General features: G+C 60.0%; 82 protein-coding genes and 1 tRNA gene. 45 read left to right on the top strand and 38 right to left on the bottom strand.

Features of this window, described 5'->3' with window-relative positions; genetic code table 11:
• On the top strand, window positions 1-835 hold an 835-nt coding region (gene aspS / locus WKI89_RS04650; RefSeq protein ID WP_337868052.1), incomplete at its 5' end, for an aspartate--tRNA(Asn) ligase.
• 2 nt (window positions 836-837) lie between these two features.
• On the opposite strand, the gene WKI89_RS04645 is transcribed toward aspS, so the two are convergent.
• The gene (locus WKI89_RS04645; protein WP_297558111.1) at window positions 838-1,095 is read right to left on the bottom strand and encodes a hypothetical protein; all 258 of its coding nucleotides are present in this window, start codon (window positions 1,093-1,095) and stop codon (window positions 838-840) included.
• A gap of 120 nt (window positions 1,096-1,215) precedes the next feature.
• Here WKI89_RS04645 and polA point away from each other — a divergent pair, with 120 nt between their 5' ends.
• The 3 genes from polA (at window position 1,216) to WKI89_RS04630 (ending at window position 4,461) form a co-directional block, all read left to right on the top strand.
• Window positions 1,216-3,744, top strand: a complete 2,529-nt coding sequence (polA, locus tag WKI89_RS04640) for a DNA polymerase I (protein WP_337868051.1) — start codon at window positions 1,216-1,218, stop codon at window positions 3,742-3,744.
• Window positions 3,745-3,792: 48 nt separating this feature from the next.
• Complete coding sequence (locus WKI89_RS04635) at window positions 3,793-4,083, top strand: hypothetical protein (RefSeq protein ID WP_337868050.1); 291 nt, start codon at window positions 3,793-3,795, stop codon at window positions 4,081-4,083.
• Window positions 4,084-4,278: 195 nt separating this feature from the next.
• Window positions 4,279-4,461, top strand: a complete 183-nt coding sequence (locus WKI89_RS04630; RefSeq protein ID WP_337868049.1) for a hypothetical protein — start codon at window positions 4,279-4,281, stop codon at window positions 4,459-4,461.
• An 86-nt stretch (window positions 4,462-4,547) separates the two neighbouring features.
• Here WKI89_RS04630 and WKI89_RS04625 read toward each other — a convergent pair whose 3' ends face one another.
• The 4 genes from WKI89_RS04625 to WKI89_RS04610 form a co-directional block, all read right to left on the bottom strand.
• Window positions 4,548-5,717, bottom strand: coding sequence for an LCP family protein (locus tag WKI89_RS04625; RefSeq protein WP_337868048.1), 1,170 nt, complete (start codon window positions 5,715-5,717; stop codon window positions 4,548-4,550).
• A gap of 58 nt (window positions 5,718-5,775) precedes the next feature.
• Window positions 5,776-6,666, bottom strand: coding sequence for a phosphohydrolase (locus tag WKI89_RS04620; RefSeq protein WP_337868047.1), 891 nt, complete (start codon window positions 6,664-6,666; stop codon window positions 5,776-5,778).
• A 122-nt stretch (window positions 6,667-6,788) separates the two neighbouring features.
• A complete protein-coding gene (locus WKI89_RS04615; RefSeq protein ID WP_337868046.1) occupies window positions 6,789-7,592 on the bottom strand; it encodes an enoyl-CoA hydratase-related protein in 804 nt (267 codons plus the stop codon).
• A gap of 211 nt (window positions 7,593-7,803) precedes the next feature.
• Window positions 7,804-8,097, bottom strand: a complete 294-nt coding sequence (locus WKI89_RS04610; protein ID WP_337868045.1) for a hypothetical protein — start codon at window positions 8,095-8,097, stop codon at window positions 7,804-7,806.
• Window positions 8,098-8,364: 267 nt separating this feature from the next.
• Here WKI89_RS04610 and WKI89_RS04605 point away from each other — a divergent pair, with 267 nt between their 5' ends.
• Window positions 8,365-8,805: a Fur family transcriptional regulator gene (locus WKI89_RS04605; RefSeq protein ID WP_337868044.1), complete on the top strand. Its 441-nt coding sequence runs from the start codon at window positions 8,365-8,367 to the stop codon at window positions 8,803-8,805.
• Between the two features lie 384 nt (window positions 8,806-9,189).
• Here the strand turns inward: WKI89_RS04605 and WKI89_RS04600 are convergent, their stop codons facing one another.
• Both WKI89_RS04600 and WKI89_RS04595 read right to left on the bottom strand, forming a co-directional pair.
• Window positions 9,190-10,101: an ABC transporter permease gene (locus WKI89_RS04600; RefSeq protein WP_337868043.1), complete on the bottom strand. Its 912-nt coding sequence runs from the start codon at window positions 10,099-10,101 to the stop codon at window positions 9,190-9,192.
• Window positions 10,102-10,104: 3 nt separating this feature from the next.
• On the bottom strand, window positions 10,105-11,979 hold the full coding sequence (locus WKI89_RS04595; protein WP_337868042.1) for an ABC transporter permease: 1,875 nt from the start codon (window positions 11,977-11,979) through the stop codon (window positions 10,105-10,107).
• Between the two features lie 374 nt (window positions 11,980-12,353).
• Between WKI89_RS04595 and ubiE the strand changes: the two genes are divergently transcribed.
• On the top strand, window positions 12,354-13,112 hold the full coding sequence (ubiE, locus tag WKI89_RS04590; protein ID WP_337868041.1) for a bifunctional demethylmenaquinone methyltransferase/2-methoxy-6-polyprenyl-1,4-benzoquinol methylase UbiE: 759 nt from the start codon (window positions 12,354-12,356) through the stop codon (window positions 13,110-13,112).
• Window positions 13,105-13,650, top strand: coding sequence for a hypothetical protein (locus tag WKI89_RS04585; RefSeq protein ID WP_337868040.1), 546 nt, complete (start codon window positions 13,105-13,107; stop codon window positions 13,648-13,650). Before ubiE ends, WKI89_RS04585 begins: the two co-directional genes overlap by 8 nt.
• 200 nt (window positions 13,651-13,850) lie before the next feature.
• Here WKI89_RS04585 and WKI89_RS04580 read toward each other — a convergent pair whose 3' ends face one another.
• Entirely contained in the window at window positions 13,851-14,690 is an 840-nt protein-coding gene (locus WKI89_RS04580; protein WP_337868039.1) for a R2-like ligand-binding oxidase, read from the bottom strand.
• A 60-nt stretch (window positions 14,691-14,750) separates the two neighbouring features.
• Window positions 14,751-15,221, bottom strand: a complete 471-nt coding sequence (locus WKI89_RS04575; RefSeq protein WP_337868038.1) for a peptidylprolyl isomerase — start codon at window positions 15,219-15,221, stop codon at window positions 14,751-14,753.
• A 126-nt stretch (window positions 15,222-15,347) separates the two neighbouring features.
• On the opposite strand from WKI89_RS04575, the gene cysK reads away from it, so the two are divergent.
• Complete coding sequence (gene cysK, locus WKI89_RS04570; protein WP_337868037.1) at window positions 15,348-16,259, top strand: cysteine synthase A; 912 nt, start codon at window positions 15,348-15,350, stop codon at window positions 16,257-16,259.
• A gap of 18 nt (window positions 16,260-16,277) precedes the next feature.
• On the opposite strand, the gene WKI89_RS04565 is transcribed toward cysK, so the two are convergent.
• From WKI89_RS04565 to WKI89_RS04535, 7 genes are all read right to left on the bottom strand, one after another.
• Window positions 16,278-17,036, bottom strand: a complete 759-nt coding sequence (locus WKI89_RS04565; RefSeq protein WP_337868036.1) for a methyltransferase domain-containing protein — start codon at window positions 17,034-17,036, stop codon at window positions 16,278-16,280.
• Window positions 17,037-17,045: 9 nt separating this feature from the next.
• A complete protein-coding gene (locus WKI89_RS04560) occupies window positions 17,046-17,285 on the bottom strand; it encodes a glutaredoxin family protein (RefSeq protein ID WP_337868035.1) in 240 nt (79 codons plus the stop codon).
• Complete coding sequence (locus WKI89_RS04555; RefSeq protein WP_337868034.1) at window positions 17,276-18,442, bottom strand: SIS domain-containing protein; 1,167 nt, start codon at window positions 18,440-18,442, stop codon at window positions 17,276-17,278. The genes WKI89_RS04560 and WKI89_RS04555 overlap by 10 nt, the downstream gene beginning before the upstream one ends.
• Window positions 18,443-18,509: 67 nt before the next feature.
• The gene (gene hypE / locus WKI89_RS04550) at window positions 18,510-19,538 is read right to left on the bottom strand and encodes a hydrogenase expression/formation protein HypE (protein ID WP_337868033.1); all 1,029 of its coding nucleotides are present in this window, start codon (window positions 19,536-19,538) and stop codon (window positions 18,510-18,512) included.
• 154 nt (window positions 19,539-19,692) lie between these two features.
• Window positions 19,693-20,808, bottom strand: coding sequence for a hydrogenase formation protein HypD (gene hypD / locus WKI89_RS04545; RefSeq protein WP_337868032.1), 1,116 nt, complete (start codon window positions 20,806-20,808; stop codon window positions 19,693-19,695).
• Window positions 20,805-21,047 (bottom strand): HypC/HybG/HupF family hydrogenase formation chaperone, encoded by a 243-nt coding sequence (locus WKI89_RS04540; RefSeq protein ID WP_337868031.1) that lies wholly within the window; start codon window positions 21,045-21,047, stop codon window positions 20,805-20,807. The genes hypD and WKI89_RS04540 overlap by 4 nt, the downstream gene beginning before the upstream one ends.
• Window positions 21,034-21,348 carry a HypC/HybG/HupF family hydrogenase formation chaperone gene (locus WKI89_RS04535; protein WP_337868030.1) on the bottom strand — a complete coding sequence of 105 codons (315 nt, stop codon included), beginning with the start codon at window positions 21,346-21,348 and terminating at the stop codon, window positions 21,034-21,036. Before WKI89_RS04535 ends, WKI89_RS04540 begins: the two co-directional genes overlap by 14 nt.
• A 905-nt stretch (window positions 21,349-22,253) precedes the next feature.
• On the opposite strand from WKI89_RS04535, the gene WKI89_RS04530 reads away from it, so the two are divergent.
• Together WKI89_RS04530 and WKI89_RS04525 are read left to right on the top strand one after the other, a co-directional pair.
• Window positions 22,254-22,913 (top strand): tetratricopeptide repeat protein, encoded by a 660-nt coding sequence (locus WKI89_RS04530; RefSeq protein ID WP_337868029.1) that lies wholly within the window; start codon window positions 22,254-22,256, stop codon window positions 22,911-22,913.
• 758 nt (window positions 22,914-23,671) lie between these two features.
• Window positions 23,672-24,007, top strand: a complete 336-nt coding sequence (locus WKI89_RS04525; protein WP_337868028.1) for a hypothetical protein — start codon at window positions 23,672-23,674, stop codon at window positions 24,005-24,007.
• Between the two features lie 57 nt (window positions 24,008-24,064).
• On the opposite strand, the gene WKI89_RS04520 is transcribed toward WKI89_RS04525, so the two are convergent.
• The 3 genes from WKI89_RS04520 to ispF form a co-directional block, all read right to left on the bottom strand.
• The gene (locus WKI89_RS04520; RefSeq protein WP_337868027.1) at window positions 24,065-26,389 is read right to left on the bottom strand and encodes a right-handed parallel beta-helix repeat-containing protein; all 2,325 of its coding nucleotides are present in this window, start codon (window positions 26,387-26,389) and stop codon (window positions 24,065-24,067) included.
• 94 nt (window positions 26,390-26,483) lie between these two features.
• Complete coding sequence (locus tag WKI89_RS04515) at window positions 26,484-27,107, bottom strand: TRIC cation channel family protein (RefSeq protein WP_337868026.1); 624 nt, start codon at window positions 27,105-27,107, stop codon at window positions 26,484-26,486.
• A 125-nt stretch (window positions 27,108-27,232) separates the two neighbouring features.
• Complete coding sequence (ispF, locus tag WKI89_RS04510) at window positions 27,233-27,721, bottom strand: 2-C-methyl-D-erythritol 2,4-cyclodiphosphate synthase (protein WP_337868057.1); 489 nt, start codon at window positions 27,719-27,721, stop codon at window positions 27,233-27,235.
• A gap of 277 nt (window positions 27,722-27,998) precedes the next feature.
• Between ispF and WKI89_RS04505 the strand changes: the two genes are divergently transcribed.
• Entirely contained in the window at window positions 27,999-28,559 is a 561-nt protein-coding gene (locus tag WKI89_RS04505) for an HD domain-containing protein (protein ID WP_337868025.1), read from the top strand.
• Between the two features lie 131 nt (window positions 28,560-28,690).
• On the opposite strand, the gene WKI89_RS04500 is transcribed toward WKI89_RS04505, so the two are convergent.
• Window positions 28,691-29,818 (bottom strand): tRNA pseudouridine(13) synthase TruD, encoded by a 1,128-nt coding sequence (locus tag WKI89_RS04500; protein WP_337868024.1) that lies wholly within the window; start codon window positions 29,816-29,818, stop codon window positions 28,691-28,693.
• Window positions 29,819-29,893: 75 nt separating this feature from the next.
• On the opposite strand from WKI89_RS04500, the gene tilS reads away from it, so the two are divergent.
• From tilS to WKI89_RS04485, 3 genes are all read left to right on the top strand, one after another.
• Window positions 29,894-31,402: a tRNA lysidine(34) synthetase TilS gene (gene tilS, locus WKI89_RS04495; protein ID WP_337868056.1), complete on the top strand. Its 1,509-nt coding sequence runs from the start codon at window positions 29,894-29,896 to the stop codon at window positions 31,400-31,402.
• Window positions 31,403-31,649: 247 nt separating this feature from the next.
• Window positions 31,650-31,741 (top strand) — tRNA-Ser (locus tag WKI89_RS04490).
• Between the two features lie 304 nt (window positions 31,742-32,045).
• Entirely contained in the window at window positions 32,046-32,453 is a 408-nt protein-coding gene (locus WKI89_RS04485) for a YbjN domain-containing protein (RefSeq protein WP_337868023.1), read from the top strand.
• Window positions 32,454-32,604: 151 nt separating this feature from the next.
• Here the strand turns inward: WKI89_RS04485 and WKI89_RS04480 are convergent, their stop codons facing one another.
• Window positions 32,605-33,309, bottom strand: a complete 705-nt coding sequence (locus WKI89_RS04480) for a YkgJ family cysteine cluster protein (protein ID WP_337868022.1) — start codon at window positions 33,307-33,309, stop codon at window positions 32,605-32,607.
• A 117-nt stretch (window positions 33,310-33,426) separates the two neighbouring features.
• Between WKI89_RS04480 and glgP the strand changes: the two genes are divergently transcribed.
• From glgP to WKI89_RS04450, 6 genes are all read left to right on the top strand, one after another.
• A complete protein-coding gene (gene glgP / locus WKI89_RS04475; protein WP_337868021.1) occupies window positions 33,427-35,946 on the top strand; it encodes an alpha-glucan family phosphorylase in 2,520 nt (839 codons plus the stop codon).
• Between the two features lie 80 nt (window positions 35,947-36,026).
• Complete coding sequence (locus tag WKI89_RS04470; protein ID WP_337868020.1) at window positions 36,027-36,548, top strand: hypothetical protein; 522 nt, start codon at window positions 36,027-36,029, stop codon at window positions 36,546-36,548.
• Between the two features lie 10 nt (window positions 36,549-36,558).
• Window positions 36,559-37,725 (top strand): serine hydrolase, encoded by a 1,167-nt coding sequence (locus WKI89_RS04465; protein ID WP_337868019.1) that lies wholly within the window; start codon window positions 36,559-36,561, stop codon window positions 37,723-37,725.
• Window positions 37,726-37,734: 9 nt separating this feature from the next.
• A complete protein-coding gene (gene mtnA, locus WKI89_RS04460; RefSeq protein WP_337868018.1) occupies window positions 37,735-38,718 on the top strand; it encodes an S-methyl-5-thioribose-1-phosphate isomerase in 984 nt (327 codons plus the stop codon).
• 135 nt (window positions 38,719-38,853) lie between these two features.
• Window positions 38,854-39,348 (top strand): phosphoribosyltransferase family protein, encoded by a 495-nt coding sequence (locus tag WKI89_RS04455; protein WP_337868017.1) that lies wholly within the window; start codon window positions 38,854-38,856, stop codon window positions 39,346-39,348.
• 101 nt (window positions 39,349-39,449) lie between these two features.
• A complete protein-coding gene (locus WKI89_RS04450) occupies window positions 39,450-39,863 on the top strand; it encodes a DUF4258 domain-containing protein (RefSeq protein WP_337868016.1) in 414 nt (137 codons plus the stop codon).
• Here WKI89_RS04450 and ribF read toward each other — a convergent pair.
• Both ribF and WKI89_RS04440 read right to left on the bottom strand, forming a co-directional pair.
• Window positions 39,860-40,747 carry a riboflavin biosynthesis protein RibF gene (gene ribF, locus WKI89_RS04445; RefSeq protein ID WP_337868015.1) on the bottom strand — a complete coding sequence of 296 codons (888 nt, stop codon included), beginning with the start codon at window positions 40,745-40,747 and terminating at the stop codon, window positions 39,860-39,862. The two genes, WKI89_RS04450 and ribF, sit on opposite strands and share 4 nt — an antisense overlap.
• Window positions 40,748-40,823: 76 nt before the next feature.
• Window positions 40,824-41,333, bottom strand: coding sequence for an NUDIX hydrolase (locus tag WKI89_RS04440; protein ID WP_337868014.1), 510 nt, complete (start codon window positions 41,331-41,333; stop codon window positions 40,824-40,826).
• Window positions 41,334-41,429: 96 nt separating this feature from the next.
• On the opposite strand from WKI89_RS04440, the gene WKI89_RS04435 reads away from it, so the two are divergent.
• The 5 genes from WKI89_RS04435 to WKI89_RS04415 all read left to right on the top strand — a co-directional run bounded on the left by WKI89_RS04435 (window position 41,430) and on the right by WKI89_RS04415 (window position 48,055).
• Window positions 41,430-41,858 carry an NUDIX domain-containing protein gene (locus WKI89_RS04435; RefSeq protein WP_337868013.1) on the top strand — a complete coding sequence of 143 codons (429 nt, stop codon included), beginning with the start codon at window positions 41,430-41,432 and terminating at the stop codon, window positions 41,856-41,858.
• 83 nt (window positions 41,859-41,941) lie between these two features.
• Complete coding sequence (locus WKI89_RS04430; protein ID WP_337868012.1) at window positions 41,942-44,593, top strand: phosphoenolpyruvate carboxylase; 2,652 nt, start codon at window positions 41,942-41,944, stop codon at window positions 44,591-44,593.
• 78 nt (window positions 44,594-44,671) lie between these two features.
• Window positions 44,672-46,198 carry an ABC transporter substrate-binding protein gene (locus WKI89_RS04425; protein WP_337868011.1) on the top strand — a complete coding sequence of 509 codons (1,527 nt, stop codon included), beginning with the start codon at window positions 44,672-44,674 and terminating at the stop codon, window positions 46,196-46,198.
• A 98-nt stretch (window positions 46,199-46,296) separates the two neighbouring features.
• Window positions 46,297-47,238 (top strand): ABC transporter permease, encoded by a 942-nt coding sequence (locus tag WKI89_RS04420; RefSeq protein ID WP_337868010.1) that lies wholly within the window; start codon window positions 46,297-46,299, stop codon window positions 47,236-47,238.
• Complete coding sequence (locus tag WKI89_RS04415) at window positions 47,231-48,055, top strand: ABC transporter permease (protein WP_337868009.1); 825 nt, start codon at window positions 47,231-47,233, stop codon at window positions 48,053-48,055. The genes WKI89_RS04420 and WKI89_RS04415 overlap by 8 nt, the downstream gene beginning before the upstream one ends.
• Window positions 48,056-48,062: 7 nt before the next feature.
• Here the strand turns inward: WKI89_RS04415 and WKI89_RS04410 are convergent, their stop codons facing one another.
• Window positions 48,063-49,229: an amidase family protein gene (locus tag WKI89_RS04410; protein ID WP_337868008.1), complete on the bottom strand. Its 1,167-nt coding sequence runs from the start codon at window positions 49,227-49,229 to the stop codon at window positions 48,063-48,065.
• A gap of 148 nt (window positions 49,230-49,377) precedes the next feature.
• On the opposite strand from WKI89_RS04410, the gene WKI89_RS04405 reads away from it, so the two are divergent.
• The 5 genes from WKI89_RS04405 (at window position 49,378) to WKI89_RS04385 (ending at window position 54,279) form a co-directional block, all read left to right on the top strand.
• Window positions 49,378-50,337 (top strand): alpha/beta hydrolase-fold protein, encoded by a 960-nt coding sequence (locus WKI89_RS04405; RefSeq protein WP_337868007.1) that lies wholly within the window; start codon window positions 49,378-49,380, stop codon window positions 50,335-50,337.
• 23 nt (window positions 50,338-50,360) lie between these two features.
• On the top strand, window positions 50,361-51,062 hold the full coding sequence (locus WKI89_RS04400) for a hypothetical protein (RefSeq protein ID WP_337868006.1): 702 nt from the start codon (window positions 50,361-50,363) through the stop codon (window positions 51,060-51,062).
• Window positions 51,063-51,064: 2 nt separating this feature from the next.
• Window positions 51,065-51,613, top strand: a complete 549-nt coding sequence (locus WKI89_RS04395; RefSeq protein ID WP_337868005.1) for an SAM-dependent methyltransferase — start codon at window positions 51,065-51,067, stop codon at window positions 51,611-51,613.
• A 208-nt stretch (window positions 51,614-51,821) separates the two neighbouring features.
• On the top strand, window positions 51,822-52,565 hold the full coding sequence (locus WKI89_RS04390; protein WP_337868004.1) for a TerC family protein: 744 nt from the start codon (window positions 51,822-51,824) through the stop codon (window positions 52,563-52,565).
• 43 nt (window positions 52,566-52,608) lie between these two features.
• Window positions 52,609-54,279 carry a glycerol-3-phosphate acyltransferase gene (locus tag WKI89_RS04385; RefSeq protein WP_337868055.1) on the top strand — a complete coding sequence of 557 codons (1,671 nt, stop codon included), beginning with the start codon at window positions 52,609-52,611 and terminating at the stop codon, window positions 54,277-54,279.
• A 140-nt stretch (window positions 54,280-54,419) separates the two neighbouring features.
• On the opposite strand, the gene WKI89_RS04380 is transcribed toward WKI89_RS04385, so the two are convergent.
• Window positions 54,420-56,153 carry an NAD-dependent malic enzyme gene (locus tag WKI89_RS04380; protein ID WP_337868003.1) on the bottom strand — a complete coding sequence of 578 codons (1,734 nt, stop codon included), beginning with the start codon at window positions 56,151-56,153 and terminating at the stop codon, window positions 54,420-54,422.
• 260 nt (window positions 56,154-56,413) lie between these two features.
• On the opposite strand from WKI89_RS04380, the gene WKI89_RS04375 reads away from it, so the two are divergent.
• A complete protein-coding gene (locus WKI89_RS04375; protein WP_337868002.1) occupies window positions 56,414-57,403 on the top strand; it encodes a malate dehydrogenase in 990 nt (329 codons plus the stop codon).
• Window positions 57,404-57,511: 108 nt separating this feature from the next.
• Here WKI89_RS04375 and WKI89_RS04370 read toward each other — a convergent pair whose 3' ends face one another.
• Window positions 57,512-58,027 carry a phosphoribosyltransferase family protein gene (locus WKI89_RS04370; RefSeq protein ID WP_337868001.1) on the bottom strand — a complete coding sequence of 172 codons (516 nt, stop codon included), beginning with the start codon at window positions 58,025-58,027 and terminating at the stop codon, window positions 57,512-57,514.
• A gap of 101 nt (window positions 58,028-58,128) precedes the next feature.
• Window positions 58,129-59,355, bottom strand: coding sequence for an aspartate kinase (locus WKI89_RS04365; RefSeq protein ID WP_337868000.1), 1,227 nt, complete (start codon window positions 59,353-59,355; stop codon window positions 58,129-58,131).
• Between the two features lie 105 nt (window positions 59,356-59,460).
• Here WKI89_RS04365 and WKI89_RS04360 point away from each other — a divergent pair, with 105 nt between their 5' ends.
• The 5 genes from WKI89_RS04360 (at window position 59,461) to ruvA (ending at window position 62,516) form a co-directional block, all read left to right on the top strand.
• Entirely contained in the window at window positions 59,461-59,793 is a 333-nt protein-coding gene (locus WKI89_RS04360; protein ID WP_337867999.1) for a cupin domain-containing protein, read from the top strand.
• Between the two features lie 14 nt (window positions 59,794-59,807).
• The gene (locus WKI89_RS04355) at window positions 59,808-60,578 is read left to right on the top strand and encodes an enoyl-CoA hydratase-related protein (protein ID WP_337867998.1); all 771 of its coding nucleotides are present in this window, start codon (window positions 59,808-59,810) and stop codon (window positions 60,576-60,578) included.
• An 85-nt stretch (window positions 60,579-60,663) separates the two neighbouring features.
• Window positions 60,664-61,158, top strand: a complete 495-nt coding sequence (locus WKI89_RS04350) for a DinB family protein (RefSeq protein WP_337867997.1) — start codon at window positions 60,664-60,666, stop codon at window positions 61,156-61,158.
• On the top strand, window positions 61,155-61,925 hold the full coding sequence (locus WKI89_RS04345; protein WP_337867996.1) for an enoyl-CoA hydratase-related protein: 771 nt from the start codon (window positions 61,155-61,157) through the stop codon (window positions 61,923-61,925). Before WKI89_RS04350 ends, WKI89_RS04345 begins: the two co-directional genes overlap by 4 nt.
• Window positions 61,926-61,934: 9 nt before the next feature.
• Window positions 61,935-62,516 carry a Holliday junction branch migration protein RuvA gene (gene ruvA, locus WKI89_RS04340; protein ID WP_337867995.1) on the top strand — a complete coding sequence of 194 codons (582 nt, stop codon included), beginning with the start codon at window positions 61,935-61,937 and terminating at the stop codon, window positions 62,514-62,516.
• On the opposite strand, the gene WKI89_RS04335 is transcribed toward ruvA, so the two are convergent.
• The 5 genes from WKI89_RS04335 to WKI89_RS04315 all read right to left on the bottom strand — a co-directional run bounded on the left by WKI89_RS04335 (window position 62,513) and on the right by WKI89_RS04315 (window position 70,095).
• Complete coding sequence (locus WKI89_RS04335; RefSeq protein WP_337867994.1) at window positions 62,513-62,752, bottom strand: cytoplasmic protein; 240 nt, start codon at window positions 62,750-62,752, stop codon at window positions 62,513-62,515. The genes ruvA and WKI89_RS04335 overlap by 4 nt on opposite strands.
• Window positions 62,749-63,528, bottom strand: a complete 780-nt coding sequence (locus tag WKI89_RS04330; RefSeq protein WP_337867993.1) for an HAD family hydrolase — start codon at window positions 63,526-63,528, stop codon at window positions 62,749-62,751. The genes WKI89_RS04335 and WKI89_RS04330 overlap by 4 nt, the downstream gene beginning before the upstream one ends.
• An 88-nt stretch (window positions 63,529-63,616) precedes the next feature.
• Window positions 63,617-64,168, bottom strand: a complete 552-nt coding sequence (locus WKI89_RS04325; protein ID WP_337867992.1) for a protoglobin domain-containing protein — start codon at window positions 64,166-64,168, stop codon at window positions 63,617-63,619.
• A gap of 203 nt (window positions 64,169-64,371) precedes the next feature.
• Window positions 64,372-64,929 (bottom strand): protoglobin domain-containing protein, encoded by a 558-nt coding sequence (locus WKI89_RS04320; RefSeq protein WP_337867991.1) that lies wholly within the window; start codon window positions 64,927-64,929, stop codon window positions 64,372-64,374.
• Between the two features lie 669 nt (window positions 64,930-65,598).
• The gene (locus tag WKI89_RS04315) at window positions 65,599-70,095 is read right to left on the bottom strand and encodes a glutamate synthase-related protein (protein ID WP_337867990.1); all 4,497 of its coding nucleotides are present in this window, start codon (window positions 70,093-70,095) and stop codon (window positions 65,599-65,601) included.
• A gap of 289 nt (window positions 70,096-70,384) precedes the next feature.
• Between WKI89_RS04315 and WKI89_RS04310 the strand changes: the two genes are divergently transcribed.
• A complete protein-coding gene (locus tag WKI89_RS04310; RefSeq protein WP_013014065.1) occupies window positions 70,385-70,657 on the top strand; it encodes a stage V sporulation protein S in 273 nt (90 codons plus the stop codon).
• A 278-nt stretch (window positions 70,658-70,935) separates the two neighbouring features.
• Window positions 70,936-71,610: a zinc metallopeptidase gene (locus WKI89_RS04305; protein ID WP_337867989.1), complete on the top strand. Its 675-nt coding sequence runs from the start codon at window positions 70,936-70,938 to the stop codon at window positions 71,608-71,610.
• A gap of 16 nt (window positions 71,611-71,626) precedes the next feature.
• Here the strand turns inward: WKI89_RS04305 and WKI89_RS04300 are convergent, their stop codons facing one another.
• The 3 genes from WKI89_RS04300 to WKI89_RS04290 form a co-directional block, all read right to left on the bottom strand.
• Window positions 71,627-72,193: a GNAT family protein gene (locus WKI89_RS04300; RefSeq protein WP_337867988.1), complete on the bottom strand. Its 567-nt coding sequence runs from the start codon at window positions 72,191-72,193 to the stop codon at window positions 71,627-71,629.
• On the bottom strand, window positions 72,194-73,639 hold the full coding sequence (gene cysS, locus WKI89_RS04295) for a cysteine--tRNA ligase (protein ID WP_337867987.1): 1,446 nt from the start codon (window positions 73,637-73,639) through the stop codon (window positions 72,194-72,196).
• Window positions 73,640-73,831: 192 nt separating this feature from the next.
• Window positions 73,832-74,269, bottom strand: a complete 438-nt coding sequence (locus tag WKI89_RS04290; protein WP_337867986.1) for an SRPBCC family protein — start codon at window positions 74,267-74,269, stop codon at window positions 73,832-73,834.
• An 86-nt stretch (window positions 74,270-74,355) separates the two neighbouring features.
• Between WKI89_RS04290 and WKI89_RS04285 the strand changes: the two genes are divergently transcribed.
• Together WKI89_RS04285 and WKI89_RS04280 are read left to right on the top strand one after the other, a co-directional pair.
• Entirely contained in the window at window positions 74,356-75,591 is a 1,236-nt protein-coding gene (locus WKI89_RS04285; RefSeq protein ID WP_337867985.1) for an aminopeptidase, read from the top strand.
• Between the two features lie 92 nt (window positions 75,592-75,683).
• Entirely contained in the window at window positions 75,684-79,670 is a 3,987-nt protein-coding gene (locus tag WKI89_RS04280) for an alpha-amylase family glycosyl hydrolase (RefSeq protein WP_337867984.1), read from the top strand.
• Window positions 79,671-79,811: 141 nt separating this feature from the next.
• Here WKI89_RS04280 and WKI89_RS04275 read toward each other — a convergent pair whose 3' ends face one another.
• The 3 genes from WKI89_RS04275 to tkt are packed head-to-tail and all read right to left on the bottom strand — an operon-like array spanning window position 79,812 to window position 82,909.
• The gene (locus WKI89_RS04275; RefSeq protein WP_337867983.1) at window positions 79,812-80,711 is read right to left on the bottom strand and encodes a quinate 5-dehydrogenase; all 900 of its coding nucleotides are present in this window, start codon (window positions 80,709-80,711) and stop codon (window positions 79,812-79,814) included.
• 44 nt (window positions 80,712-80,755) lie between these two features.
• Complete coding sequence (locus tag WKI89_RS04270; protein WP_337867982.1) at window positions 80,756-80,947, bottom strand: hypothetical protein; 192 nt, start codon at window positions 80,945-80,947, stop codon at window positions 80,756-80,758.
• The gene (gene tkt / locus WKI89_RS04265; protein WP_337867981.1) at window positions 80,948-82,909 is read right to left on the bottom strand and encodes a transketolase; all 1,962 of its coding nucleotides are present in this window, start codon (window positions 82,907-82,909) and stop codon (window positions 80,948-80,950) included. It lies immediately after the preceding gene.
• Window positions 82,910-83,136: 227 nt separating this feature from the next.
• On the opposite strand from tkt, the gene WKI89_RS04260 reads away from it, so the two are divergent.
• From WKI89_RS04260 to rpsO, 5 genes are all read left to right on the top strand, one after another.
• Window positions 83,137-83,250, top strand: coding sequence for a cytochrome c oxidase subunit 2A (locus WKI89_RS04260; RefSeq protein WP_013014084.1), 114 nt, complete (start codon window positions 83,137-83,139; stop codon window positions 83,248-83,250).
• A gap of 3 nt (window positions 83,251-83,253) precedes the next feature.
• A complete protein-coding gene (locus tag WKI89_RS04255) occupies window positions 83,254-83,736 on the top strand; it encodes a cytochrome C oxidase subunit II (RefSeq protein ID WP_337867980.1) in 483 nt (160 codons plus the stop codon).
• Window positions 83,737-83,749: 13 nt separating this feature from the next.
• Complete coding sequence (locus tag WKI89_RS04250) at window positions 83,750-85,432, top strand: cbb3-type cytochrome c oxidase subunit I (protein ID WP_337867979.1); 1,683 nt, start codon at window positions 83,750-83,752, stop codon at window positions 85,430-85,432.
• A gap of 189 nt (window positions 85,433-85,621) precedes the next feature.
• Window positions 85,622-86,779: an MFS transporter gene (locus WKI89_RS04245; protein ID WP_337867978.1), complete on the top strand. Its 1,158-nt coding sequence runs from the start codon at window positions 85,622-85,624 to the stop codon at window positions 86,777-86,779.
• A 68-nt stretch (window positions 86,780-86,847) separates the two neighbouring features.
• Window positions 86,848-87,117, top strand: a complete 270-nt coding sequence (gene rpsO / locus WKI89_RS04240; protein WP_337867977.1) for a 30S ribosomal protein S15 — start codon at window positions 86,848-86,850, stop codon at window positions 87,115-87,117.
• The last annotated feature ends 4 nt before the right edge of the window (window positions 87,118-87,121 follow it).

Here is an 87,121-nt window from a genome sequence, read left to right as displayed (position 1 = left end):
CACCGAGATCTTCACACCCAAGATTGTCTCGGCAGGGGCCGAGGGGGGCAGCAACCTGTTTGGCATTGATTATTTTGAACACCGGGCTTACCTGGCCCAGTCGCCCCAGCTTTACAAGCAGATTATGGTGGGGATTTTCGAGCGGGTCTACGAGGTTGCGCCAGTGTTTCGGGCTGAGCAGCACGCCACCAGCCGCCACCTCAACGAGTATTTGTCGCTGGATGTGGAGATGGGGTTCATCGAGTCGGAGCAGGATGTGATGGATCTCGAGGAGGAGCTCATCCGGGCCATGCTGGACGAGGCCCGCCACACCGCTGCACCCGAGTGTGAGCTGCTGGGGGTGGAGTGGCCCAACCTATCCGAGATGCCCCGCCTCGAGCACCCCGAGGCCCGCCGCATCCTGCGTGAAGAGCTGGGCATGCCGGTGGGGGCCGACTTCAACGAGGAAGCCGAGCGGGCCCTGGGGGCCTGGGCTAAGGAGAAGTGGGGCGTGGACTTCCTGTTTATCTCCAACTACCCCGAAGCCGCCCGGCCCTTTTACGCCTACCCCGAGGGCGATGGCGCTACGCGGGGTTTCGACCTCTTGTTCAGGGGCCTCGAGATTACCTCGGGCGGCCAGCGTATCCACCAGTACGAGGTGTTGGTGGAGCAGCTCAAGAAAAAGGGGAACGACCCCGCCCACTTTGCGGGCTACCTCGAGGTCTTCAAGTACGGGATGCCCCCCCACGGCGGCTTTGCCATCGGGGCCGAGCGCCTCACCCAGAAGCTGGTGGGTCTGCCGAACGTGCGCTATGCCCGGGCCTTCCCGCGCGACCGCCACCGCCTGACGCCGTAGCTCTACTTTTTTAGCTTGAGCACGCCTTTGGTGATCTCCTGCTCGATGCCGAGCTCGAGGCGCATTTTCTCCAGGCGTTCCAGGAGGCCCTCGGGGGAAACCCCCAGGCGCTTAGCCATAGCAACAATCTTCTGTTCGTCGTACAGGGTGCCGAGCGTAACGGCCATGGCCTCGCGGTATTTGGGGCCCAGCATCACCTCGATGGTCTTGATGCGGAGCTGGATTTCGAACCACTCGAGCTTCTCAACTTCGTTCTGCATAGCTTTCCTTTCTTCTGCTGACCCGGAGGCCAGAACGAACCCCATCATCCTATCAGCCCCCTGGCCCTGGTGCGCCTGGCGTGCTTTCTGTTAGTAACCGAATGAGGGTAGAATGTTCGGGTGGACCAACCCAGTCTATTTAGCAGCGAAAGCCCGTCCGTCGAGCTGCCCAGGCCCGATCGCATCTGGCTGGTGGATGGGCATCACCTGGCTTACCGCAGTTACTTTGCCTTTGAAAAGCTGGCGACCTCGAGGGGCGAGCCCACCCAGGCCATTTTTGGCTTTCTGCGCACCTTGCTCAAACTCCTCAAAGAAGACGGCGACTGCGTGATTGTGGTCTTCGACCCCCCGACCAAAACCTTCCGGCACGACGCCTTCGAGGAGTACAAAGCCGGACGGGCCCCCACCCCCGATGACTTCCACCCACAGTTGGAAAAAATCAAGGAGCTTGTTGATCTGATGGGGCTTCGGCGGCTCGAGGTGCCGGGCTACGAGGCCGACGATGTGATCGGTACATTGGCTAAAAAGGGAGAGCGCGAGGGCTATCCGGTGCGCATTCTGACCGGCGACCGCGACAGCTTCCAGTTGCTCTCCGAAGCCGTGCAGGTGATGCTGCCGGACGGGCGGCTAATGCACCCCCAGGCGGTACAGGAGAAGTATGGCGTCTCGGTAGCGCAGTGGGTGGATTATCGCTCGCTGGTGGGCGATTCTTCCGACAACCTGCCGGGGGCCAAGGGCATTGGCGAGAAAACCGCTGCCAAGCTCTTGCAGGAGTGGGGCTCGCTGGAAGGTCTGTATGCGAACTTAGAAGCCCTGTCCCCCAAAATTCGCGCCAGCCTCGAGGAGAGCCGGGACAACATCCAACTCTCCCACGCGCTCTCGCAGATCCACACCGACCTTCCCCTCGAGCTCGACTTCCGCGACTGCCACCGCCGCGAACCCGACCGCATGGCCCTGCGCGAAGCCCTGGAAAGGCTCGAGTTCGGCTCCATTCTGCGCGAGCTAAACCTGCTGGCTGCCCCTCCCGTGGCCGAAGAAACCCCCTGGCCGCCGCCGCCCGATGCCTTTCTGGGCTACACCCTCGACCGCGCCCAGCCCATGTGGGCCCACTGGGTGGGCCTGGCCGCCTTTGCCGAGGGCAAGGTGTACCGGGGCCAGCCCAGCCTGCGGGAGCTCAAAAAGTTCCCCGAGATTCGCAGCATGGTGGCCAAAGACCTCTCGGTGCTGGCGCTCAAGGAAGGCATCTGGGTGCCCCCCGGCGACGACCCCATGCTGCTGGCTTACCTCTACGACCCCTCCAACTCCGACCCTGCCAGCACCGTGCGGCGCTACGGGGCGGGGGACTGGAGCCCCGACCCTGCCGAACGTGCCCAGGCGGCCCATACCCTATGGCAGACCCTGCAAGGCCGAATCGGCGAGAACCCCCGGATTGACTGGCTTTACCACCAGATCGAAAAACCCCTTTCGGCGGTTTTAGCCCGGATGGAGGCCCGGGGCATCTCCCTCGATACGGAGTATCTGTTGCAGCTTTCGGAAGAACTCGCCAAGGAAATTTCCTACCTCGAGGCCGAGATTCACCGGCTGGCCGGGCGTCCTTTTAATGTGAACTCGAGGGATCAGCTCGAGGTCGTGCTCTACGACGAACTCAAACTGAGCGCCTCGGGTCGCAAGACCCAGACCGGCAAACGCTCCACCGCCGCCAGCGCGCTCGAGGAGCTTTCAGGCCAGCACCCCATCATTGACCGTATCCTGACCTACCGCGAGCTGACCAAGCTCAAAAGCACCTACCTCGACCCGCTCCCCAAGCTAATTCACCCCAAAACCGGCCGCCTGCACACCCGCTTCAATCAGACCGGCACCGCCACCGGACGGCTTTCCTCGGTGGACCCCAACCTGCAAAACATCCCCGTTCGCACCGAGATTGGCCGCCGCATCCGCAAGGCCTTCCGGGCCGCACCGGGCATGAGACTGATTGCCGCCGACTACTCGCAGATCGAGCTGCGGGTGCTGGCCCACATGTCCGGCGACGAAAACCTAATCCAGGTCTTCCGCGAAGGCCGGGACATCCACACCCAGACCGCCGCCTGGATGTTCGGGTTGGAGCCGGACAAAGTGGGGGCCGAACAGCGCCGGGCTGCGAAAACCATTAATTTTGGTGTGCTCTACGGCATGTCGGCCCACCGCCTATCGAATGAGCTAACCATCCCCTATGCCGAGGCCGAGAACTTCATCGAGCGCTACTTCGCCTCCTACCCCAAGGTGCGGGCCTGGATTGAGCGGGTGCTGGCCGATGCCCGGCAGACCGGCTACGTAGAAACCATGTTTGGCCGCCGCCGCTTCGTGGCCGACCTGGACTCGCGCATCCGCAGCGTGCGCGAAGCCGCCGAGCGCATGGCCTTCAATATGCCGGTGCAGGGCACCGCCGCCGACCTGATCAAGCTGGCCATGGTCAAGCTCCAGCCCGAGCTCGAGCCCCTGGAAGCCCACCTGGTGCTGCAAGTACACGATGAGCTTCTGGTCGAGGCCCCTGCCGATAGAGCCGAGGCGGTGGCCGGGGTGGTGCGTGAGGTGATGCAGCAGGCCTGGGCTCTGGAGGTGCCCCTCGAGGTCGGCACCGGCATCGGCGAGAACTGGCTCGAGGCCAAGTAGAGGTGCTGCGGCAAGGTTTCTTTATCTGCGATAGTATGAATGCCGGCTATGGTCGAACGGCTAACCGAACAGTTCCTCGAGGATGAGGCCCTCACCGACGGGCTCTCCGATGAAGACGCCAGCGAGCTCGTGGGCTGGCTCGTTGGCATCGTGGAGGACCTCGAGGCCGAGTCCAACGGGATGCCCGAGCGGTATGTGAGCCAGCTCAAGCGGCTTGGGCATGAGCTGGCCCGCATTGCCCGCCAGTACGCCGTTCCCATCGAAGAATTGATTGATTTAATCGAAACCGCCTGGGAAGAACCCGGCGAAGGGCAGTCTCCCAAACCCATGCAGGCCTGATTTGGGCAGCCCGCGTAGCGGCGGGCAATACCGCCCCTTGAAAGCCAGACGCTTGCTTCGGCAAGCTCGGCAACCGTCCTTCGACTGGCTTGGCAACCACGGGTACAAACCACGGCGGCCAAACATTAAGATTCCTTAATGTTTGTTGGTGCAAATGTAACGCGCCTGTAACGGTGCAGGGTTTACTCTACAGGCATGAGCAGAGAACTTGTATTGGCAACTGAATTCGGCCACACCCGGCCTTTCCGGGTTCGGCCCCACCCCATGAGCAGCGTGCGCACCTCGCTGAGGAACTGGCTACTGCCCGCGCCCAGCGAGTTTAGCGGCCAGGTCGCCTCGCGCACCCAGGCCCGCCTGCGCTCGAGGCATCTCGCATAGCAGCTTTACCCCCCTGGCAACTGCCCCGTGCCTCCCGGTGGCAGTTGATTTTTTTGCTTCCTGTGGCAGAGCCCACCCTGTGCTCTTCACTGCTGCTGGCCGTTGGAGCCAGTAAAGTCGGCACCAATGCGCACGGTCAGATCGGCATACAAGACCGATTCGCCCGAGACCCTCGAGGACAGCCCAATGGCCTCTCCCAACACCTGCGCCAGCTCCCCTGCCCCGTTGGAAATGACCTCACTGCGCGGGGGGGCACTCTCCACCTCACGCAGCAATACCCGCAAGCCCAGTTCTCGTAGCTTGCGGCGCATCTCAATGGCCGCGGCCTCTTGGGGGGCGGCATACAGCACCACGGCCTGCTGCCCTCTTAAGTCCTCGAGGGTGGCCTGCGCAACCGTGGGGGCGTCACTAAAGTAGCGCTGCACCAGTTTGTTTAGCTCAGCCCGGTTCACCTCCCAACCCTGACCAAACTGACCGGGCATCAGCAGCGAGACCAGTTGGGGCTGCTGGGCCGCGAACCCCATCAGGCTGGCAAGCTGCTCGCGGGTCAGGTCGGTGCGGATGTTCTGCTCCACACTGGCGATGGCCTGGGGTATCCGCAGCAGACCTGCGGGCGTGAGAATTTGCTGCTTAAGGGCATTGAAGAAGGTCTGCTGCCGCTGAATCCGGCCAATGTCCCCCAGGGCATCGTGGCGGAAACGTAGATACCCTTCGGCCTGCGTACCGTTGAGGTGTTGGCAGCCGGCCTCGAGGTTGATCTCCAGTTTGGCGGCGGTGTCCTTGTATTGCATGGGTTTTTCCACGCATACCGTGATACCACCCAGGGCATCCACCCCGTTCCGGATGGCCTCTACACTGACCGCCACATAACCATCTATCCCGACCCCCGTCAAATCGCGCACCACCTGCTTGGCCAGCTCGGGGCCGCCAAACTTGTTGGCGTGGTTGATGATGTACCAGCCATAGCCGGGAATCCGTACGTAGACGTCCCTTGGTATTGAAAGGACATTGACCTGCTTGGTCACAGGATCGAACCGAACCAGCAAATTCACATCCGAGAGACCCCGAAAGTCCTCCGGGGCGCGCTGGTGGTAGTACTTGTACTCGGGCGCCACCCCAAGCACCAAAACGGTCAGAGGCTTTTCCAGATTGCGTGGCAGCGAGCCATAGCGCAGCAGGGGTTGGAGCAACGGATAGGCCCACCAGGCCGCTCCTATTAGTAAAGCCAGGATCAACAGGGGAACGACACGCCGCATACCCTGCTAGTCTAGCCTACCAATGGTGAGAAAAGCGGGTTCGAACCGGGCCCCGCCTTCAATCCAGGGTGAAGCGCGGTTCAGACTCGTGAAGGCGCACCCGGCGGATAATGCGCTGGTCGTGCTCGCCATCGTGGGTGCTGGCAATTACTGTCACGTAGTCGCGGATGGGGCTGCGCAGCACCTTTTTGGTCAGCACCTCTTCTACCTGGAAAATCCCCGCGGAGTTGTTCATAATCACCCGAATCTCCACCGGGACTTGTTCCCCCTTGAGAATCTGTACCTCGTCCACGGCCAGCGCACTGATGGAGTGGATATCCACCGAGCCCAGGGCAAAGGCCTTGCGCCCCCGGCCTTTGGTGATGTCGGTTCCGTCGGCCACCGCGGTGATGCCCGCCTCGATGGTCAGGGGCTCGGGCTCGAGGTCGTGGCCGTTGATGGAATGCAGCATGAAAGCCCGTAACTCGATGCGCTGTTCGGGGTCGCGGTAGAGCTTCTCGAGAATTCGATCCAGGATGGGAATGGCCAGTACAACGCTAAAAGATTCGTGGCGCACGCGGTGTACCTGGTTGCCGATGTCGTGGAGCATGGTCGAGAGCAGCACGACCAGGAAGGTGTCGTCCAGGTCGCCCACCCCGCTTTCCATCACATCGGGCTTGACGCCGTGGTCGGTAAGGAGTTGGAGGATGGCCACACTGGCCGCACCGGTCAGCAGCGCGTGTACGCGCCCGTGGTCGTTGTAGCCCAGTTTGCGCACGGTGATGTAGTTGGCCATGTCCCAGTGGCCCCTGGCCTCCGAATCGGAGGTGAGCATCTCGTAGGCGGCCAGCGCCCTGGGATAGCGTTGCAAACCCTCCCGTATCGCCAGGTCGGCCTCGACATACAGCTTGGCTTTGGGCTGGGTGACCTGAACGGTGCGCTCGTTCATGACGGTACTGCCATCGCTCATACCCTGATGGTAGGGCCAAGGGGTTTATGGGGCCGTGATAAAAGACACATGGCGGCGTTTCGTGGTTGGGGTTGGGTACTCGAGGCCAACTGGGAACAACTCAAATCATAATATGACCCAGCTTACTCGCCCTTGAACTGCGCGGGACGCTTTTCCAGGAAAGCTCTGGTGCCCTCGCGCATATCTTGGGTAGCACAGGCCAGGCCAAACAAGTCGGCCTCGATCTCCAGGGCCTCCTGTAAGTCCAGGTTCTCGCCCCTTCCGACGGCTTCTTTGGCCAGCGCGAGGGCCACCGGGCCATTTTTCAGGATGGCGGCTGCCAGTTCCTTGGCGGTCTGTAAGGCATCCTCGCCTATCCGGTTGACCAGGCCCAGGCTCAGGGCTTCTTCGGCAGGGACATGGCGCCCGGTAAAAATCAGATCCAGCGCCCTTCCCCGGCCAATCAGGCGGGGCAAGCGCTGGGTTCCACCAAAACCGGGAATAATGCCCAGGCCCACCTCGGGAAGCCCCAGTTTGGCTTTGTGGCTGGCTACGCGCAGGTCGCAGGCCAGGGCCAGCTCGAGGCCACCCCCCAGGGCAAACCCGTTGATGGCGGCAATGCTGGGAACCGGCAGGGCCGCAATCTCGTTGAAGACCGACTGGCCCACAATGGCGAACTCCCGCGCGGCGAACACGTCCTGAAGGTCGGCAATTTGCGAGATGTCGGCCCCGGCAACAAAGGCCTTGCCCTCCCCGGTGAAAATCGCCACCTTGACCTCGGGGTCCTGGGTGATGACCTCGGTCACTGCTGCCAGCTCTATGAGCAAATCCTGGTTCAGGGCGTTGAGGGCCTGGGGCCGGCGGATGGTAACGATGCCCAGGTTTTCCTCAACCCGGTAGGTCAACAACTCAAATTCGGGCACCTCGAGTTCAAATGTTTCTGCCACGGCAAACCTCCCGCTGGGCTCCTGGATATGCGTAGATCAGTGCCCAGCCTTCGCTATGGGCAAAGCATAGCAGAGATAACCGAAGGTAAGCACCTCCATAGCATCTGAGTCGCTCCATGCAGCAGGGCACACACCCGGTTGCTGCGTCTTTCGACCGGGCTTAGCAAATAGGTCTCAGGGTTTTGCTATAAGCTGTATTGAAAGGTACTCGTCAGGGATTGGGAGGAGCGGCAGTTGGAGGGGTGCGCAAGAAGAGCAGTTCATCCTTGTGCACATAGCCCATCTGGCGAACCAAGCCTTCACGGTAATGGGGATCGGCAGCCACTTGAAGTGCATCACTTAGTTTTTGGTTGCGTTGCTCGAGCTGCTCTAGGCGAACCTGCGCAACGGCGGCATTATGGCGAATTTGAAAGTAACGCTGTGCCTCGAGGGTTAGCAAAACCAGCAGATGCAGCGTTCCAAGCGCAAAAATCAAATGTAAAAAGCGATGAATTGGCCTCTCCACAACATAATCATTATATCACCACACACCGTTGCGTGCTGGTGTTATTTGTCACGCAACGCCGATATGAATTTCAAATACCCGACTCATAATTTTCTTCATTCAACTTAGGTGGAGGTTCTACATCAAGCTGTAGACTTTTGCTGCTGGCCCATTTTGGACCTGTTGGCGAAACAGCCTCCAGACTCTGAATTACAGCATAGCTATCGCAATAGTGATTTTTTTCTGAAAATGTTTTATAGTAGTGAAAGTTGTACAAGGGGGTTTAAGATGGCAAAGACCAAGGAGCGAGAAAGCTATAGGTCGCGGTTAAAAGCAGTGGGTTTGCGCCACACCTTGCCCAGAGAAAGGATACTGGCCCACCTCGACCGCAAGAGCACCCACCCTACTCCAGAAGAGTTGTATCATGGCTTAAAGAAGAAAGGCTACAATATTGGCCTCTCGACAGTATATTTGAACCTTCAAGTGCTGCGCGATTCGGGTCTTTTGTGGGAGTTCAAAGACCAGAAAGGCAACACCCGCTACGATGGCTTCAACGAACGGCACCACCATCTTTTCTGCCTGCAATGCGGCAACATAGAGGATGTGCTGTTCAAAGATTTGTCAGAGTTCGATCCCGAGCCGATTAAGAAGGCGGTGGAAGCCAAAAATGGCTGGTTTGTGGAAGAAGCCCGCCTAGAGCTGCGCGGTGTCTGCCCAGAGTGCCAGTAATGTGTAGTGCAAAACGGACGCCGTTATAACTTTTGAAGCATCCTTTCTTATCAAGCAGCGCCGGTTTTAGTGGGGCAACCTGGGGTGGCTAACGCCACCCCAAGCCATTTGGTTAACTCGTACCCTAACGTCAGTTCGAAGTTATGCAACAAGCTGAAAAAGCTGAGCCGAAGGTTGAAAACCCGTCAATCAGCCGGACAGCATCGTAAAGTCCACCCCTACTGGGAAGGGCGGGGTTTGTTCCGCACCAGTCCATGCAATCACAGATTGCATGAACGACCTCGGAACCCACCCCTCCTAGCTGGCCGAAGGACAGCCAGTACCTCCCCTACCGCGTAGGGGAGGCTTTAGCATGAGTCTGCCGTGCCGGTAGCTACCTGTGGCCTACTTGTCATACGGCTTGCCAACCGCCGCAGGCGGACGGCTGCGTCCAATGAAGCCGGCCAGTACCAGCATGGTCAGGATAAAGGGCAGGGCTTGCACGATGGTCGCTGGCAAAATATCCCCGCCCTGAAGCTGGATGGCCAAGGCCTGGGCAAACCCAAACAACAAGGTGGCCCCCAAAACCCCAAACGGATGCCACTTGCCGAAGATGAGCGCAGCCAGGGCAATAAAGCCGGCTCCGGCACTCATGGCCCGGATGAACTGGTTCAGGAAGCCAATCGAGAGGTACGCGCCGGCAATCCCTGCCAGCACCCCAGACAGAATGACCGCCGTGTAGCGCATACGGATTACGTTGACGCCCATGGTCTCGGCTGCTTCGGGGTGCTCGCCCACCGCCCGCAGGCGCAGGCCCCAGGGGGTTTTGAACAGCACCCACCAGACCACGGGAACTAGCAAAAAGGCGAAGATGACCAGGATGGAAACACTGCCGGCCCCCAGATCTACGTTTGGCAGGCGGTTTTGAACCTCCTGTGAGGTGGAAGTATTGTTGTATAGCACCTGAAGCACAATGGAGGGGGCACCCAGTGCAGCAATATTGATGGCCGTACCCGAGACAATCTGGTCGGCCCGGTACTTGATGGAGGTGATAGCGTGGATCAAGCCTATCAGGCCACCCACCAAGGCCCCGGCCAGCAAACCCACCCAGGGAATCCAGAAGGCCTCGAGGCCCCCGGTGGCCACCTCGATGCGGTTAACCGTAATCGCGGCAGCTGCCGCTCCAAACAGAATCATGCCCTCGAGGGCGATATTAACCACCCCGCTCCGTTCCGAGAATAAACCGCCCAACGAGGTTAGCAACAATGTGGCGGCCTGCCGGAGGGTCGAAAAGAACAAGGCGATGACAATTTCCATAGATCAATCTCCCCCCGCTGCCACGGACTTGGCCTGCCGGGCCTCCTGCTCGGCCTTGGCCTCGGTTTCGACCTGGGCCGCACGAAGCGGATCGGTAAAGTAGCGGGGCAGCAAGCCCCCCACCGCGATAAAGAGGATGATTAGGGCCTGCAACACCTGGATGATCTGGTTGGAAATGCCCAGTTGGGCGTTCAGCGAGACCCCCCCCGCCAGCAACACCCCAAACAGGGTGGCCGAAAGAAAGATACCCAGGGGCATGTTTTGCCCCATCAAGGCGACCGCAATCCCATCAAAGCCCACGCTGGCCGGGATGGCCGTCTTGAGCCGGTAGGTGCCATCCATGCCCGCCCCCAACACATAATGCGTAGCGGCCAGTCCCGCCAGAGCCCCGGCAATCACCATAGCCAAAATCATCTTTCGTCTGAGGTTGACCCCGGCATACTCGGCAGCCTTGGGTGCTAGGCCCGTGGCCCGAAGCTCGTAACCGGCAGAAGTACGGAAGAGATAGAAGTTGTAGAACAGCAGGGCGAGTATTGCGATTAGAAATGAACCATTGAGCAACTGAGAAGCCAGCGCCGAACTGATAGTGACCGGGAAACCCGGCAAGAACCCCCCCACCACGAACCCCAGCACCATCGCACCCAGCGAAAACAACAGGCGTCTCCCTAAATCCAAGCGCCGCAGGCCGTAGTAAACCCCCAAACCTGCCACCACCGCCAGCGGCAGGGCCCAGGAAAACGTGCTATCGGGCGCAATGATGTTGATCATCAGGGGAATCCGAGCCCCCGGCTGCATCTCTTCGCTACGGCCCTCGAAACCTTCTGCCTTGAAAGGCAATCGCACGGTCTGACCAAAAAAGCGGTACTCGTTGGCGGCAATCATGAACAGCAGCACCGAGGCCGCGATGTAGTTCATCATGATGGTGTTGATAACCTCGTTGGCCCCAAAACGGGCCTTGAGCCAGCCCACAATTCCCCCCCACAAGGCTCCACCCAGGGCAGCCGCTGCAATTGCAACTGGCAACAGCAACCAGCCGGGCAGCGGTAGGTACACGCCAGCCAGCATGGCGAACAGCGCGCCCATGGTGAGTTGTCCGGGGGCGCCGATATTAAACATCCCAGCGCGGAATCCAAAGGCCACGGCAAGGCCGGTAAAAATGAGCGGCGTGGCAAAACCCAGGCTGGTGAAGAGGCCGGTCAAACTGAGGATGGGGCTAAAAAGAATTTGGAAAGTATAGGTCACCAGGTCGAGTTTTCCCGCAATTAGCTCACGAAGTCCCAGCCCTTCCACTTCTTGAGTACCGAGGCCAGGCCGCAAGATGGCCACCACCACAGCGCCCACCACCACAGCCAACAACAGCGAGACGATGGGCACCACCACACCCCGAAAGCGCACCAGGAAGGCCAGGCCAGCGGGCAGTTGCATCCGGGCTAACAACAAGAGCCCCAGGGAGTAGAAAAAGCCGGCATATAAACCCAGCGAGAGCGCAAATCGGCGCAGGGGCGGGCGACGTGCCCCCGCAGCCACGGCCGCGTCATTCGCGGCACCGACGGCCTGGTAAAAAAGCAGAGCTTCAATGGCAAAGATGGCAATGCCCACCCCCCCCAGGATGTACAGCAGCCGGGCTCGAGTTTCGGCATTGGGTAAGAACAAGGCGACGCTGGCTGCTAGCAGCAGCAGTATCCAAAGGCCAAAAGCAGCCCCCAGCCAGTTGAATGTCAAGCCTTCTGGCAGCTTGAGTCCTTGTGGATTGATGACTCCTATGGGATTGAGCAGGTAGCCGGTGCCATCGAACTCCCGCATCGGAACAGCCCAAGGTGCTAGAGTCATGATCAACAAGACCAGCACGCTGACGATCAGAAAAAAATACCGGCTCATAGATTCCTCAGAGCGGATTCTACAACGCAAGCTGGAATTGAATAGCATTTCACAGGGAAGCAATGGTCATTTCTGTTTGAAATAATTCCGCCAGGGCACACCCAGCGGATGGCTGCCTTACTGCGGTTTACAGCGACAATCCATGAAAAGTAACCTAACAGCGCTTGCCTGTTTAGTAAGCGCGTCGGCTAAGCCTGTCGAAGCCGACCTTGACCGGTGTGCAGGTTATTTTCAGAAACGTCCCTGGGCGAATCGGCGAGGTGGGTAGACACCTTCGGTCTGTTGCGGTCACCTTCGGCTTTGAGGCGTGGGGAATGGCCAGACACTGCATTGTGCCCTAACCTCCCAACCCTCTAGAGTGCTAAACTCTGCGGGTGCAAGACACTACAGAGGCCAAAGCCCAGGCCATTCAAAAAATGTTCTCCGAGATCGCCCCGCGCTACGACTTGCTCAACCGGGTGCTTTCGGCAGGTGTGGACCGGAGTTGGCGTGTGGCGGCTGTAAAGGCCGCACTGGAAAACAACCCAGGGCGCATCCTCGACCTGGCAACTGGCACCGGCGATATTGCCCTGTTGCTTAAGAAAGTTGCCCCCCAGGCCGAGGTGATTGGTGGTGACTTTGCCCCCCCCATGCTCGAGCTGGCCCGTCAAAAAGCCCAAAAAGCGGGGCTGAACATTCCCTTTATCGAGGCCGACGCCCTCAGGCTGCCCTTCCCCGACAACCACTTCGATGCCGTGACCATTGCTTTTGGATTCCGCAACTTCGCCGACTACACCAAAGCCCTGGCCGAGCTGCACCGGGTGATTGCACCCGGCGGCAGACTGTGCATTTTGGAGTTTCCGCCTCCCCCCAAAAGTGGCCTGGGCGTGCTGTACCGTTTCTACTTCACCCGTATCCTACCTCTGATCGGGGGGCTGGTCTCGGGCAGTGCCTCGGCCTATCGCTATCTGCCAGAATCGGTGGAGCGCTTTCCAGACCCTCCCACCCTTGCTTCCATGATGGGTCTGGCCGGTTTTGACACCCGCTACCAACTTTTTACCGGAGGCATTACTGCGCTACACATCGGGGACAAGCCGGAAAAAAATAGCCCGGCTTTAGGCCTCCGCACCGGGGAGTATGACCTCCATGAGTAGCAAGCATCTTTCTATTGAAATAGACCCCCAACGGCTCCTCCTCGAGGGCATGGAATCAGGCGAGTTTCCGGATCTCGAGGCCCTTGCGCTGGCCCGTGAATACGCGCTCGAGCGCGCCCAGGGAAGCCCTGGCGAAAACGAAATTGTTCGCTGGTGGCACGGCCCAGGTGGCTTTTACTACGAGTTCAAGGAGTTTCCCGCTGCCTTTTACGGGCGCCTGGGCTTGGTACAGGGAGAGTACCTGACCACAGGCCAAGCCCGGGAACTGGTCTGGGAGGCTTTGACACGAGCCGATAAAGACCAGGCCGATCTGACACTTTTCTACAGCGCCAACCTGATGCAAAGCGACCAGGACTTCTTCATGGCCTACACACTGGGCAATTCCCGCATTGAACGGGGCGAGGCCCGCTATGCCCTGCCTTTGTTTATGCGCTTTAGGGCTTCCGAATATCTGCTGGTTTTGTTTCGCGTGCAAGACGAATACCTGGCCTTCAAGGTTCCCAAGGGCCAGCCCGTTCTGGGGGGGCTTTCCGCCTGAGGCCACCCCTCTTATACGCACCTGTGCGTGATGGCCGTTACTGGGTTACGAGGGGCATGGTTTGTGCCCGGCCAATGACTCGTACCCGATCCCCAGAGCTCGAGGTTCACTATGCCTGGTAACCATCTTGATTTTGGCGTAGCGTATGGAAAAAGCCAAAGGCTTATCTGTGGAAAATCAGCACCAGGGTCTTGTTCCGCTCATTCACTTGAGAACGGCCGCTGCAAAACCTCGGTGCGGTGTTGTATCTGTCGTAGGGCATAATCCACAAAATTCTCTTCGGTAATGTCAAAGGGCATAGGGTGGTGGGCCGCGAAAACCTCCTGCACAACGCCCACCGCCGCCGGAATCAGCTCGGCCAACACATCTTCCAGCACCTCTTGGGTTTGCGGGTAATGGTGCAAAAGTTTACTCAAGCTATGCAGGCCAAAGGCAATATGACGACCCTCATCGGCCTGCACATAGCCCAGTCCCCTGCGCAAACCTGGCATCAAGTTCTCTTTTTCCAGCACCTCCTTGTAAGCCCGATACCCTGTTTCGGCCAGTACCCCTTCCACAATGAGGTTGTAGGTGCCCAGCGCCCGGACTTCCGAGGCCGGCGAGGGGTCGGTCTGGAGCGCACCCATGGCCTGGGGCAGCGCCTGGTAGAAAATTTGCTGCCAGGACTCCACATGCAGCAACGCCAGCTCCGGGCTTCCGCCCACCACCTCGCGGTGAAAGCGGTCGAAGAACTCGGCGTGCTTGGCCTCTTCGAACGTCCAGGTCGCTACGTAAAGCGCGTCTTCATAGCGACCTTGCTGGCTCACGTGGAGTAGATAGGGGGCCAGATCCAGCGTGACCGCCTCCTCTCCACCGACAAACAGTGCGGAAAGGTGCAGCAGCACCTTCTGCTGGGCCTGGCTCAATGCGGCCCAGTCGTGCTTGTCGTGGGTAAAGTCGAGGTCCTGGGGATTCCAGAAGTTACGCTTAGATTTGTGGTACAGACCGACCACAAAGCTATCTTCACCGCGGTTGGGCTGGCTGGTCGCAAATTGCCGCATTGGAAAATTGTAGCAGAGGGCCAGGCCGACCCCCCTGCCCCTTACCTTGCTCGCTTTGAACTAATGGTGATGCCCATGTGCGCTGTGGGCGTGGCCGTGCTCGAGCTCCTCCGGAGTCGCAGGCCGGATGGCGGTTAGGGTGACGTCGAAATTCAGGGTCTCGCCTGCCAGGGCATGGTTGAAGTCAATGGTCACATCTTTGCCATCTACATTCAAAACTGTGAAGGGCATGGGGTTGCCTTGGGGATCTTCCGCATAGAACATTGCTCCTTCGGCCAGCTCGGCATCCGCCGGGAAAGCATCCCGCTCAACGACTTGCACGCCTTCAGGATCGTAGAGGCCATAACCTTTTTCGGGAGACACCGAAACCATCACCCGTTCACCGGCAGCTTTGCCTTCCAGCGCTTCTTCAAGCCCCATCACAATATTGCGATGCCCGTGCAGATAATCCAATTCACCCTGGTCAATTAGCTCATCTTCGACGTGCAACGTATAACGTATGGTCACAACGTGGCCTTTGCTTGCGGTCATAGAGACTACCTCCATTCACAGAAACCATACCGCATTTCCGCGAGACAATTGAGTATAAAACATCCAGATGAAACAATCGTAAACCGATGCCGTAACCAGCCAGCACAATGTCATATGCTTATAAGCATGTTTATCGAGCAGGTTATTGGAAAAACCCCGGTCGTTCAACTCAAGCGCTTAGTAGAGCCCGGCATGGCCGAGGTCTGGGTAAAGCTCGAGGGCGACAACCCCGGTGGCTCCATCAAAGACCGCACCGCCTGGTATCTGATCAAGGATGCTGAAGAACGCGGCCTCCTGAAGCCGGGTTCTGGGCAGGTGATTGTAGAGCCCACCAGCGGCAACACCGGCATCGGTTTGGCCATGGTAGCGGCCAGCCGTGGTTACAAGCTGATTCTGACCATGCCCGCCCAGATGTCGGAAGAACGCAAGCGAATCCTGCGGGCGTATGGAGCCGAACTGATACTAACCGACCCCAGCCGGCGCATGCTGGCCGCCATTGAGGAGGCCAACCGCATCGTGGCCGAGACGGGGGCCTTCTTGCCCAACCAGTTCGACAACGCCGCCAATCCCAGGGCGCATTACGAAACCACCGGCCCCGAGATTTTCGAGCAGATGGAGGGCCGGATAGACGCCTTTGTCTACGGTTCGGGCACGGGCGGGACGATTATGGGCGTGGGGAAGTACCTGCGTGAACGCCTGCCCAGGGTGCAAATCATCGCCTGCGAGCCCCGCCGCAGCAACGTACTATCGGGCGGTCAGATGGGCTCGCACCAGTTCCAGGGGATGGGGCCGGGGTTCATTCCGCCCAACCTGGACGTGAAGATGCTGGACAGGGTAATTCAGGTTTTGGAGGAAGATGCCTTCCCGCTCGCCAAACCGCTGGCCCGCGAGGAAGGGCTTTTCGTGGGGATGAGTGCCTGCGGCATGATCTGGGCTGCCCTTCAAGTGGCCCGCGAGCTTGGACCCGGCAAGCGGGTGGTGACGATTGCCTGCGACTCTGGGATGAAATACCTCTCGACCCCCCTGTTTGCCGATTGAGTAGGGGTGGCGGTAGGGTCACGGCCTGGTGGCGGCAAAAAGAATCCGCTTAAAACCATAGAAAACCGGTTTTTGAGGCAATTGCCTGCTCAACTGCTGTGTGTACAGGCTCAAGAACTGCGACCCATATTCTGCCGGCAATCGCTCGAGATAGGGCACCAGCAGGGTTCCCTTGACCCACTCGACAATGGAACTTGCATCCTCCAGAACGTGCGGGTAAACCTTCATCAGCGCCGTGATCTGAACTGCGCCAAGGTCGTAGAGCATCTCCGCGTAGTCTTCGACAGGAAGCACCGGAGGCTTCCGCCCGCCTTCGGGGAAGAAGGCACGGAAGGGCTCGCCCTCGGCCAGTTCTCGAGCCAGCAGGTGCGAGGGGTGATCGTGGTTGGCAGGCATCTGCACTACCAGTTGCCCGCCGGGGTTGAGGTGATTCCAGAACGCAGGAATCCGGGTTTCGTGGTGGTCCAGCCATTGCAACGCGGCGTTGGAGAAAATCAAGTCCCACTGGCCCTGCAATTCTTCTATCTGGCCCTGCTCGAAGCGCAAGCCTGGTCGGACAAAGGCGACCGATTTGGACAGCATCTCCCTCGAGCGATCCAACCCCAACACGTCGGAGCCGGGCAGTTGGTCGGCCAGTTGCCGGGTCAGCTCCCCGGTTCCACAGCCCAAATCCACCACCTTCAGTTCAGGGCGTACGTCCACCAGGGCCAGTAGATCGAAAAAAGGGGCCGCACGCTCGGCCCGAAACTTGTTGTACTGGTCGGGGTTCCAGGGCACTACTGCATTTTACGGCTGCCCGTGCCCTATCACGCAACCTCTTCCCTGCCAGCCAATTTGCCTCACCTGACCATCCTCAGCCAGCACCGGCACGGTTCGCCCGCCGTTGGTAAGGCACAGCATCCGCTCCAGGGCTTTGGCATCGGTCTCCACGTCGTACTCGACAAATTCTATCCCGCGCCACTCCAAATCCTCCCGCAGTTCGGCGGTGAAGGGGCAGTTCTTGCTCCCGAAGAGTTCTAGCGCCATACCTTCCCCAACAGCTCCCGGATGATGTGATAGGCCGAGGCCTGCACCTCCTGGATACGCGGGATATGATCGGAAGGTACCACGATGGCAACATCGGCGAGGTTACGGCGCACCACTTCTCCCCCATCGTAGCCCAGCAACGCGATGGTGAGCATTCCTCGCTTGCGGGCCTCTTGCAAAGCCATGACGATGTTTTTGGAGCCTCCGCTGGTCGAGAAGGCCAAGGCAGTATCTTCCGGACGGGCTTGGGCAATCAACTGGCGCGAGAAAACAACTTCGGTGCCAACGTCATTGGCAATAGCAGAGATATTAGCGGGTTCGAGCGCCAACGAAAAGGAAGGAACCGGCTTCCAGCCCAGCGGCGGTTCCACACAGTCGAGCGCCAGGTCGTTGGCATCGGTAGCCGAGCCACCGTTGCCAAATAAGATGAGCTTTCCGCCTTGGTTCAGGCGCTCGGCGATGCTGTAGACGGCTCGAGCAAATGCCTCGCTCTGCTCGAGCAGGGCCAGCCGCAGCTTCGCGTCTTCCTCGACCTTTGTCCGGATCGAGTCTGCAACCTCGGCGATCACAGTTTTGGTATCCTGCTTTGCTCCACTCAAAAACGGATACAAGAACGCCGACTCGCCAAGCTGATAGCTGCCTTTGCGGTGTTCGAAAAACACGTGCAAGGTTTCCCAAAGAACGTGGTAGAGAATCTCGATCATTTCTTGGTGGATAAAGGGATGGCTCGAGGGCACCTCGACCGCATAGTCGCCCTCCGTCCCGGTGAGGGCCAGGGTAAACGCACCTCTGGCTCGAGCCGCCCTCAACGCCGCCGAGACCGCCGCATCTCCCCCGGGCGCCGCGAAGCCCATCACCATGTCCTCGGGCCTTAGCAAGGCCTCGAGCCAACTCTCAAACGCCATCGAGAGGTCGAGGGCAGGTAGGGCCTGCTTGCCCACAATTACCGGATGCACAAATTCTACCGAGACGTGCTGTGCGTCGGTCGCATAGGGCCCCCGCCCAAAGGCCAACAGCCGTCCCCCGGCCACAAACCGCTCCGCCATCTGGCGGCAGACTTCAGCCAGACGGCTGGCTTCTTGCTCGAAAAAAGACCTGGCTGTAGCATTTCGCTCGAGCAAAGCCGCCTCAATTGTTTGGGAGAGGGAAACGGTCATACCAATGGCAACCAGGAAGGGGGTTTCTCCTGCTCTTCTACCCGTACGCTGCCGACCAAACTCCCCCTCAGCAAATCCTCGGCAGCGGGTCTCCTACCAGCATATCCACGATGCGGCTCGAGCCATAGCCGGTCTGGCTGTAGACCACCCCGGCTGGGCTTTCCACCACTTCCCCCACCCACCTGGCTTCAGCGCCCCCAGGTACTGCCCGCACCGCCTCCAGCGCAGTCTCGGCGTACTCGGGCGCAACGATGGCAATGAATTGACCTTCGTTGGCGATGTGCAGCGGGTCGAGACCCAGAATCTCGCAGGCTCCGCGCACTTCGTCGCGGATGGGAATCTGATCCTCGTAAAGCCGGGTGGCCAGTCTGGTCTCCCTGGCCAGCTCGTTCAGTGCGGTGGCCACACCGCCCCGGGTGGGGTCGCGCATCCAGCGCAGGCCGGGGGCGGCCACCCCAATCAAAGCCTCTACCAGTGGCCAGACCGAGCGGGTGTCGGACTCGAGACTGGCCTCGAGGTCGAGCTCTCCCCTGGCCAACAGAATGGTGACGCCGTGATCGCCGATGGGCCCCGAGAGCAGCACCAAATCCCCCGGTCGCACCGACGAGGCCGCGAGGTTCACCCGCGAATCCACCAAGCCGATCCCGCTGGTACTGATATAAAGCCCATCGGCCTTGCCATGCTCCACCACCTTGGTGTCGCCACCTACCACCTGCACACCCGCCGCCTGGGCGGCTCGCTGGATGGCCTCGAGTTCTTCCTGCAATACCTGAGCCGGGAGGCCGGCCTCCAGAATCAGGGTTGAAAGAAGCGCTACCGGCCTCGCCCCCGAGACCGCTAGATCGTTGACGGTGCCGTTGACCGCCAGTTCTCCGATGGAGCCCCCCGGAAAACGCAACGGCTTGACCACGAAGCTATCGGCGGTAAAGGCCAGCGCCAGGCCGCCTAGGCCGAGCAGGGCCGCATCGTCTAGGCGGGGGTTGCCCAGGATGGGTGCAATCAGCCCCTCCACCAGACGGCGGCTGGCCTTGCCGCCCGCACCGTGTGCAAGTTCGATCTGGGTATCCTTGAAGCGGATAATAGGTGGTTCGGTCATAGGGTCTTCTCTTTCCCTTGAAGGCGCAGCCCGCTGTGGGAGGCCGGGCTAGGATGCCGTACCAGACAAAACCGGCTGGCGGCTGAAGAACCGTACCCCTTCCCAAGCCTAACCCGCCGAGGGGGAAGGTGGCCAATACACGGTTGAATCATTCTCAGTCCCCCGGTACCAACTCGGCGCGGTGGACGTAGTTGTAGTAAGCAGCGCAGGCCCCTTCCGAAGAAACCATCAAAGCACCCACCGGCCGTTCGGGGGTGCATTCCTTGCCGAAAAGCTTGCACTGCTGTGGCTTGAGGACCCCCTTCAGCACCTCACCACACTGGGCCGCTTTGGGGTCGGTGACCCGCACCCCTTCAACCGCAAAGCGGGCCTCGGCGTCCCAGGGGGCATACTCCGGGCGCAGTTTGAGCGCCGACTGCGAGATGAAGCCCAGCCCGCGCCACTCGAAGTAGGGGCGCAACTCGAAAACCTGGGCCATGGCCCCCAGGGCAGCGCGGTTGCCCTCCCAGGGCACCACCCGCTCGTACTGGTTCTCCACCTGAGCCCGGCCTTCGTTCATCTGGCGGAGCAACATCACCATGCTTTGGAGCAGGTCGAGCGGCTCAAAGCCCGAGGTGACCACCGGCTTACCGTACTCCTTAGCCACGAACTCGTAGGGCCGGCAACCAATCACGGTAGAAACGTGCCCAGGGCCGATAAAACCATCCAGCCGCATATCTGGCGAGTCCAGAATGGCCCGCATAGCCGGAACGATGGTAACGTGGTTGCAGAACACGGTGAAGTTCTCGATCCCCAGCTTTTTCGCCCGCATCAGCGTAAGGGCCGTGGAAGGTGCAGTGGTTTCGAAGCCAATGGCAAAAAACACCACCTGACGTCCGGGGTTCTTTTCCGCCAGCTTGAGGGCATCCAGGGGCGAGTAGACCATGCGGATGTCCGCACCTTTGGCCTTTATCTCCAGGGGTGTTCCCATGCGGCCCGGTACCCGCATCATGTCCCCGAAGGCAGTAAGGATCACGTTCGGGTCTTGGGCCAGTTGGAGGCCATCATCAACCCGGCCCATCGGCAGTACGCAGACCGGGCAGCCGGGGCCGTGGATGAGTTCGATGTTCTCCGGCAGCAAGTCCTGCAAGCCAAAGCGGTAGATGGAGTGGGTATGACCCCCACAGACCTCCATGATGCGGTACTGGCGGCTGGGGTTGGCCAACCGCCTGATTTCCTCGGCGGCCCGCTCGATTAGCTTGGGGTCGCGGAACTCATCCACATACTTCATGTCGGCTCCTCCAGGCGCGAGATGGCAACGCCCATGTGAACCAGGAGCGCGTCCCCTGCTTTTGCTTCGGGGAAAAGGTCAATGGCCACTGTGGCTCGCTGACCCACCCGGTCTTCCACCAGCGCCTCGCTGCCGATAAGCTCGACGATCCGCACCGGCACCGCCACATCGCCACAGGTGGTGCAGCCGTCTTGGTCCAGGGTGCAGCTACCGTAATGCGACAGGTCAGTTTTCGGCATGAGCACTTCGCTCCTGGGGTCCGGGGGTTTCGTCGGCAAACTGGTAGCCTTCCAGCTCCTCGAGGGCAGCCTCGGCTTCACCCAACATGGTCATGAATTTGAGTTGATCCTGGGCCTCCTGCTCGCTAATCTTGCTCATGGCAAAACCCACGTGAATGAGCACCCAGTCGCCGGGCTTCAGGGGCTCCTCGGACAGCAGATCCATGTTGACCTGGCGGCGCACCCCCGAGACCTCGACCGTGGCGAAGTGGCGGAACTCATCTTGAAACTGGACGATCTTACCGGGAATGGCAAGACACACGGCAGCAGCCTCCTTAGAATTATGCTAATCCTAACATATACATGTTCAGGCCAGAGCCTGGCATTCGGAGTCTGTAGTGACAACGGGGCATAAGTCCTTTCGCCTATGCTACCTGCAGTTGGACATCTGACCTTGGCTTGATCACTAACAGGACTGCTATACGTTGTTAGTGGTCTGGTAAGTTAAGTATTGCTACGCAGTGAAGTTCCCAAAATGAAGCGCTCAAAGCAACTCCGAGATAGTAAGGGGCCAAATCCATCCCAGAAATTAAGTTACCGGAGCATTAGGAGGTTTTCTGATGAAGTTCTGGTGGTTATGGAGCTGTGCCACACTTGGCATCTTTTTAGTCGCTCTTGCTCATACCGGTAAAAAGCCTCTCATACGCATTTCGGTAGTATCGTTTACTTCGGCAAGCCTAAACGATACTACCGAATGCTTTTCTACTCCCTTCGGTCGGCTTGAATCCTTCACCTCTGACTGCGGCGGGCGGTGAAGGATTCAAGCGGAAACGGTATCAGCAGATTTAGCTATGGTTTCTTGCACCCATTGGGGGGCGTTGCACCTAGGCGGCATCGGAATGGGTCTATGGGTGCCTGGTTTTCACGTTTGCCGGCCTTGCGGGGACTCCATTTACTGCGACTTACAGGAGCCATCATTACCCACTCATACTCTGGTAACCTAAAGCCCTTGGGATTTAACCCCCTAGGATCTGGGCATTGCGTTTTTGGGGTGATGCCGAAATGCCTTGCGAAAAACCACCCCAGATGAGCATGGTCAAACCAATACCGACCCCTTCGTGTGGCCCGCATCGTTAACTGGCGTAGTCTGCCCGGCGTTTAGAAATCACCGGAATTCCCATCAGACCTTGCTAAGGTAGGGATGGGGAGAGGATTTAACTGGCAATCATGACCCAACTGGATGCTGCCACCGGAATTGAGCGTGCGCTTCAACACATTTCCAACGGAGAGCCTTTACTGGCTTTGCGGGTACTGGATCGGGTTTCCTGGATTGATCTGGGCTGGCCGGACTACTGGCGGGTTCGGGCCGAGGCTTTCTTACTGCTGGGTGACCATAAACAGGCTGCCAGCAGTGCCAAAGAAGGTCTGGTCGAAGACCCTGATAATCAACCCTTGCTCTTGTTGCACATCAAAGCACTGGTGGAATTGGGCGAACTGGATAAAGCCCAGTATGCCCTCATGCATGCCATACGGCTGGCCCCACACAACCTCGAGCTGCAAAGTCTGGCCGACGCCCTCGAGCTATGGCTCGATCGACGGCCCGAAGAACCCCCAACCGCCCGGCCAAGGCCTGTTCAAACCATCCCCGACCTACCCCCCCAGGCCCGTGACGACTGGAAAACCGCCAAGGACTGGCGTTCGGGCAAGCCCCTGTTTAACGAAGCCGATGCCAGTGCCATCAAGCGGGCCTTCAAAGCCAAGAACCCCACCCTACCCGGAGAACCCAAAAAGCCACACCGCGATTTTTCCTTCCTGCTGCCGATTGGGTTTTTACTCCTGGGAATGGGCTTTATTGGCTTCTGGTTGTGGTCGTATGTAGGCAAATAGGCGAAAACCGCAATGGACACGAGCGGGAAGTTGTTCGCAAGTGTCCGGTATGATACCGGATTCAAAAAGATAGTCATCAAACAAAACACTTCAACAGGCCGTCTTTTCGAATCCTTTGGTTGCTGAGCGTTCGACCGAGCTCACGCCGAAGTCTTGCCGAAGCAGAACACATCCCTCGCGCTGCTCGGTGAAGCAAGCGTCGCCCTTCCAAGGGGCAGTACTGCCCTCCGCTACGCGGATAACTTCCAAGGGGCGGTATCGCCCTCCGCTACGCGGATAACTTCGGTCGGTTTCTTCATCACCCTTCGGTGACGAAACAGCCGAATCTGCTATGAAAGGGGAGCTCGAGGCTTTCAATAGCACTGAAAACCAAATACCTTCTGTGAAGCTCCGCGTTTGTTGCGGAAATTTTACGCTTTCGAGGTAAGCTCATCGCGGTGGTTTTGATGTTCTTGGCAGCATGAAAGGCAAAAATATGATTCAATCCTCTGACTCAGTGACGGAGGTTGCCCCCTTCAAGCTTCGGGTACTCGGGGTGTGTGGCCTTTGGTCAGGCGGGTTGCTGCTGCGACTGGGCACACGCAAGGCCCTGGCGGTGCTTGCCTATCTTGCACTACAACCCTCCGGGGCCACCCGCAGCGAACTTTGCGCGGTGTTGTGGCCGGACAGCGACGAGACCCAAACCCGCCGCAGCCTGCGGGTCGAGATGACCCGCATCTACGCGCTTCTGGGCGGGGAAGTTGTGCTGAGCGAGGGGGATGCTGCTGGCGCTGGACAACTTCGAGCACCTGTTGGAAGCCGCCCCGGTGGTGGCCCGACTGCTCGAGGCCGCACCCGAGTTGTGTATCTTGGTTACCAGCCGTTCCACGCTGCGGCTGCGAGGGGAGCAGGAGGTCGTGCTGGTTGGGCTGGCACTGCCCCCCTCGGCGACAGCGCGGGAGGCACTCGAGCAGGTTCCCTCTGTGGAACTGTTTATTCGCACCGCTCAAGCAGTACGTCCGGGCCTCGAGCGAACCCCCGACAACCTGCGGGCCATCGGGGAAATTTGCTCGAGGCTCGATGGCCTGGTTGAAGCAGGAGCGGGGCTTTGGTGAGGCAGCCCAGTTTGGATAGCTCTGCTCAAGTGTCTCTATAGCGAGCGATTGGTATTTTCACGGGTCTCGTTGCACCTCGGCAGCATTACCCGAGAGGGTGTTTTGCCCCACCTCAACCTGGGCAAAACGGGCAATGCGTACCGCAGCACCTTTGTTGGCGGTGATCTGGTTGCCTTCGAGTCGAACCTTGGCCTTATCCTGCACCTCGAGGCCATGCAAGCCGTTCTCAGCCAGGGTATTGCTCAGCACCACCGCCTCGCTTAGGCTGCGCACCACAACGCCGCACAAAAGGTTGCGCAGGACTTGATTGGCCTCGAGCAAGGGCGTAGCCCGGTGATCCACCAGAATGCCGTGGGTCTGGTTGGCCTCGAGGGTATTGGCCCTGGCCGTACCCGACGACTGCTCCAGATAGGCCAGGCCGGCCATGCCACTGCCCTGCACGGTGTTGTTCTCCAGCACCGGTTTGCTCCGTCCGGCGAGAACGATTCCGTAGATGCCGCTCTGCTCGATGGTATTACCGTTGGCGCTTCCGGCAGCCTCTTCGCTATAGAAGAGGCCATACTCGGGTTGATCGGAAAGGCGGTTATTGCTGAGCACGGGTTGCGCCGATTGGCCCAGCACAATACCGGAGGGTGAATTTCGCTCCAGCAGATTCTGGCGGGCCTCGCCAGCCGAACGCTCCAGGTAGACCAGGCCACCCCGCCCATTCTCCCGCACGGTATTGCCTTCGATGAGCAGGTTGCTCTCCCCCAGCAGCAGCATGCCCTGGAGGCTCTGACCTTCTACGGTGTTACCGGTCAGGGTTCCGCTGGTTCGGTTGCGAAAAACCAAACCTGCCCCCCGGTTTCCCCGAATCTGGTTATTGTAGAGGTGCACTTTAGCCTGCCCCAATGCCAGCAGTGCCCCTTCGGCGCTGGCCTCCAGGACACTGTTGCTCATTTCCAGTTCAGCCTGCCCCGAGAGCAGCAAGCCCGCGCCCTGGTTTTCTCGGAGGGCCAGATTTTCAGCCGTGAGCTGGGCGTTTTCGTCAACTTCTAGGCCATGGCTCCTGTTGGCCCGCAGGGTGACCTCCCGGAGGATTCCTTGGCTTTGTCCGTACAGTGAAAGCCCCGCGCTTTCATTGGTTTCGATGAAGACCCGCTCGAGCACAAGCCGAGCTTCCCCAGCAGCCTCGATGCCGCGCAACTGGTTCTGGCTGATCTGCCCACCCCGTATGGTTAGCCGACCACTACCGGAGACGAAAATACCCACGCCCAGCCCGGCCTCCTGGCGGCTGGTGCGTCCCCCGCGCACGGCCACATTGGAAAGCTCGAGCTCCCCGCGCCGCACCTGCACCACATCCGAGGCCGCCTGCCCACGGTATACGATGGAAAGGTTTTGTACGCTCAACTTACCCCGCCCCGCGTAGCGCAGCACGAACCCACCTGCAGAGGAAACCAGGCGGGTTTGCTCGCGCCCCTGCCCCACCAGCGTGACGCTGTTCGCTACTTCCAGGCCCCTGGGCAGGGCATACTCTCCCGCCGCCAGGGTAATGGTGCTGCCCTCGGGTGCCCGGGCCAGGATAGAGGTCAGGTCGGCTCCCGGCTTGGGGTTGGGGGTGAAGGGCTGGCCTAGAAACTGCGAGGTTCCCCGGCGGTTGCCCGAAAAAGTGTTGTTACGCAGGGTGGGGTTGGCGGTGGATTCGACATAGAGGCCCCAGAGCCGGTTGAGCCGAAGGGTGTTGCCTTCAATCAAAGGCCTGGCCTGCCCCGAGACATAAATGCCGTGGGCGTTGTTGGCCTCGATGGTATTGCCCCGTGCCTCGCCCCTGGCCTCGTCGTAGAAGGCCACCCCGGCATCGCGGTTGCCCCGAACCAGGTTGCCTTGTAGCAAAACCTGGGCTTCCTCGCTCACGTCCACGCCGTGCAGTTCGTTGCCCAAAAACTCATTGCTGCGCAGAATGGCCCTCGAGCTACCCCGTATCCAAATGCCATCGCCCCCCTGGCCCGATTCCAGGTCGAGCCGACCCCCCTGGAAGCGGCATTTCTCGAACACGGCCTCGCCACCGCCCACCACCACCACATTGGCGATGCGTGAACCCAGGTGCTCGAAGCTGATGCCAGTTGCGCTAAAGCGGCCCCGCACGTTGATGGAAAGCACAAAATCGGCAGCGTCGGAGCGAATGCGGGTTTTGTCCCGACCCTCACCTTGCAAGGTGAGGGGCTTGCCAATCTCCAAGCCCCTCGACAAACGGTACTCCCCAGCCTCGAGCCGCAACACCGACCCCGCCGGAGCTTCGGCCACCGCTTTGGCCAGGTCGGAACCTTTGGGTACGGCAACGGGGTTGCCCTGACCCCAGGCCAGCGGAATCAACCACAAGGCAAAACTCAATAGTCCACGCACCTGCCCAATCTATCACTCCAGGCAATTCAGCCCTGAAGGCCCAAGGCCAATTTCAGCCAGAGGCCCCTGGTTCAGCGCAAACTCCAACCGTTTTTCAATCTCCAGGCGTGGGGAGCCGCAAGCCCAACCAGCGGCTCGAGAGCCGCAGTCCTATCGTCACCAGCGCCCCCAGCACAATGGCCAGGGCGGAATAGGCAGGGATAAAGGTGTAGATCAGAAAAACCACCGCGGCCCCTGCGGTCGCGGCCGAGGCGTAGAGGTCGCGGTTGCGGTAGAAGATTCCTGGAATCTCGCCTGCCAGCACGTCGCGAAGCACGCCCCCACCCACCCCCGAGACCGTGCCCACAAACACACAGCCCCAGAACCCCAGCCCAAAGGCCAGGGCCCGCTCGGCGCCCAGGGCCGCAAAGAGGCCCAGCCCCAGGGTGTCGAAATAGTAAATGGGGCGCTCGAGCCTTCCCATCCGGCTATAAAACCGCCACACCCCCAGGGCAATCAGAAAAACCACCCATAGGATGGCCTCGTTGCGCAGCGATTGCGGCGGTAGGGTGCCCACCAGCACATCCCGAATGGCCCCGCCGCCAATAGCGGTCACACCGGTCAACACGATGATGCCCACCAGGTCGAAGCGTTTTTGCACCGCCACCAGCGCACCCGAGGCGCCAAAGGCCAGGATGCCAGCCCAGGACAGGAGGTCGAGGAATTGCCAGTGCTGCATATAACTCCGGATCCGAATGCTTCCCTTACGCACAAAAATGATACTTGGGCCTAGGAAGGGCCAGGGCGTTTTGGCTTAAAGCCTAAAAACAAGGGCGGGTCAGAAGGCTGTTTTTGGGTTCCACTCTAAGGCGTTCGTTGGGGAGCTGGTTCTGGAAGGGGCTCGAGGTAGACCATGGCCCGGCACTGCGCATGGTCGGGGGCCAGACCCTCGGAGGTCTTGAAGGTGAGGCCCACCCGCTTTTCCGGCAGTCCGGTCAGGAGGGCCAGGTTTTGCTGGATGAGCGTGCGGTAGGGGCCCAGCTTGGGCCTATCCAGCATCACCACCACCGAAACCTGCCCCAGGCGGTAGCCGTTGTCGCGTACTTTTTGCAGCACCACTTCGAGAATCACCCGGCTCTCGAGGCCCCGCCACTTGGGGTCATGGTCGGGAAAAAAACTGCCGATATCCCCCAGCGCAAAAGCCGATAGCAAAGCATCGGATAGGGCGTGTAAAATAACATCTCCATCCGAATGGGCGATGGCCCCGCGCTCGCTCTCGATTCGAACCCCGCCCAGCCAAAGTTCACGTCCCTCGCCCAGGCGGTGCGAATCCTCGCCGTAGCCAATTAGCAACTGAGACAAAGGATTGGTAATTCTCTCTGCCACGCCCTTATCCTATCCTGCCTTGTGCAGGTATGGGCTACGAGGCCCATAGCGGTCAAAGCGCACAAACCTTTGCGGTACGAGGCGGCTCCCACATTTAGTCCCCATTCGGTGCCGGCGTCAGCGAGGCCTGTCGAAGTCTGCCCTCTTTGGGGTCCGGTTATTTTGGGCAAGGGACATTCTACCCTCACCTTGACTGGCAAACCTGCCCTTGACCCTGTGGCCGAACACTTTGAGAATGAGGCATATGGCAATCTACATGGTTTATGAAGACGCATTGGCCCTGATGAAGCGCTGGACCCCCTCGGAAAGCCTGCAAAAACATATGCTCGCCGTCGAAACCGCCATGCGGGCCTATGCCCGGAAATATGGCGAACCAGAGGAAAAGTGGGCCATTACCGCAATCCTGCACGATTTCGACTACGAGAAATTACCCGAAACCCACCCGTACAAGGGTGTGGAGATGTTGCGCGAGATGGGGTATCCGGAGGATGTGCTCGAGGCCATTCTCGGCCACGCCGACGTACCCGAGCACCCCCGTAACACCCTGATGGCCAAAGTGCTGTTCGCAGTGGACGAGCTGGTGGGGCTGATTACGGCAGCCGTCTACGTCCGGCCCGACAAGAGCATCCAGAGCTTGGAACTCGACAGCCTGAAAAAGAAGTTCAAGGACAAGGCTTTCGCCGCGCGGGTAGACCGCGAAGGCATTTCGCGCGGTGCCCAGGAACTCGGCGTAGACCTCGACGAGCACATGGCTTTTGTGCTCGAGGCCATGAAAGCCGATGCCAAGCGGCTTGGGCTGGGGTAATCCTCGTCCGATTGGATTTCGCTCTCTGATACCGTTTCCGCTTGAATCCTTCACCGTAGGACGCAGTCAGAGGTGAAGGATTCAAGCCGACCCTCTCAGGGTACAGGCAATTTTCCCGAGCGGCCCTCGCGTCAGTCCTCCAGTTCTTCCGCCTCGCTTTCGAGTTCGCCTTCTTCGGGGTTTCTCTTCATCACCTCGCGCAACACCGCAGTAGCGTAGGCCCCCTTGGGCAGAAAAAAGCTCACCCAGAGCCCTTCCGCGGTTTCTTCCACGCTCCATTCGGTAAGGGGAAAGCGGATCAGGCGGCGATCCCCTCGGCGCAAGGCAAAGTGGCTGCGCTCGAGCTCGTATTTCTGCAGTACCTGGTCTTCCAGGGCGCGGGCCGGCCCCTGGGCCTCGCGGTATTTTTTGCCGTAGAGGGGCCCAGTTGCGCTGATTTGAAAGCGCAGGGCTCGAGGGTTCTCGGCCTTGGCGTCCTGCACGACGAACTCTCCCCCCGTGTCGTGTTTTTTGGCCACATCCCCTTCAATCACCTGCCCAAAGAGTCCCATCTGCAAGCGCAGGGCCAGCCAGTCGTTGAAGAGCAGGCTTTGCAGGCTCGAGACCAGAAATTTCTTCAGCCAGGAAGGCGTATGCACCTTACCCTTCTTGACCAGCTCATAGCCCTTGAGCGGGTTTAATCCTCCGATACCAAAGCGCTGGGGGCCGTAGTAGTTGGGCACCCCCTGACGCTCGAGCGCACGCAGAATAGCCTCGACCCGCTGCAGCGATGGATCAATATCCGTCCCATCTCCCCTACTCACCAGCTCCCCAGAGCGCTCCTGGATGGGACGAATCAGGATGCGAAAGCGGTTGCCCCTTAGGTGACCTACCCGCAGTTTGTGAGGATGCAAAGCACGTTCCAGCACCCGAACCCCTTCCAGTTCGGCCAGGGTTTCCAGCCTTCCTTCGTGGCGCGCCGGAATGCTGAACCATTGCTGCGTTCGGGCATGTTTGTCCTTGAGTCCCGCTACCCCGATATGGGCCTCGTTAATATGCAGTCGGTCTCGTAAAAACTCGAACACGGCGCGGGTGGTCAGACCCTCTTTTTCGATCCGTACGAACAGGTGTTCCCCCTGGCCTGTGGGGCTATAGGCCGGCACCTCGAAGACCTGAAAATCCGCTGGCCGATGCCGAATGGTTCCGTCCAGCCCCGGCAGGTGCGGCGTGAGGTAAGGATAGGCATTAAAATCAAAACGAACATTGGGATTTGGGGACATACCCTATAGCATATAGGGGTGGATTCAGTAGATTCTGGCCAACTAGAAGCCCAGTTCGCCAACCATCTGACCCGCATGGTTCCCGAGGGCAGCCTGGTAGCGGCGGTCTCGGGCGGTGGTGACTCGGTTGCATTGCTGCTGTTGCTCACTTCCACCCCTCGCAAGGTGGTGGTGGCCCATCTCGACCATTCCTTGCGTTCCGATTCGGCCGGCGACGCCCAATGGGTCAAGGCACTGGCCGAACGCCTGGGATATCCCTACGAGTCGGAAAAACTGGATGTGGCCCAGATTGCAGGTGAACGCGGGGAGAATCTGGAAGCCACCGCCCGCGATTTACGCTATGGCTTTCTGGCTAAGGTTGCCAAGAAACACCGAGCCCAGGCCATCCTAACCGCCCACACTGAGGATGACCAGGCCGAAACGGTGTTGCTACAACTGTTGCAAGGCACCGGGCGGGGCCTTGGGATGCGACCCAAACGTGGCAAGGTGGTACGTCCGCTCTTGGAGGTAAGCCGCAGCACATTACGAACCTACTTACGCAGCAAAAACCAAGGCTGGCTCGAGGACGTCTCCAACGCCGATACCTCGCTGGATCGGAACTTTCTACGTCACGAAATTTTCCCCCGGCTCAAAGCGCGTTTTCCCCAGACCCAGACCGCCCTTGCCCGCTTCGCCGCCATCTCCCAGCTCGACGACGAAGCCCTCGACCCCCTGGCCGAACAACTGCTGTTGCGCGATGGTCGCTGGCCTTGCCCGGCTTACAGGATCGCACCGCTGGTACAGGCCCCAGCTGGATTGCGTCGCCGGGCCTTGCGGCAGATGCTCGAGCAGATCAAGCTGCGGCCCGAAGCAAGCTGGATTACCCAGCTCGAGCGGGCCTTACAAGGAGAAGCCTTCACCCTCCCCGAAGGCTGGCAGGTGCGCCGCCGCGACGGCGCCCTATTTCTGATTCCCCCAGTAGTGGATGCCTTTCCACCCTGGCGGGGCTCGAGGCTTCCCCAGCCAGGCGACCAGATTGACCTGCCCGATGGCCGGGTCCGGCTGGTGGATTTCTTTACCGAACATAGTGTCCCCACCGAACTCAAACAGGTCTGGCCGGTGCGGGCTGTTGGCGATAGCGTACAAGAAGTCTGGAACCTTTGGCCTGAATCAGAAGACCTCGAGCACATGCGTACCGCCCTCGAGCAAGCCCGGCTGGCCTTGCAAAACGGCGAAGTGCCCATCGGAGCGGTGGTGGTCTGGGACGGCGAGGAACTGGCCGTTGCCCACAACCAGGTCGAACAAAGCCGCGATGCCACCGCTCACGCCGAGTTGATCGCGCTGCAAAAGGCGCTGCTCAAGCAGCAAGCCAAGGTGTTGCCCGGAGCCACCGTCTACATCACCTTGGAGCCCTGTGCGATGTGCTTTGGAGCGCTGATGGAAGCCCAGGTTCGACGGGTGATCTATGCGGTAGAAAACCTCAAGGCCGGGGCGGTCACGGTGCATCGCCTTAAGCCCCCCTTCGAGTGGGAAGGCGGCTGGCTCGAGCGCGAATCGGCCAAGCTGCTGCGGGACTTCTTCGCCCAGAAACGTTCGGCATCCTAGAGTGGTTCCTACGAATACTCAGTAGAGCAAAAACCGCTGTACCAGGTAAATCACTCCGCGCCGTGTGCGGAGTGATTGTGGAAACACGATGAGAGGAAAAATCACCGTGCAGGATTCCCCTGTTAAGCTTGGTCGAGCGTAGCCATATCAGCCGAAGGCTGCACCATCTACCCGTGACTTTGCGGCCAAGTTGTGCTAGAGTCTCTATTCGGCTCGGCTGATTGCAGTCAGCCACAACAAAGTGAGTGGAGGGGTGCCGGAGTGGTTGAACGGGCCGGTCTCGAAAACCGGTATAGGGGGTTCCCCCTATCGAGGGTTCGAATCCCTCCCCCTCCGCCAAATAGCCTGATACGCATTTCGGTAGTATCGTTCACTTCGGCAAGCCTAAACGATACTACCGAAATGCTTTTCTACTCCCTTCGGTCGGCTTGAATCCTTCACCTCTGACTGCGGCGGGCGGTGAAGGATTCAAGCGGAAACGGTATGAATGGCTAAAGGCTTTAGGCATCGAAACAGTTTCTGAACCAACAATGGTGTTTCACCGCTCACTGCCCAGAAACGTAAGGGGTGGTACACCTTTGCCGACGTCCTTCTGTTTAGCCTTCACTGCCAAAAAAAAGTTTTGGGTTTAACCTAAAGAGCAATGGATACCATTCTGCGTGAAGTCACCACCGAAGAAGTGCGAATTTTGCTCGAGCAACTCGGTGCCAATGCCGAACAGGTCAAGGAAGATCTGTTCAACCTGGAGTTTCCCAGCGGCCTACGGGGCCATCTCATCACCTATGGCGAACCGCACGTGAGCAGCCTGCAACTGCGGGCTGGGTTCTCGGGTTTCGACCGGGTGGAACCCCGCCACCTCCTCAACTGGAACCGCCGCTACCGTTTCTCCAAGTCTTATCTCGATGCCGACAACGACCCGGTCATTGAAAGCGACCTGCGCCTGGAGGGGGTCACGCCCGAGGCGATTCACGCCTTTATACGCGATTTTGGCGATCAGGTTACGCTTTTTTTCTCCTACATGCGCATGATTGATGCCAGCCTGGTAGAGTAGATTTGATACGCATTCCGGCAGTATCGTTCACTTTTGAAAGTCTAAACGATACTGCCGAAATGCTTTTCTACTCCCTTCGGTCGGCTTGAATCCTTCACCTTTAACTGCGCATGGCGGTGAAGGATTCAAGCGGAAACGGTATGAACAGGCCCTAACCCACCCAAAAACCATATTCACCCCCCAGCAGCCGGCGCTTTTCCAAGGCCTGCCGAGCGTCTTCTACACCCCCCCGCAAGGCCTCCTGGAAGTCCCGCTGTCCCAGGAGATAAATCATGCTCGCCAGCTCTCCAATCACCGTAAAACCGCGCACTTGCCGTTCGGTGGCCCATAGCTGCTGGGCGGTGCGCTCGGAAAGCTGCCAGGGCACGCGAAGATAGTGCTCGGGGCCATGCCAGGGTTTGAGCTGGGCCTGGTACTGGGTTCGCTCTGGGCCCTGTAGTTTGGGAACCATGCCGGGGGCGCAGTAGGTAGCCGCCAAATTGGTCAGCACCCCCCGGCAGGCCAGGGGCCGGTGGAGGTGCACCGAGCAGGCTCCATCCAACGTGAGCAAGGGGCAGCGGTTCGCCTCCAAAAAATACACGGTGGGAAAGTCGGGCCGGTGTTTTTCCCGCCCGATGCGCTTCAGCCTTTGTTGGCCCTCGGCCTCGGCACGGGCCAACACCTCGGGTTGATGGACCTCGAGCTGTTCGCGCAGGTATTCGGCCTCCGCCAAACCCACCATTACCCAGGCCAGGCAACAAGAGAAACACCCCCTACAGCAGCTCACCTCGAGGTGCCGCTGCGTCAGGTAGTTTTCGGTGCGAGCTTCCAGACCGAGGTGCGCTCGAGCCACCACTTGTCGCAAGGTCGGATCCATCGCTCTTATCATACTGGTACGAGTCACCTCCCACACACCAGAAAAAGCCGTAGGAGACTTGATTGTTCGATTCTTGATGGTTCACAAAGTCACAAATGGTACAATCTTTGCTTGGTTATGAATGTCATTGGACGTATCACCGCCATGCCCACCCTGCCCGAGCCCCTGAGGGGCCTGCGCGAGGTGGCCTACAACCTCTGGTGGAGTTGGAATCCCGAGGCTCAGCACCTCTTCGAACAAATCAATCCTTCGCAGTGGAAGCGCTTCCGGTCTAACCCCGTGCGGGCCTTGCTAGAAGCCGATCCTACGCGTTTGATGGTCCTGGCCGAAAATGCAGGCTATGTGGGTGCGGTGGAAGCTACCGTGGCCAACTTCCGTCACTACCTGCAAACCCGCCCCAAGAAAACCCCGCGCATTGCCTACTTCTCGATGGAGTACGGCTTCCACGAGTCGCTGCCGATCTACTCCGGCGGGTTGGGTATCTTGGCCGGCGATCACATTAAGTCGGCTTCCGATCTGGGGCTAAGCCTTACCGGGATCGGAATGTTCTATCACGAAGGCTATTTCCGCCAGCAACTCACCCCCGAGGGCCAGCAGCGCGAGGTCTACGAAGATTTGTTGGCCGAAGAGTTGCCCCTGGCCACGGTCACCCATAAGGACGGCAAACCCCTCAAGGTAGGCGTGGAGTTTCCCGGACGCACCGTATATGTAATGGCCTATAAGGCCGAGGTGGGGGCGATTCCGGTCTACCTGATGAGCACCAACCTGCCCGAAAACCGGCCAGAAGACCGCGCCCTCACCGCTAGGCTCTATGCTCCTGGGCAGGAAATCCGCATCGAGCAGGAGCTGATTCTGGGGGTCGGGGGGGTGCGGTTGGTGCGGGCCTTGGGCTTAGAACCCGAAGTCTGGCACATGAACGAGGGCCACGCGGCCTTCTTAGGTCTGGAACGCATGCGCGAGATGGTTGCGGCAGGGAGTTCCTTCAGCGAGGCCCTGGAAGCTACCTCGGCAGGGGCTCTCTTTACTACCCATACCCCCGTACCCGCCGGCCACGACAGCTTTCCGCTGGATCTGGTCGAACGTTACCTGGACGGCTGGTGGAACAAACTAGGTATTAGTAAAGAAGATTTTATCGCCCTGGGCCGTGAGGAAAAGAGCTATGGCTCGGTTTTCAGCATGTCCAACCTGGCCCTCCACACCTCCCGCGCCGCCGGGGGGGTCTCGGCCCTGCACGGCGAGGTCTCGCGTGAGATGTTCAAGGAGCGCTGGAAGGGTTTTGAGGCGGAGGAAGTGCCCATCGGGCACATCACCAACGGCGTCCATACCTTCACCTTCCTGCACCCCGAGATGCACAGTCTCTACGAACGTACTTTCCCCAAAACCTGGGCTGAGCAACTGCATGACCAGAGCCAGTGGGCCGTTGACAAGCTGGAGGAGGACGAACTCTGGCACATCCGCAACAAGCTGCGTACCAAGCTGGTGGAGGAAGTGCGGGTGCGGTTGTTTGAACAGCGCCGACGCAACGGCGACCTTCCGGCCAGCCTGCGGGCGGCCGAAAAAGTGCTCGACCCCAGCGTGCTGACCATCGGCTTTGCCCGCCGCTTTGCTACCTACAAGCGGGCTATTCTAATGTTCACCGACCCCGAGCGGCTGGTCTCCATTTTGAATGGCCCCCTGCCGGTGCAGTTTGTGTTTGCCGGTAAAGCCCACCCCAAGGACGAGCCCGGCAAGGAGTTCATCAAAAAGCTGGCCGAACGCATCAAGACACTGGGCCTCGAGGACAAGATGATTCTGCTCGAGAACTACGATATGAGCCTGGCCCGCAGCCTGGTGCAGGGGGTAGATGTCTGGCTCAACACCCCCCGCCGTCCTATGGAAGCCTCAGGCACCTCGGGCATGAAAGCAGCGCTCAACGGAGCCTTGAATTTCTCCATTCTGGACGGCTGGTGGGCCGAGGCTTTCAACACCACCAACGGCTGGGCCATTGGCGACGAGCGCACCTACGCCACCGAGGAGGCCCAGGACCACGCCGACGCCCAGAGCTTCTACGACACCCTGCAATACGAGATCATCCCGCTGTTCTACGCCAGGGGCGCGGTGGGCACCCCCAGCGGCTGGCTGGCCATGGTGCGCGACAGCATCCGCACCTGCGGCCCCGCTTATTCGGCCCAGCGCATGGTGGACGATTACCACCGAAAGTTCTATACTCCGCTGGCCCAGCGGTCGGCTCACCTGATGGAGAAAAACGCCGCCGCCCTGAAAGAAGTGGCCCGCTGGAAGACGCAAGTACAAGGTGCCTGGAACAATGTGAAAGTCTGGGTGGAGGCCCCCCATGCCGCCGCCAACCAGCCCTTGCAGTTGCGGGCATTTGTGCAGGCCTATGGCATCCCCACCGAGACCCTGCGGGTCGAACTGGTGGTGCGGCGCAGCAGCGGTGACTTGGAGGTGGTGTTGCTCAAGGCCGCCGGGCAGGAGCGGGAAGCCCTGCTCTACACCGGCACCTACCTCCCCGCCCGCCCAGGCAGCTATGAATACGGCGTGCGGGTGGTGGCCGCCCACCCCGAACTCTCGAGCCCCCGCGAGGTTGCTTTCGTAAAGTGGGCTGGAACGGTGGTGGAAGAGCCGGTGAAGGTGTAGCTCCTGCCAGCAAACACTCTGTTTTACCGCATACTTCTGTTTCTCATATTTATTACGCAATACCGTAATAACGTATTCGTGTGGATATAGAGACCCGCCTTAATCTACTCGAGGCCCGAATTGCTGCCTTGGAGCAAGCCTCGAGTGTACCGTCGAAGCCGCCAGAAGGCCTCTTTTGGGCGCTGGACTATCTGCGCCAGGCCGCTAAACCCGGCGGTGAGGTAGTGTTCGCCGGTCAAGCCGATTTGGCCTCAGGCACCTGGGGTTGGCAGTGGGGATTGCCGGTAGGCCCTCTACTGAAAACCCCTTGGTCGGAGGTAGCCCAAAGCCTCGCGGCCTTGGCACATCCTTTGCGACTAGAAATTCTCCGCGCCGTGCTAAATGGCAAGAGCAGCTCTCAAGACCTACAGCACCTTGCGGACATCGGCACTACCGGTCAGCTATACCACCACCTCAAAGAGCTGCAAAGCGCAGGCTGGCTAAAAGTGGGCAAGCGAGGCTCTTACACGGTACCGTCAGAGCAAATCATCCCCGTGTTGGTGATACTAAGCGCCGCTGGGGGCGAGGCTCTTGCAGCTCAGATAGAGCAAACAGAACAGTAAGGAGGTAGGGATGAAACTCTGGATAACTGTAGGAACTTTGTTGCTCGGGCTGGCTTTAGCCCAGGTCAGCCTTACCCCCAAGGCGGCCCTCGAGCGTCTCTTTACCGAGCGCCCGGCCAGGGCCGAGTGGTTTGCCCCGGCCTTCTTGCAGCAGGTGCCGCTGGCCCAGGTGGAGGCCATTCTCCAACAATTACTGGGGAGTCTGGGGCGCTACGAGGGCGTGGAGCCGGACGGCCCCAACTTCCGGGTGAACTTCGAGCGCGGCCTGGTGCCCGCGCAGATCTCGCTGGACAGCGAGGGGCGCATCCAGGGGCTGTTCTTCCGCCCGCCCCAGCCCAAGGCGGCCCTGACCCCCGAGCAGCTCCTGGCCGAGTACCGCAAGCTACCGGGGCAGGTCAGCGTGCTGGTGCTGGAAGGCCCCCAGGAGCGCCTCGGCCTGAACGCCGACCGCGCGCTGGCGGTGGGCTCGAGCTTCAAACTGGCTGTGCTGGAAGCCCTGCGCCAGCAGATCGAGGCCGGACAGCGCCGCTGGAGCGATACCGTGCCGCTGCGCCCGGAGTGGAAAAGCCTGCCCAGCGGCACCCTGCAAAACCTGCCCGACGGAACCCCCCTGAGCCTCGAGCAGTACGCCACCCAGATGATCTCCATCTCCGACAACACCGCCACCGACGCGCTAATAAGCATTGTCGGGCGGGCCGAGGTGGAAAAGCTCTCCCCCCGCAACCAGCCCTTCCTCACCACCCGCGAAGCCTTCGTGCTCAAGAACCCGCAAAACCGCGAGTGGCTCGAGCGCTACCGCTCCAACCCCTCCGAGCGGGCCGCCCTGCTCCCCCAACTGGCCCGCCTGCCCCTGCCCGACGTGAGCGTGTTTGCCGGGGGGCCGGTGGCGCTGGACGTGGAGTGGTTTTTCAGCACCCGCGAGCTTTGCGCGCTGATGGGCCGGGTACAGGCCCTGCCCCTGATGTCGCTCAACCCCGGCCTGGCCAACCCCGCCGACTGGCAGCGCGTGGCCTACAAAGGGGGCTCCGAGCCGGGCGTCCTGAACCTGACCACCTGGCTCACCGCCAAGGATGGCAAGCAGTACTGCGTCTCGGCCACCTGGAACAACCCCCAGGCCCGGCTGGACGAGAACCAGTTCTTCTTGCTCTATACCAGCCTGCTAAACAGCTTGAAGTAGACTGACCCCATGCGCGCAGTGCCCTTTCGCTTCGAGAACAACACCTTCTGGCTCTTGGATCAGCGTAAGCTGCCCTTCGAGGAGGTCTGGGTGCCCTGCCAAACCGCCCGGGAGATCGCCGCTGGCATCCGCGAGATGGTGGTGCGCGGAGCCCCCGCCATCGGGGTGACCGCGGCCTACGGCATGGTGCTGGCCCACCTATCGGGCGAAGACCTGGCCGAGGCCGACGCCCTGCTGCGCCAGAGCCGCCCCACCGCGGTCAACCTGTTTTACGCCCTGGATCGCATGAAACCACACTGGGGCAGCCTCGAGGCCTCGCTCAGGGAAGCCCAGGCCATCTGGGACGAAGTCCAGGAGACCGAGCGGGCGATTAGCCAGCACGGGGCCAGGGTGCTGAAAGGCCAGGTGCTCACCCACTGCAACACCGGCCCGCTGGCCACCGGGGGCTACGGCACCGCCCTGGGGGCCATCATCGAGGCGTACCGGCAGGGCCGGGTCACCCACGTCTGGGTAGACGAGACCCGCCCCTACCTGCAAGGAGCCCGCCTCACCGCCTACGAGCTGCAAAAAGCCGGGGTGCCCGCCACCCTCATCACAGATAACATGGCCGCCTACCTGATGGGCCAAGGCCAGGTGGACGCGGTTATCCTGGGCACCGACCGCATGGCCCTTAACGGCGACTTTGCCAACAAAATCGGCACCTATGGCCTGGCCATTCTAGCCCAGTACCACGGCATTCCGTTCTATCCGGCCCTGCCGCTCTCCTCGGTAGACCCCCGGCTGGAAAACGGCAATAGTATCCCCATCGAACAGCGTTCATCGCAGGAAGTAACGGTGATTCGGGGCCAGCCCATCGCACCCGAGGGGTTTCCGGCAGCCCACCCCGGCTTCGACGTAACCCCCCATCACCTGATTACCGGCATTGTGACAGAGAGGGGCGTACTCTACCCCCCTTTCGAGGAGTCGCTCCGGGAAGTGCTGCAGATTGGGTGAGCAATGGCCGCGATGATGGGCTGGTGGGAACAACTGACGGGTGCGACCTGCCCGGGTTGTGGCAAGCCACTGCAAGAGCCAACCATATGTACCGAATGTCGGAGTGCACTGGTTCCAAGGCACGTACCGGGATTTGTGTATCTGGGCAGCTACCAGCGCTTCGGCAATCTTTCACGTGCCCTCAAATACCACGGTCGGCGCAACCTAGCCGTATTGCTAGGCCAGAGGATGGCCCTCGGGGTGCGACAGGCTGAATGGGGACTGGATGGCGTAACTGCCGTACCCACCCTGCTGCAGCGCAAGATCGCACGGGGGTACAACCAGGCCGAACTACTGGCCCAAGCAGCAGCTAAGGAGCTGCGCATCCCTTATAAAAGCGTGCTCTCGCGCACAGCGGTGGACAAATCGCAAACCGAGAAAACCCTGCTCCGGCGTTTGCAACTCTCCGAGGCCACCTTTCAGCCCGCCAGCCGGGTGAAAGGAATCTGGCTGCTGGTGGACGATGTGGTAACCACTGGAACGACCTTCGAGCGCGCACGCAAAGCCCTGCTCGAGGCCGGCGCAGCCCGGGTCTACGGTGCGGCAATTGCGGTCAAGAGCCCACATGAATTATCCAGATATTCCCTATAATCGAAATTATAGAACTCCAACGACGCACCGGGGTTCTTAGAGGCACCACACCCAACCCTACCTCTGCCAGAGCGTGGGGTTGATTGACAAAGGGGGGATGGATGCTCAGACGACCACGCATTCGCAGGCTCGAAGAACTCCTCCCCTACATCCGCGAAGGCCGCTACCGCATTGGCCCCCATGTGGCTAAGCACATGCTGCAAGAGGGCTTTATTGAACATGATGTTTTGCAGGCGGTGGAGTGGGGCCGCGAGATGGCTGTCTACCCCGAGGACCAGCGCATGCTGGTGCTGGGCTACATGGTCTTCCCACCACAGCTCAAGCTTCCGCTGCATGTGGTGTTGGAATACCGTGAACAGCGCTGGGTGGATATCGTCACCGCCTTCATCCCCAAAAAGCCACACCAGGTCTACTCGAGGGCCCGAATCGCTGCCATCCTGCGCTACGACGGTACCTTCGAAGAGGTGCGCTGGGTACGGCCCCGCTTCATGACCGCCGAGGACATCCCCCGCTAGATGCCCAGCACCCGGCGGGCGGTCTCGGCGTCTTGGGCGAGCTGGGCTTTTAGAGCTTCCAGGCTTTCAAACTTCATCTCGCCGCGCAGCTTGGTGAGGAATTCCACGCTGAGTTCCTGGCCGTACAAATCGCCGACAAAACCAAAAAGGTGTACCTCGAAGCGCAGGGTATGACCCGAGACGGTTGGGCGATAGCCGACATTGGCCATGCCGCCGAACTTGCCCTGTGGGGTCTGCACCCGCACAGCAAACACCCCCATTGGCAAAATTTTGAGGTGGGCCACCTCAATATTGGCGGTAGGGAAACCCAACTGCCGCCCCAGTTGGTCACCCTCACGCACAATGCCCTTGGCCGTATAGGCTCTTCCTAAGAGCAGCTTGACCTCGTCAACCTCCCCTACACGCAGCAGGTCGCGGATGCGGCTGGACTTGACCGGCCCCCCGCCCAGCTCGAGTAAGGGCAGAATCTGGGTAGGCGCCACGGCATTCAAATCCTCTAGACCCCCGGCCCGCCCCTGCCCAAAGCGGAAATCGGCCCCCACATAAATGCGCTGGGCCTCCAGGGTACGCAGGTCGCCCAGGAAATCGTCCTTGCTGCGCCTAGAGAAAGCCTCGGTAAAGGGCACAATCAGGGCAATCTCGACCCCCAGGCCCCTCAGGAGCTCGAGCTTCTCCGACAGATCGGTCAGGAAGCCCTCCCCTTTCATGAACACCTTGCTGGGGGGGTCGAAGGTGTAGACCAGCAAGGGAATATGCAGACGATTGGCCGCCTGCTGGGCCTGGTGAATTAGGTGCTGGTGCCCGAGGTGCAGGCCATCGAAGCTGCCAATCGCCACCACCTTGGGGCCAGCCGGTGCGTCGGAGGGGTCGTTGATGAGCAGCATGGCGGTTATAGCCTAGCGCACAGGGTATCGGCAACAGAAGCTACGGTACACGAGCAAAGCACACTACTGGCCAGCGCTATTCGTAACCCGTGTCGTCCTCGAGCGCCTTCTCGCTCAGGTAGAAGAGAATCCCCGCCAGGGCCGAGGCGGATATCTGAACCCTGCCGTCACGGGCATCCCGCAAAACCTGGCGCGGGTAGTGCCATTCTACCGTGATGGCCTCGTCGTCGTCGGGCTCTGCGTAGGCTGGGCGGGTATGGGTGGCCCTAAAAACGTGTAGCTTCTCGTCGCAAAAGCCTGGTGAAAGGTAGAAGCCGGTCAGATAATGCAGCTCACCAGTCAGTTGGGCTTCCTCGGCCAGCTCACGCAGGGCGGCTTGCTGGGGGGTTTCGCCGGGGTCAACGAGGCCCGCCGGGATCTCGAGGGTCTCGCTGCCGATGGCCGGGCGATACTGGCGCACAAAAAGCAGTTTGCCGCCCCGTTCGACCAGTACCGCCACCGCGTCGGCGTGCTCGACGATCTCGTAGCGGCCCTCGAGGGCCAGATTAAGAATGCGGCCTTTGTATAGGTACTGCCGTTCGGGCATGTCCCCAAGCTAACGGGTAGAGAAACCTACGTCAAACCATGAAGAAATCCATCCGGTCAACCCGATAAACTATAGGAAAGCCCACGGAGCCTTGCCATGACCCCGCTGACCCAGTATGTTGCCGGTTTCCTCTTTACCCCAGACAAAACCCGGGTGGTACTGATTCGAAAGCATCGCGCCGACCCCGATGCGCGGCTGTTCAATGGCGTCGGTGGCAAGATGGGGGCAGATGAGCTGCCCAAGGCTGCCATGTCGAGGGTCTTCAAGGAAGAAACCCGCATTGGCATCCCCCCCAAGGAATGGATGGCCCTGGCCCGCCTCGAGGGTTACACCTTTCAGGTGTACTTCTTTGCTGCGGTCTCGGAGCTGGCCCTCGAAGTCCAGAGCCAGGGCGACGACGAATTGGGTATTTTTGCCGTGAACGAACTTTTTGCCGGCCCTGTGGTACCCAGTGTGCGTTGGCTGGTTCCACTGGCTTTTGACAACCGGGTGCGCTTTCCGGTGATTTTTGATGGCATCCCTTGAAAAGGGCGATGGGTGACGCAGAAGACTGTTCTCGTTTCACAGAACCTTGGGAATCGCTTCCAAAACCGATACACTATCGCTCGATGAGCGAAGACCGGCTGTTTGAACAGCTCAAGCGCGAAGTAGATCTGCTGGGCCGCGCTCTGGGCAAGGCCATCCGCACCCTTTCGGGCGAACGCATATTCGAACTGGAAGAACAGGTGCGCGAACGAACCAAGACCCTGCGGCAAAACCATAGCGAGGCCATTCATAGGCAGCTGCTGCAAACGGTGCAGGGTCTCACGCTCCTCGAGGCCGAAAACATGATTCGGGCCTTCTCCACATATTTTCACCTGGTCAATCTAGCCGAGGAACGCCACCGGGTGCGGGTCAACCGGGAACGGGAGAAACGAAGCACCCGCGATGCCCCGCGCAGCGAGTCGTTTCTGGCGCTGGTAGGGGAGCTCAAGCGCCTGGGTCTGAGCTACGAGCAGACGGTGGATGTGCTCTCCCGACTGCGGCTGCACCTGACCTTTACCGCCCACCCCACCGAGACCCGCCGCCGTACCCAGCGCTACCACATCCACGAGATCGAGAAGCTGCTCGAGCAGGGCCAGGAGCTGCCCCTGGAACCCCGCGTGGCCCTGCTGTGGGGCACCTCGGAACTCCGCAAATCCCGGCCCACCGTGATGGACGAGGTCAAGGGCGGGCTTTTCTACACCACCTCGACCCTGTGGCAAACCATTCCCAAGCTGGTGGATGGGCTCGAGAGCGCCGTGGAGGCCCACTATGGCCAGCGCCCCGAGCTTTCACCCCCGCTGGTGTTCCGCAGTTGGATTGGCGGCGACCGGGATGGCAACCCCAATGTGCTGCCCGAGGTGACGGGCTGGGCCCAGGCCTACGCCCGCGAAACCGCCCTGCGCAAGTTTGTGGACGATGTGGACGGCCTGATACGCGACCTATCGCTCAGCGACGACCGAATTACCATTACCCGCGAGCTGCGGCTGGCCCTGGAAGACCACGCCAGGCACCTGCAACTGCCCGAACGTTTTCAGGGCGAGCCCTACCGGCAGTTTGGCATGGGACTGCGCTACAAGCTGCGGGCGCTGCTGGGCGAGCAGCCGGGCCCTGGTTACAGCGGAACGCCCGAGTTCGTGGCGGATGTGCGCAAAGCCGAGACCAGCCTCAACCAACTGGGCCTCGAGCAAATTTCCAGAGCCATCGTGCGGCCTCTGCGCCTGAATGCCGAGGCCTTCGGGCTGGATCTGGTGAACCTGGATCTGCGCGAGGAGTCGCGCGCCCTGACCGAGGCCGCTGCCGAGCTGCTCAAAGTTGGCGGGGTACACGAGCAGTACGCTGCGCTGGAGCCCCAGGCACGCGAGGCCTTACTGACCCAGGAGCTGGCCACGGCCCGGCCGCTGGCCCCGGTGGGGTATCGTCCCCAGACCAAGCCGTTGCAAACCGCCCTCGAGGCCCTGCGCCAATGGAAAGCCCGCGGGGCCCACGTGGTCTCGATGACCCATTACCCCAGCGACCTGCTCGAGGTGATGTTGCTGGCGCGGGAGGTGGGGCTCTTCCGCCCCGGACGGGCCCTGCCTTTCGATGTGGTGCCGCTCTTCGAGACCCTGGGCGACCTGCAAAACGCGCCCGAAGTGGTGGCACGGCTGCTGGATAATCCGGTTTTCAGGGCCCATGTGCAGGGGCGGGGGGGCCTCGAGGTGATGATCGGCTACTCCGACTCCAACAAGGACGCGGGCTTTTTGGCGGCCAACTGGGCGCTGTATCAGGCCCAGGAGGCCATCACCAAAGTAGCCAGAGAGCGCAGAATACCGGTCTACTACTTTCACGGACGGGGCACCTCCACCGCCCGCGGCGGGGGCACGGCAGGGCGGGCCATCGCCAGCCTGCCGCCCGGCACGGTGGGCAGCCGGATGCGGCTGACCGAGCAGGGCGAGGCCCTGGCCGACCGCTACGCCCACCCCGAGCTGGCCTACCGCAACCTCGAGCAGATGCTCTACCACATGGCCCTGGCCTCGGCCCGCGATCTCTATGGGCAGGCCCTGCCGCTCAAACCCGAGTGGCTCGAGGCCATGAACCGAGCTGCCGAACGCTCCACCCAAGCCTACAGGGAACTCTTGGGGCGTCCCGGTTTCTTCGAGTTCTACGAACAGCTCACCCCCATCCGCGAGATCGGGGCGCTCAACATCGCCAGCCGCCCGGTCTACCGCTCGGGGCGGGTGCGCGAGATCAAGGATTTACGGGCCATCCCGTGGGTGATGTCCTGGACGCAGGTTCGCTTACTGTTGCCCGGCTGGTATGGGCTGGCCGAAGGATTGCAGGAAATTCCGCTGGCACTGCGCCAGGAGATGTTCGAGCAGTGGCCCTTTTTTGCCACCACCCTGGACAGTGCGGCCATCGCTTTAGCCAAAGCCGACCTGGGCATCGCCCGCGAGTACCTGCGGCTGGTTAAGCCCGAGCTGGCCGAGCGCTTCTTCCCCGATATCGCCCGCTCGTTCGAGCAGACCAAAGCCATCCTGGAGAAAACCTTTCAGAACACCCTGCTCTTCAAACACCCCGTGCTGGCCCGCCAGACCGAGCTGCGCAACCCCTACGTAGACCCCATCTCGCTGGTGCAGGTGGAGCTCTTGGAACGCTACCGGCGCACCCCCCCCGAGGCCCCCGAACGCACGGGCCTCGAGCGCGCTCTGATGCTCTCCTTGCTGGGTATCGCGGCAGGACTGCGCAATGCGGGCTAAAGCAGGCTTGTTCGCCAATTTGCATAAATCGGCCAATCCGATAAGATGGGCGTCAATTATTCTTCGAGGAGGTAAGGGATGAAGAGGAGTTGGATCGGTTTTCTAGCAAGCCTGGCCCTGGTCGGGATGGCATGGGCCCAACGCCCCGACACCATCGTGATTGCGCAGGGAGTGGACGTAACGGTGCTTGACCCCAACAACCAGCTCGAGACCCCCACCGCCAATGTTTTGGCAAACATCTTCGACACCCTTTACATGCGCATGCCCGACGGAACAGCCCGGCCATGGCTAGCCACCGCTGTGCGGGCCGTTAACCCTACCACCTGGGAGATGACCATCCGCCAGGGGGTCAAGTTCCACAACGGCGAAGACCTCACCGCTGAAACGGTCAAGTGGAACTTCGACCGGGTCATTGATCCTCAAAGGCCCTTGCGCATCTCCAACTCCTGGGCCAACCTGGCCAGCGTGCAGGTGGTCAACCCCACCACCCTGCGCTTCATCACCAAGAACCCTTTCCCGGTGTTTGTGACGCGCCTCACGGGTTTCTATATCCTCCCGCAGAAGTACGTTACCGAAGGAGGCAACCGCTATCTGCAAGAGCCGGTGGGCACGGGCCCCTACAAGTTTGTGCGCTGGGTGCGCGACCAGCAGTTTGAGCTCGAGGCCAACCCCAACTACTGGGCTGGCGCTCCCAAAATCCGCCGGGTCATCTTCCGGCCCATCCCCGAAGCCAGCAGCCGTGTGGCCGAACTGGTCTCGGGCGGGGTAGACATTATCACCAACCTGGTACCCGAACCCGTGAACGCGGTACGCGCCTCGGGTGCTGCTGAGGTGCGAAGTGTACCCAGCATCCGCAACATCTTCATCATGCTTAACACCAGCGGCAAAGCCGATAGCCCCCTGGCCAACCCCAAGGTGCGTCTCGCGCTCAACTATGCGGTGGACAAGCGAACCATCGTTAAAAACGTGCTGGGCGGCCTTGGGCAGCCCACCGGCTGTTCGCTCAACAGCTACATCTTTGGTTACGATGCAAGGAGCTGCCAAGCCTACGAGTACAACCCCGCCCGCGCCAAACAACTGCTGGCCGAGGCCGGCTACCCCAATGGATTCACCATGACCCTGGGCTCGCCCAATGGACGCTACCTCAACGACCGCCAGGTAGCCGAAGCCGTGGTGGGGCAACTGGCACAGGTCGGCGTGCGGGCCGAGTTGCGGGTGCAGGAGTGGAGCACCTATGTGGGGCAAATTCTGGAGCGCCGCATCCCTACCGACGCAGTGCTGCTGGGTTGGGGCAACAACGAGTTTGACGCCGACAACTCCCTGTACAGCTTGTTCTATGGTGGCACGGTGCGCGGCGGCCCCCGCCAGGTGGCCTTTAGTTATATCCGCTCGGTTCCCCTCGACAACGCCCTGCTGCAAGCCCAGCGCACCACCGATCCCGAACAGCGCAAGAAGCTCTACCTCGATGCGCTGCGGGTCTTGCGGGCCGAGTCGCCCTGGATCTTCCTGCACCAGCAAGAAGACATCTACGGCGTGGCCAAGCGGGTAGACTGGAAACCCCGTCCCGACGAACGCCTGTTCGTTGCCGAGATGGCCTTCAAGTAACCCATTCCATAGAGGCGGAGAGGGGAAGGTTAGGGTATCAACCAAGCCCATCGTAGGCCAGTTTGGCCCTGCTTTCCCCTCCCCTTCCAACCCTCCAGATGCTGACCTACCTTGTCCGTCGCCTGCTCCTGGTTCTAGTGGTCGTCTGGGGTACCGCCACGCTGGCTTTTTTCCTGCTGTTTCTCTCGGGCGACCCGGTCAACCTGCTGCTACCCCTGGATGCAACACCCGAAGTAAGGGAGCAGTTCCGCAAGGCCAACGGTTTTGACCGCCCGGTCTGGCAGCAATACCTGAGCTACATGGGCCGGGCCCTGCAGGGCGACCTGGGCATCTCGCTGCGCAACCAGACCCCTGCACTGGGGCTGGTGTTGGAGCGGATGCCGGCCAGTATGGTACTGGCCGGTGCTGCTTTGTTGTTTGCGGTTATCTTTGGGGTACTGGCGGGCGTGATTGCGGCAGTGCGCAAGGGAACCACGCTGGAATTTGTGGTGCTGTTTTTTGCCCTGCTGGGTCAGTCTTTGCCGGTGTTCTGGCTGGCCCTGATGCTGATTCTGGTATTTGGCCTCGAGCTGCGCTTGCTGCCCATCTCGGGCTATGGGGTGGGGCCCATCCCGGGCCTGCCCGCCCTGGCCAATCTGGTGCTCCCGGCCATTGCGGTAGGCACCTTTTCGATGGCCGCCATCACCCGACTGACCCGGGGGGGCGTGCTGCGCGAACTGCGCAGCGACCATGTGCGCACCGCCCGGGCCAAGGGCTTGAGCGAACGGGTAATCATCTATAAGCACGCGCTGCGCAACGCAGCCATCCCGGTAGTCACGGTGATTGGGTTGCAACTGGGCAACCTGCTTTCGGGCGCGGTCATCACCGAGACCATTTTTGCCTGGCCAGGCGTGGGCCGGCTGGTGCTCACCGCCGTTACCCAGCAGGATTTCCCGGTGGTACAGGCCGCGGTCATCGTGTTTGCGGTGTTGCTGGCGGTTATTAACCTGGTGGTGGACCTGCTCTATGGGGTGCTCGACCCCAGGGTGCGTTATGCGTAGAATCCTTCGCGCGCCCTCCGCCTTGGTCGGCATCAGCCTGATGGTTCTATTCGTGCTGATGGCGATTTTTGCCCCACTCATCAGTCCGCACAACCCCACCCGGCAAGACCTGCAAGCCATCACCAAACCCCCCGGCACCGAAGGCCACCTGTTGGGCACCGACCGTCTGGGGCGCGACATGCTCTCGCGTATCTTCCACGGCGCACGTCTGTCGTTGGTGGTGGCCTTGGCGGGGGTGCTGATTGGCGCTCTGGTGGGGATTCCCTTGGGATTGCTTTCGGGCTACCTGGGGGGGCGGGTGGACGATTTCCTGATGCGTCTGGGCGATATCCAGCTCTCGCTGCCGTTTATCTTGCTGGTCATTGCTATTATCGCGGCGCTGGGGCCCAGCCTGACCAACACCATCCTGGTGCTGGGAATTACCAGTTGGGTGTTGTACGCCAGGGTGGTACGGGGCGAGGTTTTGTCGCTCAAGGAGCGGGAGTTTGTGCAGGCCGCACACGCCCTGGGGGCATCGGGGCAACGCATCATGCTCAAGCACCTGTTGCCCAATGCAGCCGGGCCGCTGATTGTGGTGGCCACCTTGGAGCTAGCACGTTTGATTGTGACTGAAGCAGCCCTATCGTTCCTGGGGCTTTCTGGCGTACCCCCCGAAATTCCAAGCTGGGGTCAGATGCTGGCCGATGGGCGTGAGGTGCTGTTTTTCGGCGGCTGGTGGGTGGCCACCTTCCCCGGCGTGGCCATCAGCTTGCTGGTACTGGGCATCAACCTGTTTGGGGATGCACTGGCCGAGGTGCTGGACCCCCGGAGCAGGTAGCACAGGTTTACTTCCAGCCCCGCCGGGCCAGCTCGAGCAAGCCCATATCGCCACCCCAGGCACCGACAAGCTGCACCCCGATGGGTTTATCACCGGGCCTGGCAGCAGGCACGGTAACCACCGGGGCGCCCAGTAGGCTGGCATAGCAGGTCAGGCTGAGGGTGCGCCAGCGGAACTCGAGGGCCTTCTCGGTGTTCTGCATATCGGCCTGTTGGGGCGCCGAGCTGGGGGTTGCGGGCAGCAGCACCAGCGTTCCAGGCTCGAGCCAGGCGCCCATCTCGCTGCGCAGGCGCACCTGCTCGCTCAGGGCTCGCCCGATTTCGCCGGGGCTGTAACTCGAGGCCATCTCCAGGAGCCGCCGCACATCCGCGCCCAGTCGGGGTTGCTTTTCCTCGAGCCACTTCTGATGAAACCCCCAGGCTTGCGCTCCCTGCAAGACCCGCTGGGCCTCGCGCGCCTCTTGCAGCAAGCCGAGCGATTTTTCCTCGATTCTGAGGCCCAGGGACTCGAGTTTTTCGGCTACTCCGAGGGTAGCCACCTGGGCCTCTGGGGTACAAAGCTCGAGGGCATCGCGCACGACCACTGCACGCTCAAACCGAACCGTGGGCAAGGCATCGGCCAGCAGAACCTGGGCAAACCGCAGCATCAGCTCAGGGTGCGCTGCCAGCAACCCCACGGTGTCGTAGCTGGGGGCCAGCGGAACCACCCCGGTAGCGGGAATCAGGCCGTGGGTGGGGCGGTAGGCATAGGTACCACAAAGCGAGGCCGGTATCCGCACCGAACCGGCGGTGTCGCTACCCAAAGCCACCGGAACCAACCCCGCCGCAACCGCGACCGCCGAACCTGAGGACGAGCCGCCAGGAATCCCACCCGGCACCTTTGGGTTCTGGGGCGTGCCGAAATGGGGGTTGATGCCGGTCATGCCATAGGCCAGCTCGTGGGTGTGGGTCTTGGCGATGAGTCTTGCGCCCGCTTTCTTGAGGGCCGCCACCGCCCAGGCATCCTGGCGTGGGAGGCCCCACTGCTCGGGAAAATCGGGGTTGCCTGCCGTGGTCGGCAGTCCGGCCACATCGAACAAATCCTTGGCTGCAAACGATAGGCCCTGCAGAGGCCCGCTGGCCACGTGTGGCTGATTTTCCAACGAGAGGCTAACTGCACCAAAATCGTCGTGCATGAACCCATCATAGTTCCCGTCATCGCGCAGGCTCCCCTGGGCTCTGCAAGGCAACAGCGAAGAGTACGGCCGTTGCAGCGAGTATGGGAACATCGTTGCCGATGGGCTGGGGTTTAGCACACGGTGGGTTTGGGTAGACTGGGAGGGTATGGTCGAGGTACACACCCGTTCTGCAACCTTTCATCCTGCTAAGAACGCGAAATACCTTATTGGGGATTTCACCGATTGGAACCGAAAGCCCATCCCTATCCACGAGCCCCTGACCCTCGAGTTCCCCGCCGGGGCCTACGTGGAGTACGCCTTTCTGGACGAAAACCACCAGCCCTTCCCCGACCCCGACAACCCCCACAAAGCCCAGAACCCCTGGTGGAGCTACCCCAGGGCCATTGAGCTGCCCGGCTTTCACTACACCGCGCCGCCCCAGCCTTCCCGCGCAGTAGAGGTGCACCGGCACCGGCTGGAGTCGCGGGCCTTTGGCAGCACCCGCCGCTACTACGTCTACAACCCCACCCGGCCGGCCCAGGCTACCCTCTACGTCCACGACGGGGTGGCCTACTACCGCACCGCCAAGCTGGCCGAGGTGGCCCAGGGGCTGTTGGAGCAGGGGGAAATAAACCCGGTGCGGATTGTGTTCATCGAGCCCGAGGATCGCCGTAGCGAGTACTGGTTCAGCACTGCTTACGAACAGCACGTGCTGGAGGAGATTATCCCTGCCGTGGAGGCCCAGTACGGCCCCACTGCGGAAAAGGGCTTGCTGGGGGCCAGCCTGGGCGGTCTGGTCTCGAGCTGGCTGGCCTTGCGCCACCCTGAGCTCTTTCAAAAGGTCGCCACCCAGTCGGCCTGTCTAACCGCCTCGCCCGAGGGGGGCGACTCCTTCACCGACCCCGAGTGGCTCACCGAGCAGTACCTGGCTTCTAAAACCCTCCCTTTGCGCTTCTACTGCGAAACTGGGCTGATCGAGTGGCTCTTGGCCCCCAACCGCCGTTTTGCCGCCATGCTGGCCGATAAGGGCTACACTCACGCCTACCTCGAGCGCCCCTCCGGCCACAACTGGATGACCTGGCGGCAGGGGCTGGCCCCGGCTTTGGTCTACCTGTTCGGAAACTGAAACGGGATGATAGGCTAGAGCTTATGGACTTTGGATCGGCACTTGTAGCCATTCTGATTATTGTTGCGCTCGAGGCTGTTTTATCTGTAGACAACGCCATGGTGCTGGCCGTGATGGTGCGGCCCCTGCCCGAGCACCTGCGCTCGAGGGCCCTGCTCTACGGCATCATTGGGGCCTACGTGCTGCGCGGGCTGGCCCTGCTCTTTGCCACCATCATCATCCAGATCTGGTGGATTCAGTTGCTGGGTGGGCTTTATTTGGTGTATCTGGCCGTGAATCACCTCTTTAGACACAAGCCCCCCCAGGCCTCCGAGTCGGAGCAGGCCCGGCTGCAACGGGCCGCCGCCGCCAGCTTCTGGCGTGTTGTGGTGATGATCAATGTGGTAGACCTGGCCTTCGCGGTGGACTCGGTACTGGTGGTGATCGCCTTCAGCCGGGAGTTCTGGGTGATATTCACCGGGGTGGCTATTGGGATTCTGCTCATCCGGCTGGCTGCTGGCATCATGGTCACCATCATCGAGCGCTACCCTAGGCTCGAGTCGGTGGCCTACGCGGTGGTGGGCTGGGCTGGGCTCAAGCTGATGCTCGAGGGCTGGGGCCACGGCAGCGAGGTCTGGCTGCACCGCCCCGAGCTGGCTTTGCACCTGCCCCAGGCCTTTTTCCTCAGCGTCACCTTCGCCATTCTGGTCTTGGGCAGCCTGTGGGCCTTCCGCCGCTCGTCCTGACTATGCCCAAAGACTGGGACGCCCACTACCTTAGCCAGCCGCCCCATAGCCAGCCCGCAACGGTGGTAGCGGCCTACGCCCACCGGCTTCCGGCAGGGCCGGTGCTCGACCTGGCCGGCGGCCTGGGCCGCAACGCCTTTTTTCTAGCTCGGCGGGGGCATCCGGTGATTCTGCTCGAGCACAGCCAGGTGGCCCTGGAGTTCGTGCAAAGCGAGGCCGCCCGCCAGCAGCTCCCGGTCTGGGCCCTCGAGGCCAACCTGGAAGCCCCCTCCCCCAGCCTGCCCCCGGGCCCGCTGGCTGGTATCATCAAGTCGTACTTCCTGCACCGCCCCCTGCTGGAACTGTTCGCCCCGCGGCTAATGCCCGACGGTCTGGTGCTCCTCGAGGGCTTCACCGTGGTGGAAGCCCAGCGCCGCGGCAGCCAGGCCGCACATTACTGGCAGGAAGGCGAACTCCTGCACCCGTCCCAGGGTCTCCATCTGCGGGCCTGGGCCGAGGGTTGGATGAACGGACACCACCGCACCTGGGCGGTGTGGCAACAGCCCTGCTAAATGGTGGTCTCATTCGCTTTTCATCCTGTAAACTCTGCTACCCTACAGGCTGGTTGGGGAGTAACCACCCAGTTTTGGGTTTGATTAATCGTCAATACGAAGCGGACGCTTCCGGTTAATCAGGGTTTGTTGCCCAGGTGAGACCACCACGACACGCAGAGGCCGTGGTGGCTTTGTGTTTTTGGTCTAGCCACGGTCAGGGGTGCCCATGGAACAACTTGGACAGGCGCTGATTGTTATTGGAATCCTGATTGTCTTGGAGGCGGTGCTCTCGGCCGACAACGCCATGGTGCTGGGGGTGATGGTCAAACAACTGCCCCCACCCTGGCGGCAGCGGGCCTTGTTTTACGGCATTGCTGGGGCTTATATCCTGCGCGGCCTGGCCCTGGTCTTTGCGGTGTACCTGATCCAGTTCTGGTGGATTCAGGCCCTGGGTGCGGTTTATCTGCTCTATATTGCCATCCGGCACTTCAGCAAACCCAAGCCCAAGGAAAAGGAAGAGGTTCACCTTAAGGCCGTCCAGACCCTACAGACCGTCACTCCCCGCCAGTTCTGGACCACCGTAGCCCAGATTGAGCTGGCCGACCTGGCCTTCGCAGTGGACTCGGTCTTGGTGGCGGTGGCGCTTTCGGACAACCTGTGGATCATCTTCACCGGTGTGTTTATCGGCATCCTGGCCCTTCGCTTTGTGGCGGTGCTGTTTGTGGGCCTGCTGGAAAAATACCCCCGCTTCGAGGCGGTGGCCTTCGCAGTGGTGGGCTTTGCCGGGGTCAAGCTGGCCATCGGCGGCTGGGACAAGTTCGCCAAGGAAGTCCTGAGCCGCCCGGAATGGGTCACGGGGATTGATAAAACCCAGTTCTCGCTCTTTATTCTGGTCGTTCTGGTACTGGGAACCCTCTGGGCCATGAGCCAGAAGCCTCGAGCACCTCAAGAGCCGCTCGAGCACCGATAAAAGCCCATGCCCGATATGCCCAAAATCTGGTAAGGTTGTGCCGATGGTTTTTGTACTGGCAATCCTGGCCTATCTGCTGGGCGCGCTGCCCCTCGGCTACTGGGCCATCCGGCGCCTCACCGGGCAAGACCCGCGCCTGGCCTCGGCCTACAACCTGGGCCTCGAGAACACCCTGGAACGCCTGGGTCCAGGCCCGGTGCTCCTGGCCTGGGGGCTGGACTTTCTCAAGGGGCTACTGGCAGTCTGGATGGGAGGGCAGTTTGGGCTCTCCTGGGCAGTAATTTTCGCGTTCCTGGTCTATCTGGGCCACCTCTACCCTCCCCGGTTTTTGGCTCAGGGAACCCTACTGCGCGGACGGGGTGCGGGCGTGCTGGTGGGAATGGTGCTGGGCCTGCACCTGAGCGGCCTCTCCTACCTGCTTACCCTGGTGGTCTTGCTGGTAGCGGCCCTTGGCCTGGTATTCAGCCGCTATGCCTCGCTGGCCGCCCTGACCATCCCTGGCGCGCTGGCTATTCTGCTCACCTTCGAGCCTATCACTGGCTGGGCCAAGCTGGCGGCCTGGGGGCTGCTTCTGGCCGCGCTCTGGCGCTACAAGGAAAACATCGGGCGGATGCTGGAAGGCACCGAGCCCCGCCTGGGCGAACCACCGCCGCTGCCCTCCGAGCGGCAGGTGGTCTGCGCTTTCATGATTCATCCCCTCACGGTAGACGACCTGTTCCAGAGCCCCCGCTTCCGCTGGGCCCGACCGCTGGTGGAGCGGGGTCTTATCTCCCAAAGCCTGGTGGAGAACCTCGCCGAGGCCATCCGGCCCATGAAGGTGGGGGAGTTGCGCGGGGTCAGAACCACCGACGGGCGGGAGATTCGATGCCACCTGATCTCGGCCCCCCTTTTGCCCCACCAGATTACCGGCAAGCCCGAGCTGGCCACCCAGCGGGCCATCCAGGGGGCCCGGCTGGCCAGAGAGCTGGGCTGCACGGTGGTGGGCCTGGGGGCCTTCTGGAGCGTGGTGGGCGAGAAAGGCCGGATGGTACAGGAGGCCGTACCGGAGATCGAGGTCACCAACGGCGGGGCCTACACCGCCGGAACCGTCAAGGCCGCCATACCGGGCATCCTGGCCCACTTCGAGCAGTCCGGGCGCCGCCTTCAGGAGGCCACCGCAGCGGTGGTGGGGGCCAACGGGGTGGTGGCCTTTGGGATTGCCCGGCAGATTGCGCCTTTGGTTGGAAGGTTGATTCTGGTGGGGCGCAACCAAGGGCGCCTGGAAAAAAGCGCCGCCACCTTAAAGCAGAACCTCGAGCGCAAAGGTCAGCCCGTCCCCCAGCTCATCGTGAGCACCGATATACCGGCCATCCGCGAGGCCGACCTCATCTTCACCGCCACCTCCGACCCCAACCCGGTCATCTTCCCCCAGCACGTCAAGTCCGGCGCCTGGATCTACGACGAGGGCGTGCCCCCCGACGTGGACGCCTCGGTGAAGCAGATGCCGGGGGTGCGGGTGATTCCGGGGGGGGTGGTGCGGCCGCCGGGGGCCATGACCGGCAACCTCGACCTGCACTTTGGCGAGGGGGCGGTGCCGGCCTGCCTGGCCGAGACCATGATTCTGGCCGCCGAACAAGCCTATGAGCGCAAAAGCCTGGGCGGCGAGACCAAGAGCGAAAATATCCAGTTTTTCGTGGAGCGGGCCGAGGCGCTGGGTTTTAGGGTGGTGGACTGAGGTCATACGCATTTCGGCAGTATCGTTCACTTTGGCAAGCCTAAACGATACTACCGAAATGCTTTTCTACTCCCTTCGGTCGGCTTGAATCCTTCACCTCTAACTGCGGCGGGCGGTGAAGGATTCAAGCGGAAAGGGTATTATCTGTTGTCGGCGGCGGGCTTGTAGGGCAGATACCGGGGCTGCCAGAAGCGCTCGGCCACATAGGCCTGGATGGCCTCCATACCCAGCCCATTCAGGCGCTCCTCGCGGGCCAGACCCTCCTTCATGGCCTGGCGGATCACCCTCGAGGCCACCAACTGGCTCACCTCGCGCAGTTCCGAGGTGGGGGGGTATATGCGGTCGGGGTGGTGCTGGCGGGTGTAGTCGTAGAGAGCGTAGGCCGCCTCGAGCACCATGGCATCGGAGACTTCTTTGGCTTTAGCAAGCACCGTACCGAAGCCCAGCCCAGGGAACACAAAAGCGTTGTTTCCCTGGCCGATTGGGTAAACCTGACCGCCCAGCTCCACCGGCGCAAAGGGACTTCCGGCAGCCACCAGGGCCTTACCGCTCGTCCAGCGCAGAATTTCCGCGGGGATGGCCTCCGATGAGCTGGTGGGGTTGGAGAGGGGGAAGATAACCGGACGCTCGGTGTTGGCCTGTACCGCCTGCACGATGGGTTCGGTAAACGAGCCCGCCTGGCCCGAAAGCCCCAGCAAAACGGTAATCTTGCCGTGTACCACGGTCTCGTACAGATTGGGGGCATCGCCCACAATGGGCCAGTCCTGCACTGTGGCCGGGTCTTTGGCGAACTTCTGCTTGTAGGCTTCCATGCTCCGGTTGCTGAGCAGCAGGCCCTTGGAGTCCAGCACAAACAGGCCTTCCAGGGCCTCGGCCTCGGTCAGACCCTCGCGCATCAGGCCATCGAGCAGGGCCTGGGCCACCCCAATGCCCCCGGCCCCGGCCCCGTAGACCAGGATGCGCTGGTCGGAAAGGTTCTGGCCCTTGATCCGGCAAGCCGAGAGCACCCCGGCCAGCGTAACCGCGCCGGTGCCCTGGATGTCGTCGTTGAAGGAGGGGAGCACCTTGCGGTAGCGCTCGAGCACGGTAAAAGCCGTGTCCTTGCCGAAGTCTTCCCACTGCATGACCGCGTTGGGATAGCGCTTGCAGAAAGCCTCCACAAAACGATCCATAAAGGCGTAGTACTCTTCGCCCGAGAGCCGACGGTGACGCACCCCCAGGTAAAGCGGGTCGTTGATGAGATCGGCGCGGTTGGTACCCACGTCCAGCTCGACGGGCAGGGCCTTGTCGGGGCCCAAGCCGCCCGCGGCGGTGTAGATGGAGAGCTTACCGATGGAGATGGCCATGCCCCCAAAACCCTGGTCGCCGATGCCCAGAATGGCCGAGGAATCGGTGGCCACGGCCAGGCGCACGTCGTTGAGGGGCACATTGGCCAGGGCTTGGGCGATCTCGTGGATGTTGTCGGTGGAGGCGGTAAAGCCCCGCGGGTAACGGTAGATGTGCGAGAACTGCTTGACCGCCTCGCCCACCGTGGGGGTGTAGAGGATGGGCAGCATCTCGCTCATGTGGTCGGCGAAAAGGGCGAAAAAAAGCACCTCGTTGCGGTCTTGCAGATTGCGCAAAAAGATGTGCTTTTCCAGGTCGTTTTCAATCAGGCAGTAGCGCCGGTAGTTGCGCTGCTTTTGCTCCTCGAGGCTGGTCACGTGGGGCGGCAAAAGGCCCTCGAGCTTGAGGGCTTTGCGTTCTTCGTGGGTGAAAGCGGTGCCCTTGTTCAACAGGGGCAGCCCCAACAAGAGCGATCCCTCGATGAAAGGCTCGAGGTAGCGCTTGCCTCGCTCATCACGTTTCACGTCGTAGTAGCGGCTGACGGTCATGTAGGCAATGTTACGCCCATAGGGTATTTGTGGTCTAGAGCGTTGGATTTGGTTATACGCACCCCTACTCCCTTCGGTCGGCTCGAACCCTTTACCTACTGATTACACCCAAAGGTGAAGGGTTCGAGCGGAACCGGTATAAAACCCCTTCCCCAACCGGTGTAACTACCCCCAACCTTTGTCCTTCGACATTCGGCTTTTGCCGCGTTATTATCGTGAGCGGTAGAGATGGGCTACGGCCCAACGAAAGGAGTTTTCAGATGAAATCCCCTGTACGTGTGGCGGTTACCGGCGCTGCCGGTCAGATTGGCTACAGCCTGCTGTTTCGCATTGCTTCGGGCGAAATGCTTGGCAAAGATCAGCCGGTGATTCTGCAACTGCTGGAGATTACCCCGGCCCTCAAGGCCCTCAATGGGGTAATTATGGAGCTCGAGGACTGCGCCTTCCCTACCCTGGCCGGCATCGTTCCCACCGACGACCCCAACGTCGCTTTTGCCGATGCCGATTATGCCCTGCTGGTCGGGGCCATGCCCCGCAAACAGGGCATGGAGCGCGCCGACCTGCTCCAGGCCAACGGCGCCATCTTCACCGCCCAGGGCCGCGCCCTCTCCGAGAACGCCCGCAAGCACGTTAAGGTGCTGGTGGTGGGCAACCCTGCCAACACCAACGCCCTCATCACCTACAAAAACGCCCCCAACCTCTCGCACCGTCAGATTCACGCCATGACCCGCCTCGACCACAACCGGGCCATCTCGCAGTTGGCCGCCCGGCTCCAGGTGCCGGTCACCGAGATCAAGAAAATGACCATCTGGGGCAACCACTCCGTCACCCAGTACCCCGACCTATTCCACTGCGAGGTGGGCGGCAAAAGCGCCTACGAGCTGGTGGGCGACCACGACTGGTACGCCAATACCTATATTCCCAAAGTAGCCAAGCGCGGCGCCGAGATTATCGAAGCCCGCGGGGCTTCCTCGGCGGCCTCGGCGGCCAGTGCGGCCATTGACCACATGCGCGACTGGGCCCTGGGCACCCCGGCAGGCGACTGGGTGAGCATGGCCATCCCCTCCGACGGCTCCTACGGGATTCCCGAGGGGCTGGTATACAGCTACCCCTGCGTCTGCAAAGACGGCGACTTTGAAATCGTGCAGGGCCTCGAGATCAACGAGTTCAGCCGCAGCAAAATGGACGCCACCGCCAAGGAGCTGGCCGAGGAGCGCGACGCGGTGTTGCAATTGGGGCTCATCAAGTAGGGCTTTACAAAATTGCGCTCGAGGGCCCACCACAGGCCCTCGAGCTGCCTTTATTCAGCGCTTCAGGATTTGGTTGGAAGCGACTGGAAAACCTCAGGTCGGCCTAGATTAGGCCTGGCCGGCCCCCTGACCCAAGGTGGTCCAGCCCTGTGCCGGATCCCAGGGGTACACAATCCAGGCGTCGGTCTCGGCTGCGTAGTAGTCGGGGGCGTCGCCAGGGAACTGGCTTTTTTGGGGTTTGTAGTGCAAAACTGCTACCTGGGGATGCCCTCCCGCCATCTTGATGCGCTCCCGTACCGCTACGGCGGTTTTGCCCGAGTCCCACACATCGTCCACAATTAAGACCCGTTTGCCATAGAGCAAGCTATCCGAGGGAAACTGCAAAAACACCGGGTCTTTGATGGTCTCGCCCACATCGGTGTAAAACATCACCGCGGCGGTCAGGATGTTGCGCTGGTCGGTGGCTTCCGAGACCAGACAGGCCGGAATCATGCCGCCCCGCGTAACCGCCAGAATGCAGTCGAAGTCGTTGGGGTTGAGCTGGCCCAGCAGCTTGGAGACCAGGTTGGTGATATCCTGCCAGGTCAGGTACTGCTTGCCAGAGTAGTTGGCGGTTTCACTCATATGACCCCCAAAGGCGAGGGAAAGGGAAAGAGGAAAGAGAAGAGAAAAACCCAGTGTTTTGACTTTGCTTTCTTCTTTACCCTTTTATCTTTCCTCGCCTTTTACTTTTCCACTGGCTTATCCAGCTCGAAGGCGCTGTGCACGGCGCGCAGGGCAGCCTCGGCGGACTGCAGGGGAATAATGGCGGAGATGCGCACCTCGCTGGTGGCGATCATATCAATGTTGGCCCCCACGCTCGAGAGGGCCTGGAACATGCGGGCTGGAATGCCGGGGGTCGAGGCCAGGGCCACGCCTACGATGGAGATTTTGCAGATGTCCCGGCGTAGCTGGGCCTCGCCGCCTATCTCGGCCAGAACGGGCTCGAGGGCCTCCATGGCTTCCTCAGCGAAGTCCTGGTTGACCGTGAAGGCCATCTGGGTGCGGCTGGCCTCGTGGCCGGGCACGCCCTGGATAATCATGTCCACCGCCACCCCCTTGCGGGCCAGGGCCTCGAAAACCCGCGCGGCGATACCGGGCCGATCGGGGATACCTATGAGGCCAATCTGGGCGATTTCATCGTCGAGGGCTACCCCCGTCACTGGGCGATCGAGTTCCATTCCATCCTCCGTAACAATGGTTCCAGGATTGTAGGAAAAGCTGCTGCGCACGTGGATTTTGACCCCGTAGCGCTTACCGTAGTAGACCGACCGGGGGTGCAGCACCCGCGCCCCCAGGGCGGCCATCTCCAGCATCTGATCGTAGCCGATGCGGCTCAGTTTCTGGGCCTCGGGAATGGCATGGGGATCGGTGGTGTAGACCCCTTCGGTATCGGTAAAAATCTCGCACTCCTGCGCCCCCAGGGCCGCGGCCAGGGCTACGGCGGTGGTATCGGAACCGCCCCGACCCAAGGTGGTCAGCTCGCCTTCGGGAGTGGTGCCCATAAAGCCCGCCACCACCGCCACCTCCCCCCTATCCAGGGCTTGCTGGATGAGGGTGGGTTCCACCCGCAGGATTCGGGCATCGCCATAGCGCCCGTCGGTGGTGATGCCGATCTGGTGCTGGGTAAAACCCCGCGCGGGGATGCCCATGGCGTGGAGTTGCATCGAGAGCAGGGCCACCGACTGCTGCTCGCCGATGGTGGTGAGCATGTCGAGCTCGCGCTGGGGTGGGCGTTTGTTGACCCGCTTGGCCAGGGCGATCAGCTCGTCGGTCATGCGGCCCATGGCCGAGACCACCACGGCAATACGGTGTCCCTTCTCGAGGTAGTGGTGGATGCGCTGGGCCACCTTGTGGATGCGCTCGAGGTCGCCCACGCTGGTTCCGCCGTATTTTTGCACGATCAAGGCCATAAACGTGAAAATGCTAACACGAGGGAGACCGATAGCCAATAGCAAAAACCAGGACGCTGTTCGCGCAATGCCAAAGGCGATAAGCTATCAGCGAGGTCACACGCTATGGACGTCTTTCCCGAGTGGTTTAAGGTCTTTAAGCAGGTGGAAATCTGGCCCGGCATGGATATGGCGGTGCTTTCGGGCCACAAGGGGCAGGTGGGGTTTGCCCAGGTCGCCGAAGAAACCTTCGTACCTGAACACGCCCACGACGGCCAGTGGGGGGTGGTGCTGGAAGGCCAGGTCGAGTTCGTAATCGGCGGCGAGACCCGGGTGTTCCGCAAGGGCGACTACTACCACATTCCCGCCGGCGTTCCGCACAGCGCCCGGCTGGCAGCGGGCACGGCCTTTATTGACGTTTGGGAAAACGAGCGCTTCCCGGCAGACCGCCTCAAGTAGGCTTCAGGGGTTTTATGTACGAGAACATTCTGGTGGAGACCTACGGGGCCGTCGGGCTGGTGCGGCTCAACCGCCCCAAGCAACTCAACGCCCTCAACAGCGCCACCCTGCGCGAGCTGGCTACCGCCATTGCTGCGTTCGAGCAGGATGCCGCCATCGGGGCCATGGTCATTACCGGCAGCGAGCGGGCTTTTGCCGCCGGGGCCGATATCGCCGAGTTCCAGCAAACCAGCCTGGCCGAGCTGATGAAAGGCCTGCGGGCCGACCAGTACGAGGTGTTGCGCAAGGTGCGCAAGCCGCTGGTGGCCGCGGTCTCGGGCTTTGCCTATGGGGGCGGCTGTGAGCTGGCCATGCTCTGTGACCTGATTGTGGCTTCCGATACCGCTAAGTTCGCCCAGCCGGAAATCAATCTGGGGATCATCCCCGGCGGCGGGGGCACCCAGCGCCTCACCCGGCAGGTGGGCAAGTACCTGGCCATGGAGGTGATTCTGGCCGGGCGGGTGCTCTCGGCCTGGGAGGCTTTGCAGCATGGCCTGGTGAACAAGGTGGTGCCGGTGGAGCTTTATCTGGAGGAGGCCCTCGAGCTCGCCCAAACCATCGCCGCTCGAGCGCCCCTGGCCGCACGGCTAGCCAAGGATGCTGTCAATCGGGCCCAGGATATGAGCCTGGAGCACGGGCTGGGCCTCGAGCGCAGCAACTTTTTAATCGCCTTTGGCAGCGAGGACAAGGCGGAGGGTACGACGGCCTTTGTAGAAAAGCGGAGGCCGGAGTGGAAAGGAAGGTAGGGAGGATAGGAGAACGGTCATCTAGAGGCTTGGGTTCGGATCGCTGGCTATCGGCAAATAGCCTAGCGCATGCTCTGGAGGAGTTATGACGGAATCGAAAGTCCAACTGCTTTTGATATTGCTCGACCAAGCCTACGAGCAACCCACCTGGCACGGGCCAAACCTGCACAATTCACTGCGGGGTCTGACCCCAGCACAAGCCCTCTGGCGGCCCGCTGAAGGGCGGCACTGTATCTGGGAATATGCTTTGCACTGCGCCTACTGGAAGTTCATGGCCGTGCGTCACCTAAAGGGCGACCTCAGCCGGGGCAAGTTTCCCCGCAAACCCGCCAACTTCCCATCGGTACCCGAAAAACCCAGCACCAGCGCCTGGAAAGAAGACCTGCACTTGCTGCATGAAGTTCACCTCGAGCTGCGCCAAGCCGTGAGCGCTTTGAAGCCCCAAGACTTGAACCAAAAATCGGGACGATGGACGCTGGCCGAACATGCTTTCGGGGCCGCCAACCACGATATCTACCACGCAGGGCAAATTCGCCTCTTGAGAAGAATGCAGGAAAACATAAGCATGGAGGGAGCATGAGCGTGCTGTTGAGCGATCTTCAGGAGGGCATCCTAACCCTAACCATGAACCGGCCCGAGGCCATTAATGCCCTTACCACCGAGATGCTGCGCGAGCTTAGCAAGGCTTTTGGCAAAGAAGCTGCCCAGCCCGAAATTCGGGTGGTGGTTTTGCGAGGCGCTGGGCGGGGTTTTTGCTCTGGACAGGATTTGCGCGAGTTTGAAGGCAAGACCCTCTCCTACAAGTCCCATCTGCGCAACTACCAGGCAGTGGTCGAGAACATCGTCAATTTGGAAAAGCCGGTCATTGCTGCCATTCATGGGGCTGCTGCCGGGGCGGGCATGTCGCTGGTGCTGGCTTGCGACCTGCGGATTGCCGCTGAAGATGCGGTGTTCACCACGGGTTTCAGCAAGATCGGGTTGATTCCCGATGCAGGCATGAACTACCACTTACCCCGCATCGTGGGACACGCCAAAGCTTTTGAGCTGGAAGCCTTGTCCAGGCGCATCAAGGCCGAGGAGGCCCTGGCGATGGGCCTGGTTAACCAGGTGGTGTTGGCGGAATCTTTTGATAGTGCCGTGGCGCAGCTTGCAGCCGAACTGGCCCAGGGGCCGACCAAGACCTTTGGCCTGATTAAGCGGGCCTTGCGGCGCAGTGCCAGCGCGACGCTGGAAGAGATGTTGGAATACGAGGCTCTGCTGCAAGAAGTCGCGGGGCGTACTGAGGATCATAAAGAGGGAGTGCAAGCCTTCTACGAGAAGCGACCACCCAACTACAGCGGAAAGTAAACTGTTCATGTGATTCGTTACCTCAAAGGAACGGTACTTAAGAGGGGTCTGAACACTGCGGTCTTATTAGTGAGCGGCGTGGGCCTCGAGGTCGGCTGCCCAGCCTCTACGCTCGCTGGGCTGACCGAAGGGCAAGAGGCCACCCTGTACACCAAGCTAATTGTCCGCGAAGATGACCTATCGCTTTTTGGCTTTGCGGACGAGCGCAGTCTAGAACTATTTGAACTCCTACTCTTGGTTTCGGGGGTGGGGCCCAGGGTTGCCCTCAACCTGCTTTCCTCGCAAACCCCTGCGCTGCTGGCGCGGGCACTGGCCGAGGGCGATTTACGCTTGCTCACGGCGGCCCAGGGGATCGGCAAAAAGCTGGCGGAACGAATTGCGCTCGAGCTGCGCGGCAAGGTGCCGGCCCACCTGATGGGCGAAGGGGGCCACCTGGTGCGCAGCAGCCAGACCGAGGAGGCCGAGCTGGCCCTCATCACCCTGGGCTTTCGTGAAAGCCAGGTGCGCAGCATAGTGGCCGAGATCGCCCAGAAAAACCCCGAGGCCGGCACCCAAGAACTCATCAAGCTGGCGCTGAAAGCCCTGCGCTAGAAATAGCGCTCGCGCATCTGGCCCAAAAAATCCTCGGTGATCTGGGCGCCCGAGGCCGAGCCCAGCACCGCATCTATGCCACAGTAAGGGCAGAGTGCGGTCTGGCCTTCGTCTATCCACTCTTCAATCTCGCTTGGTGGGAAGATGCGCAGGCAGTAAAAGCAGCCGCACTGCTCGCTTTGCAGTATCTCGGCGCGGTGGCGGCTGGCGTGCTGGTGGGCCTCATGGTAGGTCATAACGCCTCCAACCAGGGGAGCATCTGGAGTAGATTGGACACCTCGAGATCCGCTGGGTGGTTGGGGTCTTTGGCCTTGAAGCCACGCTCGACCCAGACCGATTTCATCCCCGCGGCCGCGGCACCCGCTACATCGCGCTCGGGATTATCGCCCACCATCACACAAACCGAAGGTTCCACATCCAACGCCCTGCAGATATGGTCGAAAATACCACGCTGGGGTTTACCGATGTCTAGCTCACCCGATACTGCAGTGGCCTGAAAGCGATCCTTGAGGCCGAAGCCCTCGAGCTTGTCGCGCTGCAAATCGGGTACCCCGTTGGTGACGATGCCCAGCTTGTAGCCAGAAAGGGCCTTCAACAATTCATCAATCTCGGGATAGCGCGGATACAACCGCCGCTCACTAAAGTAGCGGTGGGCCAGGGCTTCGCAAAGGGCTTCGTCGTAAATGTTTTGTCGAGCCAGCGTTTCGTTCCAGACGGCCGCGCGAAAGGAAGGCGCCCAGTCGTGCAGGGTCTTCAGGGCCGGATGGGTCTGCACCTCGTAGCGCGCCCACAGCCCTTCCCCGGCGCTATGACCGATGCGCTGGGTATAGTCAAACACCGGCGAGGCCTTCCACAGCCGCACCGCGACCTCCTCGGCATCCTGAATGAGCCGGGGGATGTCCAGGCTGTACCAGGAGGCTGCATAAAAGGCACAGCTTCGCAAGGTATGCAGCGAGACTGGGTGGTCGAGGATCAAGGTTTCGTCCAGATCAAACAGAATGGCCTGAATCACGCCTTAATCTTATCGTGCTTGCCACAACAACATATGCTTTCAGGCATCGGAAATTATTAGCTCATCTAGGCGTTGGGTAAGTAGAGTCTCAGCGAGCCTTTTCAAGCAATACTCGAGCTCCTTCAACCAGCGCCTCATCTTCATTCTGGGTTCGTTTCAGACCCTCCCAAAGCGCACTAAAGTAGCTCTCCTGCATGAGTGCAATTTCAATCGCCATGATTTTTTCAAAGGCAGAAATGGCAACGAATATTTCAGTCCCACGCAGGGCGTTGCGTAGATGCTCAAGGGTCAGCTCCTGCACAATGCCCACCGCCGGAATGTAATGGCTGGGGCGTACCCCTACCCAGGCATGCACCAGCCCAATGTGCATCCGCCGCTCAGCGTAAATGGCATCGTACTGACCAGAAAAAAGCTCGCGGTACCATGCCGCAAACGACCGATACAACCGCTCCACCCGGCCCGGCACGCTCCAGAGAATTTCGTGCATCTCGGGGTCGCGGCCCAGGTAGTCGTAGAACGCCAGGGCTACCTCGGGCGCCAGCGGGCCGGCAATGGGCTCGAGGTTCCGCAAAGCTTGTGCATGCTGTTGCATGAACCCTGTTCGTCGAATTAGGGTTGGCAACAGTTTCTCAGGCTCCATCTCTGGGATTGTACTGCAAAACGTTGACCCGGATTCAAAAAAGTATGATTTTTGGAGCATATGTGCGGCTAATTCACCACGAAAACGGTTGGTGCTGAACCAGCGCAATCTGATTTTCTAGCCTATACACGTTTAGATGTTTTTTACAGCGTATTTATGGCTCGAATACCAGTAACGCATCAAGCCAAAACGGCTCCACAAGGTCAACTGGCTTTTTCCAACATGGCCCTAGCCCCCATCACCAACGCCTTCTCTTGATCAGTTGCAACGCCCAGGCGGTAGCCAAACTCCATCGCCTGCATGTAGCTGTCTTGCATAATGGCAGCCTCGATCGCCATGATCTTCTGGAAAGCCTCTACCGCACTAAAAATTTCTGCCGAGCGAATGGTGTTGCGCAGGTGCTCGAGCGACAGCTCCTGTACAATGCCGAAAGCCGGCATAATGAAGCTGGGCTTAACCCCAATAGCTGCATGTACCAAGCCGATACGCGCACGTTTTTCGGCATATTCACCATCATATGAGCCGCAAAAAAGCCCCCGATACCAGTTGGAGAAACTCATATGAAGCCGCTCCACCCTCCCAGGGGAGTTCCACAGAATGGCACGCATTTCTTCATCCCTACCCAGGTAATCGTAAAAGGCCAGCGCAATTTCCGAAGCCATCGGCGACATCAGCGGCTCGAGCTTGCGTAAAATCTGGACGTGCTGTTCAAGCAGTCCAGTACGACATATCAGCTTATTCAGCAGCGCTTTGGCTTCCATCTGGGACAATTGTACCTTGACTTAAAATTAACGAGAAGCCCTGGTTACACAGACTGAATCCAAATACAGAATGAGCCATGGACACATTCCACCTTATATTTGAATAAGCAGTAGGGTCAAAGCTTTTCTCTAGTGGTTTGGTAAGTTAGAGATTGATATGCAGTGAAGTTCCCAAAATGAAGCGCTCAAAGCAACTACCGGATATTAGGGGAGCCAGATCCATCCCGGGAATTAAGTTACCGGAGCACTAGCTACTAAAAGCCTTTTCTACCGTTTTATGACGACTAAAAGGTTCCTTGCATAACCACTGGAATTAGCCCGCCGCACCTAATCCCCGACCTTCGCGTACACGGGCCGCATACAGCCCGCCTGACCAGCAGACCTACTTTTCGAGGCGTAGCACACCAGTCTGCGCTCGGCAGCAATAAACAGGATAAGTTTTTATACCAACTCTGCGCGTAAGTAGCGCTAGACGCACCCCTCACGTGCCGCGCTAGTTAGGTTTCGACTTGGTTGGCGCTTCGCACCGGGATTGCGTAAGCAGCTCTGCCTAAGCCGCGTCCGAGGGTCTCTTTCATCAACATTTGGGTCATTCGCAGACAGACTTGATAGTAGCTCTACCCAAATCAATACAGGGCAGACGATGAGCTGCCCTTACAAAGTACATATCTACTCTGTGCTGACTTCTTGTGCCACCTGTTGGTTGGCAGGAACTACCATCCTAAAATGCGTGGCGGGATCTACCAGCAGCTTCATCAAGCGTTCAGCTTTCTCGTCGCGCTCGGCGCTGCGCAGTTCGTTAAGGTAAGCGGTCATTAGCTCGCGCACGTCGGCCACACCGCGCTCGTCGAGCTTCTGAATCACCACTTTGGCTCCTTTGGCCAGCCGCCGCTGCATGGCTTCTTCCTTGAGGCCCATCTCCGGCCAGTAGCGCAGGTAGACCCGTCCACCGGTCATGCCCGAGCAGATCCAAGGGCCCGGATCGCCCAGCACCACTGCACGTCCACGGGTCATATACTCGAAGGCAAAGCCCTTGGCCTGGGCACGGGCCGCGATATTGCCCAGTTCGTCCTGCACAGGACGATCGGGTTCGCCAGCCAGCACCACATCGGCTCCCGAAAGGCGAATGCAGAAGCGGCTGTCGGCTTGTCCTTCCACAATCAACAAGCCCCCAATGGCTCCATAGGCAAACGACTTGCCTACTGAGCCGTCCACATACTGGCCAAAGGGGTTACGGCCCTTCAGGATCGCCACCTTGCCACCGTAGGCGTTTTTGGCGATGCCATCCTGTGCACCTCCTTCCACCACGATATCCAGGCCTTCTACGTTGAAGGCCGCGATGCCGTTACCTGCTACGCTACCGGCATCAAAGCGAATTTCCACCTTGGCGTCCCAACCCTTGCCATACAGACGGCGGCGCGCAATCTCTCCGGCCAAGTGGGTACCCAGGGCACGGTCGGTAGAGCCCACCGGCCCTTCCTGAAAGAGCAGTTCGCGCCCTCCATCAGCATAGGCACCCGTAACCACCTCGGTAATCGAGCGGGTGAGCTGGTTTAGGGGCTTGCGCAGCACATGGGCCGAGCGCTCGCCCAGCCACTCAGGGGCCGAAACAGGTTCGAAGAAATAACTCAGATCCACTTCTTCGCCGTGCCCCTCCTGGGTGAGCAGGTCGCTGCGGCCCACCAGATCACGTAGGCTCATTTCGCCCAATGCAGCTACCAAACGCCGCAATTCGTTGCCCTTAGCAGCGAAGAAATGAACCAGTTGTTCCACCGCTCGGTTCGACTCTTGGGGCACAAAACGCTTGAGGCCGTGAGCTTGGGCTTGCTCCAACGTTTCGATCTGGGTGGCGATGCCCACATGGCAAGTATCCATCTGGCATTGGCGGCAAATGGTACAGCCAATGGCTACCATAGCCATGGTAGCCATGCCCACCCGGTCTGCGCCCAGCAGTACCATTCGCAGGGTGTCGTAGGCGGTTTTGAGCCCGCCATCGGCCCAGAGTTCCACCTTATCGCGCATCCCAGCCCGCACCAGCGCCCGGTGGGCGCGACGTACGCCAATTTCTACCGGTAGACCGGCATATTTGAGGGCATGCCAGCGGGCCGCTCCCGTACCGCCCTCGAAACCCGAGAGTGCGATCACATCGGCCCCAGCCTTGGCAATACCCACCGCGATGGTGCCAATACCAGGGATCACCGGCACCTTGACCGAGACCTTGGCCTTGGGGTTGATGGTCTTAAGTTCTTCGATCAGTTGGGCTAGGTCTTCAATGGAGTAGAGGTCGTGGTTGTTGGAGGGGCTGATCAGGTCTACACCCGGTACGGCGTTGCGGGCTGCCGCCACTTTGGCTGTGACCTTCTTACCCGGTAGGTGACCCCCTTCTCCCGGTTTAGCTCCCTGGCCAATTTTGATCTCGATGAAGCCCGCTGAGTTGAGCATGTAGGCGTGCGCCCCAAAACGACCCGAGGCCACTTGCTGGCCGCGCCAGTGGGTATATTTTCCCAACATATCGGGAATTTCACCGCCCTCGCCGTTGATGCATACCATGTTCAGCTTTTTGACCGCCTCCACATAGGCGCGGAAACTGGTCTCACCTTGGGAGCCAAAGCTCATAGCGGTAATCACAAAAGGCAGGGAATGGCCACCCACGCTCAGGTCTACTTCGTCGGGATTGACCTCGGATTTGCTGGCGAACTTGATGCCCAGAAGTTGGCGGGCTGCCACCGGCGATTCGTTTTCCAGGCCGCGTACCTTTTCCTGGAAGTGCTCGTAGGGCGACTCGCCCGAAGAGACCTCCATCGCCGCCTTGAAGATGCGGGGGTTGAAGCGGAAGTCCTTGGCAGGCAGGACTTTCTCGGCGTTGAGCAGGTTGAGGCGTTCCAAAAGGGTGCGCTCGAGTTCCAGCAAACCATAGCCCGCCTTGTCCGAGCCCAAGAAGTTGCGAATACCGAATTGTTCGGCCAGCTCGGGCTTGAGGCCAATGGCACTGAAGATACGCCCATAGCCGCGTACCTCGTGAATGCCCATGGTAGAGATCACCTTTTCCAGGCCCTTTTTGAGGCCCTCGAGCAGGTTCTGCAAGCCCAGCGTACCCTTGCTAGCGTGGGCTTTATGTTGCATGAGCCAAGGAGCTACCGCATCGGCCCCCAGACCCAGGCAGACTGCCACATCGTGCAGGTTACGCACCCCACCCGAGTACACCAGGAGCGAGGTACGGCGGCGCAGCGAAACCCCTTCCTCGTCGCGGGCCTCTTCTAACGATTTACCAATCGCAGCTAGGGCTAGGTAGACATCCAGCCAGACCCCACCCTCAAAAGCTCCCCGATCCGAAAGCACTAGAAGTTCGGCCCCCTCACGAACAGCCTCTACCGCGCCCTCCTGGAGGCGCTTTAGTCCAGCTACAATTCCCTCCTCAACCGAAAACTGCAATGGCAACACGGCGTGCTTGAATCGGCGCAGGGCTTCCTCATAGGTCAGGGTGCCGTGCCCTTGGACAATGGCCCCCACGCGAGGGGCGGTCTCTTCCAGCAGCACCGGCACCACCAGCTCCTCGACATGGCCCGCCCCGCGCCCGTCGGGCAAAGGCCGCCGACCCAGGACGCTACGGGTGGAGAAGTGCTCAATCTCGCGTTCGCGGTCAATGGCCGGGTTGGTCACGACCGCCACGGTTTCCTTGAAGAACTCCGCGAGGTTGGGTTTCTCAGGGTTGAGGGCCGCGATGGGGCCATCGTAGCCCAGAGAGCCGATGGGCTCGTTGCCGTTTTCGGCAAGGGCCTCGAGGTAGCCTGCATCCCAGCGATCCCAGCCATAGGCCCGCTCGAGGTTCAGCGAGGGCGGCGCAGGCTTGTCTTCGACTTGGGCTTCGCTACCACCAGAGAGAGGCGGTGGCGAGGTGTAACGGGGCCCGGCCAAGTGGGCGGCATAGCCCTCGAGGTGATGGGTTTTAGTCAGGATGCGCTCCAACACTTGTCGCTGATGGCGGTCATAGGTAAAGAGTCGCGCGCCATCGGCCGTCAGGCGCAGGTACATCTTCTCGCCGGGGGCAAAAGGGCGCGGTTCGGAGATGAATTCCTCCACCGTAAAGACCCCCCGCTCCGAGCTAAAGACATACTCGGAGTCGGTCTCGACAAACCACAATGGGCGCAATCCCATCGCATCAGTACCAAAAACCGCCTCCTCGCGGTGGCGCGTCACCAGGGCCGCCGGGCCCTGGGCCAGTGGGCCAAAGCGCTGACGGAGGTTCATGTAGAGATCTTGTAGAGCCGGTGAGTAGTTTTTGATCTCGCCTAAGATGGGCGGAAACGCCAAATCCATAGCTTCCGGTAAAGATAGGCCAAAGCGGTAAAGTAAACCCTCGAGGACACGGTTCAGGTCTTGCGAATCAGAACCCCCCGTAAGCGGGATGTCCAGGAAACGCCCTTCACGGCGAAGTCGCTCGATGGTGTTGATCTCCCCGTTGTGGCCCAGCAAACCAAAGGGCTGCACCGCTTCGAAGGTGGACATGGTGTTGGTGGAATAGCGGTTATGGCCCAGGGTGATGGTGGACTTGTACTCGGCCCTCGAGAGCTCGGGGAAATAGCGCTTAAGAATTTCAGCCGACCCCCGCACCTTATAGACCACTGTAGCCGTCGAAACCGAGACTACATGCACTGGGAAACGCTGCTCGAGCAAGAGACCCAGTTCCCATAAGGGCCCATCGCCATCGGTAGAGAGCCCTGCCACCTGATAGAACAGCGGTTCGGTGCGCTTGCCTACCGGCCCCAACACACTGCCGTTGGTCTCGCCTTTACGCTCCAGCAGCAGTTTGATTCCCCGTTTTGAACCCTCAACCCGAAACAGATCGAAGAGCTCTTGAACCCGCGTCCCTTCGGTTTTGGGAATAAACAGGTGACCGACAAAAAAACGCGGGTTTTGGGCCAGGTTGCTATCGAGTCCTGCTTCGTAAAGGTAGCCTGCCCAAAGCTCACGCGGGAGATCGGTCTGGATACCCGTGCCGTCGCCTTCCCCCCGGATCAAACCCGCACGGTGCGCCATTTTGTAGAGGCTTTCGATGGTACGTTGCACATTGGCATGGCTTGGGCGTGCACTCTTCTCGGCGATTGCGATAATTCCGCAAGCGTCGCGTCCATTTGGTATACCAGGATATGCCTCTTTAAATCTCATCTGCGCAGACCTCCAGAACCAAAGCAAAAAGCATGTGGGGGGAAATCCTCGCATAAGTTTGCGAAGATTTGAAGCAGTATACGGATCGCCCTGGGCTGCGTCAATATAAGGATGGTGGTGTAGAAAGCTTGTTATTTGTTGTTCAGGACAAAAATACCCGACTTCTCTCGTCCAGTGCTTGCCGCACCTAGGATCAATCAATAAAATACCCACCAAGAGGGCATTTTCTTGACATTGCTTTGCCGTTGCTCCTACAATGCAATAGGGAGCGTTACGCCTAGGAGGTATTGTGGAAACGCTGCGTGTATCCGGCAAGTCACGTCCCAACTCCGTCGCAGGTGCTATCGCCGCTTTGCTGCGCTCCCAGAGCGAAGTCGAAGTCCAGGCCATTGGCCCCGAGGCCGTCAATCAGGCGGTCAAAGCCATCGCAATTGCCAGGGGATACATTGCCCCTGACAACCTCGATTTGATTGTGAAGCCGGCCTTTGTAAAGCTGGAACTCGAGAGCGAGGAACGCACCGCTCTGCGCTTCACAGTACGCAGCCAGCCCTTGCAACCCTAAAGCCTAAATTTGCCAACACCTTCGATGTCCTCTAATAGCTGTAGAGCGGGTTTGTTGGCTTATCCCGATGCAAACCATGTGGCACAAACCGGCCTGCAGAGCTACTAAGCAGAAGCCGCCCTTCCATTGGCAAAGGGAGCGGGAGGGGTACATATAGAAGAGTGTTCCACACTCGAGACTGCCCTCAATTGTGATCTTTTGCACTCAGTCCAATCCAGTGACCCAGCACTCAGAGCACTCATCTAGGCTCTGCTACCTTGTACGTGTAGGAGGCGAGAATGACGTTTACGTTCTTACTAATGATTGTGGTTTTTGTAGCAACTCTGTTCATACAGCTCTGGCTCCAGCGTACCTACGCCCGCTATAGCCGGGTAGCCAACAGCCGGGGGGTGACGGGAGAACAAGTGGCCCGCTCCATCCTCGATGCTTATGGGTTGCACAATGTGCGGGTCGAGATGGTGCCCGGCGCGCTCACAGACCACTACGACCCAATAGCCAAGGCCGTTCGTTTGTCCGAACCCAATTTTCACTCCCCCTCGGCAGCCGCACTCGCGGTGGCGGCTCACGAGGTAGGGCACGCCATCCAGGATGCCAAAAGCTATGCCTGGTTGCGGGTGCGGCACAGCATCCTGCCGGTAGCCAACATCGGTAGCATGTTTGGCCCCTGGATTTTCATTGCCGGGATGTTCATGGGCGCGACCGGGCTAATGAGCATCGGCATCTGGCTCTTCGCAGCCGCCGCGCTATTCCAGCTAGTAACGCTTCCAGTGGAGTTCGACGCTTCTAACCGGGCCCTTAACATCCTTAAGAAAATGAACTTTCTCGATAATGCGGAGATGGGAGGCGCCCGTGCAGTCCTGACGGCTGCTGCCATGACCTACGTGGCGGCACTGGCCAACTCGCTGGCCACCATCCTGCATTACGTGACCATCATGATGTCCAACCGCGAGTAAGTTGGTTTCTCCGAGATCAGCCCCGCTGGTTGCGGGGCTTTTTTAGGAGCCAGTCTTGCTTTAGCAAGGCATAAAGGGCCATATCCTGTGGCTTGTTATAGAGTACAACTTCCTGCCGCAAGATGCCCTCTAAGGTAAAGCCTAGACGCTCTGGAATCGCCCGGCTCTTGAGATTTTTGGTGCTGGCTCGAATCTCTAAGCGATTCAGGTTCAGCTCTCGAAATGCATAAACTACCAGAGCGCTGACGGCTTGGGTCATCAAACCCCGTCCTTCAAAGGCGGTTCCAAGCCAGTAGCCAATTTCAGCCGTGCGGTGTGAGGCTTTAATATTAAACAAAGTGAGTGTTCCGGCCAGTTGGTTCTGGTGCCAGACCGTCAGGGGCAGTTGTTCGCCGCTGGCCAATCCTTCCAATGTCCCCTGAACGAAAGCCTTCATATCTTCGATGGTGGTGATGCCATCCACCCAGGGCAAAAAGCGGCGCAGGTGCTTGCGATTGGTGTTAATCAGAGCCAACAGTGCCTCAGCTTGGTGAAGTTGGAGCAAGCGAAGTTCGCTGTCTTCGTCCAGTGGGTGGGCCAGCATCTACACGCCCACCTTCCACTTGGGGCCTTCGCGGGTATCTTCGACCACTACCCCCAATTCCGTCAGTCGTTCACGAATGCGGTCGGAAAGAGCAAAGTTGCGGTTGCGGCGGGCCTCTTCCCGGATTTCGAGCAATAGCTTGACCAGGCCATCCAGCAAGGCTCCACCCAATTGGTTTTCCAGCACCCGCGCTGGAAACAGACCCAGCACCCCTTCGCCTAACTCCTTAAATACCTGCTCGGCTCTGGCCAGGCTCTCCTTACCGGGGCGCTCAGCCAGGGCTTTGTTTAACTCGGTGACGAAGTTAAAGAAAGCAGCGATAGCCTGAGGGGTATTGAGATCGTCGTCCAGCGCTTCGGCTAACCCGCGCTCGAGCTCCTCCACTGCCCCTTCCAGCCCAGGGTGCCTGCCGTGGGGAGCAGTGTGTTGGAGCCGGTGCACCTCACGGTAGGCATTCAGCAAGCGAAGGTAGCCATTTTTGGCGGCTTCCAAGCCTTCATCGGTGAAGTCGAGCACGCTGCGGTAGTGGCTATTCAGCAGGTAGAAGCGAATGTACATGGGCTCGTATTTGGCCCGCAGCTCGGCCAACGAAACCAGATTGCCGGTGCTCTTGGCCATCTTCTGCCCGTTGAGCAGCACATGGTAGTGGTGCATCCAGAAGCGGGCAAAGGGATGTCCGGCCGCCTCGGCTTGGGCAATTTCGGCCTCGTGGTGGGGGAACTGCAAGTCCACCCCCCCGGCATGGATGTCGAAGCCATCACCCAAATATTTCAGGCTCATGGCCGAGCACTCGATGTGCCATCCCGGAAAACCCACACCCCACGGGGAGTTCCAGCGCATGATGTGCTCGGGTTCAGCTTTTTTCCACAAGGCAAAGTCGCGGGGGTCTTCTTTCTCTTCGCGCACCTCGACCCGCGCCCCTGCTTCCTGGTCTTCAATATCGCGGTTAGAAAGCTTGCCAAACTCGGGCCAGCTCCTGACCCGGAAATAGACCGAGCCACCCGCCTCATAGGCATGTCCGCGCTGGATCAGGGTCTGGGTCAGCTCGATCTGCTCCGGAATGTGTCCGGCGGCCCGGGGGGTGATGTCGGGACGCAGGATATTGAGGGCCTGCATCTCGTCGAAGTAGCTCCACATGTACTTCTCAGCTATTTCCATGGGCTCGAGCCGCTCGAGCTTGGCCCGGCGCAAGATTTTGTCCTCCCCCTCGTCGGCATCGTCGGTCAGGTGGCCCACATCGGTGATGTTGGAGACGAAGCGCACCTTGTAGCCCTGATGCCGCAGCCAGCGCCGCAGAACGTCGTAGACGATGGGGCCGCGCGCATGTCCCAAGTGAGGCTCAGAATAAACCGTGGGGCCGCAGACATAAATGCCCACATAGCCGGGTGTGCCAGGAACAAAGGTTTCTTTCTCGCGTTTGAGGGTGTTGTAAATCTGCAAGGACATCTGCGTCTCCCTTGAGTTGGACAACGATCATAGAGGCTTGTGGTCGCAAACCCAGCCGCAATACCTCAGGTAGTTCTGCCGCAAAGCCAGGTTAAGAAAAACGCCGGGCTGGCGGCAAAAGGCACACCATGACCCCGGCGGGATCGCACACTCAACATCGCGGAGCAAACATCATGCCAACAGTATAGCACCTCAAGCCGCTGTACAGCGCTCCTTGAGACCACGCAACAGGTCGTCTATGTTTTCCTGCATCAGTTTCTTGACCAGTTTTTGCAGCAGGCCCCCAAAAATAGGGATGTTGAGTTCGTACTCGAGCTGGAGCACTGCCTTGGTTCCCTGGCCCTCGGGCAGGAAAGTCCAGGAACCCCGGTACACATCGAAATCGCCCTCTTTGCTATCAAACACATTGCGAAACTCGGCATCGAACCACTGCTCATCCTCGATCCAGTGGACCTTTTTGCCCATCGCAATCGCAACAAACTTAGTGCGTGAGGTGGTTCCGTGGTCTTCTAGAACTTCCAGTGTTTCTACATCCTTCAAGTAGGGTTTGAGGCCAGCCAGATCGCGCGCAGCAGCATATACCTCTTTAGGGGGTTTGGGAATGTAGAGCTCAGACATGACTTCAGGCATAGCGCTAGTCTACAAGAGAAGGTACAGCATTGGGCAGCAGTTTGTTGTTACCTCTATGGAGCCCAAAATTAGGTAGGCTAGTGAGCATGTCTGCCAGTTTTGAAGAGAAGCTGCGAAGGTTTGCTGCGGTCGCGGTGAGGGTAGGGGTGGGACTCCAGCCCGGCCAGAAGCTTTATGTGAACGCGAATATTGAAGCTTTGCCACTGACCCGCCTGGTAGTGGAGGAAGCCTATAAGGCGGGCTCGAGGCTGGTGGTCACCCAACTTTACGACGAGCAACTCAATCTGACGCGCTATCGTCATGCTCCACGGGACTCTTTCCAGGAGTATGCGGCCTTTCTGATAGATGCCCGGCTCAAAGCCCTCGATGAAGGCTACGCCTGGCTAAGCATCCTGGCCGATGATCCCGAAATTCTGCGGGGGCAAGACCCCGAACTGATTCGTCAGGCTTCACAGACAGCCGCCCGGTTCAGCAAGCCTTTCTCGGATCGTATTAGTGGATTTTCCACCAACTGGTGCATCATTGGCGCGGCATCGCCACGCTGGGCCCAACTGGTTTTTCCAGATGAACCGCCCCAACGGCAAATCGAACGACTTTGGGAGGCCATTTTTAAGGTGAGCCGGGTAGATCAAGACGACCCCGTGGCTGCCTGGCAGGCCCATGTGCAAAACCTCGAGCGCCGCGTCCAACAGCTCAACGCCAAACGCTATGCCGCCTTGCACTTTAGAGGGCCAGATACCGACCTGCGGGTTGGTCTGGCCGAGGGGCATCTGTGGGCCGACGGGGCCGGACGGGCGCAAAACGGCGCGAAGTGCGTCCCCAACATGCCCACCGAGGAGGTTTTTACCACCCCACACCGCGAACGGGTGGATGGCTGGGTTCGGAGCACCAAACCCCTAAGCCTGCACGGCAATTTGCTCGAGGGCATCCGGGTTCGCTTTAAGCAAGGCCAGGTGGTCGAGGCTCATGCCGATAAGGGCCAGGAAATTTTGCGACATCTCCTGGAAACGGACGACGGGGCCCGGCGGTTGGGTGAAGTGGCCTTGGTGCCCCATAGTTCGCCGATTTCCACCAGCGGATTGCTGTTCTATGAAGCCCTTTACGACGAAAATGCCGCCAGCCACATTGCCCTGGGGGCTAGCTACGACGAGTGTCTACAAGGAGGCATGAGCTTCACTCCGGAGCAAAAACGCGCAGCAGGGGCCAACGATAGCCTAATTCACATAGACTGGATGATTGGCTCTGAACAAGTAGATGTGGATGGGATCGCCCCAAGTGGTTCTGTCGAACCCCTGATGCGAAGGGGCGAGTGGGTGGACTGAGACCGTAAACCGACGGCTGATCGCGACTCTCTCGAGGCCTGGCTTTTTGAATTGGGCAGTGATATAGACTTGTGGCAGAGCGGAGGGATTATATGAGCTGCTATCAGCCATACCTGGGTACTTTTGAGTTTCACGTTTCCGCTAGCGCACGCGATTTTTACCAGTTCGATCTCTCGCTGTTTTCGCTGAGTGGCAATGTGGTGTTTGCCAATTTCCAGGCTGCCCGGCGCTTCGCCGAGGCCATGAATGCCAGGCGCGATCTGGTGCGCAATCCCGAGCAGGCGGTCAGTGCCAGCCAGATTAACGCCCTGGGTCTGATTGACGAAATGCTGCACTTTGTGGTGCGGCAGTATCTGGAACAACACCCCACGGCAATGCAGCAGGCCTTGGTTGCCCTCGAGGCCAGCCTAGGCCCCGATGAGTTGGAAAAAGCCCTGCGTTCGTTTGCCACTGAATTCCCACCGATCCGGGTCTACCGGCGTGAAATCACCTTGGATGAATATCTAGCAGATACCACCGAGGGCCGTTCCAACCGTGAAGTTACGCTAGAAGAGATGCTGATGCTGTGGATGGCCAATGCCAACCCGGCCTTTAGCCCATTTGCCGAATTGTTCGATGACAGCAACCTCGAGCGCACCACCCTCTACCTGCCCATCATCGAGAATCTGGAGGCTTTCTTCGAAGGTCAGCCGGTTTTTGCCGAGACCGGCCTGAGCCTCTTCAAAACCCTGCGGCTACCCGCCTTACAGCACCCCGACTCGCTGGAAGCCCAGCTCGAGTTTTTGCTGCGCCGCTTCGCGGGAAGCTTGGGGCGCTTCTACTACCGGATGCTCATCAGCCTCGATGTGATCCGCGAGGAAGGGCGCTCATTCGCTGTACCGATTCACTTCGACCAGCCTGGTGGGGGCGGCGAGAGCGAGATGCTGGACATCCAGCGCCTGACAGCAGAACCCGAGCCCGAAGCGTTTAGCCCCGATCTGGACTGGATGCCGCGCTGTGTCCTGATCGCTAAGAACGCTTTTGTCTGGCTGGATCAGCTCTCCAAAAAGCACCGGCGAGAGATCAAAACCCTCGACCAAATTCCCGAGGAAGAACTCGACATCCTGCAAAGCTGGGGGGTGACCGGACTGTGGCTAATCGGGCTGTGGGAGCGTAGCAAGGCTTCCAAGCACATCAAGCAGATGATGGGCAACCCCGATGCGGTGGCCTCGGCTTATTCGCTCTACGACTATGTAATTGCCCAAGACCTCGGCGGCGAGGCCGCCGTAGAGGTGCTGCGGCAAAAAGCCGCCCGGCGCGGCATCCGCCTGGCCTCGGACATGGTGCCCAACCATGTGGGAATTGATGGGCGCTGGGTAATTGAGCACCCCGACTGGTTTATCAGTCTGCCCTACCCACCCTACCCCAACTACACCTTTGACGGGCCGGATTTATCGTCGGATGAGCGGGTGGGCATCTTTCTGGAAGATCATTACTACGACAAGTCCGATGCAGCCGTGGTGTTCAAGCGACTCGATCGCTGGACAGGCGATACCCGCTTCATATACCACGGCAACGACGGCACCGCCATGCCCTGGAACGACACGGCCCAGCTCAACTACCTGCTGCCCGAGGTGCGCGAGGCGGTCATCCAGACCATTCTGCACGTGGCCCGTCAGTTCCCCATCATCCGCTTCGACGCCGCCATGACCCTGGCCAAGCGCCATATCCAGCGGCTGTGGTTTCCCGAACCAGGGGGCTCGCCCTGGGGGGCTTCGATTCCCAGCCGGGCCGAGCACGCCATGACCAAAGAACAGTTCGATGCTGCCATGCCGGTGGAATTCTGGCGCGAGGTGGTAGACCGGGCAGCGGTAGAGGCTCCGGGTACGCTGTTGCTGGCCGAGGCCTTTTGGATGATGGAGGGCTATTTTGTCCGCACCCTGGGCATGCACCGGGTTTATAACTCGGCCTTCATGAACATGCTGCGCGACGAGAAGAACGCCGAGTACCGGCAGATTATGAAAAATACCCTCGAGTTCGAGCCGGAAATCCTCAAGCGCTTTGTTAATTTCCTCAACAACCCCGACGAAAAGACCGCCGTGGAGCAGTTTGGCAAGGGCGAGAAGTACTTTGGTGTCATGACCCTCTGCGCCACCCTGCCGGGCCTGCCGATGCTGGGGCACGGTCAGGTAGAGGGCTTCACCGAGCGCTATGGCATGGAGTACCGCCGGGCCTACTACGACGAGACCCCCGACCGCGGCCTGGTTGACTACCACCACCAGCAAATTTTCCCGCTGCTGAAGAAGCGCTACCTTTTTGCCGAGGTAGATAATTTTATTCTCTACGATGCCGAAGCAGGGGATGGGGTGAACGAAGATGTGTTTGTCTACTCCAACCGTGCCGGTCTCGAACGCTCGCTGGTAGCCTTCAACAACAAAAACGCTGAAGCAAGGGTTTGGATACGACGCTCGGTGGAGCAACCCTTCAAAACTGGAAGCGGGCGCGTAACCCGCCAGGTAGGCCTGGGCGAAGGGTTACATTTGAGCTTCGATCAGCGTACCTTTAGCATCTTCCGCGATCATGTCACCGGGCAGGAGTTTTTGCGCAACAACCAAGCGCTCCACGAGGAAGGACTCTACCTGGAACTCGGCCCTTACAAGCGCCAGGTTTTGCTGGACTGGCGCGAGGTCTACGATGCCGATGGCACCTTTGCCCGGCTGGCCGAAAAACTGGGCGGGCGGGGGGTGCCGAGCCTGGACGAAGCCCGGCAGGAATTGTGGCTCGAGCCTATCCACCAGCCCTTCCGTGGGTTGGTGAATCCTGCCATGTTCCGCAGGTTGTTGCAGCCTGGGGGTGAGCGGGGCGATAACCTGAAAGAAGAGGTGCAGGGCAAGCTGCTGGAACTCTACAAGGGAATTGACCAGCATTCTGCCAGCCAGCTCTCGCTGCTGCCGGTGCAGCAAGTCCTGAGGCGCCTGCAAGGCGTTTTGGGAGTTGCGCAAGACAGCGACGACCTTGTGACCAGCGGGGCGCTGCTGGGCTGGGTCTTTACCCACGGCCTCGGCAAAGCTGAGGAGAGCCGCGCTCACCTAGACGAGTGGCGCCTGGGACGGATTTTGGAGCAGACCTTCAGCGAGTTGGGTTTGGGTGAAACCGAAGCGCGGCGCTCGGTGGGCTTGACCAAGTTACTGGTTGCCTACCCCGAGCTGGCCCAAAACCCCGCTTGGGTCACCCGGCAGATGCCCCAGCTCACCCAAGACCCTGAGGTGCAGGGCTTCTTGCAGTTCAACCGCTATGGTGGGGTGGTCTACTTCAATCGCGAGGCCCACCAGGCCTGGCTCGAGGGCCTGAGCCAGATCTCACTGGCACTGGCTGCTGCCGAGGGTAAGAGACCCGCCCAGGTAGAAAAGGAGCGCAGAGCTTGGGAAGCCCTCAAAACGAAACTGGGCAAAGCCGCCGAAGCCTCTGGCTACGTGGTAGAAAAATACCTGGAGAAAATCGCCCCCAAAAACACCACAGCCCGCAAGGCCAGGCCTGGAAAAACCAAATTATCGGGTGATTCTAAAGCCGAAAAAACCAAGAGGCCGCGCAGGGCTACGGCGGGAAAGGTATCGTCTGTTCAGACGGACAAACCCGCTGAAGCGGCGGCTCCCCAAAGCGAAGTCAAGAAAACCACATCCCAGGCCAAGATCGCCAGAAGCAAGTCAGCCAGCAAAACCCCAACCAAAGTTACCGGTAAAGCCGAATCCAGGCTAAAAGCCACAACTGCGACCCGCAAACCATTAACCCAGACCGAGGTTGCTGAACCCGCAAACCCGCGCAAAAAAACCACCCGCAAGAGCTCCCAAACCCCAGACGACCTGACCCGCATCGAGGGTATAGGCCCCAAGATATCGGCTGCACTACAAGCAGCAGGCATTACCACTTTTGCCCAGCTCGCCAAGTCTAAAGAGGAAACCCTGCGATCAGCCCTGGCCGCCGCTCACCTGCGCTTCGCCCCCAGCCTGGGCACCTGGGCCAAACAGGCCGCTTATCTCGCAAAGGGCGACAAAAAGGGTTTTGCCGCCTATACCAAAAAACTCACCGCCGGACGCGAATAGGGCAATTCCCACGAATACCCAGTACAACGGTTTTTGTGGTGCTGGGTCAATTACGCTACACGGCGTGCGGCCTCATGGCGGAAACCTCGATAAATGCGTCGCCGCTGTGGGAGCAAATGGCTAAACGCCGCTACAGTCTTGCTACAACTCTGTGATCTGTGGCTTGAGGTTGAGCTTTTCGATGTACTCGAGGTAATCGGTTTCGCTCAGGGGATACTTGCCCGCCACCGCCACAATAAAGCCCTCCATCACGTTGGTACCGAAGCTGCGGCCCTCGAGGCGAGGGGTGGTGGTGATGAGCTTGGCAATGCCCCGTGCGCGCATGAACTCGATGTCCTCGGGGGTGGTGGTATTGGTCAGGATGACCTTGCCCTGCATGTTGGGCGGCATAAACCGGCGCATGAAATGCCAGTCCCCCGCTACCACGTCGGCCCACTCGAAATAGCGCTGACGCCAGTCCTGCACCTGCTTTTCCTGTTTTTCACCGGTTGGGTAAAGCCACTGAAAGGGAAGCTGGGTGATGATGGGCAGCAGGATGTAGGCGATTTTTTGCAGAAGCGACAGGCGGTAGAGCGGGATAGGCAGCCCCAGGCCAAAAATCAGGTCGCCAAAGAGCGTCCGGGCCCCCGCGGCATCCAGCGCTTCGGCCAGCCCAAAGCGATCCACGGCACTGGGAATCAGCACCTTTTTGTCTTTCCAGCCAATCTGGGGCTCGAGCAGCCGGATGGCGTTGCGCTCGAGGGTGTGCTTTAGCCCCGAGCCGTCCAGCATGGGGGTCTTTCGGGCTGCCTGGGCCATGCGCGCGGCGTCACGAAAGGTATAGCGGCGGTTACCTGCGTACACGTAGAGGTCGGCCCCGCCCAGCCCAAAGGCGTCTACCTTCCCGTCCAGCTCCTTTACCAGCTCGATGGCCTTCTCCCAGCTCCCATCGGTGCCAATGCGCTCGAGCACAAAAGTCTCCCCCAGGCTTTCTACATACACCTCGGCCCTGGAGTTGCGCTTGGACGAACCTATCGAAACACTCACGACGCGCTTGGGCATGGCTTACAGTCTACTATCGCAGTTCAAAACCACGCATCCGCGCTTCACGGCGCAGCCACCAGCCGAATCAGGCCTATCAACCCCAAGCCCACCGCCAAGGCCCACAAAAACTGCGCTGTGCGCTTACTGGCCGCGCCCTGGGCGGCTAGTGCCCAGACCAGCAAACCCAGCAGCGCAGCCCCCAGCGCCAGGGTAAAAAGCAGCGCGGGCAGGTTCGAAAGAACCGTCTGAACCATTCAAACCCCCAACAGAGATTTCACCTCGGCGGCCACCCGCTCCTTGGTGAAGCCCAGCTTGCTGTACACATCAGCATAGGGGGCGCTGGCGCCAAAGCGATCGAGCCCCACCGTTTTGTGGGCGTAGCGTTCCCAGCCCAGCGTCGTACCGGCCTCGAGGGCCAGGGTGGGCAGGCTTTTGGGCAGGATGGCCTGGCGATAGTCCTCGAGCTGGGCCTCGAAGGCCTCCCAGCAGGGCAGCGAGACCACCCGCACCGGTATCCCCTCGGCGGCCAGCAGTTGCTGGGCTTCCAGCGCCAGCGCCACCTCCGAGCCGGTCGCCACAATCGCAGCTTTGGGGTTTTGCACGTTGGAGAGGATGTAACCGCCGCGCTCCACCCCCTTGGGGCGCACCTCGGCCAGCACCGGCAGGGCTTGGCGGGTCAGGATCAGGGCCGTGGGGCCGTCGGTGCGCTCCAAAGCCATCTTCCAGGCCACTGCGGTCTCGGTCGCATCGGCAGGGCGGATCACCCACAGGTTGGGGATGGCCCGCAGGCTCATTACGTGCTCGATGGGCTGATGGGTGGGGCCGTCCTCCCCTACCGCAATCGAGTCGTGGGTGAAAACAAAGGTAGTTGGAATGCCCATAATCGCGGCCATGCGGATGGCCGGGCGCATGTAGTCCGAAAAAACCAGAAAGGTGCCCCCGTACGGGCGCAGCGCGCGGCTTAGGGCGATGCCGTTCATGGCCGCGCCCATAGCGTGTTCCCGCACCCCGTAGCGGATGTACCGCCCGCCGGGGTTGCCCTGGCCAAAGTCGGTCATATCGGGGGTGCGGGTGTTGTTGGAGGGGGTGAGGTCGGCAGAACCGCCCACCAGCTCGGGCAACACTGGAACCAGCTTTTCCAGCACTTTACCGGAGGCCGCGCGGGTAGCCAGCTTCTCTCCGGCGCTAAAGCTGGGGAGATGGGCTTCCCAGCCCTGCGGGAGCTCACGGCGCAGGCGGCGCTGGAACTCGGCAGCTTGCTCGGGGTGGGTCTGGGTGTAGGCCTCGAGTTTGCTCTGCCACTCTGCCTGAACTTGAGCCCCCTTCGAGATGGCTTGCCGATAGTCGGCATAGACCTCCTCAGGTACTACAAAGGGTTCGTGGGGCCAGCCCAAGGCCTGCCGGGTAGCCGCCACTTTCTCGGGCCCCATGGCATCGGAGTGGGCTTTGTGGTGTCCCGCCAGGGGTGAGCCAAAGCCGATAATCGAGCGCACCGAAATCAGGCTGGGGCGGGGGTCGGCCTGGGCTTCGCGCAAGGCGGCCCGGATGGCCTCGAGGTCTTCTCCCTGCACCTCCCGCACCACGTGCCAGCCGTAGGCCTCGTAGCGCTTCAGACGGTCTTCAGTAAAAGCCAACTCGGTATTTCCATCTATAGAAACATCGTTGTCGTCGTAGAGCACAATCAGCTTGCCCAGCCGCAGGTGCCCGGCCAGCGAAGAGGCCTCCCCGCTCACCCCCTCCATCAAATCGCCATCGGAAGCGATCACATAGGTATAGTGCTCGGCAATATCCCCAAACTCGGCCACCAGCTTGCGCTCCGCAATGGCCATCCCGACCGCAGTAGCAATGCCTTGGCCCAGCGGGCCCGTAGTGGTCTCGACCCCCACCGTATGGTGATACTCGGGGTGGCCGGGCGTCTTGGAATCCCACTGGCGGAAACGTTTGAGCTCCTCCATCGGCAGGTCGTAGCCGGTCAGGTGCAACAGGGCATAGAGCAGCATCGAGCCATGCCCTGCCGAGAGTACAAAGCGGTCTCGAGCCGGCCAGTTGGGGTCTTTGGGGTTGTGCTTCAAAAACTCCGTCCACAGCACATACGCCGCCGGGGCCATGCCCATCGGCATCCCTGGGTGGCCGGATTTGGCCTGCTCGACCGCGTCCAGCGCCAGCATGCGGATGGCATCAATGGAGGCTTTTGCAACGGGGGGTATCTGGGTCATACCCTGCAATCATACCGTTTTGAGGTCTTTTTACCGAGTATGCGCGGTGCGTTTGCTGCCATACGTTGATTCGAGCGTTAGCAAAACCATCCCGTCGAAAGACATTTCAAAAAGACAATCTCTTCGAGTTTTTGGTCTTTATTGAATCCGGCCAGGGGGACATTTTTCCCTAGGACACATGTCCTCTAATCAAGTTCTTAGACTCTCCCAAAGGGGGAAGCAGTCCTATGGAAGAAAAAGAACAACGACCCATTGGAGCTTTGTTGGTTGTCGGCGTGGTCACGGTCTTTATCCTGGCCTTTTGGTTTTTCCATTTTTTCATGCACCTTGCGAGGGGATAAGACATGGAACACCAGGAACACATCATCGAGCGCTACGAGCGGGCCTGGATCCTCTTCGGCCTGGCCATGATTACGGTTTTCATCATCCTGATTGGCTACATGATGCTCACCATGGGCAATACCAACCCGGTCGGTGCCGGCCGGATTGACGCCACCAAGGTGCGCACCGAGGGCGACTTCGCCAACCCCCGTGTCGAGCAGGTAGGCGACGAGTACGTGGCCTATGTGCAGGCCTTTGCCTTTGGCTACCTGCCGGCGGAGATGCGGTTCAAGGTAGGCAAGAAGGTGACCTTCTATATCACCTCGCCGGACGTGCAACACAGCTTCCACGTGCACAACACCAACATCAACGTACAGGTGATTCCCGGAGAGATCGCCAAGGTTAGTTTTACCTTCACGCAACCCGGTGAGTATCCCATAATCTGCAACGAATACTGCGGCATCGGCCACGCCAACATGATCAGCAAGCTCATAGTGGAGCCATAAAAGGAGCATTTGGATGGCAGTCAAATCCTTTCCCAAAATTGACGTTTACACGGGTGCACCCGAAAAGAAGTATGCCCTGTACATGATGATGCTAGGCTTTGCAGCTCTGGCCCTGGGCACGCTTTTTGGTCCTTTACAAGCCTTCAACTACGGTGGCCTGGATCTGTACCCCCTGCTTAAGCCGGTTTTTCAAAACTACTACCAGGGTCTGAGCCTCCACGGGGTGCTCAATGCCATTGTGTTTACCCAGCTTTTTGCCCAGGCCATCATGGTCTACTTGCCGGCCCGAGAGCTGGGTCTACGGCCCAACATGACCCTGGCCTGGGTCTCGTTCTGGATGGCGCTGGGTGGGTTGCTCCTGGCCGCCGTGCCCCTGCTGCTCAACGAAGCCTCGGTGCTCTACACCTTCTACGCCCCCCTCAAGGCGCACTGGGCCTTCTATGTGGGCGCGGCCATTTTTGTGCTCTCGAGCTACGTAAGCATCTACCTGGTGCTGGAGATGTGGGCCCGCTGGCGCAAGGCCAACCCGGGCAAAATCACCCCCCTGGCCACCTTCATGGCCGTTACCTTCTGGCTGATGTGGTTCCTGGCCAGCCTGGGGCTGGTGGTGGAGGCGCTGTTTCTGATCGCCTGGTCGTTTGGCCTAGTGGCCGGGGTAGACCCCCTGCTCATGCGCACCCTGTTCTGGTACACTGGCCACCCCATCGTCTATTTCTGGCTGCTGCCCGCCTATACCCTGGCCTACATAACCTTGCCCAAGCTGGCCGGGGGCAAGCTGGTCTCCGACCCTCTTTCCAGGCTGGTATTCATCCTCTTCCTGCTGTTCTCGGTGCCGGTGGGTTTCCACCACCAGTTCTCCGACCCTGGCATCGCCCCCTACTGGAAGATGATCCACACCGTATTGACCATGTTTGTGGCGGTTCCCAGCCTGATCACCGCCTTTACCATTGCGGCTTCGCTCGAGGTCGCGGGGCGTGCCAACGGGGGTAAAGGCCTGCTGGGCTGGATCGGGGCCCTACCCTGGAACAACCCCACCGTGCTGGCCTTCTTGCTGGGTTTCCTGGCCTTCATCCCAGGCGGGGCCGGCGGTATGGTCAATGCCAGCTTTAACCTGAACCAAAACGTGCACAACACCGTCTGGATTCCCGGCCACTTCCACCTGCAAGTAGGCACCCTGGTCACCATGGCAGCTATGGGCACGGCTTTTTGGCTCATTCCCCATCTGACTGGCAAGCCACTGGTGGCTCGTGGTATGGCCCTGGCCTCGCAGTGGCTGTGGTTCATCGGCATGTTCATCATGACCTTTGCCTTGCACTGGATGGGCTTCCTCTATGCTATCCCGCGCCGTGCACACATTTCAGGCAGCCCCATCGCCATGGAGGCCTACAAAGAAAGCTCGGCCTGGATGGTCTTGAACATCGTATCTGGCATCATTCTGCTAATTGCTGCCATCTTGTTCTTCTACGTGATCTTCGCCACTGCCTTACAAAACCGCCGCGACCCCAGCCAGGTAATGGCTGAAGTGCCTTTCACCCAAGTCATCTCCAAGCCGGAAGGCAGCAGCTTGGCTTTGCTGACCGAACGGGTCTGGTTCTGGTTTGGCATCGCGGTGGTGCTGGTGTTGCTGGCTTATGGCCCGGTTCTCTTCCAAATGTTCACCAACATGAATCCCGTGCCGGGTCAGCGGCTCTGGTAGCTTCCCCCTTTTCAGAAGAATGCCCCTGGGTATAGCCAGGGGCATTCTTCGGTTATGTGCGAGTTAGAGCGGTTCTCGCAAAGAACCCAGCAATCCTCAAAAAGTCAAAAAACTTGTGCTCAACTCGTTTTTTACCGCTAGTCCTGGCGGCAAAATAGAGGGAGCCGCGATAGGCGTAGATTGTAGCTGATGAAGAAACTACCCCCCGCAGTATATGTTCTGGGTGCAGTAAGTTTTTTTACGGACATTGCCTCCGAGATGGTCTACCCGCTGCTCCCGCTGTTTCTAACCGGGGTTTTGGGTGCTTCCACTACGGTGGTGGGGTTGGTGGAAGGCATTGCCGAGTCCACAGCCAGTCTGTTTAAGGTGGTAGGGGGGCGGATCTCCGACCGGATAGCAGCCAGGAAACCACTAATCCTATTGGGCTATGGCTTCCCGACCCTGCTACGACCCATACTGGCCCTCGCGATGGCACCCTGGCAGGTGCTGGCTTACCGCTTCTTGGATCGGGTGGGCAAAGGGCTTCGCACGGCCCCCAGGGATGCCCTGATTGCAGAAACGGTAGACCAGGACAGCTATGGGCGGGCCTACGGGTTTCACCGTGCCATGGACAGCCTGGGGGCAACCATTGGGCCGCTGCTGGCCTTTTTACTTCTACCATTGCTGGACTTCCGGGGGGTTTTCTGGGTTTCGGCCATTCCGGCTCTTTTGGCCACCCTGGTCATCCTGTTCTTTTTACGAGAGAAGCGAGGCCAGGCCAGGCCCCTTCCGCCCCTTCGACTATCGGCTTTTTCCCTTCGCTATCGCTGGTTCTTGCTGGTAACGGGCGTGGCAACGCTGGGGCTTTCTTCCAACGCTTTCCTAATCCTGCGCCTGAACGACCTAGGGCTCAGTGCTGTCCAGGCCACTTTGGTTTACACCGCATATAACCTGCTCTACGCCCTGATGGCTTATCCGTTGGGGTCGCTGGCCGACCGGGTGGGGGCTCGAGCCCTGGTGATGCTGGGCTTTACCACCTACGCCTTGGTGTACCTGGGGTTCGGGCTCAGCAGCGTCGGCTGGCAGGGCATTCTTTTGTTCTTGCTATATGCACTGTATAGTGCGGCTTTTGAAGGCAGCAGCCGGGCTTATCTGGCTCAGATTATTCCGACAACCGAAAAAGCCAGCGCCATTGGGCTCTACCACACCCTGGTGGGTTTGCTCCTGTTTCCGGCTAGCACCCTATTTGGTTTTTTATGGCAGCATTTTGGCTCCAGTGTGGCTTTTTTTACCACATCCGCCCTTGCCTTCTTAGCCGTGATCTTATTTTGGCTTGACCCAACGTCTAGGCGCGGCTATACTTCTTAGTTGGCTCCATCCTGAGCCAAGAGGAAGCCCCGGTCAGCGGACTGCGGCTCACCCGACAAGGAGACAAAATGCCTTTTACCAAAGCAGATAAAGCCAGCGTTATTGAGAAGCACGCCCACAATGCAGGTGATACCGGTTCGACTGAAGTGCAGGTGGCATTGCTAACTGAACGCATCAACCGCCTTTCCTCCCACCTGACCGCCAACAACAATGATGTGGCAGCCAAGCGTGGTTTGTTGACCCTGGTGGGTCAGCGTAAGCGAATGCTGAGCTACCTGGAAAACAAGGATAAAGCTCGCTACAAGGCCCTGATCGAAAAGCTTGGGCTACGAAAATGAAGTA

This window comes from Meiothermus sp., assembly GCF_037443965.1.
In the GTDB taxonomy this organism is placed as follows: domain Bacteria; phylum Deinococcota; class Deinococci; order Deinococcales; family Thermaceae; genus Meiothermus.
The sequence above is the reverse complement of the archived record's forward strand: the minus strand, read 5'-3'. Positions and strand labels throughout refer to the sequence as shown.

Excerpts from the sequence above, each read along its gene's own strand:
- WKI89_RS04645 (WP_297558111.1), bottom strand. The coding sequence starts at position 1,095 with ATGCAGAACGAAGTTGAGAAGCTCGAGTGGTTCGAAATCCAGCTCCGC.
- WKI89_RS04635 (WP_337868050.1), top strand. The coding sequence starts at position 3,793 with ATGGTCGAACGGCTAACCGAACAGTTCCTCGAGGATGAGGCCCTCACC.
- WKI89_RS04630 (WP_337868049.1), top strand. The coding sequence starts at position 4,279 with ATGAGCAGAGAACTTGTATTGGCAACTGAATTCGGCCACACCCGGCCT.
- WKI89_RS04625 (WP_337868048.1), bottom strand. The coding sequence starts at position 5,717 with ATGCGGCGTGTCGTTCCCCTGTTGATCCTGGCTTTACTAATAGGAGCG.
- WKI89_RS04620 (WP_337868047.1), bottom strand. The coding sequence starts at position 6,666 with ATGAGCGATGGCAGTACCGTCATGAACGAGCGCACCGTTCAGGTCACC.
- WKI89_RS04605 (WP_337868044.1), top strand. The coding sequence starts at position 8,365 with ATGGCAAAGACCAAGGAGCGAGAAAGCTATAGGTCGCGGTTAAAAGCA.
- WKI89_RS04600 (WP_337868043.1), bottom strand. The coding sequence starts at position 10,101 with ATGGAAATTGTCATCGCCTTGTTCTTTTCGACCCTCCGGCAGGCCGCC.
- WKI89_RS04595 (WP_337868042.1), bottom strand. The coding sequence starts at position 11,979 with ATGAGCCGGTATTTTTTTCTGATCGTCAGCGTGCTGGTCTTGTTGATC.
- WKI89_RS04585 (WP_337868040.1), top strand. The coding sequence starts at position 13,105 with ATGAGTAGCAAGCATCTTTCTATTGAAATAGACCCCCAACGGCTCCTC.
- WKI89_RS04580 (WP_337868039.1), bottom strand. The coding sequence starts at position 14,690 with ATGCGGCAATTTGCGACCAGCCAGCCCAACCGCGGTGAAGATAGCTTT.
- WKI89_RS04575 (WP_337868038.1), bottom strand. The coding sequence starts at position 15,221 with ATGACCGCAAGCAAAGGCCACGTTGTGACCATACGTTATACGTTGCAC.
- cysK (WP_337868037.1), top strand. The coding sequence starts at position 15,348 with ATGTTTATCGAGCAGGTTATTGGAAAAACCCCGGTCGTTCAACTCAAG.
- WKI89_RS04560 (WP_337868035.1), bottom strand. The coding sequence starts at position 17,285 with ATGGCGCTAGAACTCTTCGGGAGCAAGAACTGCCCCTTCACCGCCGAA.
- WKI89_RS04555 (WP_337868034.1), bottom strand. The coding sequence starts at position 18,442 with ATGACCGTTTCCCTCTCCCAAACAATTGAGGCGGCTTTGCTCGAGCGA.
- hypE (WP_337868033.1), bottom strand. The coding sequence starts at position 19,538 with ATGACCGAACCACCTATTATCCGCTTCAAGGATACCCAGATCGAACTT.
- hypD (WP_337868032.1), bottom strand. The coding sequence starts at position 20,808 with ATGAAGTATGTGGATGAGTTCCGCGACCCCAAGCTAATCGAGCGGGCC.
- WKI89_RS04540 (WP_337868031.1), bottom strand. The coding sequence starts at position 21,047 with ATGCCGAAAACTGACCTGTCGCATTACGGTAGCTGCACCCTGGACCAA.
- WKI89_RS04530 (WP_337868029.1), top strand. The coding sequence starts at position 22,254 with ATGACCCAACTGGATGCTGCCACCGGAATTGAGCGTGCGCTTCAACAC.
- WKI89_RS04525 (WP_337868028.1), top strand. The coding sequence starts at position 23,672 with ATGCTGCTGGCGCTGGACAACTTCGAGCACCTGTTGGAAGCCGCCCCG.
- WKI89_RS04515 (WP_337868026.1), bottom strand. The coding sequence starts at position 27,107 with ATGCAGCACTGGCAATTCCTCGACCTCCTGTCCTGGGCTGGCATCCTG.
- WKI89_RS04505 (WP_337868025.1), top strand. The coding sequence starts at position 27,999 with ATGGCAATCTACATGGTTTATGAAGACGCATTGGCCCTGATGAAGCGC.
- WKI89_RS04500 (WP_337868024.1), bottom strand. The coding sequence starts at position 29,818 with ATGTCCCCAAATCCCAATGTTCGTTTTGATTTTAATGCCTATCCTTAC.
- tilS (WP_337868056.1), top strand. The coding sequence starts at position 29,894 with ATGGTTCCCGAGGGCAGCCTGGTAGCGGCGGTCTCGGGCGGTGGTGAC.
- WKI89_RS04485 (WP_337868023.1), top strand. The coding sequence starts at position 32,046 with ATGGATACCATTCTGCGTGAAGTCACCACCGAAGAAGTGCGAATTTTG.
- WKI89_RS04480 (WP_337868022.1), bottom strand. The coding sequence starts at position 33,309 with ATGGATCCGACCTTGCGACAAGTGGTGGCTCGAGCGCACCTCGGTCTG.
- glgP (WP_337868021.1), top strand. The coding sequence starts at position 33,427 with ATGAATGTCATTGGACGTATCACCGCCATGCCCACCCTGCCCGAGCCC.
- WKI89_RS04465 (WP_337868019.1), top strand. The coding sequence starts at position 36,559 with ATGAAACTCTGGATAACTGTAGGAACTTTGTTGCTCGGGCTGGCTTTA.
- mtnA (WP_337868018.1), top strand. The coding sequence starts at position 37,735 with ATGCGCGCAGTGCCCTTTCGCTTCGAGAACAACACCTTCTGGCTCTTG.
- WKI89_RS04450 (WP_337868016.1), top strand. The coding sequence starts at position 39,450 with ATGCTCAGACGACCACGCATTCGCAGGCTCGAAGAACTCCTCCCCTAC.
- ribF (WP_337868015.1), bottom strand. The coding sequence starts at position 40,747 with ATGCTGCTCATCAACGACCCCTCCGACGCACCGGCTGGCCCCAAGGTG.
- WKI89_RS04440 (WP_337868014.1), bottom strand. The coding sequence starts at position 41,333 with ATGCCCGAACGGCAGTACCTATACAAAGGCCGCATTCTTAATCTGGCC.
- WKI89_RS04435 (WP_337868013.1), top strand. The coding sequence starts at position 41,430 with ATGACCCCGCTGACCCAGTATGTTGCCGGTTTCCTCTTTACCCCAGAC.
- WKI89_RS04430 (WP_337868012.1), top strand. The coding sequence starts at position 41,942 with ATGAGCGAAGACCGGCTGTTTGAACAGCTCAAGCGCGAAGTAGATCTG.
- WKI89_RS04425 (WP_337868011.1), top strand. The coding sequence starts at position 44,672 with ATGAAGAGGAGTTGGATCGGTTTTCTAGCAAGCCTGGCCCTGGTCGGG.
- WKI89_RS04420 (WP_337868010.1), top strand. The coding sequence starts at position 46,297 with ATGCTGACCTACCTTGTCCGTCGCCTGCTCCTGGTTCTAGTGGTCGTC.
- WKI89_RS04415 (WP_337868009.1), top strand. The coding sequence starts at position 47,231 with ATGCGTAGAATCCTTCGCGCGCCCTCCGCCTTGGTCGGCATCAGCCTG.
- WKI89_RS04410 (WP_337868008.1), bottom strand. The coding sequence starts at position 49,229 with ATGCACGACGATTTTGGTGCAGTTAGCCTCTCGTTGGAAAATCAGCCA.
- WKI89_RS04405 (WP_337868007.1), top strand. The coding sequence starts at position 49,378 with ATGGTCGAGGTACACACCCGTTCTGCAACCTTTCATCCTGCTAAGAAC.
- WKI89_RS04400 (WP_337868006.1), top strand. The coding sequence starts at position 50,361 with ATGGACTTTGGATCGGCACTTGTAGCCATTCTGATTATTGTTGCGCTC.
- WKI89_RS04395 (WP_337868005.1), top strand. The coding sequence starts at position 51,065 with ATGCCCAAAGACTGGGACGCCCACTACCTTAGCCAGCCGCCCCATAGC.
- WKI89_RS04390 (WP_337868004.1), top strand. The coding sequence starts at position 51,822 with ATGGAACAACTTGGACAGGCGCTGATTGTTATTGGAATCCTGATTGTC.
- WKI89_RS04385 (WP_337868055.1), top strand. The coding sequence starts at position 52,609 with ATGGTTTTTGTACTGGCAATCCTGGCCTATCTGCTGGGCGCGCTGCCC.
- WKI89_RS04380 (WP_337868003.1), bottom strand. The coding sequence starts at position 56,153 with ATGACCGTCAGCCGCTACTACGACGTGAAACGTGATGAGCGAGGCAAG.
- WKI89_RS04375 (WP_337868002.1), top strand. The coding sequence starts at position 56,414 with ATGAAATCCCCTGTACGTGTGGCGGTTACCGGCGCTGCCGGTCAGATT.
- WKI89_RS04370 (WP_337868001.1), bottom strand. The coding sequence starts at position 58,027 with ATGAGTGAAACCGCCAACTACTCTGGCAAGCAGTACCTGACCTGGCAG.
- WKI89_RS04365 (WP_337868000.1), bottom strand. The coding sequence starts at position 59,355 with ATGGCCTTGATCGTGCAAAAATACGGCGGAACCAGCGTGGGCGACCTC.
- WKI89_RS04360 (WP_337867999.1), top strand. The coding sequence starts at position 59,461 with ATGGACGTCTTTCCCGAGTGGTTTAAGGTCTTTAAGCAGGTGGAAATC.
- WKI89_RS04355 (WP_337867998.1), top strand. The coding sequence starts at position 59,808 with ATGTACGAGAACATTCTGGTGGAGACCTACGGGGCCGTCGGGCTGGTG.
- WKI89_RS04350 (WP_337867997.1), top strand. The coding sequence starts at position 60,664 with ATGACGGAATCGAAAGTCCAACTGCTTTTGATATTGCTCGACCAAGCC.
- WKI89_RS04345 (WP_337867996.1), top strand. The coding sequence starts at position 61,155 with ATGAGCGTGCTGTTGAGCGATCTTCAGGAGGGCATCCTAACCCTAACC.
- WKI89_RS04335 (WP_337867994.1), bottom strand. The coding sequence starts at position 62,752 with ATGACCTACCATGAGGCCCACCAGCACGCCAGCCGCCACCGCGCCGAG.
- WKI89_RS04325 (WP_337867992.1), bottom strand. The coding sequence starts at position 64,168 with ATGGAGCCTGAGAAACTGTTGCCAACCCTAATTCGACGAACAGGGTTC.
- WKI89_RS04320 (WP_337867991.1), bottom strand. The coding sequence starts at position 64,929 with ATGGAAGCCAAAGCGCTGCTGAATAAGCTGATATGTCGTACTGGACTG.
- WKI89_RS04315 (WP_337867990.1), bottom strand. The coding sequence starts at position 70,095 with ATGAGATTTAAAGAGGCATATCCTGGTATACCAAATGGACGCGACGCT.
- WKI89_RS04305 (WP_337867989.1), top strand. The coding sequence starts at position 70,936 with ATGACGTTTACGTTCTTACTAATGATTGTGGTTTTTGTAGCAACTCTG.
- WKI89_RS04300 (WP_337867988.1), bottom strand. The coding sequence starts at position 72,193 with ATGCTGGCCCACCCACTGGACGAAGACAGCGAACTTCGCTTGCTCCAA.
- cysS (WP_337867987.1), bottom strand. The coding sequence starts at position 73,639 with ATGTCCTTGCAGATTTACAACACCCTCAAACGCGAGAAAGAAACCTTT.
- WKI89_RS04290 (WP_337867986.1), bottom strand. The coding sequence starts at position 74,269 with ATGCCTGAAGTCATGTCTGAGCTCTACATTCCCAAACCCCCTAAAGAG.
- WKI89_RS04285 (WP_337867985.1), top strand. The coding sequence starts at position 74,356 with ATGTCTGCCAGTTTTGAAGAGAAGCTGCGAAGGTTTGCTGCGGTCGCG.
- WKI89_RS04280 (WP_337867984.1), top strand. The coding sequence starts at position 75,684 with ATGAGCTGCTATCAGCCATACCTGGGTACTTTTGAGTTTCACGTTTCC.
- WKI89_RS04275 (WP_337867983.1), bottom strand. The coding sequence starts at position 80,711 with ATGCCCAAGCGCGTCGTGAGTGTTTCGATAGGTTCGTCCAAGCGCAAC.
- WKI89_RS04270 (WP_337867982.1), bottom strand. The coding sequence starts at position 80,947 with ATGGTTCAGACGGTTCTTTCGAACCTGCCCGCGCTGCTTTTTACCCTG.
- tkt (WP_337867981.1), bottom strand. The coding sequence starts at position 82,909 with ATGACCCAGATACCCCCCGTTGCAAAAGCCTCCATTGATGCCATCCGC.
- WKI89_RS04260 (WP_013014084.1), top strand. The coding sequence starts at position 83,137 with ATGGAAGAAAAAGAACAACGACCCATTGGAGCTTTGTTGGTTGTCGGC.
- WKI89_RS04255 (WP_337867980.1), top strand. The coding sequence starts at position 83,254 with ATGGAACACCAGGAACACATCATCGAGCGCTACGAGCGGGCCTGGATC.
- WKI89_RS04250 (WP_337867979.1), top strand. The coding sequence starts at position 83,750 with ATGGCAGTCAAATCCTTTCCCAAAATTGACGTTTACACGGGTGCACCC.
- WKI89_RS04245 (WP_337867978.1), top strand. The coding sequence starts at position 85,622 with ATGAAGAAACTACCCCCCGCAGTATATGTTCTGGGTGCAGTAAGTTTT.
- rpsO (WP_337867977.1), top strand. The coding sequence starts at position 86,848 with ATGCCTTTTACCAAAGCAGATAAAGCCAGCGTTATTGAGAAGCACGCC.